This window comes from Metabacillus malikii (assembly GCF_030813355.1).
Lineage (GTDB): Bacteria > Bacillota > Bacilli > Bacillales > Bacillaceae > Metabacillus > Metabacillus malikii.
The window spans coordinates 1-114,542 of sequence record NZ_JAUSUD010000015.1; the positions used below are offsets into that span (position 1 = coordinate 1).

General features: G+C 36.5%; 87 protein-coding genes and 2 pseudogenes. 66 read left to right on the forward strand and 23 right to left on the reverse strand.

The window, feature by feature from the left end:
* Window positions 1-223: 223 nt before the first annotated feature.
* The 3 genes from J2S19_RS14315 (at window position 224) to J2S19_RS14325 (ending at window position 2,759) form a co-directional block, all read left to right on the forward strand.
* Window positions 224-892 carry a hypothetical protein gene (locus tag J2S19_RS14315; RefSeq protein ID WP_307343291.1) on the forward strand — a complete coding sequence of 223 codons (669 nt, stop codon included), beginning with the start codon at window positions 224-226 and terminating at the stop codon, window positions 890-892.
* A 162-nt stretch (window positions 893-1,054) separates the two neighbouring features.
* On the forward strand, window positions 1,055-2,299 hold the full coding sequence (locus J2S19_RS14320; protein ID WP_307343294.1) for a replication-relaxation family protein: 1,245 nt from the start codon (window positions 1,055-1,057) through the stop codon (window positions 2,297-2,299).
* Between the two features lie 160 nt (window positions 2,300-2,459).
* Window positions 2,460-2,759, forward strand: coding sequence for a hypothetical protein (locus tag J2S19_RS14325; RefSeq protein ID WP_307343297.1), 300 nt, complete (start codon window positions 2,460-2,462; stop codon window positions 2,757-2,759).
* A gap of 60 nt (window positions 2,760-2,819) precedes the next feature.
* Here J2S19_RS14325 and J2S19_RS14330 read toward each other — a convergent pair whose 3' ends face one another.
* Entirely contained in the window at window positions 2,820-3,116 is a 297-nt protein-coding gene (locus J2S19_RS14330) for a hypothetical protein (protein WP_307343300.1), read from the reverse strand.
* 211 nt (window positions 3,117-3,327) lie between these two features.
* Window positions 3,328-3,669 (reverse strand): hypothetical protein, encoded by a 342-nt coding sequence (locus J2S19_RS14335; protein WP_307343303.1) that lies wholly within the window; start codon window positions 3,667-3,669, stop codon window positions 3,328-3,330.
* Window positions 3,670-3,904: 235 nt separating this feature from the next.
* Between J2S19_RS14335 and J2S19_RS14340 the strand changes: the two genes are divergently transcribed.
* The 6 genes from J2S19_RS14340 (at window position 3,905) to J2S19_RS14365 (ending at window position 21,869) form a co-directional block, all read left to right on the forward strand.
* Window positions 3,905-4,294 (forward strand): hypothetical protein, encoded by a 390-nt coding sequence (locus tag J2S19_RS14340; RefSeq protein ID WP_307343306.1) that lies wholly within the window; start codon window positions 3,905-3,907, stop codon window positions 4,292-4,294.
* Between the two features lie 13 nt (window positions 4,295-4,307).
* On the forward strand, window positions 4,308-7,226 hold the full coding sequence (locus J2S19_RS14345) for a helicase-related protein (protein WP_307343308.1): 2,919 nt from the start codon (window positions 4,308-4,310) through the stop codon (window positions 7,224-7,226).
* Between the two features lie 11 nt (window positions 7,227-7,237).
* Complete coding sequence (locus J2S19_RS14350) at window positions 7,238-11,743, forward strand: Eco57I restriction-modification methylase domain-containing protein (RefSeq protein WP_307343311.1); 4,506 nt, start codon at window positions 7,238-7,240, stop codon at window positions 11,741-11,743.
* 22 nt (window positions 11,744-11,765) lie between these two features.
* Entirely contained in the window at window positions 11,766-18,074 is a 6,309-nt protein-coding gene (locus tag J2S19_RS14355; RefSeq protein ID WP_307343313.1) for a DEAD/DEAH box helicase family protein, read from the forward strand.
* Between the two features lie 16 nt (window positions 18,075-18,090).
* Window positions 18,091-20,238, forward strand: a complete 2,148-nt coding sequence (locus J2S19_RS14360; protein ID WP_307343316.1) for a UvrD-helicase domain-containing protein — start codon at window positions 18,091-18,093, stop codon at window positions 20,236-20,238.
* Between the two features lie 65 nt (window positions 20,239-20,303).
* Entirely contained in the window at window positions 20,304-21,869 is a 1,566-nt protein-coding gene (locus J2S19_RS14365) for a hypothetical protein (RefSeq protein ID WP_307343319.1), read from the forward strand.
* Between the two features lie 216 nt (window positions 21,870-22,085).
* Here J2S19_RS14365 and J2S19_RS14370 read toward each other — a convergent pair whose 3' ends face one another.
* The gene (locus J2S19_RS14370) at window positions 22,086-22,958 is read right to left on the reverse strand and encodes a phospholipase D-like domain-containing protein (protein WP_307343322.1); all 873 of its coding nucleotides are present in this window, start codon (window positions 22,956-22,958) and stop codon (window positions 22,086-22,088) included.
* Between the two features lie 746 nt (window positions 22,959-23,704).
* Between J2S19_RS14370 and J2S19_RS14375 the strand changes: the two genes are divergently transcribed.
* On the forward strand, window positions 23,705-25,099 hold the full coding sequence (locus J2S19_RS14375; RefSeq protein WP_307343325.1) for an L-cystine transporter: 1,395 nt from the start codon (window positions 23,705-23,707) through the stop codon (window positions 25,097-25,099).
* Window positions 25,100-25,345: 246 nt separating this feature from the next.
* On the opposite strand, the gene J2S19_RS14380 is transcribed toward J2S19_RS14375, so the two are convergent.
* The gene (locus J2S19_RS14380) at window positions 25,346-26,311 is read right to left on the reverse strand and encodes a DNA/RNA non-specific endonuclease (protein WP_307343535.1); all 966 of its coding nucleotides are present in this window, start codon (window positions 26,309-26,311) and stop codon (window positions 25,346-25,348) included.
* Between the two features lie 363 nt (window positions 26,312-26,674).
* A complete protein-coding gene (locus tag J2S19_RS14385) occupies window positions 26,675-27,061 on the reverse strand; it encodes an ABC-2 transporter permease (protein ID WP_307343328.1) in 387 nt (128 codons plus the stop codon).
* A 330-nt stretch (window positions 27,062-27,391) separates the two neighbouring features.
* Here J2S19_RS14385 and J2S19_RS14390 point away from each other — a divergent pair, with 330 nt between their 5' ends.
* From J2S19_RS14390 to J2S19_RS14405, 4 genes are all read left to right on the forward strand, one after another.
* Window positions 27,392-34,126, forward strand: a complete 6,735-nt coding sequence (locus J2S19_RS14390; RefSeq protein WP_307343330.1) for a 5'-nucleotidase C-terminal domain-containing protein — start codon at window positions 27,392-27,394, stop codon at window positions 34,124-34,126.
* Window positions 34,127-34,434: 308 nt separating this feature from the next.
* The gene (gene rpiA, locus J2S19_RS14395) at window positions 34,435-35,100 is read left to right on the forward strand and encodes a ribose-5-phosphate isomerase RpiA (RefSeq protein WP_307343332.1); all 666 of its coding nucleotides are present in this window, start codon (window positions 34,435-34,437) and stop codon (window positions 35,098-35,100) included.
* A gap of 522 nt (window positions 35,101-35,622) precedes the next feature.
* Window positions 35,623-36,570, forward strand: coding sequence for an arabinan endo-1,5-alpha-L-arabinosidase (locus J2S19_RS14400; RefSeq protein ID WP_307343336.1), 948 nt, complete (start codon window positions 35,623-35,625; stop codon window positions 36,568-36,570).
* Window positions 36,571-36,868: 298 nt separating this feature from the next.
* Window positions 36,869-37,519, forward strand: coding sequence for a YdeI/OmpD-associated family protein (locus J2S19_RS14405; protein ID WP_307343340.1), 651 nt, complete (start codon window positions 36,869-36,871; stop codon window positions 37,517-37,519).
* Window positions 37,520-37,628: 109 nt separating this feature from the next.
* On the opposite strand, the gene J2S19_RS14410 is transcribed toward J2S19_RS14405, so the two are convergent.
* A complete protein-coding gene (locus J2S19_RS14410) occupies window positions 37,629-38,171 on the reverse strand; it encodes a GIY-YIG nuclease family protein (protein WP_307343343.1) in 543 nt (180 codons plus the stop codon).
* Between the two features lie 395 nt (window positions 38,172-38,566).
* Here J2S19_RS14410 and J2S19_RS14415 point away from each other — a divergent pair, with 395 nt between their 5' ends.
* The 5 genes from J2S19_RS14415 (at window position 38,567) to J2S19_RS14435 (ending at window position 43,327) form a co-directional block, all read left to right on the forward strand.
* Entirely contained in the window at window positions 38,567-38,812 is a 246-nt protein-coding gene (locus tag J2S19_RS14415) for a hypothetical protein (RefSeq protein WP_307343345.1), read from the forward strand.
* Window positions 38,813-39,047: 235 nt separating this feature from the next.
* The gene (locus tag J2S19_RS14420) at window positions 39,048-41,279 is read left to right on the forward strand and encodes an MMPL family transporter (protein WP_307343348.1); all 2,232 of its coding nucleotides are present in this window, start codon (window positions 39,048-39,050) and stop codon (window positions 41,277-41,279) included.
* A 23-nt stretch (window positions 41,280-41,302) separates the two neighbouring features.
* Complete coding sequence (locus J2S19_RS14425; RefSeq protein WP_307343351.1) at window positions 41,303-41,449, forward strand: hypothetical protein; 147 nt, start codon at window positions 41,303-41,305, stop codon at window positions 41,447-41,449.
* A gap of 250 nt (window positions 41,450-41,699) precedes the next feature.
* Window positions 41,700-42,194, forward strand: coding sequence for a sigma-70 family RNA polymerase sigma factor (locus J2S19_RS14430; protein WP_307343353.1), 495 nt, complete (start codon window positions 41,700-41,702; stop codon window positions 42,192-42,194).
* Complete coding sequence (locus J2S19_RS14435) at window positions 42,191-43,327, forward strand: anti-sigma factor (RefSeq protein WP_307343356.1); 1,137 nt, start codon at window positions 42,191-42,193, stop codon at window positions 43,325-43,327. The genes J2S19_RS14430 and J2S19_RS14435 overlap by 4 nt, the downstream gene beginning before the upstream one ends.
* Before the next feature lie 68 nt (window positions 43,328-43,395).
* On the opposite strand, the gene J2S19_RS14440 is transcribed toward J2S19_RS14435, so the two are convergent.
* The gene (locus J2S19_RS14440) at window positions 43,396-45,243 is read right to left on the reverse strand and encodes a diguanylate cyclase (protein ID WP_307343358.1); all 1,848 of its coding nucleotides are present in this window, start codon (window positions 45,241-45,243) and stop codon (window positions 43,396-43,398) included.
* 245 nt (window positions 45,244-45,488) lie between these two features.
* On the opposite strand from J2S19_RS14440, the gene J2S19_RS14445 reads away from it, so the two are divergent.
* Complete coding sequence (locus tag J2S19_RS14445; RefSeq protein ID WP_307343362.1) at window positions 45,489-47,741, forward strand: McrB family protein; 2,253 nt, start codon at window positions 45,489-45,491, stop codon at window positions 47,739-47,741.
* Window positions 47,716-49,206, forward strand: a complete 1,491-nt coding sequence (locus J2S19_RS14450) for a DUF2357 domain-containing protein (RefSeq protein WP_307343364.1) — start codon at window positions 47,716-47,718, stop codon at window positions 49,204-49,206. The genes J2S19_RS14445 and J2S19_RS14450 overlap by 26 nt, the downstream gene beginning before the upstream one ends.
* Window positions 49,207-49,269: 63 nt before the next feature.
* Here the strand turns inward: J2S19_RS14450 and arfA are convergent, their stop codons facing one another.
* Complete coding sequence (arfA, locus tag J2S19_RS14455) at window positions 49,270-50,781, reverse strand: arabinosylfuranosidase ArfA (protein ID WP_307343367.1); 1,512 nt, start codon at window positions 50,779-50,781, stop codon at window positions 49,270-49,272.
* Window positions 50,782-51,150: 369 nt separating this feature from the next.
* On the opposite strand from arfA, the gene J2S19_RS14460 reads away from it, so the two are divergent.
* The 5 genes from J2S19_RS14460 (at window position 51,151) to J2S19_RS14480 (ending at window position 59,501) form a co-directional block, all read left to right on the forward strand.
* Complete coding sequence (locus J2S19_RS14460) at window positions 51,151-52,059, forward strand: ArsR/SmtB family transcription factor (RefSeq protein WP_307343370.1); 909 nt, start codon at window positions 51,151-51,153, stop codon at window positions 52,057-52,059.
* A gap of 77 nt (window positions 52,060-52,136) precedes the next feature.
* Window positions 52,137-53,012 carry an AraC family transcriptional regulator gene (locus J2S19_RS14465; protein ID WP_307343373.1) on the forward strand — a complete coding sequence of 292 codons (876 nt, stop codon included), beginning with the start codon at window positions 52,137-52,139 and terminating at the stop codon, window positions 53,010-53,012.
* A gap of 127 nt (window positions 53,013-53,139) precedes the next feature.
* Window positions 53,140-54,438 carry an alpha-glucosidase/alpha-galactosidase gene (locus J2S19_RS14470; protein WP_307343376.1) on the forward strand — a complete coding sequence of 433 codons (1,299 nt, stop codon included), beginning with the start codon at window positions 53,140-53,142 and terminating at the stop codon, window positions 54,436-54,438.
* A 589-nt stretch (window positions 54,439-55,027) separates the two neighbouring features.
* The gene (locus tag J2S19_RS14475; RefSeq protein WP_307343379.1) at window positions 55,028-57,904 is read left to right on the forward strand and encodes an LPxTATN C-terminal sorting signal domain; all 2,877 of its coding nucleotides are present in this window, start codon (window positions 55,028-55,030) and stop codon (window positions 57,902-57,904) included.
* 178 nt (window positions 57,905-58,082) lie between these two features.
* Window positions 58,083-59,501 (forward strand): OmpA family protein, encoded by a 1,419-nt coding sequence (locus tag J2S19_RS14480; protein WP_307343380.1) that lies wholly within the window; start codon window positions 58,083-58,085, stop codon window positions 59,499-59,501.
* Window positions 59,502-59,568: 67 nt separating this feature from the next.
* On the opposite strand, the gene J2S19_RS14485 is transcribed toward J2S19_RS14480, so the two are convergent.
* Entirely contained in the window at window positions 59,569-60,099 is a 531-nt protein-coding gene (locus J2S19_RS14485; RefSeq protein WP_307343383.1) for a GNAT family N-acetyltransferase, read from the reverse strand.
* Between the two features lie 275 nt (window positions 60,100-60,374).
* Between J2S19_RS14485 and J2S19_RS14490 the strand changes: the two genes are divergently transcribed.
* The 6 genes and pseudogenes from J2S19_RS14490 to J2S19_RS14515 all read left to right on the forward strand — a co-directional run bounded on the left by J2S19_RS14490 (window position 60,375) and on the right by J2S19_RS14515 (window position 66,839).
* A complete protein-coding gene (locus tag J2S19_RS14490; protein ID WP_307343386.1) occupies window positions 60,375-61,472 on the forward strand; it encodes a sensor histidine kinase in 1,098 nt (365 codons plus the stop codon).
* A gap of 50 nt (window positions 61,473-61,522) precedes the next feature.
* Window positions 61,523-62,094: pseudogene (locus J2S19_RS14495) on the forward strand (response regulator).
* A gap of 159 nt (window positions 62,095-62,253) precedes the next feature.
* Window positions 62,254-63,189, forward strand: coding sequence for an ABC transporter ATP-binding protein (locus J2S19_RS14500; protein ID WP_307343389.1), 936 nt, complete (start codon window positions 62,254-62,256; stop codon window positions 63,187-63,189).
* Between the two features lie 12 nt (window positions 63,190-63,201).
* A complete protein-coding gene (locus J2S19_RS14505; RefSeq protein WP_307343392.1) occupies window positions 63,202-64,458 on the forward strand; it encodes an ABC transporter permease in 1,257 nt (418 codons plus the stop codon).
* Entirely contained in the window at window positions 64,455-65,564 is a 1,110-nt protein-coding gene (locus J2S19_RS14510; protein WP_307343397.1) for an ABC transporter permease, read from the forward strand. Before J2S19_RS14505 ends, J2S19_RS14510 begins: the two co-directional genes overlap by 4 nt.
* 621 nt (window positions 65,565-66,185) lie before the next feature.
* Complete coding sequence (locus J2S19_RS14515; RefSeq protein ID WP_307343401.1) at window positions 66,186-66,839, forward strand: DUF1801 domain-containing protein; 654 nt, start codon at window positions 66,186-66,188, stop codon at window positions 66,837-66,839.
* Between the two features lie 130 nt (window positions 66,840-66,969).
* Here J2S19_RS14515 and J2S19_RS14520 read toward each other — a convergent pair whose 3' ends face one another.
* On the reverse strand, window positions 66,970-67,422 hold the full coding sequence (locus tag J2S19_RS14520) for an AraC family transcriptional regulator (protein WP_307343404.1): 453 nt from the start codon (window positions 67,420-67,422) through the stop codon (window positions 66,970-66,972).
* Between the two features lie 355 nt (window positions 67,423-67,777).
* Between J2S19_RS14520 and J2S19_RS14525 the strand changes: the two genes are divergently transcribed.
* The gene (locus J2S19_RS14525) at window positions 67,778-68,635 is read left to right on the forward strand and encodes a pentapeptide repeat-containing protein (protein WP_307343407.1); all 858 of its coding nucleotides are present in this window, start codon (window positions 67,778-67,780) and stop codon (window positions 68,633-68,635) included.
* A gap of 127 nt (window positions 68,636-68,762) precedes the next feature.
* Here the strand turns inward: J2S19_RS14525 and J2S19_RS14530 are convergent, their stop codons facing one another.
* From J2S19_RS14530 to J2S19_RS14550, 5 genes are all read right to left on the reverse strand, one after another.
* The gene (locus J2S19_RS14530; RefSeq protein ID WP_307343410.1) at window positions 68,763-70,169 is read right to left on the reverse strand and encodes a sensor histidine kinase; all 1,407 of its coding nucleotides are present in this window, start codon (window positions 70,167-70,169) and stop codon (window positions 68,763-68,765) included.
* Window positions 70,159-70,833, reverse strand: a complete 675-nt coding sequence (locus J2S19_RS14535; protein ID WP_307343413.1) for a response regulator transcription factor — start codon at window positions 70,831-70,833, stop codon at window positions 70,159-70,161. The genes J2S19_RS14530 and J2S19_RS14535 overlap by 11 nt, the downstream gene beginning before the upstream one ends.
* 84 nt (window positions 70,834-70,917) lie before the next feature.
* Window positions 70,918-71,610: a hypothetical protein gene (locus tag J2S19_RS14540; RefSeq protein WP_307343416.1), complete on the reverse strand. Its 693-nt coding sequence runs from the start codon at window positions 71,608-71,610 to the stop codon at window positions 70,918-70,920.
* An 82-nt stretch (window positions 71,611-71,692) separates the two neighbouring features.
* On the reverse strand, window positions 71,693-72,361 hold the full coding sequence (locus tag J2S19_RS14545) for a PspA/IM30 family protein (protein WP_307343419.1): 669 nt from the start codon (window positions 72,359-72,361) through the stop codon (window positions 71,693-71,695).
* Entirely contained in the window at window positions 72,362-72,763 is a 402-nt protein-coding gene (locus J2S19_RS14550) for a hypothetical protein (RefSeq protein ID WP_307343422.1), read from the reverse strand. It lies immediately after the preceding gene.
* 183 nt (window positions 72,764-72,946) lie between these two features.
* Here J2S19_RS14550 and J2S19_RS14555 point away from each other — a divergent pair, with 183 nt between their 5' ends.
* From J2S19_RS14555 to cypC, 8 genes are all read left to right on the forward strand, one after another.
* Entirely contained in the window at window positions 72,947-73,447 is a 501-nt protein-coding gene (locus tag J2S19_RS14555; RefSeq protein ID WP_307343425.1) for an arsinothricin resistance N-acetyltransferase ArsN1 family A, read from the forward strand.
* A 13-nt stretch (window positions 73,448-73,460) separates the two neighbouring features.
* Window positions 73,461-73,664: a hypothetical protein gene (locus tag J2S19_RS14560; protein ID WP_307343428.1), complete on the forward strand. Its 204-nt coding sequence runs from the start codon at window positions 73,461-73,463 to the stop codon at window positions 73,662-73,664.
* 60 nt (window positions 73,665-73,724) lie between these two features.
* Complete coding sequence (locus tag J2S19_RS14565) at window positions 73,725-74,174, forward strand: MarR family winged helix-turn-helix transcriptional regulator (RefSeq protein WP_307343431.1); 450 nt, start codon at window positions 73,725-73,727, stop codon at window positions 74,172-74,174.
* Window positions 74,175-74,317: 143 nt separating this feature from the next.
* Entirely contained in the window at window positions 74,318-74,734 is a 417-nt protein-coding gene (locus J2S19_RS14570) for an ArsI/CadI family heavy metal resistance metalloenzyme (RefSeq protein ID WP_307343537.1), read from the forward strand.
* A 320-nt stretch (window positions 74,735-75,054) separates the two neighbouring features.
* Window positions 75,055-75,402 (forward strand): ArsR/SmtB family transcription factor, encoded by a 348-nt coding sequence (locus J2S19_RS14575; RefSeq protein ID WP_307343434.1) that lies wholly within the window; start codon window positions 75,055-75,057, stop codon window positions 75,400-75,402.
* 15 nt (window positions 75,403-75,417) lie between these two features.
* Complete coding sequence (locus tag J2S19_RS14580) at window positions 75,418-76,716, forward strand: arsenic transporter (RefSeq protein WP_307343437.1); 1,299 nt, start codon at window positions 75,418-75,420, stop codon at window positions 76,714-76,716.
* A 21-nt stretch (window positions 76,717-76,737) separates the two neighbouring features.
* A complete protein-coding gene (gene arsC, locus J2S19_RS14585) occupies window positions 76,738-77,157 on the forward strand; it encodes an arsenate reductase (thioredoxin) (RefSeq protein WP_307343440.1) in 420 nt (139 codons plus the stop codon).
* Between the two features lie 289 nt (window positions 77,158-77,446).
* Complete coding sequence (gene cypC / locus J2S19_RS14590) at window positions 77,447-78,700, forward strand: CYP152 family fatty-acid peroxygenase CypC (RefSeq protein ID WP_307343443.1); 1,254 nt, start codon at window positions 77,447-77,449, stop codon at window positions 78,698-78,700.
* Window positions 78,701-79,065: 365 nt separating this feature from the next.
* Here cypC and J2S19_RS14595 read toward each other — a convergent pair whose 3' ends face one another.
* A complete protein-coding gene (locus J2S19_RS14595; protein ID WP_307343446.1) occupies window positions 79,066-81,153 on the reverse strand; it encodes an EAL domain-containing protein in 2,088 nt (695 codons plus the stop codon).
* Window positions 81,154-81,378: 225 nt separating this feature from the next.
* Here J2S19_RS14595 and J2S19_RS14600 point away from each other — a divergent pair, with 225 nt between their 5' ends.
* From J2S19_RS14600 to J2S19_RS14640, 9 genes are all read left to right on the forward strand, one after another.
* Window positions 81,379-82,581, forward strand: a complete 1,203-nt coding sequence (locus tag J2S19_RS14600) for an IS4 family transposase (RefSeq protein WP_307343450.1) — start codon at window positions 81,379-81,381, stop codon at window positions 82,579-82,581.
* A 403-nt stretch (window positions 82,582-82,984) separates the two neighbouring features.
* The gene (locus J2S19_RS14605) at window positions 82,985-83,512 is read left to right on the forward strand and encodes a YceI family protein (protein WP_307343453.1); all 528 of its coding nucleotides are present in this window, start codon (window positions 82,985-82,987) and stop codon (window positions 83,510-83,512) included.
* 67 nt (window positions 83,513-83,579) lie between these two features.
* Window positions 83,580-84,014 carry a MarR family winged helix-turn-helix transcriptional regulator gene (locus J2S19_RS14610; protein ID WP_307343455.1) on the forward strand — a complete coding sequence of 145 codons (435 nt, stop codon included), beginning with the start codon at window positions 83,580-83,582 and terminating at the stop codon, window positions 84,012-84,014.
* Between the two features lie 50 nt (window positions 84,015-84,064).
* Window positions 84,065-85,048, forward strand: coding sequence for a ring-cleaving dioxygenase (locus J2S19_RS14615; protein WP_307343458.1), 984 nt, complete (start codon window positions 84,065-84,067; stop codon window positions 85,046-85,048).
* A gap of 13 nt (window positions 85,049-85,061) precedes the next feature.
* Window positions 85,062-85,655: an NADPH-dependent FMN reductase gene (locus J2S19_RS14620; RefSeq protein WP_307343460.1), complete on the forward strand. Its 594-nt coding sequence runs from the start codon at window positions 85,062-85,064 to the stop codon at window positions 85,653-85,655.
* Between the two features lie 273 nt (window positions 85,656-85,928).
* On the forward strand, window positions 85,929-86,867 hold the full coding sequence (locus tag J2S19_RS14625) for a ring-cleaving dioxygenase (RefSeq protein WP_307343463.1): 939 nt from the start codon (window positions 85,929-85,931) through the stop codon (window positions 86,865-86,867).
* Between the two features lie 18 nt (window positions 86,868-86,885).
* Entirely contained in the window at window positions 86,886-87,494 is a 609-nt protein-coding gene (locus J2S19_RS14630; RefSeq protein WP_307343466.1) for a flavin reductase family protein, read from the forward strand.
* Between the two features lie 134 nt (window positions 87,495-87,628).
* Complete coding sequence (locus tag J2S19_RS14635; RefSeq protein ID WP_307343468.1) at window positions 87,629-88,573, forward strand: ring-cleaving dioxygenase; 945 nt, start codon at window positions 87,629-87,631, stop codon at window positions 88,571-88,573.
* On the forward strand, window positions 88,570-89,172 hold the full coding sequence (locus tag J2S19_RS14640; RefSeq protein WP_307343471.1) for an alpha/beta hydrolase: 603 nt from the start codon (window positions 88,570-88,572) through the stop codon (window positions 89,170-89,172). Before J2S19_RS14635 ends, J2S19_RS14640 begins: the two co-directional genes overlap by 4 nt.
* A gap of 28 nt (window positions 89,173-89,200) precedes the next feature.
* Here the strand turns inward: J2S19_RS14640 and J2S19_RS14645 are convergent, their stop codons facing one another.
* Window positions 89,201-89,821: a cupin domain-containing protein gene (locus tag J2S19_RS14645; RefSeq protein ID WP_307343474.1), complete on the reverse strand. Its 621-nt coding sequence runs from the start codon at window positions 89,819-89,821 to the stop codon at window positions 89,201-89,203.
* Window positions 89,822-90,122: 301 nt separating this feature from the next.
* On the opposite strand from J2S19_RS14645, the gene J2S19_RS14650 reads away from it, so the two are divergent.
* Entirely contained in the window at window positions 90,123-90,575 is a 453-nt protein-coding gene (locus J2S19_RS14650) for a GNAT family N-acetyltransferase (RefSeq protein ID WP_307343477.1), read from the forward strand.
* 497 nt (window positions 90,576-91,072) lie between these two features.
* On the opposite strand, the gene J2S19_RS14655 is transcribed toward J2S19_RS14650, so the two are convergent.
* A complete protein-coding gene (locus J2S19_RS14655; RefSeq protein WP_307343480.1) occupies window positions 91,073-93,193 on the reverse strand; it encodes a carbohydrate-binding domain-containing protein in 2,121 nt (706 codons plus the stop codon).
* Between the two features lie 265 nt (window positions 93,194-93,458).
* On the opposite strand from J2S19_RS14655, the gene J2S19_RS14660 reads away from it, so the two are divergent.
* From J2S19_RS14660 to J2S19_RS14685, 6 genes are all read left to right on the forward strand, one after another.
* Window positions 93,459-94,145, forward strand: coding sequence for a response regulator transcription factor (locus tag J2S19_RS14660; protein WP_307343482.1), 687 nt, complete (start codon window positions 93,459-93,461; stop codon window positions 94,143-94,145).
* Window positions 94,138-95,436, forward strand: coding sequence for a sensor histidine kinase (locus J2S19_RS14665; RefSeq protein ID WP_307343485.1), 1,299 nt, complete (start codon window positions 94,138-94,140; stop codon window positions 95,434-95,436). The genes J2S19_RS14660 and J2S19_RS14665 overlap by 8 nt, the downstream gene beginning before the upstream one ends.
* Window positions 95,437-95,632: 196 nt before the next feature.
* Entirely contained in the window at window positions 95,633-96,331 is a 699-nt protein-coding gene (locus J2S19_RS14670; RefSeq protein ID WP_307343488.1) for a polyphosphate polymerase domain-containing protein, read from the forward strand.
* 24 nt (window positions 96,332-96,355) lie between these two features.
* Complete coding sequence (locus tag J2S19_RS14675; protein ID WP_307343490.1) at window positions 96,356-97,039, forward strand: DUF4956 domain-containing protein; 684 nt, start codon at window positions 96,356-96,358, stop codon at window positions 97,037-97,039.
* A 184-nt stretch (window positions 97,040-97,223) separates the two neighbouring features.
* Entirely contained in the window at window positions 97,224-97,499 is a 276-nt protein-coding gene (locus tag J2S19_RS14680; RefSeq protein ID WP_307343493.1) for a hypothetical protein, read from the forward strand.
* Window positions 97,500-97,787: 288 nt separating this feature from the next.
* A complete protein-coding gene (locus J2S19_RS14685) occupies window positions 97,788-98,483 on the forward strand; it encodes a serine/threonine protein kinase (protein ID WP_307343496.1) in 696 nt (231 codons plus the stop codon).
* An 82-nt stretch (window positions 98,484-98,565) separates the two neighbouring features.
* On the opposite strand, the gene J2S19_RS14690 is transcribed toward J2S19_RS14685, so the two are convergent.
* The gene (locus tag J2S19_RS14690; protein WP_307343498.1) at window positions 98,566-98,736 is read right to left on the reverse strand and encodes a hypothetical protein; all 171 of its coding nucleotides are present in this window, start codon (window positions 98,734-98,736) and stop codon (window positions 98,566-98,568) included.
* A gap of 374 nt (window positions 98,737-99,110) precedes the next feature.
* On the opposite strand from J2S19_RS14690, the gene J2S19_RS14695 reads away from it, so the two are divergent.
* The 3 genes and pseudogenes from J2S19_RS14695 to J2S19_RS14705 all read left to right on the forward strand — a co-directional run bounded on the left by J2S19_RS14695 (window position 99,111) and on the right by J2S19_RS14705 (window position 101,579).
* Entirely contained in the window at window positions 99,111-99,311 is a 201-nt protein-coding gene (locus tag J2S19_RS14695; RefSeq protein ID WP_307343502.1) for a hypothetical protein, read from the forward strand.
* Window positions 99,311-99,503 (forward strand): annotated as a pseudogene (locus tag J2S19_RS14700) (YwbE family protein). Before J2S19_RS14695 ends, J2S19_RS14700 begins: the two are co-directional and overlap by 1 nt.
* Before the next feature lie 657 nt (window positions 99,504-100,160).
* Window positions 100,161-101,579, forward strand: coding sequence for a sensor domain-containing diguanylate cyclase (locus J2S19_RS14705; RefSeq protein ID WP_307343505.1), 1,419 nt, complete (start codon window positions 100,161-100,163; stop codon window positions 101,577-101,579).
* Between the two features lie 243 nt (window positions 101,580-101,822).
* Here the strand turns inward: J2S19_RS14705 and J2S19_RS14710 are convergent, their stop codons facing one another.
* Together J2S19_RS14710 and J2S19_RS14715 are read right to left on the reverse strand one after the other, a co-directional pair.
* Window positions 101,823-102,809, reverse strand: coding sequence for a diaminopimelate dehydrogenase (locus J2S19_RS14710; protein WP_307343508.1), 987 nt, complete (start codon window positions 102,807-102,809; stop codon window positions 101,823-101,825).
* A 135-nt stretch (window positions 102,810-102,944) separates the two neighbouring features.
* Window positions 102,945-103,721 (reverse strand): GGDEF domain-containing protein, encoded by a 777-nt coding sequence (locus J2S19_RS14715; protein ID WP_307343511.1) that lies wholly within the window; start codon window positions 103,719-103,721, stop codon window positions 102,945-102,947.
* Window positions 103,722-104,443: 722 nt separating this feature from the next.
* Between J2S19_RS14715 and J2S19_RS14720 the strand changes: the two genes are divergently transcribed.
* Window positions 104,444-105,727, forward strand: a complete 1,284-nt coding sequence (locus tag J2S19_RS14720; RefSeq protein ID WP_307343515.1) for a Gfo/Idh/MocA family oxidoreductase — start codon at window positions 104,444-104,446, stop codon at window positions 105,725-105,727.
* A 27-nt stretch (window positions 105,728-105,754) separates the two neighbouring features.
* On the forward strand, window positions 105,755-108,229 hold the full coding sequence (locus tag J2S19_RS14725) for a glycosylhydrolase-like jelly roll fold domain-containing protein (protein ID WP_307343517.1): 2,475 nt from the start codon (window positions 105,755-105,757) through the stop codon (window positions 108,227-108,229).
* A 67-nt stretch (window positions 108,230-108,296) separates the two neighbouring features.
* Here the strand turns inward: J2S19_RS14725 and J2S19_RS14730 are convergent, their stop codons facing one another.
* Window positions 108,297-109,157, reverse strand: a complete 861-nt coding sequence (locus J2S19_RS14730; RefSeq protein WP_307343520.1) for a MerR family transcriptional regulator — start codon at window positions 109,155-109,157, stop codon at window positions 108,297-108,299.
* A gap of 463 nt (window positions 109,158-109,620) precedes the next feature.
* On the opposite strand from J2S19_RS14730, the gene J2S19_RS14735 reads away from it, so the two are divergent.
* From J2S19_RS14735 to J2S19_RS14750, 4 genes are all read left to right on the forward strand, one after another.
* Window positions 109,621-110,457, forward strand: coding sequence for an alpha/beta fold hydrolase (locus J2S19_RS14735; RefSeq protein WP_307343523.1), 837 nt, complete (start codon window positions 109,621-109,623; stop codon window positions 110,455-110,457).
* 434 nt (window positions 110,458-110,891) lie between these two features.
* Complete coding sequence (locus J2S19_RS14740; protein WP_307343541.1) at window positions 110,892-111,338, forward strand: cupin domain-containing protein; 447 nt, start codon at window positions 110,892-110,894, stop codon at window positions 111,336-111,338.
* A 458-nt stretch (window positions 111,339-111,796) separates the two neighbouring features.
* A complete protein-coding gene (locus J2S19_RS14745; protein WP_307343528.1) occupies window positions 111,797-112,240 on the forward strand; it encodes a helix-turn-helix domain-containing protein in 444 nt (147 codons plus the stop codon).
* Window positions 112,237-113,430 carry a macrolide family glycosyltransferase gene (locus J2S19_RS14750; protein WP_307343530.1) on the forward strand — a complete coding sequence of 398 codons (1,194 nt, stop codon included), beginning with the start codon at window positions 112,237-112,239 and terminating at the stop codon, window positions 113,428-113,430. Before J2S19_RS14745 ends, J2S19_RS14750 begins: the two co-directional genes overlap by 4 nt.
* Before the next feature lie 54 nt (window positions 113,431-113,484).
* Here J2S19_RS14750 and J2S19_RS14755 read toward each other — a convergent pair whose 3' ends face one another.
* Window positions 113,485-114,087, reverse strand: coding sequence for a DUF4304 domain-containing protein (locus J2S19_RS14755; protein WP_307343532.1), 603 nt, complete (start codon window positions 114,085-114,087; stop codon window positions 113,485-113,487).
* Between the last annotated feature and the right edge of the window lie 455 nt (window positions 114,088-114,542).

Below are 114,542 nucleotides of genomic sequence, written 5' to 3' on the forward strand. Positions count from 1 at the left end.
GTTTTTTCCCCTTTCTTCATATTCCACCACCCCAATACCAAAATCATGAGAAATAATCATAAAAAAACTCCCCCTTCTAATATGCAAAAAATTTAACACATTATTTCAGAGAAGTATATATTGAATTCCGGAGGAATTTGGAAATGTTTGCGGTAATTGTGAGGGTACAAAGTGACTGTTTACAACATGTGCTCACGAAAAATGAACAGGAGGTGGAAATAATATGGCTCAACTTAAAATTGGCGAATTTTCCAAGAAAGTTGGTAAGCATAGCAATACGGTTGCTAACTGGTTCAATCAACTACACGAATTAAAGCTTCACTGTGTGAACAGGTCTCCTTTAACTGGAGAAAAGGTATTTGATGAGTTGGATTTAGAAATCGCACTTCATATCAAGGCGCTAAGGGATAAGAAATTAAGTATCAATGAAATATTTGAAGATATCGGAAATCAGTGTAAGCTACGATATTTTAGTATAGATGACTCTCTTGACGAAGTGAAAGAGCACAATTCAGATTACGAGCGGTTAAAAATGGAATTGCTTTACATCGTGCAAGATGTTTTAAGTGAAAGTTTATGGGATGAATTTGAAACCATAAGAAAAAAGCTCAAAGCATTGATAGATGGATTACCCAGCATGATGGACGAGCGACATAATAGAATAAAAGATTTATTAATCATTAGAAGAATTGAAGCGGAGTTAGAAACGGAAGCACTTCACAAATGGACCACTGAGCCAGTGTCCGTCCGTATAAAACGTGGTTTTTTCTTTAAAAAGGAAGAAAACATTGAAGCACGTAACCAATATGTAAAGGGTTATATCATGAAAAACTTAGAGGAACGTTTATTAAAAGTAATTTCATTCCCGGATAATCGGGAAAACCCTTTTTAAGCACTTATATTAAGTGAACAATTACGGTTACTGAGTAACTGTGCATTCTACCTAGTTATATTTAGAGAAGTACTTGCTAAATCAAGAACAGTGGGTACTTCAGGGCAAAAACACTAACTAGAACTATATATGTATAAAATTAATTAGAGAGGAGTCAACGTTATGGCATATTTATTAGGTTATGATTTAACGGAATATGATATAGATATAATTGATTGTTTGACTAATTATAGAGGTGTTAAACCTTATCATTTGGCAGTAATGAAATATGGTGTGAATTATACGAATAGTCAGGAGAAGACGATCTATAAGTATCTTAGAAAATTACTTGATCAAAAATTGCTTGCTAAGTATAAATTGCAAGATGGGTCAGAGGGATCCATGTATTATCTTACGTCCAAAGGTTACGAATTAGCAAAAGACTTATTTAATATTGAGGAAGGAAAAAAGGGAGAAGGTTGGATTAATGAAGATGGATGTACAAGTTATGGTGACTTTCCATATGAATTATTTTCTCCTCCATTAGAACAAGCTCCACACCATCTATCGTCAATTGATTTTCTTTTTAAATTAAGATCTATAAATACAACCTTTATAGAACATCGTATTAATCTTTATAGCGCTGTAACTTATGGCAACTCTGAAAATAAGTTTCGTTTTCGTCCAGATGCTGAGATTAGATTAGAGAATAATAGGATTTACGCGATTGAGATTGATAGAGGTAGCGAAAACCATGAACAGCTTTGTAAAAAATTTAGAACGTACCGACATTATTATGAGACAGCAAAACAAAGTGGATTAAATGTTAGACATGCCGGAATTATTTTTATCGTGGAAGATAAGCGTAAAAAACATGGCATGAAACGTAGATGGAAGAATATTTGTGCAGCACTTTTTAAGGAGATGGGAGACTACCACAAAGATGTTAATCTTATTATGACAACTGTCAGTGATACTAGTGAAACTATTCTTTTTGAGATAAATAGAAAGAATTATGAACAAAGGTTTATCAATAAATTAAGCACTTTTCTGAAGAAGAAAGGTAATCAGGATGTAAACCTTTATCTAATCAATGATCCAGATAATGATTATAAGCAAATTATTACAACTAATATGGCAGGAAACAATTCGTTTTATGTAACTGTTTATATAACATCGCAAACATTTGAGGCAAACGTTTATAGTAAATTTATGAATGTTTACCGTCAAATAAATGCCATTAAAAACCAAGAAGCAGTTAAAGGTCTAGAGTTTAAAGGATTTAGAAAGGCTACAATTTACGGAAACGAAATACCTTATCTTATTAATGATATTGGACCATACGAGTTAGATGAGGAGTTCAACAATGTGTTTCGGGAATTTAATGATAATGTTCAATATTATAGAGTTGATGATGTCTTGGTATAACATGTTTGTTACGCAGTATCATTACTAGTTATAATATAGTTAGTTAACAAGAAATTAATAGGATTTTGCAATATTTCCGCCTAGATTACCACTGGTAGGGGTTCAATGTGGTTGTATTTTTTTAGTAGCTACTTCAAAAAAAGCAAGGTGAATTGTTAGAATGGAAGAAATATCAAAAAACATTGGAACTGTACATGATATTGATCAGTTTTCTTTTATCGCGGAGCTTGAAGACTTTTTCTTTAAGCATCAAAATCAAGATGTAGAAATAGAACTTCTACAGGGTAAAAATACAACTGAAGGTTTATTAAATGTAAGGGCAACTGACAAAAATGGTAATGTGACTGTTTTAAATCATGATGACTCAATTAAGCTTATTGAGCAAGTATTCTCGATTAAGACAGATGAGGTATATCTGAATTTCGCTGGGCACATTGTATATCTGATTGTTTTGAAGTAATCCATAATATAGGCTAAATCGAAAAGCCTATATTATGGATATTTTTATGCCTTAAAAGGGTTACATTAGTTGTTCTCCTTTGTCATCATAGTAGGTTTCAAAATGCCTTGTAATTAATTCAAATAATTCCTTTTGAAATTCTTCGCTTGTTGTATTGATACCTGGAAGATGGCCTACTTTTTTTAGTAGAGCTTCTTTTTCTACGTTTCTATCAATCAAGTATTTCACCTCCTCGTACAATTCTGGATATTTTTCCTCGATAATCATTTCGGTATATTTAAACACCACGTTCTTACTTCTTTTATTTAGATCATCTCTAAATCGAGGGAATAAAGCTTTTTCGTATTTTGGTTTCATATGCTATTCCCACCTTTAATAATGTTTGTAATCCGTTAGTCATTTTTTTCACCTTCTTCGTTGTTATATAGAGTCAACTAACTCTATAAAATGAGATTAATTGAAAAATAGAATGGAGTCGAATTCGCTAGGGGGTAGTAATGTTTATAATAAAGGTATTATCCTTGGAGTTTAGTTCATGTATGTTTATTTTGTATTTCTAAGCTATATATCAACACTCTTTATTATTTAAGGTTTCCTTCACAGAAAATTTTCTGTTCCTAATAGTAACATTATGAGCATGTAAAAGATTCCGAATAGCCTTTTGAGTTAATGGATAAATTTTGCTAAGCTCAACTGATGATTTTCCTTCGCTATATAACCTTACAATCTCATATTCTTGTTCTAAACTTAACTTACGGGTTTTTCTCCTTGGGACATTGTACCTATATAAGATATTTCTAATCGTAACTGCACTTGTCTTCAGTGTTATTGCTATTTGATCTGGTGACTCACCAAGTAGGTATCGTGATATAATTTCTTGTTCTTGGTCATTCGTGAATTTTCTATTCATGCTAGTACCTTCTTTCTTTTTTGTTTGGTTGAAAAGATTTCAGATTTTAATAATTCTTAAACTAAGGTTAATAAAAGCCAATATGAAAGTCGAACTGGGTAGGGGGTATGTATCTAACCTAGATTTGAGCAGAAAAGTTGTGAAATAGGGCTTTTTAGCTAATTTCCTTTAATACTTACTTTTACTACTGTATAATTTTAACTATAAGAATAAATTTATAGGGTGGGAAAAGATAATGGGGAAAGATTCACTTTTTGGAAATGAACCTTCATCGAAATTTCTGAAAGTATTAAAGGAACATGGAGAAGTTTATACTAATCCTAAAATACTAAAACAAAATGTAGAAAATCATTTTAGAAAAGTAGAACAAGCAACAGCGCAGAACGAATTTATAAATGTAAACCTTGCAAAAGAAATAAAAGACGTTTGTATGGCGTTAATCAGTTATTATGATAATGCAAATAATAATGAAAAAAGATACATTAATGCTACAATAAATTATTTTACAACTTCAGATGATGAAGAGGAAGATTTCTTTTCTCCTATAGGTTTTGATGATGATGCGGAGATTGTAAATGAATGTTTAGAATTAATTGGTAAAGAAAACTTAAGAATTGATATTTAATGAGGGTGAGTATATGGTAACAAAAATTGAATCCAAAAAAAAATTAATTGCACCAGGAGCAAGAGTTGAAGTACGTGGGGAAGAGTGGATTGTGAAGAAGGTAAATCCTATACAAGGCGGGCATAGCTACAAGGTAACAGGTGTATCTGAACTTGTGAGAAATCATGAAGCAATCTTTCTGGATACACTGGATGAAATTACCGAGATAAGACCTGAAGATACTGAATTTGTTTTTGATGACTCTGAAAGATATAGAAAAAGCAGATTATATATAGAAGCCCTCCTTAGAAAAACTCCACCTATTGATAATAAGTTATATATGGGTTATAAAGGTGCGTTTGATCTTTCGGAATACCAATTAAAACCTGCTGCTATGGCACTTGAAAATTTACGTCCTCGTGTGTTAATTGCAGATGCTGTAGGTCTTGGTAAAACGATTGAGGTAGGGATCCTCTTATCCGAACTTATTAAACGTGGTCGAGGAGATCGCATTCTAGTTATAACAATGAAATCAATGCTTAGTCAATTTCAACAGGAAATGTGGGCTCGTTTTACAATTCCCTTAGTGCGATTAGACTCTGTGGGAATTCAAAAGGTTCGCTCAAAAATACCAAGCAATAAAAATCCTTTTAATTATTATAACAGAGCAATTATCTCAGTTGATACTCTTAAGAATGATAGTCAATATAGAACCTTTTTAGAGCAATCTCATTGGGATGCAATTGTAATTGACGAGTGTCATAACGTTGCAAATGCCAATACACAAAGGAATCGATTAGCTAGTTTATTGGCTAGAACTTGTGATTCATTAATATTAACAAGCGCGACGCCTCACAATGGTAAACCTCAGTCATTTGCTCAACTTATCAATATGATTGAACCAACAGCAATTGCAGATGAAGAGGATTATACACATGAAGAGATAGAAGGGTTGTTTACTCGTAGATTCAAGAAGGACATCGAGCATGAAGTTGGGAATCAATTCAGTGAACGACAAATACATGTTGAATCTATGAAAGCTACTCTTGAAGAAGAACGTTTATTTAAATACGTCCATAGTCTGAGATTTAATACCCTCGATGGAAAAAGGTCAAAACAGTTATCGATCCCTGGTTTATCAGGAATTAGAGGAACAAAGGATACGTTATTTAAAAATACATTGTTCAAGGCATTTTTGTCTAGTCCTGCAGCTTTTTTACATACTGTTCAACAACGTATAAATAAGTTGGAAAAAAGAATGGAAGAAGATCCCCAAACTAAAGAAGTCCTAAGTGAGGACTTAATAAAGTTACAACATGCTGAAGAATTAGTTCTAAAAATCACGGATGACACTTTTAGTAAATTTGATAAATTTAAGTCATTATTAAAAGAAATGAAGTGGAATGGAAAGAAAAACTCTCCTAGAATCATTCTGTTTTCTGAAAGAATTCAAACATTAGAGTTTCTTTCAGAGAAAATAAGAGAGGAATTTAATGTTGATGAGAATGTTGTTCGTGTATTTCACGCAGGATTATCAGATGTAGAACAACAAGAAGTTGTAGAAAGTTTTGGCAAGGAAAATGCTCCTATTCGGTTATTATTAGCAACTGATGTTGCATCTGAGGGTGTTAACTTACACTACTACTGTAATCATCTAATTCATTTTGATATTCCGTGGTCACTTATAACTCTCGAACAACGTAACGGTCGTATTGATCGATATGGTCAACATAAAACACCTCACATCTATTATCTATTAACAAAGTCTGATGATGAAGAAATTAAGGGGGATTTTAGAATCTTAGATAAGTTAATTGAAAAGGAAAATGAGGCACATAAAAACCTCGGAGACTCTGCAACAATTATGAAGTTGTTTGATCCTGAGAAGGAGGAAGAGTACATAGAGAAAGAACTTGCAGAAGGTAAGTCCCCAGATGAAATTCTACCCTCTTTAGACGATATTGATATGGATAAGATGCTAAGTGAAATGGATCAAATGTTAAACAATGCAGAAACTCCTAAAGTTGAAGAATACAAAAAGGGTACACCTTATCATTGGATGGACGACTATACATTTATGAAGCAAAGCTTACAAGTAATCCTTGATGAAGGTATAAATCAAAGAGCTCAAATTGAATTTCTTCAAGATAATGAATCTATAGTGTGGTTTGCACCAGATGACGTTAAACATATACTCACACATTTGCCAAGTGAAGCTGTTCCTAAAAACAAAGAGTTCCATTTAACAACCAATAGAGATAGTATTCAAAAGGCTATCTCAGAAGCACGTAAAAAACAGGGTAAATGGCCGGATAAACAACTTCTATGGGAACAACATCCTCTATTCTCGTATCTAATTGAAAGAGTTATTGTGAAATATGATAAAAATGAAGCTCCTATTGTTCAGTTGCCAACAATTGAACGTAATCAGGTTATATACTTTATGCAAGGAGTTTTATTTAATAAACGTGCGCAACCTGTCATTTCTCAATGGTTTGGCATTGAAGTTGATGGAGTGTCTTCGGAAGAAAGTAGAGTCTATACATTTGATGAACTCGAGGACAAGCTTAGTATTAGTTCGGAGTTGTATAATCCAGGTGAATTTGAATATGACGTTTCTTTGCTTCATGATAAAAAAGTAAATGCAATTAATACTGCTAAAGAGTATTTAAGCAAATTACGTGAACAACGTGGGAAATCCCTTATGCAAGATATAACGGAAGATTTAAGAAAACTGAAAAACTGGAGAGATAAAAAGATAGAGATTATAGAAAATGAAGAAAGAGAAAAATCTGTTCGTGGAACAATTCCTAAACATATTGCTGCAAAGCTAGAATATGAAAGAAAAACTGTTGAAGAGTTGTACAAAAATCGTAGAAAGTGGATCAATAATACCATGGCAACAGATGAAAGACCGTTCTTACGAATAGCAGCTGTATTTGTAGGAAAATAAGGAGTGAGATAATGGCTATAGATTTAACTGGGATCACAAATGTTAATGAGTTTTACAGTCACCATTATTTAGATTCTTTATTAGAAGGTGATTTAAAAGGATTATATAAAAAATGGGCTGAAACTGATGATCGTTCACCGTATGAAAAATTATCTGGTATAGCAAACAAATATTTCAAAGCAAAAACTGATGGATTTAACGAAAAGAAACCTGAAGACCGTATTGAAATAACTCGAAAATTTCATATTAACTTCCTTGAAGCCTTAGGATACGAGACCAAACAAGTGATTAAGTATTCTGAAGATGGCCAAGCAATACCCGTTATAACAAGTGAGAAGCGAGACGGAAACGAGTATTTATGGGTACTAGAAACAGTATTTTGGTCAGATGATATATCTGTTTTTGAACAACCCTTAGTTTTGGAAAATAATGAAGATGAGATTTCTTGGTTTGATGACTCAATTGATATGGCAATTCAACAGGTATTTCGTTTGGATGAACCTCCAAGATGGATTGTTTTATTAGCGGGGCAAATGGTTTATTTAATTGATCGCAATAAATGGGGACAGGGAAAGTATTTATTATTTGATTTAGATGAACTGTTTGGAAGAAAACAACCTGAGACACTAAAAGCTACTGCTGCTCTCCTTTCCAAGGATGCATTAGCACCTGATGAAGGAAATGTTCTGCATGACGAACTAGATGAAAATTCACATAAACATGCTTTCTCTGTATCAGAAGATCTTAAATACGGAATACGGCGTGCTGTGGAGTTAATTGGTAATGAATTCATTCATTATCGTTCAAAGGTTGCAAAACAAAAGATTTATGGTGATGAAGAACTAGCAGATAAGTTAACAAAAGAAAGCTTAACTTATCTTTACCGCTTACTATTTTTATTTTACGCAGAATCCCGTAGTGAAGAATTGAATGTTGTTCCAATGAAAAGTGAAGAATATCGCTTAGGGTATAGTTTAGAAACATTGAGAGAATTGGAGCAAGCACCACTAACTACAGAAGCCTCTAGAGAAGGCTATTTTTTCCATGAAAGTTTAACAACACTTTTTAAGATAGTTAATGATGGTTTTGGATATGATGATCAGTTTGAAATTGATTATGAAAGTGGAAAGTATGTTGATTTTGGGTTTAAGATTGATGGATTACAAAGTCCTTTATTTAATCCAAAGGAAACACCACTACTTTCTTCGGTGAAATTTCGTAATTTTGTATTACAGGAAGTCATACAATTACTTTCTTTATCTAAAGAAGGAAGTAAACAAAGAGGAAGAATTAGTTATGCGCAGTTAGGAATAAACCAACTAGGGGCAGTATATGAAGGATTACTTTCATATTCAGGATTCTTCGCTCAAGAGACTTTATATGAAGTGAAACCAGAAAATGTTAGTAGTACAGATGAAACTGGCCAGTCTTATTTTGTACCTGAATCGAATATTGAGCAATACAAAGATGAAGAATTTGTTTTATTTAAAGATGATGATGGCTTGCAACGAAGGAAAAAATACGAGAGAGGAAGTTTTATCTTTAGACTGGCAGGACGAGATAGAGAAAAATCAGCAAGTTATTATACACCAGAAGTACTAACGAAATCTTTGGTGAAGTATAGTCTCAAAGACCTTTTAAAATCAAAAACAGCTGATGAAGTTTTGGATCTTACAATTTGTGAGCCGGCTATGGGGAGTGGTGCCTTCTTAAATGAAGCCATAAATCAATTGGCGGATGCCTATTTAGAAAGGAAACAAAAAGAACTAGGTGAAGTAATAAAACCAGAAAACTACGCTCATGAAAAGCAACGCGTTAAAGCGTATTTAGCAACTAATAATATCTATGGAGTGGATTTAAATTCAACAGCGGTTGAATTAGCTAAGGTATCAATCTGGTTAAATACTATTTACGAAGGAGCAAAGACACCTTGGTTTACTCCAAAATTTGCAACAGGTAATAGTTTAATTGGTGCAAAATTTAACGTTATTAGCAATGAAGATTTATTGAATGAGAATTATCAATATATACCACTTAATAATTTAAATCAGGTTAAGACCGGTTTTATATTCCAATTTTTGATACCGGATATTGGAATGGTTTCTTATGAGAATGATAAAAATATCAAGCAATATTATAAAAGTAATATTGAAAATATAAAAGAATGGCGTAAGAATTTTCATAATGATTTTTCAAAAGAAAGTGTTAAAAATCTAAATGAAATTTCAATTAGGATTAGTGAGGTATGGAAAAGGCTCTTAAAAAGTAGAAAGACCCTTATCAAAAAAACAAGAGAGCATATTAATGTCTATGGCCAATATAGCCTTGAAAGTGAAGATAGGAGAACATCAATAGAACAAAAGGAAAAGCTAAAGGAAGAATTATTAATTTATTCAACATCACCTTACAAAGCTTTAAAACTTATATTAGATTATTGGTGTTCATTGTGGTTTTGGCCGGTTGACAATATAAAACATTTACCAACATGGGATGAATATTTGCTTGACATCTCTGCAATTCTTGATGCGGTAGAGGGCGTTGGTGTTAATATAGATGACTTAAAATCTGTAGTCCCTCGTCTATCTATAGTTGACGAATTATCTTTAAAATATAAATTTATTCACTGGGAGGTTGAATTTCCCGAAGTTTTTTATCAAAAAAATGGTTTTGATCTAATAGTAGGAAATCCACCTTGGCTAAAGCCCAAGTGGTCTGAGAAAGATGTATTATCAGATTTCTCTCCAATTTGTTCGTTAAGAAAGCTTTCAGCAAAAGAAATTAATGCGGTTAAAGAAGAGATTTTTAGAAATAAGAATAATTATGACCTATATTTTAATGAATTGATCGAATACCTAGGGATTGTTTCATTTGGAAAGGCCAAAATAAATTACCCTAATATAGGGAGAAGTTCTGTAAACCTATACAAATTATTTATTCTAAAATCATTCGAATTAATAAATAATTCGGGAACAGTTGGATTATTAACAGACTCTGGAGTATATGAAGATCCAAATGCGGAATTATTGAGAACTGAATTTTATAAAAGATTAAGATACCTATTTAAATTTAGTAATCAATTAAATTTATTTGCCGAGGAAAGCTTAGCTCACGTAGCTACCTACTGCATAAACATATTTGGAGAAAAGAAAGAGCGCACAAATTTTAATTTTATTTGTAATTTATATCATCCTAAGACAATAGATGAGTGTTTTATTTATGATGGTTCTTATAAGCCTTTACTAAAGACAAAAGATCAAAAGTGGGAGTTGAAGGGGCATATTGAAAGAATTATCCCAGTAAATGATGATTTATTAGAATTATTCAGTGAAGTATTTGAAGGTAGTAACTCTAAGAATCCATCTGTAAGAATACCGATGATTCATAATAAAAGCATTCTTGATGTCATTTCTCGGTTTAAGCAAGAAGAAAGATTGGGAGATTTATCAGAAGAGTTAATGATTACCACGATGTTTCATGAAACTGATTCCCAAAATAATGGAATAATAAACAGGAATGTTACAATTCCTGAGAATATAAATCAAATGGTGCTTTCAGGGCCACATTATTATGTAGCAACTCCTTTTAATAAACAACCAAGAGAAAATTGTAGAAGTAAAGGGGATTATGAAGTTATTGATTTAACCCAATTTCAAGATAAAGAGTTACCTAGAACCCTTTACACAACTACAGATTCTACATTTAGCCAGGTGCCTAAATTTAGAGGAGTTCCGAGTACGAATTATTATAGATATGCTGGAAGAGCAATGGCTCAATCAACCAATGAAAGAACTCTTATATCAGCACTAATACCACCGAATTTAGTTCATACAAATGGTACAGTTAGTATTGCATTTAAGGATGAAGAAAAATTACTCGTATTTTTAGGATTGAGTCATTCAATTGTGTATGATGGGTTAGTAAAAATTATAGGAAAATCAAATATATATGGTGATGTACTTCGTTTGTTACCTATTCCAAAATTACAACCCAAACTAAAACAATTAATCCTACATAGGACTCTAAGATTAAATTGCCTTACACAAGAATATTCAGATATATGGGAACGGCATTTTTCGGAAGCTTTCTTAGAAGATAATTTTTCCAAAAAAGATAATAGATTAACTAATATATCTATTGCAAAAAAACATTGGAATAATGAAGTACCACTTAGAAATCCATTTGAAAGAAGATTGGCTTTGGTCGAATTAGATGTGCTTGCAGCGATTGCTTTTAATATTGACTTTGAAGAATTATACACATTGTATGAAACACAATTCCCATTGACAAATTCATATGAAAAAGAAACATATTATGATCAAAATGGTAAAATTGTTTTCACGAAAAATAGGACTTTGCCGCATGTCGGGCTTGATAAGTCGGAATGGGAAAAAATAATGGAAATTAGACAATTAAGTGATATGCCAAAGGAATTGAGTAATTATATTCCTCCTTTTACTCAAAGTAATAGAATTGTTGATATGGAAAATGCCTATAATTACTTTCTAAAAATATTATAACAATTTGATTGGAGGGTAGAAAATGATTCCATCTATTCTTGCTAGTGAAGTAAAAAGAACGGTCTTAGATTATTTGGATACTACCTTTAGCTTTCAAGACGACTCTTTATCCGAGCATCTAAAAGACTTTTTATTGAATTCAGATGAAAAAATGTTTAAGGGGCCTTATGTTTCAGTTAGGCTCCCTTATCGTAAAGCGGAGGAAGGTAAAAAGAATTTAACTATTTATCCTCCTTTTACACCATATGTACATCAATTACGTTCTTTTGAGAGATTATCTAGTCGAAACCAACAACCTAAACCAACTCTAGTAACAACAGGTACAGGGTCAGGTAAGACAGAGTGTTTCTCATATCCAATTTTAGATTATTGTTATCATCAACGTGAAGCTGGAATAAAGGCAATAATTTTGTATCCAATGAATGCTTTGGCGTCAGATCAGGCAAAGCGGTTAGCAGAAATGATTCATAATGACCAGGAAAACCTTGGTCATATTCGTGTTGGTATGTATGTAGGGGGAAATGGTACATATAAACAGATGGGAAAAGACCATGTAATTGATGACCGTGATACACTGCGTAAAAACCCACCTGATATTTTATTAACAAATTACAAAATGTTGGATTATTTGCTTATACGTCCTGAGGACCGTCAATTATGGCAAAACAATGAAGAGGGCATGCTTAAGTATTTAGTGTTAGATGAGTTGCATACTTATGATGGAGCTCAAGGTTCGGATGTTGCAAATTTGATTCGAAGACTGAAAGCACGCCTTAACATTAATAATGGAAATGTAGCAATGGTTGGGACTTCAGCTACAATCGCTAGTGAGGACGAAGCTTCTATTAAATCCTTAACAGACTTTGCAAGTGATATATTTGGTGAAGAATTTAATGAAGATAGTGTTATTTTGGAAGATAGAATTGAATTAGATGATTTTTTAGATTTTGAAACAAAGTACTATGAACTACCTAATGATTTAGAAAAATTAACTCATGATGTAGGTGAGTCTCAAGACAGCTTTATTCGTTCGCAAATAAAAGCTTGGTTTGGTAAAGAAGTAATGAATACTGTCCAGTTAGGTAAGGCACTAAAACAGCATAGGTTTCTTGAATCAATGTTGTCTTCTTTCCATAATGAAATACTAGATATTGATGAGCTTATTGATAAGCTCTCTAAGAGAGATCCGGAATTTGCATCAAAATCCAAGGATCGTCAACAGGAAATAATTCACTCATTTATCACGCTTATATCTGCAGCTAGGTTATTAGATGGTGAAAGAATGATTCCATTTCTACAAGTACAAGTTCAAATTTGGATACGTGAAATGCGACGCTTGATGCGTAAAGTAAGTAACAAGCCTGAGTTTTACTGGAAAGATGGGAATAAGCCAATAGATAAAGTGGGTTTACCAATGTATTATTGCCGGGAATGCGGACATTCTGGATGGTTAACATACCCAATTGATGGTAGCGGTCCTCTACAAAAGGATTCAACATCAATTTATAATAAGTTTTTCGATAAAAGCCGTTTTATCAGTTACATCTATATAGATGATGGTGAAGAAATTTATGTAGATGATCAGCAGCAAATGACTGAAAAGGTATTTCTTAATCCTAAGGACTTGTCTATTCAATCAGAGCAAAATAAAGATGGGAATTATGTTCCAGTTGTCATAAGGGAAGCTAAGGTAACTAACACAAAGCCACCAAAGGATAGACATTGTTGTCCTAAGTGCGATGCTGAAGATTCAGTTATTATTACGGGGTCCCAAGCCGCTAGTCTAGCTTCAGTAGCTATTAGTCATTTATACACTTCACCATTTAATGAAGATAAAAAATTACTTGTATTTACAGATTCCGTTCAGGATGCATCTCACCGTGCAAGCTTTTTTGAAAATAGAACTTATCGTTTTAACTTCCGTACGGCATTACAAACAGCCGTAGAATCATTGGATGGCCCAATGACTCTCAAACAACTACCAGAACATTTCTATACCTTTTGGATGAATCGGTTTAAAGAGGAGAAGGGAATTAAGAATCCAGTTCAACATTTTACGGCTACGTTTATGCCACCTGACTTAAAAGAAGAACCAGTTTATAAAAAGTTCATAAAAAGTAAGACTGAAATTCTTCCTGATGAATTAGAAGCAATATTAAGAAAAAGGCTATCATGGGAAATTACGATGGAATATGGTTTTAGTGCTAGGATCGGTAGAACACTGGACAAAGTGAGAAGTTCTATTGTTTATTTTGATCCAGCTAAAATAAATATTATTTCCAATAAGTTTACTACTCTTTTATCTGGTGATTATGGCCACGTAACTGATTTAGGGGAAGAGAAGATCAAGCAATTTGTTCTAGGTCTTCTAACGAGAGTGAAATTTAGAGGTGGAATAGAACACGAATTTTTATCACACTATCGCTACGATCAGAAGGGGAATACGTATCTATTAAGAAAAGAAAGAAACAAATATATGTCACCAATCGGCGGGGCTGTGCCGCACTTTCTAACAGATGATAAAAATAGTAAGAATTTTGATTCCATTGTTACGGGAGGAAACCGAAATTCATGGGCAGTTGATTGGATGGGTCGAAGCTTATCACAAAGACTCTCTATTCAAGATATGAACAAATTATATGTTCAATTTGTGGAATATGCTAGAGAAGCTGGAATTTTGGATAAAGTGACAAGAGGTAATATTTCCAACTACGGGATAAGACCAGAATCCCTTTATATCACCACTGAAACCAAGGGTATCATTTGTGATAAATGTGGGTATCGCTTAACAATCGGAAATGATGAACAATCTATTTGGATTGGTGCAACATGCCGTCGTTATCAGTGTAGAGGTCACTATGTTATCGATAATGATGAACGGCAAAGTTTTTACCGTGATCTTTATTCAAAAGGTAATATACAAAGAATATACACTGAAGAACATACTGGACTACTTGAAAGGTCAAAAAGAGAAGAAGTTGAACGTTTGTTTAAGTCGAAACAAGGTGAGACATATGCTGATGCTCCGAACCTTCTCACATGTACTCCTACACTTGAAATGGGGATTGATGTTGGTGATTTATCTGCAACTATGTTAAATTCTGTTCCGCCAACAACAGCAAATTATGTTCAACGAATAGGTCGTGCTGGACGTAAAACTGGGAATTCTTTAATTATAACAATGTCTAAGGCGCAAAAACATGATTTATACTTTTATGCTGAACCCAAGACTATGATGGCAGGTCATGTAGCTCCTCCTGGAAGCTATTTAGATGCACCCGAAATATTAAAGCGTCACTTCTTTGCTTATTGTATGGACACGTGGGCAAGAGATGATCATAAAGCAAAAAATTTACCTAATAAAGTACAAATGATGCTTACTCAATATAAAAAAGGTGAATTTCCGAATACATTTATTAAGTTCTATGAAAAAGAAAAATCAAATCTAATAAATAATTTTACAGCCCTTTATGAAGGGATTTTATCTGCTTCTAACAATGAAATGCTCAAAGAGTATGTAAAGCAAAATGTATTAGAAAGCTCTATTGTACATGTTATTACTAAAACAGAGAAAGAATTAGAAAAGTTAAAGAAATTATCCTCTAGTATTAGGACAGAAATGAAAAAGTTAGAAGTAAACAAACTAGTAATTGAAGATTTTGACATTAAGATTAAGGAATTGGAGAATGAACGGAAACTTGTATTTCGTATGATGAATGAAATTAAAGAGAAATATCCTTTAGAACTTTTCACAAATGAAGGCTTGTTACCGAACTATGCCTTTCCAGAAAGCGGTATAAAGTTAAAGGCTATTATAAAGAAAAGACGTTTAAATGAAGAAGATGATCCCTACGAAGTGTTTGAGTTATTAAGACCTGCAAGATCAGCATTACGAGAGTTCGCTCCTTATAATACTTTTTATGCTTCAAGAAGGAAAATACTAATAGATCAAGTGGACACAGGTGGGATAAAAAACCCAAAGATTGAGGAATGGAAGTTCTGTAATAATTGTTCACATACAGAATTAGTAACGGAATCCCATTATAAAACGGCATGTCCTAAGTGTGGTAGTACTGCCTGGGAAGATAAAGGTCAAAATCGACAAATGTTAAAACTTGAATATTTTGAATCAAAGACAGATGAAGTAGCTAGTTCAACTATAGATGAAGGTGATGAGCGTGAGAACATAAGGTTCCATATTCAACATTTCTTTGATATCAATAAAAATCAAGATAGTAAAGCATATGTAATTGATGATATACCTTTTGGGTATGAATATTTAAATGAAGTAAAGATGAAAGAAATTAATTTCGGTTATCAACAAAATTTAACTTTAAATAACAAAATGGATATAGCCGGAGATGAAGTTTCTAAAACTGGATTTAGAGTGTGTAAAGACTGTGGGATTGTAGAGAAACCGATATTTATAGAGGGACATAAACAACCAAGACATCGATATAATTGTAAGTACAACCAGCAAAATCAAGATCAAAAAGAAGCATGGACAGATGTAGTGTTGTATAGAGAAATCACATCCGAAGCAATAAGAATGTTAGTGCCTGTATCTACAACTCAGCAATCCGATAAACTGTTAACTTTTAAAGCATGTTTGGAACTTGGTTTAAGAGAATTCTATAAAGGAAATCCAGGACATTTATTTGTTAGAGATCATTTTGAACCAGTTCAGGGTGAGGAACATGGAAGCCGTCACTATTTAGTTATCTATGATGAAGTACCAGGTGGTACTGGTTATTTAAAGAATCTTGTAGAAACGAACACGTTTATGGAAGTATTACAGAAAGCATACGATGCATTAGTTGTATGCGAATGTCAAAATGATGAGAATAAAGATGGATGTTATCGTTGTTTATATGCTTATCAGAACCAGTTTGAGATTGATTCAATTTCAAGAACTCAAGGAATTGAATTGTTAAAACAAATTTTGGATCAGAGAGATAAGTTGGAAGCGACTAGTACCTTATCAAATGTTACTATTGATAGCCTTGTTGAAAGTGAGCTTGAAGAGAGATTTTTAAATAACTTTAAAGCATATATTAATTCACTGAATATTGGCAACTTATGGGTTCAAACCATCTATCAAGGTAAGCAAAGCTTTGAATTTACATTGGATAATGAAAACTGGTGGAGACTCGTACCACAAGTTGAGTTAAACAGAGATGATAATGTGTTGATCTCTAGCAGGCCAGATTTTATATTTTATCCAATTAACCAGGATCGTGATGTAAATCCAATTGCGATTTTCTTAGATGGATTTAAGTATCACGTAAAGCCGGATGAAAGAAGAGGAGAAATAGGACAAGATATTCGTAAAAGAATGGCTATTAGAGATTCTCAACAGTATTTGGTATGGACTCTTTCATGGGATGATGTCGAAGAGTTTAGCACCCATTCTGATGCACAAAGTTTGTTGTTAACACCTGATGAGGTCAAAAAAGTTTATCAATATAATAAGATATTAAAAAACCCCCTCCAGGATGATGCTAATTCGTTAATTACTAAGAATAAAGTAGATCAACTTATTACGCTATTAAAGAATCCAAAAAGGGAAAACTGGGAAAAATTCGCTATGGTAATTATCTTTAGTATGCTAATAAATCGTCCAAGAATTTCCGATGATTATGGATTAACTAAAATTAGAGAAATAGCAACATCTGAAGTGAAACCCAAAATTGATGTCGCAGATGATGCACCAGCAGGAGATTTCTTTTATATACCTAGAAATAAGTTTTCGGAAAATGAAATATTTAAAGGCTTTTTCTTAGTACCTGCTCAGGAATATCAACAATTATATCTATTAATGAAAGGTGCAGAAGGATTCCTAAATCCAAAAGCAATTGAAGGGATTATCAGGCTAGAAGATGATTTCACAAATAGGAATTTAGATGATTTTAAGCGCACATGGAATGAATTCTGGAGACTAAGTAACTTACTCCAGTTCTTACCAAATGTATATCAAGTTTCAAGAGAATTAATCGAAGAATTTGGGGATGATCTATCACTCGAAACGCAAACGAACAATGATATCTCTGAAGAATGGTTGGAACGTTTTGAAATAGTAGATGAAAGTTGTGAAGGAATCCTTCATGAATTAATGGAAAATCAAACTCATGTACCAGAAGTAGGCTATGAAGTTGCATCAAATCAAGGAACGGTGGGAGAACTGGAGCTTGCATGGGAAGATAAAAAAGTAGGTGTTTTACTTGATGAAGACGAGGATGTACTAAGAATTCTTAAGGAAAAACATTGGCAAGTATTTTTATTGACCGAGGTAGAACAGAATGTAACATTATTATTAGATAGTCTAAATTAGAAAGGGGGAGGAGTAATTGCCAAAGATAGCTATTGGTGCAGAATTCTTAAAAGCGATGTCTAATATCCCAAAGTCAGAGCAGAAGAGAGTTCGTGAGTTCACTGAGAAGTTTAGAAAAGATCCTACTCAATCTAGCATTAATTATGAACCAATTCATGATGTTAAAGATAAGAAAGTAAGAACAGTTAGGATAGGATTATCTTACCGAGCAGTAGTGCTTCACCCACCTAAAGGAGATGTGTATATTCTTGTTTGGGTGGACCATCATGATGAAGCGATGAGATGGGCTAAAAATAAAGTGTTTGAAATTAATAGTGAAACTGGTGGATTACAAATAATTGACACAGAAATTATTGAGAAAGAACAACTTGAAAATGAAGTTGCCGATGAAGTAGAAGAAAGTAATAAGGAAGAAAATCAGAAATATTTATTATTCGATGAGTTTACTGATAAACAACTTCAAAAAATAGGTGTTCCAAGATTATTATTACCTTCGATTCGCAAACTAGAAAATGAAGAAGAGTTAGAACAGATTAGAGAACATTTACCAGACGAAGCATATGAAGGATTACTCTCCCTAGCTGCGGGATTTAGTTTTGAAGAAACGTTAGATGAACTTGGGAGAGAACCTGATAATGAAGAAATTGATCCTGATGATTTTGAAAAGGCTCTAGAAAATCCAGATACAAAGAGAAGGTTTGCAACTGTAACTTCTAATGAGGATTTGCTCGATATGTTGAATGCACCTTTGGAAAAATGGAGAGTATTTCTTCACCCAACACAGGAGAAAATTGTGAAAAATAAAAATAGAGGCCCAGTTCGTGTTTTAGGTGGAGCTGGAACGGGAAAAACTGTTGCAGCAATGCACCGGGCGAAATTTTTAGTTGAAGAAGTGTTTACAAATACATCAGAAAGTATCATCTTTTTAACTTTTACTGCAAATTTAGCAAAGGTAATTAATAATCAGTTAGATTCTATTGTTCCAGAATCTTTAAGAAAACGAATCGTAGTCACAACAGTGCATAGTCTAGCTAATCGTATACTGAAGAGATATGACGAAAACTTTCAAACTGTTTCCTCACGTGAGGTTAGAGAACAGGTGAAACACGCGTGGGAAATTGCAGTATCTACTGAAGAATTAGGCTTTGATGAATCATTCTATCGTGAAGAATGGGAAGATGTTGTTCAACGTAACGGCATTTCATCGGAGAAAGAATATCTAAGAGCAAAAAGAATTGGAAGAGGTACTAGAATATCTCGACTACAACGTAAACAGATATGGAAAGTTTTTGAGGACTACCGTAGCTATCTAAACAGGCATAACATTAAAGAATGGGTGGATGTTGTACGAGAAGCCCGAATGGTTGTAGAGCGCAATGATGTTGTATTGCCCTATAAAGCTGCAATTATTGATGAGGCCCAGGATCTGCACCAAGAAGACTATAAGTTAATTCGTACAATTATTCCCGAAGGTCCAAATGACTTATTTATAGTAGGTGATACGCATCAACGTATCTATAAAAATAAAGTCGTACTAAGTCATAGCGGAATAAATGTTCGAGGTGGGCGGTCTAAAAGATTAAAAGTTAATTATCGAACAACAGAACAGATTAGAAAGTGGGCCGTTTCGATAATTGAAGGTTTACCATATGATGATTTAGATGAAGGTTTGGATGATCAAAAAGGGTACAAGTCCTTGTTATATGGTTTAGATCCAGAAATTCGAAGCTTTAGTACTTTGGAGGAAGAGTTAAGTTTTATTAAAGACTTTGTCCAAAATGCAATCATGAATCAAGTTGAATTATCGAACCTATGTTTAGTTACAAGGTCTAACAAATTGATTGAAGATGTTTACGAACCATTTTTTAAAAAAGAAGGCATTGCATCAGTTATCTTAAATCCTAATGATACAAATCAAGGTGAAGGTATTCGCTTAGCTACTATGCATAGAGTTAAGGGTTTAGAATTCTCTCATATGATTATAGCATCCGTAAATGCTGGAATCATGCCACCAAAAAATGTACTAGTAAAAGCTGCAGATGAGGTTTCAAGAATTGATATTATTCAGAGAGAAAAATCATTGCTTTATGTGGCTGCAACACGTGCTAGAGACTATTTAGTTGTCACTTCATACGGAGAGAAGAGTGAGTTGTTGCAAGGGTAGTATAACTAAAAGTTAAAATTAACAGGTGATAGTTTATTAATTAGCTTGAATGTGGGGAGGTTAATATGGAAAACTTTGTGAATTTAACTAATGCAGAAATAGCAAAATTAATTTCTAAAGCTGAGTATCAAGTAGTTTATATTGCACCAGCAATGGAAGTAATCGTAGCAAACGAGATAGTTAAATTTGTGCAAAGAACTAGCTTGTACCAAGTTTCTATTTCTTTAGATTTAAGCACAGAAGTTTATAGAGAGGGTTATGGAGACCCAGCAGCTTTAGATATTCTTTTAAATTCAGGAATCCGATTAAAAGAAACACCTGGGTTGAGAATAGGTATCTTATTAATTGATGATTATGGGTGGATATTCTCACCTGTTTCTAAAACAACCTCCCCAAATTTAGAAAACAATAAATTTAACGCTCATCTTGAAGCACTAAATGCCAACATTCTTGAAGGGTACTTAATTATTCCGAAGGAGCCAGAACAAGTTACTTTATTCGATATAGCGGTGCAAGAGAATACGACTCAAATGGCTGAAGAAGATGAATCGAGTGTAATAGAGGAAAAAGTTGAAAACATAAAGAAGGATATAGAAGCAGAACCACTTCCAGATTTTGATGCACTTCAACTACTATCCGATTATAGAAGCTTTCTACAGTTTATAGACATAACTTTTAGTGGATCACGCCTTGATCAAAAGACAGTGAAATTACCCAGCGAATTATTAATTGTAACTCAAGATAAAAATTTTGAAGAAAAAATGAGAGCAACATACAAATTATTTAATGAAGAGATATCTGAACATACTAAGGGCATGAAGGAAAAAATAGATAGACTTAGAGAAAAATACACATATTCCTTATCAAGAAAGTATGGACGTATTATACTCGTCGAGAAGAAAAAGGATTTTGAGATTGAATATAATAGTCTAGTTAAAGAACTTGAGAAACATAAAGAAAAGCTTGTTAATTATATAGATAGCCAAATTGATATAACCCAAAAAATTCTGATAGATTACTTTACTCCTGTGCTACAAAAAAATCCTCCTAATCATTTGAAAGACGATCGTGGCAACCTGTTAGATGTTAATGAAATCAGGAATTATATTGATTGGTTGCTGGACAGGGAATTTCCAAATTCTCAACACTTATTAAATCGCATACATCTTGATTATACCTATAAAGATATTACAGAAGAAACGATTAAAGATGAGCGATTTTTAAATGAGTTAGATAAGGCTTTGAAGGACGAACCTATTAGATTTTCGCATCGCGATTACCAGCAGGAGATGTTTGATTTTAAAAGAGACAATAATGATAAGAATATTCAAATATATAAAAAAGGCGATGTATACTACATAAAAAGTATTCGGTCTAGGAAAATTCTTACACACAAGATTGAATCATATACTAATGTTAAATATTTCGATGATTACGCAATAGTAGGAGCAGAGATGTTGCTGAATAAGAACATTAACTACTCTGAGTTTTCGAGCGAAATGATTAAAATGTTTGGTGACAGTACTCGTCTATTAATGAAAGCCATCTATGCACAGTCACAATACATATTAGAATTAAGCATTGATGAAATTGAAGAAATGTTATCAAATGACAGTCGAAAGTATCGATAAAATTGTACCCTCGAAGCCTGGGTGAGAGAAGTTAAGAGTAATGAGAAAAAGTTGATACCAGAGTTAATCCAAATGAATAATGGTGGTGTTAGGGAATATTTCTACATACATTTAAAATATTTCCATAATATTTTAAGTATATTGAACTGAGAGCCTTCATAGAAAAGGCTCTTAGTTTTTTGTAATTGCTAAGGTTAAAATTATTTAATATATATTTTAGTCAGTATTAATGTCTTCATCGTCAAAGAGACTATCAAGAAAATGCCCTGTATATTCGTTTTCTTTAACTTCATTTAAAAAATCATGATCGAAAATTTCTTTAGCTAGTTCATCGTCTAATAACTTAGAATCAAGAAAGTCTTTTACGAAAGTTTTGGACAATTCTTCCACTTCACTTAAATTCATTGCGCGTGTGGGCAGAAATGTTCCAAGTTCATACTTTTTTTTGTCGAACATTTTTCGATGTTCATTAGGATATACGACTACATCACATTCAAAATTGGTATATTTCCATTTTGGATTGAATTCAAATGCGACGTTTGTTAAATTACTACTACCAATTATAAATGCATATGGCTTTCCTTCGCTTATTTTCATAATCACTTTAGCGTGCCATCTATAATTTGTTTTTTCTTGACATTTAAAATGATGTATATTAATATTTCTAGAAAATCCTATTGGACTGGGTTGTTGTATTCGATATTTTAATAGTTTTGAAAAAAACTCAAATTCACAAGAATTACATTTTTCGGTAAGGGTTGAGTTATACCATTTTGAACCATTACTTTTACAAATTCGTGCATTAGGTGTATGTACTAATCCTCCACTTTTATCTTTGTCGTCATATCCCCCGGCAACTAGATACACGTTTTCATTATCAGCATAGCCATCACATATTGCCTGGATTAGTTCATCCTTATCGGGTCCTTTTTTATAACTCTTACCCCAAATTATAGTGCTATCAATATAGCCAGTCCCAATTAATAAGGATTCGTCAGAAGAACCTGCCCTATATTTAATCATATCAATAGCGGCATTCCTAAAGGGAGAAGTCCTTGGATTCCTTCTAAATAAAATCGCTAAGCCCATACTATTTCTCCTTTACCAAGTTAAGTAACTATTATTATTATTTTATCTTTTAACCAAAATAAGGTAAATAGAGAAAGTTTTAAAACAGAAGAAGAGTATAAAACCACCTGCAATATATATTCAAATTATTTTACACCAATTTTACACACCACTTGTGTAAAAACCTATAAATTCAATGATTCTGAACCTTTTTCGACCCCGACCACCGGTATCTTTTAAAAAAAGAAAATACTAAAACAATTAAAACACTCACAGTTGTTGATAAATCAATGTGTGAGTGTTTTATTTTGAAAAAAAGGCTGCTAAATATAAGTTTTAGTTTCTACGTACAATAACTCATCACAGGATATTGCATAAAAATTCCGTAAATTAAAATCTCTTGTTATAAAAATCCTCGTATAGTGCAATTTAAAGTAGAGTATAGACTTTAATTTTATTTATGAAGTTTGGAAATTGATTTAAAAAATTGTAAGTAATGAGGTACTTAATCAAAGGAATAGATTACCCATAAACCTAGTGCTTAATATAGGCGAAATGTATAATGAAATGAAAGTAAGGAACTATTTATCAAGTCTTAAATATACGGAACCTCTAGTTTAATTACCTCAATATTAATAGGCGAGTTAAATATTTTGACACAACCCAAAAAACGTTGTAATGTATTCCAAGTGGATTAATCGGAATATAATGTAGAAGGGTATTTAACATTCCAATTAGAACCACCGTATTAAAGGAGGAGTAAAACTATGAATTCCATATTTATTTTATTAAATATAGTCATCATGCTTATACTTATTGGTCTTTTGTTTTATATGCAAAAGAAGCACGTTTCGTTTAGTAAGCGTGTATTTACAGGGCTAGGTCTTGGGATATTACTTGGAGCATTTTTGCAAGTAGCTTATAAACCAGACTCAGTCATCGTTAGCACAACGACCGATTGGTTTAATATTATCGGTAGAGGCTATGTTAGCTTATTAATGATGATTGTTATTCCACTTATTATGGTGTCAATTATTCAGTCAATTATTAATTTGGAAAAATCATCTGATTTAGGAAAAATGTCTGCGTGGATCATCGGAATTTTAGTAGCAACCGCAATGTTAGCAGCCGTTGTCGGTATCGGTGCTGCTTCAATCTTTAATTTAGACGCAAGTCAAATCGAAGCGGGTCAAATGGAAAATGACCGTGGTTTGGATTTGGAAGAAAGATTAGGGGAAGTTCAAGATTTAACGATCCCACAACAAATCTTAAGCTTTATCCCGTCTAATCCATTTTTAGACATGACAGGTGCTCGTGCGACATCAACAATTGCTGTCGTTATTTTCTCGATCATTGTTGGGATTGCCGTACTTGGCGTTCGTAGAAAACAACCAGAGCAAGCGAAGATTTTTACTGATTTTATGAATGCGATTTATGCGATTGTTATGAGAATTGTTACACTGATTCTTCGTTTAACACCATTTGGTATTTTAGGATTAATGGCAAATACAGTGGCAAGTACGAATGTAGCTGGTATTCTTGAGTTAGGTAAGTTTGTTGGGGCTTCCTATGTTGCATTACTAGCGATGTTTATTATTCACTTGATTTTAGTCGGTTTGTTTGGACTTAGCCCAATCACGTTTCTTCGAAAAGTCCTGCCAGTGCTTGGCTTTGCCTTTACATCACGTTCAAGCGCAGGTACAATTCCGCTTAATATTCAAGCGCAAAAGAATAGTTTAGGCGTTGACCAAGGGATTGCCAATATGTCTGCATCATTCGGTGCGACGATTGGACAGAATGGTTGTGCGGGAATTTATCCAGCGATGTTAGCGGTTATGATTGCTCCATCACAGGGAATCGACCCATTATCACCTGGATTTATCGTTCAATTAATTCTTATCATCGGTATCGCATCGTTCGGGATTGCTGGTGTTGGTGGAGGAGCTACATTTGCAGCATTAATTGTCCTTTCCTCAATGAATTTACCAGTAGCATTAGCAGGTCTACTTATCTCTGTAGAGCCACTCATCGACATGGGACGTACCGCATTAAATGTAAACGGCTCGATGTTGGCAGGTACATTAACATCTAGAATTATGAAAAAGCTTAATATTGAAACATATAACAATCCGGAAGCGATAGAAAGAGAAACAAATCTATAACGTAAAAAGGTGGGGCCTCAATCGAATGATGGAGGTCCTATTTTTGGAAGTAGGGAGACTCGGTTCAGTAAGCTGATGCTGCTATTCGATAGAGTTCCGGATATGTATGCGGTTGTTTTCGCACTGAATCTTTGAATGTATTGACAGTATATTTTCTGTATACTAAAAGACCTTCAACATACTACCATGATATAAAATGGTGTATATTGAAGGTCTTTTGTTTTATCTAGCCTAAAAGTTCAAATGTCACTCACCGACCATACCGTCATTGTCATTATCACGCATATACGGATACAACCAATGATCACTCATTATCGGCATTTTAAAACCTGCATCCTTTGCCTCTTGAATCGTCACCTGTCCATTACCGTTTGTATCAACACTAGAAATATCACCATTCGTATTTGGACTAGGTGATTTTGCGGTTGAACTAGATGAATCAGAAGGCTCTTTGCCTGTTAACCCGAGTGATTCGTTTACTTCATCAGGGTTCACATTATCAAATGTATCAACGATTTCGTTACCCATTATCGTATACGTATACTGATAGCTTGAAGGAATCTGTGTTTTTGTATCCGGATAGGTGATAATCGCTTCAAAATGAGTCGCTCCGCCTGCTTTGCGGATCGCGTCTTCCATATAAGCTTGGTCACCATGTCGGTTAAGCGTACTTTCTTGTGGGGTAATATTATAAGCATTCGATACCCCTCCGAGTGAATCAGCGATGATATGTCCTTCATCTAATTTGTCGCTTTCGACACCAGGAACCTTTGCCTCATCAGAATAGTATCTGCCAGACGAAAGCACAGGTTCATTTCGGTCATCCTGTATAATGATTTCTTCAGCAACGACACGTACTAGCTGCCCGTGTTCATTCGTAAATGCCCAATATTCGCGGTCTCCAAAACCGATGTTCACGACGACGTTAGCTTCACGATACCCAGACAAATCACCGCCATCAACCTCAATCAGCTCGTAGCCTGAGAACAGGTCATCAGTTGATTCGGTTGGTGTTTCTTCTATTTCTGGTTCTTCTTCTTCGATAACTGTAGCGGCAGTTTCTTCTTTTTCAGTATCTTGTTCTGTCGTAACTGTCGTTTCTTCTTGTGGGGCTGTTTCTTCTTTTGTAATAGATGTATCATCTACGTTTGTACAGCCAACAATAAAGACAGTCGTTAAAAGTAAGATGAAATAGTTCAGTTTCTTTTTAATAGTAGGACCCCCCTATAATTGTTTCCTGGTGAATTTCATGCTTGGATGCCTTCTTTAGATGTAATGATTACGGAAGAATCCTATTTATTGAAAAATGGTTTGCATGCCAAACCGGTTTGAAAGCTGACAATAACTTTTTCACAATCAGTTTTTCAAGTACTCTGTTTTCAAAATCTGCAATTATTAGTTATTTTTATAAAATAATTTTGCCATACAATGAAGTCACCTTCTAATTATACAATAATGCTAGTAATCATACCCTGTCATTTAATGGATTAACTGCTATATGCATGCTAGAGAGCTTTTTAATTATTATCGTACACAATTATTTACAACGATTGGATTCAAAACCAAATATGCTTTTCACTTGTCCTTCCCTTTTTTATAATTTCTAAAATCAGAATATATTTTTACAGCGTGTACGACTAAAAAGACTAATAGGATTGGATTTGAGAGACTTATGTTATTTCGAGACTGTCCACCGAATATCTCAAGGGAAATTATCGCCAAAATAATATAAACGAACAAGCAGAGATTTAATATGATTCCTTTAAATGTAACCTTTTCGTTGTTAGTCTTTCTTAAGTCAGGGATAAAGAATGCTGATAGTAGACCTAACACAATGATTGTTATGAGAATAGTTCCTAATGTGTCATTATTGAAAGAACTATTAGGAAAAAAGTCTCTTATAAGTAGGATGTTAAATGATAGAAAAATGATTGTTGTTACAAGCATAGCTAGTCTGTTCACGTTTGATGTCAACCCCTCAAGTTTGTACGTTAAATATCTATTTTAAATGACAATTAGTAATAAACAAAGTGCCCCATCCGTAAACAATTACACCAAATTCAAAACATATCTTTCAATTTCACCCCCAAATAGAAACAACATATTCGAAAATTCGCCAATCTTTTACATTCAATTAATACTAGGTTAATAGTCTGGCGATAAAATTGTGTCTGGGAAGAGGTTTGTTGCGTGTCATGAAGCGTCATAACTAGTATTACGTTTATCGAAGCTACACCCTAACCGTTTCAACTCAGCAAATCTCCCGAAAAAGCGACAAAAAGGAGGAGAAACATGAATAAGAGACAAAGGAAGAGTGCAAGTATTCTCATGGTGCTTGTATTACTTCTAAGTTTACTATCACCAGCGGCTAATACGACTGTACAAGCTGAAACTGGTGTCGCAACTGACTTGATTATTTCAGAGTACATTGAAGGTTCTAGCTTTAACAAAGCAATTGAGCTGTACAACGGGACAGGCAAGGAAATTGACTTAAGTGGATATACGCTCGAACACTATAACAATAGTGGAAGTGCGAGAACAGGAACAACGACTACTGACAAGGTTTTACCATTACAAGGTAAGCTTGCAGCAGGTGCTACATACGTCATTTCTCGTACAGATGCAGATGCGGCGATTGTTGCTGTAGCTGATATGCATGATGAAAGCAAGAGTGTCATCAACTTCAATGGGAACGACCAAATTGTTCTGAAGAAAAATGGCGCTGTCGTTGATTCAATTGGACAAGTTGGATCAGTGGCTAATGTTCTTGCTGACGTCTCTTTAGTAAGAAATAGTAATATTTTAGCTGGGGATACAATTATTGATGATGAGTTTGACCCTGCTAAAGAATGGACAAATGCAGGAAAGAATGCGTTTTCTAATTTAGGTAAGCATACATTCGGTGAGCAACCTTCAGAAGAGGAACCTTCTGAACCTACAGAGCCAACAGAACCAACAGAACCGGAAACACCAGTTGATACAATTACAGTTGCCGAAGCCCGTAAAGCTAGTGTAGGAGATACGGTAACTATCGAAGGGATTGCAACAACAAACACTGGACTTTGGGGATATGATACATTCTACATGCAGGATGATACTGCAGGGATGTACGTTTTCAGCAGCCCGAAAGCTGTTCAACCCGGAGACAAAGTTTTAATTACAGGTAAGCTATTAACGTACAAAAATGAGTTAGAAATTGAACCAACTAGCTTGGAGATTATCTCCTCTAATAACAAAATTCCAAACGCCCAAGTGATTTCACCAGCTGATGTCGGTGAAGCAACTCAAGGTGAATTATTAAAGCTAGAAAATATCACAATCACAGACCTTGAAAGTGATAGCTATGGAACGGCGATTTTCCAAGCGAAGACAGAATCAGGAGACAAGGTAAGAGTCATACATGATAATCGCACAGGCTCAGATTACAATGAACTGATTAAACATTATAAAGAAGGCGACAAAGTTCATTTAACAGGGATTGGCTCGATTGACAATGATGGCTACCATTTCAAAACATACGGTCTAGCTAGCTATGATTTAGTGAACAAGCCAGCAGTCTATGTCGACCAAGCACAAGGTACAGTACCAGCAGGCACAAAAATTGAACTGAAAACCGGTCTTGAAGGTGCGGATATTTTTTATACAACAGATGGCACAGAACCAACTGTAAACAGCACGAAATATGTTAATCCAATTGTATTGAGCAATGGAGAAACAACGATTAAAGCAATTGCTGTCGATGGTGAAAATGTTAGTGAAGTATTCAGCTTCACATACACAATCTTAAACACTGAAGGCTTAAAAATCCGTGATATTCAAGGTAAAGGACATACTTCGAAATACGAAGGTTCTTCCGTAAAAGGAATAACGGGTGTTGTTACACACATAGTTAGCGGCTCAACGTTTGTCATCCAAGATGATCAACCAGACGATGACCATACAACATCAGAAGCAATTCAAATTTTCAAATCATCACATAATGTTTCAGTCGGTGATAAAGTATCAGTTGATGGCGTCGTTTCCGAATTTGGCAGCGGTGCAGATTTAACGAAGACAGAAATAAGCGCAAGTAACGTAACAAAAATTGGAACAGCTGAACTGCCAGCACCACTTGTGATTGGGAAAGATATCTTCCCGCCAAACAAAATCATTGATAACGATGAAATGACATCATTTGACCCTGAAGAGGATGGCATTGATTTTTGGGAATCGGTCGAATTTATGCGTGTATCATTCCCAAATGCAAAAGTAGTTGGACCTCCATACTCAAATGATGTACCAATCATTGTTGAAAGCACAACAAACAATGAGATCAATAATCAAGGCGGTTTAAACATTGCTGCAGATGATTACAACCCGGAAAAAGTATTTTTAGACAATGTCGGCAGTAACTTCAGATCAGGTGATGCATTTGATGGTGATGTCGTTGGGGTTATTTCTTACGCGAGCACAGGCTATCAAGTTTTAACTAACAAAGCGGAGTTACCTAAGGTTATCAAGTCTGACATTCAACCTGAAGTCACACATATTGAACCTGCTGCAGATAAATTAACGGTTGCAGCATACAATATCGAAAACTTCTCTAACAATAAATCAAACACACCAGATGAAAAAGTAACAAGAATCGCGAAAACATTTGTAAACAATATGAAATCTCCAGACATTATTACGCTAGTTGAAGTGCAAGACAATGATGGAGAAACAGATTCAGGAAATACAGATGCGTCTCAAAGCTACAAACGCTTAATTGAAGCAATCAAAGCAAATGGTGGACCAGCATACGAATGGACAGATGTAGCCCCTGTTAACAATGAAAATGGCGGCGCACCTGGCGGGAATATTCGTGTCGGCTATCTTTATAACCCTGAACGCACGACATTAGTTGACGGAACAAAAGGAAAAGGTACGGAAGCGAATGGCTGGAATGAAGCAGGAAATTTAACACTGAACCCAGGTGTCATTGACCCAGCAAAATATCCAAATACACGTAAACCAATTGCCGCTGAATTTGAGTTCAACGGTGAGCGAGTTGTTGTCATCGGTACACACTTAAACTCTAAAGGTGGCGACCAATCGTTATGGGGAGCAAACCAGCCTCCGAAATTAAATTCTGAAGCAGAGCGGCATAGTCTAGCTCAAGCTATCAATGATTTCATTGATGAAGGACTAGCAAAAAATCCAGACCTAAACGTTGTCCTTGCCGGCGATATGAATGATTTTGAGTTTACAAAAACATTTGACATCCTAAAAGGTGACGTCTTAACAAATATGGTCGATAAAGTTCCAGCAAACGACCGTTTCTCTTATTTCTTCCAAGGCAACAATCAAGTGCTTGATCATATTCTTGTTTCGAATAACCTTGTCGATCACACAGTAGCAGATATGATCCATATTAATGCAAACTACACAGAAGCACAGGGACGAGCTTCAGATCATGACCCTGTTATGATTCAAGTTGACTTAACAAGTAAAGAATCTAAAAAGTTTGATTTAACTGTTTTACACACAAATGATACACATGCATCGTTAGACAACATGCCTAAAACCGTTACAGCTGTTAAAGAAGAACGAGCAAAAGATCCAAACGCACTTCTTTTAAACGCAGGTGACGTTTTCTCTGGAACTTTATATTTTAATGAATTCCAAGGAAAAGCAGACCTAGCTTTAATGAACTTAATGGGCTATGATGCGATGACATTTGGTAACCATGAATTCGACTTAGGTTCTTCAGCAACAGGACATCAAGGATTAGTTGAATTTATTAAAGAAGCACAATTCCCGTTTGTAAGTGCGAACGTTGATTTTTCTAAAGATGAGATGTTTGCTGGATTATTCAATGATTCAATTACGACTGATGCTAAAGAAGGTCAAATTTATAATGGAATTATTAAAGAAATAAACGGCGAAAAAGTAGGTATCTTCGGATTGACAACTGAAGAAACTGAAGCGATTTCTAGCCCTGGCTCAATCGCGTTTGAAAACTATTTAAAAGAAGCTGAAAAAGCGGTAAAAGATTTTGAAGCTCAAGGTGTAAACAAAATTATTGCAGTCACTCATATTGGTTATGATGACAATGCTGCAATAGACAATGATTTAATGTTAGCTAAAGAAGTAGAAGGTATTGACATTATTGTTGGTGGTCATACCCATACAACACTTTCTGAACCAACGGTCGTTGCAGAAGATGAAACACCAACAGTCATCGTTCAAACTGGTAATGCAAACAGTAACCTCGGAAAACTGAATGTTGAATTTGATGAGGCTGGTGTCGTCGTAGCTCAGACAGGTCAGTTAATCGCAATCGGTGACCAAGAAGCAGACCCAGAAGCAGTAAACGTATTAGCACCATTTAAAGAACAAGTCGACAAAGTTGCACAAGAAGAAATTGGTGTGTCAACAGAAGTTGAATTAGAAAATCCACGTACAAACGGTGACAATGCAAACCCAAGTGTACGTAAAAATGAAACCATTTTAGGAAACTTGATTACTGATGGCATGCTTTCAAAAGCAAAATCGTTCACAGGTAAAAATGTCATTATGGCATTACAAAATGGTGGTGGAATCCGTGCAGCAATCAATGCCGGTCCAATCACTACTGGTGAAGTCATCACAGTTCTTCCATTCGGTAACACTTTAGCAACAATGGAAATCACAGGTGCTGAGTTAAAAGAAGCATTTGAAACGAGCTTAAGTAAATACCCAGCAGAAAACGGCGGTTTCTTACATGTTGCAGGTGGAAAAGTCGAATTCGATTCTACTAAGCCAGCAGGCGAACGTGTCGTATCTGTAACATATGTTGACCAAGATGGTAACGATGTTGAAGTTCAAGACGATGAAACATACACAATCGCAACAAATGCCTTCACAGCTAAAGGTGGAGACGGCTATGATGTGTTTGCGAAAGCTTACGCAGAAGGTCGTGTCACAGATTTAGGCTTATCAGATTGGGAAAACTTTAGAGACCATTTAGTAAGCTTAGAAGCAATCCCAACTGATATCGAAGGTCGTATCATAGATACAAACGATTTACCAAACAATTTTGGCTTAACCGTTTTACACACAAATGATACACATGCATCGTTAGACAACATGCCTAAAACCGTTACGGCTGTTAAAGAAGAACGAGCAATCGATCCAAATGCACTTCTTCTAAACGCAGGGGATGTCTTCTCTGGAACATTATACTTTAATGAATTCCAAGGAAAAGCGGACCTAGCCTTAATGAACTTAATGGGCTATGATGCGATGACATTTGGTAACCATGAATTCGACTTAGGTTCATCGGCAACAGGACATCAAGGCTTAGTTGAATTCATTAAAGAAGCACAATTCCCATTTGTAAGTGCAAACGTTGATTTCTCAAAAGACGAACTGTTTGCTGGTTTATTCAATGATTCTGTTACAAACGATGCTCAAAACGGTCAAATTTATAACGGAATTATTAAAGAAATAAACGGCGAAAAAGTAGGTATTTTCGGATTAACAACAGAAGAGACTCAAGATATTTCTAGCCCAGGTTCAATTGTCTTTGAAAATTACCTTGCAGAAGCAGAAAAAGCAGTAAAGAGCTTTGAAGCACAAGGTGTTAACAAGATTATTGCGTTAACACATATCGGTTATGATGACAATGCTGCAATCGATAATGATTTAATCCTTGCAGAACAAGTTGAAGGCATTGACATTATCGTTGGGGGCCATAGCCATACAACATTAACCGAGCCAACTGTAGTAGAAAAAGATGAAACACCAACAGTTATCGTGCAAACTGGAAATGCAAACAGTAACCTAGGGAAACTGAATGTTGAATTTGATGAGGCTGGTGTAGTTGTTGCTCAGACAGGTCAGTTAATCTCAATCGGTGACCAAGAAGCAGATCCAGAAGCTATTGAAGTTTTAGCACCATTTAAAGAACAAGTCGATAAAGTGGCCCAAGAAGAAATTGGTGTATCTACTGAAGTTGAATTAGAAAATCCACGTACAAATGGCGACAATGCAAACCCAAGTGTACGTAAAAATGAAACAATTTTAGGTAACTTAATAACTGATGGAATGCTTTCTAAAGCAAAATCGTTCACGGGTAAAAATGTCATTATGGCATTACAAAACGGTGGTGGAATCCGTGCAGCAATTGATGCCGGTCCAATCACAGTCGGTGAAGTGATAACAGTTCTTCCATTCGGTAACACATTGGCAACAATGGAAATCACAGGTGCTGAGTTAAAAGAAGCATTCGAGGTCAGCTTCAGTAAATACCAAGCAGAAAACGGCGGTTTCTTACACGTAGCAGGCGGTAAAGTTGAATTCGATTCAACAAAACCAGCAGGCGAACGTGTCGTATCTGTAAAATATCTTGACGAAAATGGTGAATATGTTGCCCTTCAAGATAACGAAACATACACAATTGCAACAAATGCCTTCACAGCAAAAGGTGGAGACGGCTATGATGTCTTTGCGAAAGCTTACGCAGAAGGCCGTGTAACAGATTTAGGCTTATCAGATTGGGAAAACTTCAGAGACCATTTAGTAAGTTTAGAGGCAATCCCGACTGAAGTCGAAGGTAGAATAGTAGATATTAATGATGTACCAGGTGGAGAGAATCCAGGTGGAGAGAACCCAGGCGGAGAGAATCCAGATGGAGAGAACCCGGGTGGTGAAAATCCAGATGGAGAGAACCCAGGTGGTGAAAACCCAGGTGGAGAGAACCCAGATGGAGAAAATCCAGGCGGAGAGAACCCAGATGGAGAAAATCCAGGTGGCGAGAACCCAGACGGTGAAAATCCAAAGGGTGAAAAGCCAGGTGGCGAGAGCCCAGGCGGTAAAAATCCAGATGGAGAAAAACCAAATGGAGAAAACCCAGGTAGCAATAACCCAGATGGGAAGAACCCAACTGTAAAACCAGGCAAATCAAATAATGAACTGCCAAATACAGCAACGGACAACTTTAACATCATCGTAATCGGGTTTATGCTAATTTTAGCTGGTGGCGTGTTATTCTATGTGAAGAGAAGAAAGTCTTTGACAAATTAATAGATTTGATTGAAGTGAGAGGCGTGCATAATTGTTGCACGCCTTTTGTTATCCATAAAACTATGGTTTACTCATGGGAAATTATGAAAATACATATCCCTTGTGAGGAAAGTTAAGATTGCTAAAGTATCAGTTAAGCAAGACAGGGCTAGTGATACAGTTGTTGATGGAGACGATAGGTTTTGGCTAGATGCTACATTTGAAGAGTAAAGTGATGTAAATTTTGAAAAATAAAAGTTTTGTATTAAGCTAAAGCTAAGTAATTTTTAGTTTTACTTTTTGTGATTATTCGGAAGTAGGTGATGAAAATGAAAGGGAAGCAACTAGCTGGAGAAAAAGCGGTAGAATACATAGAAGATGGAATGATTGTTGGGCTTGGGACTGGTTCAACTGCATATTACGCTATAAAGAAGATAGGTGAGTTAGTAAAGAGCGGGTTTAAAATAAAATGTGTTTCTACATCTACTTCGACGACAGAACTTGCTACCACATTAGGTATTGAATTAGTATCATTAAATGATGTAGAGAGCATTGATATTACGATTGATGGAGCGGATGAAATTGATAAAAATAACAACGCTATTAAAGGTGGCGGAGGTGCGCTTCTCTTTGAAAAATTGGTTGCTACAGCTTCGAAAAAGGTCATTTGGGTAGTGGATTCAAGCAAAATGGTAACAAAATTAGGAGACTTTTTGTTGCCGATAGAAGTCATTCCCTTCGGTGCTAAACATGTTTACAATACCCTTGAAATAAATGGCTATCAACCTAAATTCAGATATACTAATGAAATGTTATATAAAACTGATAGCAATAATTACATAATTGATGTAAATATAAGCAATGTTAGCAATTATCTACAGTTGCAAGAATGGTTAGATTCAATTACTGGAATAGTTGAGCATGGATTATTTCTTGGTAGTGCTGATATGATTGTAGTGGGTAGTGAAGATAGCTGTGATACACTTTTTGTATAACAATGAGGTGGGGGACAGTCCCCCGATGATTTAAAGCGTTAAACCGGTGGGGGACAGTCCCCCAGTAATTTAAAGCGTTAAATCAACAGGGGCACCTTCCTGACATGCATTTACTTGTCGGTCTTATCTTGATATACTATTTACGATGATTATAGATAAGGTAATGGTGTCTTAATAGAACGATTTTAATAGCTTTAGTTATAGAGATTTTGTATTTATGGTGATTTGTAAGCGCCTTCTACCTCCTATGTTAAATGTACATAGAAGCTTAAATAATAGTCGGGTTACGTGTTTTCGAGGGTATTTGCTCATACTAACTAGTATAATATGTAAGCGTGTTAATTTAACCAATACATGTAATGAGGAAGGTAATCTAATAGAGTATGAGAGTAAAACGGTTGTCCGATTATTTTGTGCTAATTAAGAAGTAATAGAAACATAAGCAATTAATAATATTATTAATGTTCAGTAAATTTATTAATAAAGAACACTTAACAAACTAAAGGATGAGGAGAGCGACGAATGTTTAATTCAAAACCGTTTGAGGGAGTTAATTTTTACGATATAGATTGGAATTTGGAAGGTCAATTATGGGCACACGATCCCGTCATTTCTAAAGAAGGAGATAACTGGTATGTGTTTCATACAGGTAGAGGGGTACAAATTAAAACATCAAAAGACGGCTCAAATTGGAAAGCGATAGGGTCAATTTTTGATAGCTTACCAGAATGGAGCAAGGAATACGTTCCTGAAAAAACAGAGGATAGTCTCTGGGCTCCAGATATTTCTTACTATAATGGAATTTATTATTTATACTATTCCGTCTCTACATTTGGAAAGAATACGTCTGCGATTGGTTTAGTTACGAATACAACGATTGACCCAAACCATCCTGATTATCAGTGGATAGATCATGGACATGTCATTCATTCAACAGAGGACGATGATTACAATGCAATCGACCCTAATTTAATCGTCGACCAACAAGGTCAGCCATGGTTAAACTTTGGATCTTTCTGGTCGGGGAATAAATTGATTAAATTGGACCCGGAAACGATGAAACCACAAACAGGGGCCGAACTAATAGGTATCTCTAGTCGTACAGAACAGCCTAATACGATCGAAGCACCTTTCATCGTCTATCGTAACGGCTATTATTATCAATTTGTATCATTTGATTTCTGCTGCCGTGGTGTCGATAGTACTTACAATATTGTCGTAGGTCGTTCGAAAGATATCGTAGGGCCATATGTAGATAAAGAGGGCGTCTCGATGATGGAGGGCGGCGGAACATTGATTGATGCTGGCGACGACCGCTGGATAGGACCTGGACACTGTGCTGTTTTCTTATCAGGAGACTCTTCAATCCTTGTCAACCACGCCTACGATGCCTTGAATGAAGGTAAACCAACGTTACAAATTAGACCGTTGTATTGGGATAATGAAGATTGGCCGTATGTGAAAAAGTAAATGAAGTTCCGCATAGGTAACTTAATAAATTCAATGTGTGCTGCACTCTATTTGTTAGAACCTTTAGCAAATGGAGGTGCAGTTTTTTTATGACAAATTATTAAGAAAAATCAATATGAACGTGGTGCTAAGAGAAGTGAAGCTAGAGAAACAATGATAAATAATGGATATGCTTTACTTAGTTTGACAGAGCTTTTATAGTTAATTTGAGTCGAAGCTTAATTCACAAATAAGGTGCAAATTCGGATTTTTGAACCTTAAATGATGTATAAATGTTAAAACTTAAAAGGAGGAAAAAATGACTATCATCGATAAATTAAAACTTAGTAAATATAAAAACATGGCCGTTCTTAATAAGCCAAGTGATTATGACTTATTTAACGGCTACAAAACATCACTAACAAAGGAACATGATGCGATTTTTGTTTTCGTTGAGACTATTGAAGAAATGGTAAAACATACCGAACGCATTATTAAAGAAGAGCAATTACTTGAAAAGGGATATCTGTTCTTTGCCTACCCGAAAAAGGGTAACAAACGATATGATACATTCGTGCACAGAGATGAGATTTTTCCAGCGATGAAGGTTGCTGAAGATGGCTATGTGCAAAACAGTGATATTAAGTTTTCACGGATGGTCAGCATGGATGATGTCTTTACGGTCGTCGGCTTAAAGCGAGAAAAAAAGAAAGTGAAAAAGTCACCTGCTGCCAGTCAATGTGTTGCAGATTATGAGGACAACGTAAAAGACATCGAAGCGCTATTAGCAGACCATCCAAACGAATTAACATTTTATCAAAACTTAACACCAGGCTATCAAAGGGATTGGGCACGCTATATCTTTTCGGCGAAGCAAAAGAAGACTCGTGAGAAACGCCAGGAACAAATGGTTGAGCTGCTTTCGCAAGGGTATAAGTCGGTTGATTTGTATCGGTTAGGAAAGAAATAATAAAATTTACTGTTGAAATGTAAAAAGGCAAGGGTCGACTTGCCTTTCTTAATCCATGTTATGTAATTATTCTACAACTTCTAACTGGAGGTTTTATGAATCAATTTTGTTAATTCTGTAATTTGCGTAAAGTGGAAAGTGTTTTCCTGAAACTTTTATTTTCTTCATTGTAATTACTCTTTATATTTAATGGTGGATTAATGAGGTTGATGAGTTCTTTTTCTAAAGACTCAAGCTCTGTATTGTTTATTTGTGGAGTGAACCAATACAGCAGCAAGTTCTCTTTCATCCAAAGTGATAACCAATTTTCATGGTTTTCAATAAATTTATACTTTCCTTTATCCAATTCTTTTTTCTCAAGATCAAACAGAACACCTAAACTTTTCCTCAATGTTGATCTTCTAGCTGTTCCATTAAAATGATATTTGAAATCTCTTGTGCGAAGGCTTTTCTTAGAGATGCCGGTATAGATTATTGGTTTTCCATTCAGCAGATCATATTTCAAGTTTTTCATATTTTTTGGTAATACTTCGATGCTATTCACACAAATTATGTAGATACCGGCTACATTAGGTAATTCTTTTGGATTATCTAAAAGTGGGTTAAATGGTTTTGAGTCTAATAATATCTTTTTATAATTAGTAATATCCATCGTTCTCTCCTAAACTGTTATTATATTTTAGGCAAGTATAATCTACTAAAGAAATAGTATTTACCTTGCAGTTTCGAAATTTACAAATCTCTTGGAAAATCAGCTCCAACAAAGTTAAGGAGTTTTGATAATTTAACAACTTTGGAAAGTAAAACAGTGTTTCCACTAATACTTGAGATAATTAGAACATATTTACAGTATTGCAGCAATGGGATAATAACAAAGATGCACTGTCCTGAAAATTACCAACTACTAGGTTGATAGACAAACATATAAATATAAATCATTATAATATTGTAAGGAGTTATGGAAAGGAATATAATCAATCAACCTCCATGTAAAGATGCTATGGCGGTATTTTTATGCTAAAATGGTAAAATAAGGAGGAGTTATCGATGAAAAAGAAAACACTCTGGTTGCCCTTATCGGCAGCATTATTCTCAACGGGTCTTTTATATGCGATAGGGAATATGTTTGATATCACATATTTGAGTTGGACATTCTATAAAGAAAATCCATCAGAAGGAATAGCATTTGAATCTGGAGGATCGCTAATTCCTATTATGATTGGTTTTATTGTTGGCTTTATTACAGAGAAAATTATGAAAATTAAACATAAAGACGATTCAAACTTGGTATAATGCCAAGTTTTTTTAGTACTTTTTGTTTTGGGACAGCCCCTCAACAATATCGGGGGACAGTCCCCCGACAGTTTAAAGCTTTAAATCGATGAGGGACTGTCCCCACGCGTTTTCTGTCGAATAAAAAGGTTATGAAGTGCAAAACGATTCTGTATAATATAATTTGAACACTGTTTAATAAAAATGCAATGTGGATAGATTTTAGTTCCTTTTTAGGAAAGAAAGGAAGTATTCAATGAAAATGCATCCATTAGAAAAGTGGGGAGCGAAGGTGGGCGGTCCGAGGACAAGGTGGGTCGTGCTTATCTTATGGCTCGTCTTTGCAGCAGGTTTAGCTGCGATTTTTCCGCAGGTCGGTGATGTGGAAAACTTTGCTGGTGAAGATTTGCCAGAAGAGATGAATTCAATCGTCGCTCAAACAATTATCGATGAGGAGTTTTCAACAGACGCAGGCTTACCATTACTAATTGTTTGGTATAAGGAATCAGGGTTAGGAATTGAAGACTTGCAACACATTCAACAGCTTTATGCAAAGCTCGATGAAGCACCTTTAGCAGAGCAAAAAACAATACCTCCTTTTCAGAACATGCCGACTGAGGCTCTGTTAGGTTCACTTTCAGAAAATCAAAAATCATTTGTTTCACCGGTTTTCTTTGAAGCTGACGTCGATACCGAGGTGTTAAATGAAAACTTTGAAGAAATCCGTGCGATTACAGAAGAGATTATCGGTGAGAATCCTTACGATACAGAGAGTCTAGATGACGATGGACTTCATGCTCGTTTTTCAGGACCTGCTGGAATATCCGTCGATGCGACTGGATTGTTTGAATCAGCTGATTTTCAATTAATGACAGCAACAGTTATTTTAATTCTCGTCATTTTATTACTGATTTATCGTTCGCCATTGTTAGCAATTATCCCGTTAGTTGTCGTCAGTGTCGCGTATTTAGTCGTAAGCCCGGTATTAGGTGCGATTGCTGATGCTGGATGGATTGATAAAGATGCACAGTCGATCTCAATTATGATCGTACTCCTATTTGGAGCAGGAACTGATTACTGTTTATTTTTAATTACGAAATATCGCGATTTATTATTCGAAGAGGAAAATAAGTTTCTTGCATTAGCACGTGCAGTACGCGAATCAACAGGTGCCATTGTGATGAGTGGTTTAACGGTAGTAATCGGTTTAGCTACGTTAGCATTAGCAGACTATGGGGCTTTCCAACGTTTTGCGGTACCGTTCAGTTTAGGTGTCCTCATTACTGGTTTTGCCGTTGTCACATTATTACCGGCAATTTTAGCGTTGTTAGGCAGAAAAGCGTTTTGGCCATTTGTGCCACGTACGCCGCAATTAGCGAGAGAATTTGCTGAGAAAAAGAACAAACCTTACAAAGAACCGAAAGCAAATCATAAAGTCATGAACGCAATCGGGAAGTTTGCAACAGGAAAGCCATGGCTTGTCATCATTGTCACTGCAGCAATTTTAGTTAGTTTAGCGTTTGTCTCACGAGACATTGAATACAATTATGATTTATTATCGTCGTTCCCTGAAGAAATGGATTCAAGGGAAGGCTTTACACTCATTGAGGAAAACTTTACACCAGGTGAATTAGCCCCTGTAAAAGTCATCGTCGATACAGATGGTAAAGACATTAATATTAAGGAACAGCTTGCGGACTTACCTTATTTAGATTTTGTTGCGGATCCGCAAACAGGTGAAAACAAATCAAATTATCAATTATATGAGGTATACTTAAATAAAAATCCGTATTCAAATGAAGCAATGGCCGATGTTACGGAGATGGAGACGGATGTAGCGGCGATTTTAAAAGATGAAGACATTTCGGCTAAAAGCTTTTGGCTTGGTGGTGAAACGAGTAAGCAAATCGATACCCGTGATGTGCAAGCAGGTGATGAACAACTGATTCAACCTGTGATGATTATTATCATTTTCGTTGTGTTACTCGTCTATTTAAGAGCGGTTGTAACTGCTGTTCAGTTAATGGCAACCGTCATTGTTTCATTCTATGCAGCGTTAGGCTTAGGATGGCTTGTGATTTCAGGAATTCTTGGTCATGAATCAATCGCGAGTGCTATTCCGCTATATAGCTTCGTGTTTATTATTGCATTGGGTAATGACTATAATATCTTCATGATTTCTGATATTTGGAAAAATCGAAAACGTGGACTTAGCCACGTGGAGTCAATAAGTAAAGGTGTTGCATCTACAGGTTCAGTTATTACATCAGCTGGGATTATTTTGGCTGGAACGTTCGCAGTATTGGCATCATTACCAATTCAGCTGCTTGTTCAATTTGGGATTGTGACCGCAATTGGTGTGTTACTAGATACATTTATTGTCCGTCCGTTATTAGTACCAGCGATTATTACCGTGTTTGGTAAGTGGTCGTATTGGCCAGGTAAGCTGTGGAAAAAGGAAGAACGTAAAGCTCAGGAATCGAATTAATAAACTGCCTGGGGGTGGTTAAATTGTTAGGAAAACTATTATTTATCTTAGCGATACTATGTTTACCTGTATTTGCGTATTTAGGTAAAGGAGCGACAGGTGTTATTCTCACCTTTGTGCTAATGATAGGTGCAATCCTCGTTAATTACCGTACAGTTACAAAAAATTGATGTATGTACACGATACTTACTTTAAGCGATGGTATTTCGGTGCAAGTCTTGCCGTAATACTGTCGCTTCTTTATTTATCGGGGGACAGTCCCCCGATAGTTTAAAGCGTTAAACCGGTGGGGGACAGTCCCTCAATAATGTAAGCATTAAACCGGTGAGGGACAGTCCCCCAATAATTTAATGTAAAAAATACATAAATAATTGTTACCTTTTTTTATCTCATCCGTTTTATTAGTGAAAGGAGGAGTTGGTGATAAAAAATCTTGATGACATTTATTTATTATATTTTCACGACATCTATCGCTTTCTCCTTTCGCTTTGTCATGATCATCATTTAGCAGAGGACCTTGTTCAGGAAACATTTCTACGCGCTCATCTATACATAGAAAATTACAATGGTGAAAAGGTGAAGACGTGGCTTTTTACTGTGGCACATCATGCATTCATTGATTATTATCGGAAGCAAAAAAGAACCGTTCTTAAGGATGAAAACTTTTTCCTGCCATTTATCGATAAGCAGAAGTCACTTATCGAGACTATAGTTGATAGGGAAGAGGTGGGAGAAATTATTCAGCAATTAGAAGGGTTACCAGACAAGCATAAATTTGCGGTGCTTTTACATGATTTTCACGGGTTATCGTATAACGAAGCAGCACAAGTCATGAATATCAAGCAATCCCACTTTAAAGTGATGTTATTTCGTGGCAGACAAGCGATCAGGAATCGGAAGGGTGATGAAAAGTGAACGAAGAATTTAAACGGAAACTAAAAGCCTATGAAAATGGTGAACTTTCAGGTTCCGAATTAGAGGAATTTGAAAAGGAATTAGAAAAACTAGAAATCTATCAGGAGATACTAGAGGGGGAGGAGTCAGAAGCAAAGCCTACTATAAAAGAAGAGAAACAGAAAATGATTTTAAAGCGAAGTAAATGGATGGCAAGATTGCAAACGAGCATCACAGTACTTGGTCTCATTTTCCTGTTTACAATTGTTACATCAGTGTTAACAGCTGTTTATTATTCATGGGGCAAACCAGACCGTGTCGATGTGTATAGAAACGTAATTGATTATACATTAACTGTTACTGATCCTTACGGATATTTTGGCGGGACGAGCACAAATACAAAGGCATTTTTCGGTTTGGAAGCCACTCGTGATTTAAATAAGCAAGTTGGGGATGAAGTGACGACAGTTGGGGAAATGAAAGTAGATTTCTTGTTTTCGATGATGAGCTATCCAGAAACGGATTACGATGTTAGTATCTCACAAAATCAACCTGTATTTTCCTATCCAAATTCAGGGGATGAGAATTACACGGATTGGAGCAGATTGGAAAAATTACCTGATGGCACCGTCATGTCTGCCTTTTTATCCTTCAAGGACCTTATTGAAACGGAAGAAGTACTTAAAAGATTTGAAGGAAAAGATATGGAAATAGTTTGGTTAGCAGTTGACACGGGACAAGAGAAAAATGAGGATGGAATCGTGTTTGACCCAATCGGATTCCCAAGCTTCCCAATTTGGCATGAGGACGATATGATATTAGAATCTAGGGAGGAAGAAAAGGGGTTATTTGGTAGTGTTATCTCAGAAGGTCATTCATCGCCTGACTATAACATAGGAGACCAGGAAATTCTCCACAAGCAATTTATCAAAACGTTATCGTTCTTAAAGAAATACGAATCAAAAGCAAACAAACTATATTATGGTGAGCTAAACCTAGCAGACCGTATCGAATACCTTAACAAAAACGGCTTCCACCATTACGGCGTTGTCGTAACCGGCCCGACCAAAGAAATCCTAAAACTAAAAGAAGAAAATTGGATTAGAGAAATCACAGTTGATGAAGTCGAACTCTGGAACTGGTCTGAACGATGAAGCAGGGGGACGGTTCTTCTGCTTCCTTTTTTATCAAAAGGGAAGCAAGAGAACCGTCCCCGCGCTTTCTAAAGGGAATATCGATTTTTTCCTAGTCGTTTTGCTTTGTATAGAGCTTCGTCTGCTTGTTTAAGGAGTTCGTTTCTGTCAGTGTTTTCGGTTGGAATGACAGTTGCCACCCCAATACTTATTGTTACATATTCAGAGGTAGAGGATTTTTCATGCGGAATATGCATTTGCTCAATTAGTACATTCATTTCATGAGCAGTGTCTTCCGCACTTTGTTGATTGATGTTCGTTAACACAGAGACAAACTCCTCACCGCCATACCTTGCGACAAACCCCACTTCCATTGAACGCAAGGCTTCAGCTACTCGTTTTAAGCATGTATCCCCTTCTTGATGCCCATATCTATCATTGTAATTTTTGAAGAAATCAATATCGCATAGTAAAACTGTAATTGGTTTTTGATGTGTTAGGCACTCATTGTATGCTTGTTCATAGTAATTCTCGAATGACCGCCGATTTGGAATGTTCGTTAAACCATCGAGAAGGGCCATTTGTTCGAGCTGTTTGTTAAGTTGTTCAAGCTTTTCATTTGCTAGCTGGTATTGCTCTGTCCTTTGCTCAACTTTAAGTTCAAGGTCATTGTTTAATTTAACTAAATCATTTGCAAGTGCTTCTGATAATTCTAATGATGAAGAGAGCTTTCTTGATAAGAGAAAGGAGAAGCAAATTATAAACACAGTAAGGCCGATTAAATAAAGGTTAGTGTTCAGTAGTCTAATAATGTAATTGAAAACATCGACGATTACAGTCATTAATAAACTGACAATCCCTACTATAAGAAATTTCGTTTCTACAAGTCTTCGTTTTAAAGATTTTAAGATACCATATAGTGCAAAAATTGAACAAAAGATAATAAACACTTGAAAGTACTTTAGATATGCAGTGTAAGTAATCGCCTTTGTGAAAATTGTAATCACACTAAAGGATATAGGTACAATAATACTAAGCTTAATAAACCACTTAGGAAAATCATTGGAGTATAACCGATACAACACCATGGCCAATAATGGCACATGTAAGTACAAACTTATATAATTTAACTTCTTTTCAAACTCCCAGCTTACATCTGGAAAGAACTTCGTGAAAAATATATCCCCGACCATTAAGTTTCGAAATGCTGCAACGAGACAAAATACACCAAAATATAGAAGTGACGCTTCTGACTTCCTAAAAACTCCAAGTCCAATATGATAAATACCAGCTAAAATAAGGATGCCTAGCAGCAACGATTGCAAGATAATTTGATGAATATATTGTTTATGGATTGACTCGGCCGTTCCAATTTCAATCGGCTTCCACATACCACCTCTTAAATGTTCATGGTTAGAAATTTGCAGCGTTATTGTAAATGATTCATGTTTGGGTGTGAAAAAAACGACACGTGGGTATCGTTTCGCAGCACTTGTTTTTGCGTTTGTTCCAACCTTTCCAACTGTTGTTATCAACTGATTATCAATCCATAGCTTGTAGCTTGAATCGATATGGGGAATATTTAATCCAAGCACACTATCTGATAATGGTACTGAGGAGATATGTAAGCGAAAAGTGGCATAGCCTTTTTTAGGTAGAGATGTACCGTTGAAATCGTAATTGTCCCAAAAGCCTGGAAACGTAAATGTGCCACTAGCTGGTCTATCTACATGTAAAGTAAAGTCCTCAGGCTCTATAAGCTGTTCCCAATACATCTCCCATTGACCACTCAATGAAATAACTTCTGTGTCTGAGTTCCATTCTGCCAAGTTCATTACACCATTTGTTGCATTGAAGGTAGTCTCACTCTTCTGCGGTGCACAGGCCTGAAGAATAAACATTATAACTATTAATAAACCAAAAATTTTAGATCTCAACATCATTCCCTCGCTCTGCGTCACAATTAACACATACTATTTTACTACAACTTTATCACTATCATAAGGTGGTAAAACAAGGAAACAGGGGGACGGTTCTCTTGCTTCCTTTTCCGCTGGAAAAAGAAGCAGAAGAACCGTCCCCGCGCTTCCCGTGTTAAAATAGTACTATGATAGGGAAAATTAACTAGTTATGAAAATGAAGCGGAAGAACCGTCCCTCCGCTTCCTGAAGGAGATGTAAAGATGATTGATGCGAGTGGTTTAGTTGGGATCATGGAGATTGAGGATACGACGTTGAGGAATGAGCGGATTTTAGGTGAGGTGCAGCCGCTTGCGAGGAGGATTGTTGATTCGTTTTTAGAGAAATATGGGGAACGTGAACGTTATCTCCTGCAGTTAACGGTACATACACATGAACAAACGATTAGGACGACGATAACAGATTCAAAAAATCCTAAATATGCGGAAAAGAAACAGCATTATGGCGACAAAGGCTTTGTGGAATTAAAGGATGAGAGTCGCTATGATAGTCCGTTGTCGATTTTAAAGCTTGAGTTTCATCTCGCAACACGTGAGATTAGGATGATGATGACCTCGGACTTTTATCCGTTTTGGGTGTTATCAAAGCGTACACAAATTCACGAGCTTGAGAGAATGGTAGAGGAACTCGATGAAACGGTTCAAATATTTACTATAGATGAGAAAAAGAATCTCATTACGCAATCTGAATTCATCGATACGATTTTACGCTACTTAAAGAATAAACGTAGACCTACACTACACTTTGGAACAATTTTACCGTTAGAAGGCATGATCGAGGAAGCAGACATCGTTGATAGACTTTGGAATACCTACGAAATGCTACAACCAGTTCGAAGTGTACTTGGAAAAGAAGCAGATGAGCATAGTCAGTCGATGTTACTCATGAAAGCATTTCAAAAAGATGTCACACCGTTACAAATTGAGTTATTTTCAAAAACGTATGAAGTGAAAATCGATGAAGAAGTGAAAAGGATTAAAACAAATGAGTACAAGCAAATGTTTTATATCTATGACCAAGATCAATTAATTACAGAAGGACATATTGCTTTCTTTACGCGTGACCCACATGAGTCAATCGGAATTATCGTTAACAACAAAGGCTATATTTATCACCGCATTCGGAAACTGGCCAACCGCGAAAACTATGAATGGTACATCAAAAAATCTTTCTATCATCGTGGTAAATATAATGAAAATAATGAAAACCAAATGTACCAGGACCGAACTGTCGAAGAATTAATGAACCATCAATTTACCCTTAATGATGCAAACGCGTTTTACGTCGGGACGTACCAAGGCAGTTCAGAATTTTTTACCGAACCAATAACAAAAATTAAGGAACGGTTAATTACAGCAGCAGCGATTTTTGCCGATGTAAGAGGCTTGCTCACATTCCCGAAAGGCACAAATCAAGTCGTTCGAGAGGAGGAAGATGATGATATCGAGTCAGAAGTAGAAGAATACGCTAGTTCCTTTGATTTTGCGACGATTGTCGACTTGGTTGAACAAAGCGGCTTCACTTTTTCGATTGATATTATTAGAGATTTCTATCTTAATTTAACAAGCTTAGATGATAAGCATTTTGTTATCTTAAGTGGGATATCAGGTACAGGGAAGACACAATTATGTCGTGTTTTTGCGAATGCAGTCTATGGGCTTGATTACAGTGAGGACAACCCGTATTTGAAAATTGTCCCTGTTCGTCCAGATTGGATGGATGCGACATCACTATTCGGTTATTACAGTTCGTTTGAAAAGCGCTATATGAGAACAGAATTTCTCGATATGCTTCTGCAGGCAAATGAGGAAAAAGATAAGCCGCACTTCCTTGTTCTAGATGAAATGAACTTGGCTCGGGTTGAGTATTACTTAAGTGATTACCTCAGTGCAGTTGAATCGAGAAAACCAATTCAACTTCATACGATTGACGATGTAGCTGATATTCCGAAAACAATTGAGATTCCACATAATTTTTATGTGATGGGAACAATTAATGTTGATGAAACGACACATAGTATCTCAGATAAAGTACTCGATCGTTCGTTTGTCATGACGTTATCAGATGTTGACTTTACAAGCTTCTGGGACCAGCTAGATGAAAAGTTCAAAAAGACGGTACAAGCTGAATGGGACTTACTCATTGCGATTCATAGTAGTTTAGTAAGCTATGATTTACACTTTGGGTATCGGACGATGAATGAAATGATTCGCAAGCTGTATAAAAATAGTCTCTTGCCTGAACAGTTACGAATGGACCGCTATGAAGCGTTAGACAGGGTCATTTCAGAAAAAGTCATCCCAAAAATTCGTGGCGATGAACGGATAACTGGACTGTTGGAGGTTTTATCCGCTACATTCTTGCAAAACTTTGGTGAATACTCAACATCGTATAAGCACATGAAACGGATGAGAGAGGAATTAGAACGCTATGGCTCCACACAATTCTGGCGTTAACATTACGGTTTGGGACGAGAGGGATAATAGCTGGGTACCGCTTAACAAAGTCTATTTACAAGAAGCAATGCAATATCGATGGCGAGCACGGACGAATGAGGCATTTCGTCTTACGATGCAATCGATCTCTTTGCCAATGACGAGAACGGATGTTGGCTGGGAGGGTGTCTTTGAAACGCCATTTCAAAGTGGGGGCATTACGTTTGCGATTGTAGGAAAAGACAAGAATCAAATGATTGAAAACTATGTATACACGGATGAGCGAAAATTAACGGAGCAGCAATATAAAGTGCTTTTAGAGGATATTCTAAACGAAGCGGCAATTTGTTTTCAACAGTCAGGTTTGCACACTTCAATATCTGCAAGTGGTTTTACCCGGGAATGCTCAATGTTGCAGTGGATGTACATCGAAACATCGATGCATAAACTCCGCACTATTTTCCGGAACATTGATGCCAAACCTTTAAGGCATTTGTACAAGGATGAGGTGCTTCTAAAAAGGGAACGAGTGAAATACGCAACACCGAGAAGCATTGCTTGGGTGGAGCGCTACGGACAAGGCTTTGGCGGTACTCCAACAAAGCTGCCTAGCCACATCCAAACAACAAAAGTCGAGGAGTCGTTCAACGTTTATGAGCATCGCGTTATTGTTATGCAGCTTAATGAACTTGAGCATTTACTTAAAAACTACCGGACATTGAATGATGAAGAGATTAAGGTGAAAGCAACACGTTATCTTGACTGGATTAGCTTATGGAAAAAGGCACATTTTCTTCAAGGACTCAGCGCACATTCCGGGACATTAAATACGACACAAGTATTCCGTAAGCACCCGGTCTATCGTCTCTGGTACAAATGGTTTCAAGCGCTCTATCAGTTCAAAACCATTACGTTCGACCTTGAGCGAAACATAAGTTTAAAAGATACCTATTTACTTTATGAAATCTGGTGTTATATGCAAATCATCCGTGTGATACGTGAAAATGGTTTACTAATGGATGCAGGGCAGTTATTTATGAAAAAGGATGACTTTTACTTTTTACGATTAGCAGAAAATAAAGAAAGTGTTGTAGAGCTAACGAATGGTGCGAGGTTAATCTACCAGAAAATCATTCAATTCAATACGTGCCCATATTATTCGTATACACAACGGATGATCCCAGACATCGTCATCGACTATCAAAACCATCTGTATGTCATGGACCCTAAGTATCGTGTCCCAGCTAACTTGCCAATGGCTTTAGGGGAAATGCATAAATATCGAGACGGGATTATTCATCGTGACAATGATTTGCCGGTTGTCAAGGAAGTATACATTTTAACACCGACAGAATCACATTCAACGAGCGAGAAAAATTTCTATCATCAGAAGTTTCAGGAGAGATATGGGATGGGGACATTTCGTCTTTCACCTGAAGAGAACAGTCATACGTTTCAACAATGGCTAAAGCGAATTTTCACATGAATGAAGCAGGGGGACGGTTCTTCTGCTTCCATAATGGAAGCAAAAGAACCGTCCCTGCGCTTCCTATTTCCTTTCCCCTAAACGAATTACATTCCAAGAATGTTTCGCTAGGTTTGCAGATACACGACCGTCTTGAACCTTCGCATTTCCGTTAGTATGAGGTTTGACAGCCTCATGCTCCATTGTATTTACTGCTTTTAAATCTTCATTTTCAAGCACAATATGCTCTAAAATTTGATAGCCTTCAAAGCTTCGTACATCGGCATCAAGCTCAAGACCTTCTTCTAAGCTGCGATTTAATGCGAAAATCGTTAGCTCTTCAGTTTCTGGATTGAACACTGTCATTGTATCTAAGTATGGTACATCCGTGTATTCCTTAGAATCATATTTTGGTGAAGAAACAACTGGTTGTAACGCAATGCCACGTCCGTATTTAGACACGTGCAGGTATGGATAGAAGATTGTTTGTCTCCAAGCGCCACCGCAATTTTTCGTCATAATCGGTGCAATCACGTTAACAAGTTGAGCTAGACAAGCCATTTTTACACGGTCCGCACGGCGTAAGAAGGACATTAACATACTTCCAACTAATAGTGCATCCTCAAAATTGTACACATCCTCTAATTGAGGTGGTGCTACTTGCCATGGGTCGAGCTGTTTGTCTGCATCATTAGAGTGGAACCAGACATTCCATTCGTCAAAGCTTAAGTTAATCGTCTTTTTACTGCGTTTTTTCGCTTTAATAAAGTCAGCAGTCGAGATTACTGTTGAGATAAAGTGGTCCATATCAAGTGAGTTTGCTAGATAGCTAGCTGTATCGTTATTTCTGTTGCCATAGTATTGGTGTAATGAGATGTAATCAACCGCATCATACGTATGCTCTAATGTCGTTGCTTCCCATTGTGGGAATGTCGGCATTTGTGTATTTGAACTACCACATGCAACAAGCTCGATAGAAGGGTCAACAAGTCGCATCGCTTTAGCCGTTTCAACCGCAATACGTCCGTATTCCTCAGCTGTTTTGTGACCGATTTGCCATGGTCCGTCCATTTCATTTCCTAAGCACCATGTTTTAATGTTGTGTGGATCCTTATAGCCATGCTTCTTTCTTAAGTCACTCCAGTATGTACCACCAGAATGGTTCGTGTATTCGATTAAGTTTCTCGCAGCGTCAATGCCTCTTGTACCAAGGTTCACAGCCATCATCACGTCAGAGTTAACTTTTTTAGACCAATCAACAAATTCATTCGTACCAAGATGATTCGTTTCAGTTGTTCGCCAAGCTAAATCAAGCCTTCTCGGACGATCTTCACGCGGTCCAACGCCATCTTCCCAATTGTAGGCGGATACAAAGTTACCACCAGGATAACGAATAATTGGAACATCAAGCTCTCTTACAAGATTGATGACATCTTTGCGAAAGCCATCTTCATCAGCTTCTGGGTGGTCAGGCTCATAAATTCCACCATAAACAGCACGACCTAGATGCTCAATAAATGAACCATAGATTCTGTTATCTACTTCAGAAATCGCGAAATCTTTGTCAACAATCATTCTTGCTTTGAGATTTGTCATTGTGTTTCCACCTTTGCAAATTATTTAATCCCATTTTTTAAAAAAGTAATGGGTTTAGTAGCAAAACAGATATCATTTCTTTTACTTTATGTTTTATTAAATCATTTTATGTTTTTATGATAACGAGCTTGTAAGTGCTTGTCAATGAAAAAATAAAGCGCTTACTAAAACTGTTTTGGTAATACTAAATTAAAGGTAGTTTTCTTAGTTCTAGACATCCTCTAAGGTTGATTTTACAAAGGTTATTGCCACTTAAAGGAAGCGTAGAGTGCTTTACATTTTATTGTGAATGTATTATATTCCTTCTCAATAGCAAGCTTCTATTTTATAATTATGTAAAATGTTTTAGATTATGAAAGGGCGTTACTAATGGTACATATAAAAGAGCTTCGGTCCGGGTTAAATATTTTTAAAGCGCTAAGTTCCGAAATTAGACTAGAAATCTTATACTTACTGCGAACAAATGAGAGCATGAATTTAAATGAAATTGCCGATAAATTAAATCTTTCAAATGGTGCTGTGACAATGCATATTAAAAAGCTTGAGGAAAGTGGATTAATTGACATTAGTACCGCTGTAGGTAAACACGGAATCCAGAAAATTTGTTATTTGAATGAAGAGTATCTTACTGTTGAATTAAAAAGTAAACAGCCGGAAAATCTCTATGAATATGAAATTAAGGTCGGTCATTATTCTGATTACAATGTCGAACCGACATGTGGACTTGCTACAAAGGATAGTATTATCGGTGAGTTTGATGATCCGCGTTACTTTGCCGACCCACATCATATTAACGCAGGGGTGATTTGGTTTGCTAAAGGGTATATTGAATACCGTATTCCAAACTATTTAAAGCAAAATCAGGAATTTAGTGAACTTCAATTTATATTGGAACTTAGTTCAGAAGCTCCAAGTTATAATAATAACTGGCCTTCGGATATTTATTTTTACCTCAATAATATTGAATTGGGCTATTGGACATCACCTGGAGATTTTGGCGGGGTAAAGGGTAAAAATAACCCGTTATGGTGGCCGCCGCATTTGAACCAATACGGAATGTTAAAATTAATAAGAGTGACAAAAGAGGGCACGTTTATTGACGGGTTTAAAATATCAGACGTTACGCTTGACGATATAAACTTAACGCAACAATCTGATATCAAATTAAAGCTTGCCGTTTCAAATGACCAAAATAGCGGTGGGCTCACCCTTTATGGAAGCAGCTTCGGAAACTACGAACAAGACATCATCGCAAGAGTCATTTACGATGTGAAATAGGAAGCGCGGGGACGGTTCTTCTGCTTCCATCATGGAAGCAAAAGAACCGTCCCCCTGCTTCCGAGGAGGGCCTGTTTATGAAAATTCATCAAACTTATGGATTTAAATTAAAGGGAGATTATCAAAAACGTGTTGCTGGTATTCATTCGATTGGGAGGGAATGTCGGGCGGACGAGGTATACAGATGGGATGGGTTAGAGCGAAATGAACATGGGAGAATCGTCTTTCAATACACGTTAGACGGACAAGGTGCGATTGAGCTTCACGGACAGACACACACCCTACATAAAGGACAGGCATTTTTAGTGCAATTGCCTAGTGAGCATTGCTACTATTTGCCTGACAACTCAAGCCACTGGGAATTTATTTATATTACTTTATACGGACAAGAAGCGCTCCACTTTTTTCATCAGCTTACCGAGAGCCATGGCCATCTCTTACATCTTGAAACGACTGCCAGGCCAATCAAGCATATCTTTCACATCTTGGAGCGGATTGAAACGACGGGTATCGAGCATGCCTATGAGATATCAGGATATGCCTATACATTTTTAATGGAGTGTATGCAATATTTTGAGCATGACCGAAAAAAGGTTGATAAGCTGCCGCTCGCGATTGCCAAGACGATAACATACATCGAAGAACGATATCATGAAGATTTAGCCTTAGCTGACCTTGTTGAAGTCTCTGGGTTATCAAAATATCACTTCACGAGATTATTTCATAAAACAGTCAATGATACACCAATCAAATTTCTCACAAAAATCCGCATTAATCATTCATTGGAATTACTAAAAAATAAACAGTTAACGATAGAAGAAGTGGCAGAAAAAGTAGGCTATACGAATGCGAATTACTTTAGTAAAGTGTTTAAAAGTTTGCTAGATGTCACACCGAGTGAGTACCGCAACAGTAAATCATTTATGCCTGTAAACCATATTTTTATTGATTAATGAGAGAGCAATATTTTACTTATTTCAAAATTATTTGCGATTGTAAAAGCGGTTTCTCCCCCTTACTATTGTTGGTAAGACAACAATAGTTTCACATTTATGACGAATGTTAAGGGAGGAATTTTTTATGTCTAAAATTACTTTTTTAGGTGCAGGTAGTACTGTATTCGCAAAAAATGTTCTCGGGGATTGTATGACGGTTGACGTCTTACAGGATTTTGAATTTGCTCTGTTTGACATTGATCACGAAAGATTAAAAGATTCAGAGATGATGCTAAATAATTTAAAGCAGAGCCTTAACTCGACTGTAAAAGTAAAAGCCTACCACGACCGGAAGGAAGCATTAAGAGGTGCTAAGTACGTTATTAATGCAATCCAGGTTGGTGGTTATGACCCATGTACGATTACCGATTTTGAAGTACCGAAAAAATATGGCTTACGACAAACGATCGCAGATACGTTAGGGATTGGCGGGCTTTTCCGAAATTTACGAACGATACCTGTCATGCAGGAGTTTGCACGTGATATGAAGGAAGTTTGTCCAGATGCATGGTTTTTAAACTATACAAACCCGATGGCCGTGTTAACGAATGTCATGTTAAAAGAAGGCATTAAAACGGTTGGTTTATGTCATAGTGTTCAAATATGTGCCGACCACTTACTTGAGGCACTGGATATGCCAAAGGATAACATTCAATATAAAATTGCCGGGATTAACCATATGGCCTGGTTACTAGAAATCACACGCAACGGAGAAGATTTGTATCCAGAAATAAAGAAACGAGCGAAAGAGAAGCAAAAGGAAAAACACAATGACATGGTGCGCTTTGAATTAATGGATAAGTTTGATTATTACATTACGGAATCTTCTGAGCATAATGCAGAATACCATCCGTACTTTATTAAGCGAAACTATCCGGAGCTTATTGAGAAATATAATATTCCACTAGATGAGTACCCGCGCCGTTGTGTAAACCAAATTGAAGGCTGGAAGAAAATGCGTGAAGACTTAGTTCACGATAAAAATTTACAGCATGAACGGACACATGAATATGGTTCATACATTATCGAAGCAATGGAGACAAACAAACCATTTAAAATTGGCGGAAATGTATTGAACACAGGTGGTTTAATTAGCAACCTCCCAGAAAATGCAGTTGTCGAGGTGCCTTGCTTAGTCGATGCAAGTGGTGTGACACCAACGTATGTCGGAGCTTTACCAGAACAATGTGCCGCACTTAACCGAACAAATATTAATACACAGTTGTTAACAATCGAAGCAGCCCTAACAAGAAAGAAAAGTAAAATCTATCAAGCAGCAATGCTGGATCCGCATACAGCAGCAGAATTATCAATGGATGATATTATTGCTTTATGTGATGACTTAATTGAAGCGCATGGAGATTGGTTGCCGGAGTATGAGTAAAAAAAGCATGGGGACGGTTCTTCTGCTTCCAAAAGGAAGCAGAAGAACCGTCCCTCTGTTTGCTAACTAATGTCAGAATACCTATAAATCAATGCTGCTAACTACGCTGATAAATGAGATGACCAACTTCTTAATCATTACTTTTTTACCCATTTTGAGACAATTACTGAAAGGGATTGTCTTTTCATTATAGGTTGATTAAGATGTTTATGAACTTCAAACTGCAGAATATTATGACAATTATTAAGGGGTTCAATCAAATAGGAAAGGAGATGTGAAGCGTTAATTAGTAAAGATGTTTGGTCCTGTTAAATATTATTGTTGACCTATGCTGCAGGTACTATCTTTTCGCGGATGAAGCGGTGAGAATTTCCTCCTTAAGGCCTTGCAGCTAGAAAAGTATGTTTTAACCCCCATGTCAAGACAACACCAGCTTATACTACATCGCCAATAAAATCCGTAAAAATCTCTGTTTCCGCTAAATCAACATGAACTTAACTAGGATTGAGCACGAAAATGGTCAATCAAGTATGAGAAATAAACATTTACTAGTCAAATTATCTTTATTTCTAAGAGGGAGGTTGGACGGTTGCGGAAAAAGTTTAATTCAAAATTATTAAGTGTCTTTACTGCGATGCTGCTCATATTTGGATTGCTCAACCCATCGTTTGTATATGGTGCAGAGGTTCCGGAAGCAAACGTAGACGGAGGTGCATCAGAAAAAGCAAATTCTGAGATAGAGGATAATCTTGAGCAGAAAGAAACGGAAGTACAACAGGAATTAGAAGAACAACCAATAATAGATGAAGCAAACGGTAATCAGCAAGAGGATGAAAATGGTGAAGATGCATCTGCTGAAGTTATCGAGAATAAAGTAACTGTAGAAGCTGAATCAGAATCGTCCCAAACGAATGAAGAGGTTAAAACAACTGAAAGTAATCAGGAAGAATCGAATCCGGACCCACAAACATCAAACAAACCTACAACCGAGGTTGAGCCAGAAAAAGTGGAAGAGCAAGAAGTAAATGTAGCTGAGAAGGAAGTTGCAAAGCAAGCAACTAATGATGTTGATTCAGTTAAGAGTGTAACATTAAGTGGAAACTTTTTTTCACCAAATGGCGATGGGAAGCATGATACTGTTGGTTTATCTGTCAATCTAGGTGCACAAACAACATTTGGTGTCTACATTGGAGACTTAACAAAAGATAAAGTAATTGGTCAATTAGTGGATATTAGTACTTATCAAACTGGGGACCATAGCTTTACAATCGATGGATTTTATACTCCATTAGAAGGTGGAGAAAAGCAAAAGCTGCCAGAAAGTATCTACCGTATTATTCTTATTGATGAAACAGGTTCCAAGGTCCTCGGCGCATCAGATGAGCTATTCGTTAAAACAACAGCCACCGATTTTGAAATCAACCCGATTGCGGACCCGGTTAAGCAGCAGGAATATGAAGTAACTGGTAATGTTAACGACCAGTTAGTGGAGTTAAATAAAAAGATGAATGAACTGGGCGGAAGGTTTAAAGTAGATGACCTAATGGATGCAAGTTACACGTTAACAAGACCTAATGGTAATAAAGTAGAAAATGATGTATTTATTACTGAAGATGGGACGTTTACTTTCCGCTTATACTATTTAACAACTGGTGAGCACACGCTAACAGTGCGCATGAATGATGGATTAGGAAATAAAGGTGCAGAAAAAACGATTACTTTTAATGTTGAGTTTGAAGCACCTAAAGCTTCCACGGTTATTACACATGCCGAATTAGAAGGTAACGTATTAAGTAATGAAAACTCTTCTACAAAACTTAATATGGATCTGAAAGAAAAAGTAACAGTTACAGGTGTTATCTTTGATGCCTTAGATCCGAATGGCGGAGATTTTAATAATGGAACAATTGGCTCCTATGTTGAATGGGCGAAATTCCCTTATGGACCTGGCAAAATTGACTTTAATGTTTCCTTAGCTTACCGACCTTGGGTGTGGTTTGGAGACCCATTTTTACCGAGCCTACATGAGAGTATCTACACGATTCAGTTAGGCGCTAGTTCAGATGAGGTAAGTTACGATGATACAGTTGATGTTGGTCCGTTATTTGTAAAAAAATCACCATCGAAAATCGAAGTAAACCAAGTGGACGAAACTATTGAACAATCTACTTACGAGATAACTGGTAAGATTGTTGATAAATTTGTTGAATGGGGACCAAGTGTAAAGCAAATTTATGGTATCAATTACGATGTTAATGATTACCTCTATGTGCCGTATGAATTAACAAGTCATATGGATAATGAAACGACAAATACTGAGCTAGCTAAACTTAATCAGGATGGAACTTTCACAATTCCATTGAAAAATTTACAAACGGGTGACTATACACTAACAATTAACGCACGTGATAAAGGAGCAGGTTCAAATACGGTGGAGCAGGTTCATTTTACAGTAGATAACGATAGTGGTCCATCAGAGCCTGAAGAACCTAAAGAATTTAATGTGATATTAACACCATCAACAACAGAAGCAACAGATGGTTCGGTTTCGATTTCAGTTGCTACCGATAGCGATGCTAATATCGTCGCATTAAAATGGTTAGCAGGAAATAAAACAGTAGAAGAATTTGCAAATGAAGGAAATGAAATTGACCTAAATACAAATGCTTTCTCAGTTGAAAAGAACGGAACCTATACGATATATGCCTTAAATGCTGACGGAGTATCAGCAGTTACTGTTATCACTATTGAAAATATTAACGAACCAAATGACCCGAGCGAACCAGGCGACCCAACTGAGCCAGGTGATCCGAGCGAACCAGGAAATCCAACTGAGCCGGGAGACCCGAGCGAACCAGGCGACCCAACTGAGCCGGGTGATCCGAACGAACCAGGAAATCCAACTGAACCGATCGATCCAAGTGAACCAGGCGACCCAACTGAGCCGGGAGACCCGAGCGAACCAGGCGACCCAACTGAGCCGGGCAATCCAAGTGAACCAGGCGACCCGAACGAACCAGGAAATCCAACTGAACCGGGCAATCCAAGCGACCCAGGCAACCCAACTGAGCCGGGAGATCCGAACGAACCAGGAAATCCAACTGAACCGGTCGATCCAAGTGAACCAGGCGACCCAACTGAGCCGGGAGATCCGAGCGAACCAGGCGATCCAACTGAGCCGGGAGATCCGAGCGAACCAGGCGACCCAACTGAGCCGGGAAATCCGAACGAACCAGGAAATCCAACTGAACCGGGCAAATCAGATTCTGATAAACCAAGCAACGATAATCAACCTAATAAAATAGAGAGAGAAAATAAGCCAGTTACTGTTACGCCAGTTTCAGGGAATATATTACCGGAAACTGCAACCCAATCATTTAACATTTTAGCAATAGGCGCACTTATTATGATGGTTGGATTATCTATAATCTTTGTATATAGGAGAAAACAAAGCGTTACAAAATAATGGATTAAGACTCCCTTTGATAATGAATTGTCAAGGGAGTTTTTGTATGCCCTTTTTTGAGGTGAAGAATTCGTTCCACTGTTTGTGCCATTATTCCTAGTACCATGCGCTTATTCCTTTCGAGTCAAAAATCATTTAACGTAAATAGATACATAGAGACATAGGAGGAAACATAGACATGGAGAGAAAAACAAAATGGCTTATTCTTATCGTCACAGCCATTGTATTTTTGGTTGGATGTGCGAATAATCAGGAAACACAGACAGTTGAAGAAAATAGTCGTGCAGTTGAAAAGGAAACAAGTAAGGAAGACAAAAATGAAGAGGAAACAGATAATAATAAAGCTGATAAAGACGTGACAAACATCGAGTTAAGCGGTGAAGTTGTCAATGAAAACGGGGTAATTACCGTTAAAGGAAAAAGCAACTTATTGGCAGGGACAAGAGTAGAAGTTGATTGGCTTGACCGACCTTTTTCCGTTCGCAATCCAATCTGCCTGTTATGTGAAAAAGATGCAGAAGTCGATAAGAATGGCAATTTTGATTATGAAATACCTACTGAGCTACAAAACTATGGACCGATATATGTAACAATTGATGTCATCCTCGGTGGTTTAGGACAGGCCGACGAGATTGAAGCCGTTTATGGTGAACATGGGGAGAATTTAGAAGGACCGTTTGTATATAAACATGAAATTTTGGAGGAAGAATATCAGAAAATTCATGCTTCCATACTCGTTAATCCTACAGAGGAACAAAAAGTTTATCCAATTGAAACACCGAAACGAGAAGAAACACCTGATGACTATGCTAATACTAATGTCTGGATTGATACAGAATTAACGAATGACCATCATTATTTCTATGTAAAAGGGAAATCAAACTTATTAGAGGGCACAGACTTGGTTGCATCCTATTATTCATCAAAAGATGCCACTCTTGCACAAAACTGGGTAAGTTCAAAAGCAAATGTCGTAAGTGATGGTACTTTTATCTTACAAATCCCATATGACACGATTACCGATAGCGGTTATATTAAAATTACGTCAAAACCTACGAATTCACATATATTGAAAACAAAAATGAAGCAAATCTACGGGGAGCATTTCGAGAAGATGAGTGGTGAGCAGGTTATAGCAAATAAGGAAGACGGGAACGGAAACATGATTGAAGTTATCCTACATCCAAAGCCGCCAATCGTTAAAGCACCGGAAAAAACAAATCTTACAACTGATGGTGAGGAAACAAAAATTCAATTACCTGATGACATATTATTTGACCATGATAAGAGCGAATTAAAACCTGATGCTCAAAAAACGTTGAATGAAGTTATCAAAGCGTTGGAAACCTTAAAATCAGATACAGTCATTCACATAAATGGCCATACCGATAATACAGGTGAAGATCAATATAATAAAACATTATCAGAAAAACGAGCACAAGCAGTGGAAACCTACGTAAGACAAAACGGGAAAGTTAACCATATCAACATATCGACTACAGGTTATGGTGAAACAAAACCGATTGCATTAAATACGACAGAGGAAGGAAAAGCAAAAAATCGTCGTGTTGAGATTGTGATAAATCCGCAAGAATAAAAGAGGGGACGATACTACACTTTATATTGGAAGTGTAGGTATCGTCCCTTGTTATATTAATTCAAAATTAGTCTGATTGAAGCTTAGAGTAGATAGAAAGATCGATGAATTTCCCCTTTGAAAGCTCTGACTGTCTAAGTATTCCTTCAAAAATAAAGTTACCTCTCTCTAAAACCTTAATGGAATTTTTGTTTTCTGGTTCTACCTTTGCCTCAACCCGATTAAAGTTTAAAGTAGTAAAAGCAGTACTAACAAGCGCATTGATCGCCTCAAGTGCATAGCCGTTACCCCAATAAGGTTTAGCTAGGTCATAACCTATTTCAGTTTTCATATTTTCAAAGTCTAGAGTATTAAATCCACAAGTCCCAATTAACTCCTTTGTTTCCTTATGAATCATGGAGAAACGAACTGCCTTTTTTTCTTCAGCTAATTGATTAAGAAGCTGTATCATCTCTAGCACCTGAGCTTCTTTCGTGAAAGGAGAAATATTCATGAATCTTGTTACATCTCTATCAGACCATATCGTAAATAATGCAGGTGCATCATCTATAGAAATTTCCCTTAAATATAACCTATTTGTGTACAATTCTTTAATCAATACCTTTACCTCCTAAAAAAAAATTTCCTACATGGATGAGTTAAAAATATTGATATCTGTGCATCATTCAGTCCCTTCATTACGTTATAATCAAATTATAACGTAATGGGTTAATTTAACATATCAAATATTCAAATTAGCTCTGCCATTACTGTATTGCGTTGGTATAGATAGACCTAATTACAATAAGGATTACTCTGTAAAAGAAGCAACTTGATAAGGTGTTATAATACAAGAATAGAAGGAAGAATGAACATGAAATATGTGAGCTTTATATGAAACAATTTATAATCCAAACATTAGGAATGATTGTACTTTGGGGTCTGTTTTTTTATTTTGAAGGAGAAGTTGTTTCTCCAAGTGTGATGCTGATTTGTGCAGCAATTATGACGTTATATTTCTTTTTAAAAGTAGCATCACGACCATTTTATCTATATATGGTCATGACGGGGTTATTGCTAACGATAGGTTTCATAGAGAGGGATATTCTTTATATTCTCTTACTTATACTATATATCGCTCAATTGGCTTCAGAGCAACTAAATCTTGTTTACTTTAGGATATTAGTCATTATTTCTGCTGTAGGATTATTAGTCTTTGCATTGATAAATATTATCGAGCATTCAGCATTTATATATTCTCTATTATTCTACATATTAGCAATCCAATTAAACTCGTTATCGACGAAAAAACGTGAACAGCGTAACCTCTATGAAGAGTTGCTAGGGGAATATCGAAGGTTAAAACGGATGTCACTCGTTTCTGAGGAAGAGGCACGTAATCAGGAACGGACGAAAATCGCAAGGGACATTCATGATTCAGTCGGGCATAAGTTAACGGCGTTACTAATGCAGTTAGAAATCCTTTCAATCAAAAACGGTGCTGAACCTTATCTCGAACTGAAAGAGTTGGCAAAGGATAGTTTAGAAGAAACGCGTTTTGCGGTTAGAGCGTTAAAGGATCGAGAATCTGAAGGGATTGCAACAATTTTGATGCTCATAAAAAAGCTGGAAGCAGAAAGTCATATTATCGTTCATTTTACGACAAAGCAAGGAATCCTTTCAGCAAGGTTGACGAACGAACAAAGTATTGTACTGTATCGATTTATACAAGAAGGGTTAACGAATGCGATGCGCCATGCCCATGCTCGTGACGTACATGTTGTACTTGGCAAAACGGCAAACGATAATATTGAAGTTACTGTTAAAAACCGAATCTATAAAAAGGTTCCATTCGAAGAGGGCTTCGGGCTTCAAAATATGAGGAAGCGTGTAGAAGAACTACAAGGAACACTTACAGTCTATCAAACGGATGAACACTTTATCATCAAAGGCATGATTCCAGGAAGTGATGAGGAGGCGAAGATGAGTTGAATGTGTTAATTGTAGAAGACCAGTCGATCGTTAGGCAAGGCTTGAAGCTAATGCTCGAACAAGATAGCCAAATCAAACGGGTGGCAGAGGCTGAAAATGGCGAGGAAGCAATTAAAAAGATGGAGGAACTTGTCATCGATCTCGTGTTAATGGACATTCGGATGCCTGTCATGAACGGAATTGAAGCAACAAGAGTCATAAAAAGTCGTTGGCCGCATGTGAAAATTTTAATGCTGACAACGTTTAATGATGATGAATATGCCATACAAGCGTTAAAATATGGAGCAAATGCATTTTTATTAAAAACCTCTGACCAAAAAGTGTTACTAGATGCAGTCCATAGCTGTTTTCAAGGTGGCATGCCAATCAATGAAGAGGTTGCAGCGAAAGTTATGCCGCGATTATTACAAAGAGTAGATAAAAGCTTGAAATCCCACTCTCGTCTCGTGAGCAGGATATTACAAGATTAATAGGTGAAGGGAAAACGAATAAGGAAATTGCGGATGAACTATTTTTATCAATTGGCACAGTGAAAAATCACATTACACAAATTTTACATAAGCTAGAGCTTCGCGATCGGACACAGCTAGCTATTTTTGCGATAAAAAATGAATTAACTTGATTATCAAAGGTTATCCAAAATGTCTATACGAGACAACGGGGTAGCCTCTTTTTCATTCAATTATGACTTAGGTCATGTTTTCACATAAAACAAGTGACGCAAGATAGTACTCTTATCACCTTAAACTCGATATGATGTAAACGATAAGGAGGGGACGATATGTTAGAAGTTGTGCAATTAGAAAAGAAATATAAACAAACGTTTGCTGTGCAAGGAGTGAATATGTTTTTGGAAAAAGGTGAGATTGTTGGGCTTCTCGGTCCGAATGGGGCTGGAAAATCAACGACAATCTCGATGCTATCATCTTTAGTTGTCCCAACAGCTGGTGATGTAAAGCTATTAAATGAAAGCATCATTAAAAATCCGCGGAATATCCGAGAAATTCTAGGAGTTGTCCCACAGGAAATTGCCCTTTATCCAGATTTGTCAGCAGAGGAAAATTTACGATTCTTTGGAGAAATCTATCGTTTAAAAGGCGCAAACTTAAAAAAGCGAATCAACGAGGTGTTAGAACAAATTGGCTTAACTGACCGGAGAAAGGACATTGTCAAGACATTCTCAGGTGGGATGAAAAGAAGGCTCAATATCGGAGTAGCTTTGCTTCATAATCCGGAAATGATCATCATGGATGAACCAACTGTTGGCATTGACCCACAATCGAGAAATTATATTTTAGAGACAGTGAAGAAGCTCAATCAGGAACGTGGGCTGACGGTATTGTACACAAGTCACTATATGGAAGAAGTCGAGTTCTTATGTGACCGCATTTATATTATGGATAAAGGGTCGATTATTGCCTCTGGTACAAAAGATGAGCTTAAGAACATTCTTTCATCTGAAAATACGATTTCCATCAAGGTTGAGAGAGTAAAAGAAGAATTTATCAATCTACTTCAGGCAGACCCTACGATTCGTCAAGTAAAAGCAGAGGAACATGGTGTAACCATCATTGTCCCTAAGGAGTACAACTTATTTAAAAAAATATCACAGATGGCCGAAGAAGCGGAGACGAATCTCATCTCAATAGACGTTAAATCTCCAACGCTAGAAGATGTTTTCCTTCACTTAACGGGAAGAGCTTTAAGAGATAATTAGGCGGTGAAGCAGATGATTATTCCATTTATTAAGAAAGACTTATTAGTATTGTACCGAAACCCACAAGAGTTATTGGTCTTACTCCTGATGCCGCTTATATTAATCATGATTCTTGGCTTTGCCTTAGGTGGATTGATGGGGGATAACCAAGCTCCAATTTCAATGAAGGTAGCATTGCTTGACCGTAGTGACGAACAACGGGATGTAGAGGCCTTTAATCAAAAGGTTCAGGAAAAAGAATTACCGGTGGAAGCAGCAGAAGCTTTATCACAAGGCGCAACTCAATTAAAACCAATTCAAATTTTAGTAGACGAAGTGTTTGGCAGTAAGGAGCTAAAAGAAATCGTTCAACTTGATATGATAGACTCTGACAAGATCGATGATATTCGCAATGATGAAAGTTTTGCTGCGATAATTGAGATTCCTGAAAACTATACACTTGATATTCTCTCAGCAGTATTGCTTGAAGAGCCTACAGCTACTTCAATTAAATTATTTAAAAATGAAGGGAAGGAAATTTCAACAAATGTTGTGGAAGATGTCTTAGTAAACTATCAAAAGCAGCTTTCAACAATAACACTCGTTGAAAAGGAAGGGATTCAGCTAGAGGCTCTAAATGAAAAACTAGGTGCAGTTGAAACAGTTTCGAAACAGGACCCGATTAACTCGATGCAATATTATACAGTAGGAATGAGTGTCATGTTTATATTATTTATTGCTTCTAATATAAGCTCATTTGCATATCGGGAAAAGCAAACTCACGTATTTAATCGAATCCTTCTATCCAACACGTCTAGATGGTCTTATTTTATTGGCATATTTACCTCAGTTATTATTATCGCCTTTATCCAACAAATGATTTTATATGGTGTAACCTCACTTATTTTTCAAATTGTCTGGAAAGACATCGTCGCGTTCATGATAGTCAATGTATCTCTATGCTTTGCAATAGGTGGTTTAGCAACATTGTTAACGGCATTAAACTTTAGAATTAATTCAGAATCAGTTTCAAACTTTTTCGGTAATGTCATCGTCGCGATTATTTCATTTTTAGGAGGTAGCTTTATTCCGGTTGGAGATTCAGCATCTGTCATCGGAATGCTCGGCAACTATACACCAAATGGTTCTGGAATGACAGCCCTATTACAATTGCTACAAGGTGAAAAACTTGCGGCGATCTATCCTAATATTTTGTATTTACTAATCTTCGGCTTGATTATGCTAACGTTAGCCGTCGCTAGTTTTCCAAAGAGGGGTGATGCAATATGATAAGCATCCTAAGGGCGAAGTTTCAATTATTTATTCGGAAACCGATGCTTATGATTGGCATGACTGTAATGAGTATTCTCTTTGCGACGTTAATCGGCAGCACAAATGATCAAGTGATTGCTATACCAGTATATACAGATATTGAGAATGTAGAAGATTCAGCAATATGGAAGGAATTAACCGAGTCAGAAGGTTTTGAATTTACGTTAGTGTCTGAGGAGCAAGCGAAGGAAAAGGTAAGAAAAGGTGATGTCGAAGCTAGTGTACAACTTAAAGAGGAATCGTATACAATCATCATTGCAACAGAAACAGAAAATTTCCATGTCCTTGAAAGCTTCTTACAATCCGTTTATCAGGACCTATTAGTGGAAAAGAACATTGAAGAGTCTACATTTGCTTCCGATGCTGAAAAAGCTGAACTGTTAAAAGAAATAAACAACCGTGAAGAGAATCCGCTTGTTGAGGTGGAGACAGCTTCGTTCCGTGGGAGCGATTCTGTTGTTATCGATAATCAAATGCAAACAATTTTCGGCTTTTCACTATTTTTCGTTATTTACACGATTTCATATAATGTTCACCATATTATCCAAGAGAGACAGCTAGGCGTATGGAACAGAATGATTTTATCTCCTTTGAAAAAGTGGGAAATGTATGCAGGTAATTTGCTTTATAGCTTCCTGCTCGGATATTTTCAGATTGCGTTAATCTTTTTCATCTTCCGTTATATCATCGGTGTAGACTTTTATGGGGGATTTGGAAAAACATTACTCATTTTAGTGCCATATGTTTTCTCAATCGTAGCGCTTATGATGTTTATCGTAAGTCTAGTCAAAAACACGCAACAATACAATGCAATCATTTCACTCGTTGCAGTAAGTATGTCCATGCTTGGTGGTGCGTATTGGCCATTGGAAATTGTTACTTCTGACTTTTTACTGATGCTATCAGATTTTATCCCGATAAAACATGCGATGGAAGCATTAAAACATGCGACAATATACAATGAGTCGATAAGCGAATTAATGTACCCAATGAGCATTTTGACGATTATAGGGGTTGTGTTAATGGGAATCGGGATTAATGTAATGGAACGGAAAAGTGAATAATAAGTAGTTATTGAATGAGAATGGGACAAAAGGTTTTAATTATAAGAAAAATACGAACTAATAAATTAGATTTCAATTCAATCTTCTGGGACATAACAAAAAAACAACTTAGTTAAATATGAACATTTTCTTTGGGTTCTATGCTGCAAATTCTGTAAAGGTTGATTGGAGCGGAAGTGCGAGACTCCTGCGGGATGCGTGGGAGAGCTGAGACGTGAGCAGGCGTTTGCGCTGAGGAGTACGAAAAGCGTAGGCGGCTTGCCCATCGACGTACAAACTGGAGGGGCATCGACTGAGATAAAGGAATCACGGTGAGCCGAATGGCGAATCGATGATGACTTATCGTAGGGAGGTGACCTGAAGTTTGCTAGTCGATAGCCGCCGGAGCTAGACAGGCTCAGCACCCACCCCGCGGAAAGCGAGTACTGTAGCGGAAATCAACCGGAACGTCTACCCTGTAAAAACAAAACCTCTATTTTTGCATACTAATAGTAACTATCAACATGAAGTTGGCAAATAATTTCTCTGGACGAAAGATGAAAACCTCTGGTAGATTGTGTATATTAGAACAAGCATAGAACTGACAAATAACATGAACGACCGAATAAATGAGGTGTCCCTATGACAACAAACAATCAAACAAATCCTAAAGTCGATGAATTTTTAAGTAAGACTGAGAAGTGGCATGAAGAATTTGTGAAACTGCGCGAAATTGTCCGTGAATGTGAGTTAAATGAGGAATTTAAGTGGATGCATCCTTGTTACACATACGAGAATAAGAACGTCGTACTAATCCATGGCTTTAAGGAATACTGTGCACTATTATTCCATAAAGGTGCCTTATTAAAGGACAAACACGGGATTCTAGTCCAACAAACGGATAAAGTTCAAGCAGCACGACAAATAAGGTTTAAAAATGTAAACGAAATAGTTGAATTGGAGCAGATATTAAAAGAATATATTCGGGAAGCCATTGAGGTAGAAAAGGCTGGATTAGAAGTAGAAAAGAAACCGAATGAAATCGAAATACCAGAAGAACTCCTTGCAAAGTTTGAGGAAATTCCAGAACTTAAACCCGCCTTTGAAGCCTTAACCCCAGGACGTCAAAGAGCATACATTCTATACTTCTCCCAAGCAAAGCAATCGAAGACACGGACGTCAAGGATTGAGAGTAATATTGAAAAAATTCTTGCTGGCAAGGGGCTAAAAGATTGCACTTGTGGACTATCAAAAAGGATGCCAAACTGTGATGGGTCTCATAAGTTAATACAATAATAGTAATGGTGTTGTTGTAGAAAAGCTTATTAATCCACGACTAGGAGTAACTTCTTAAATTATCCATCATACAGACAAGAACTAGTGGTGTACATAATAAGCCACTAGTTCTTTCTATTCCGTAACAAAATTAGATTAACTTAACCGGCACACATAACTCACAAAAACCATTGGCAATCATTTCACCGCTATATCTTTCAATAATCGGTCTATCTTCAAGCTGATAGCCACTGTTTTGTAAGCACGGAATAATTTCAGCCCATGCTTGCTGAACTGCTGCCGTAGTATGCTCTATCTTGCATATTCCGTAAGTACCGCCTATCAGTTCACCTTCATTCATTGAATCATCAATTTCATAATCACTCGGAACGACGATACAAGCATCATATCGACAGTTTTCAGGAAGTGTTGTTTCAGGATTATCATGTGAAATCCCAAAGATAACCCCTGAATGATAGAGATTTTTTTCTCTAGCCCATTTTTTTAACCTTTCCATTGCTTGCTTGTTTCCAAGCCCATATGGTCCAACCTGGCGTACATAGGCAATACGGTAATTCGGGATGTTTTCGAATGTTAAGTTCATCTTCTCAATCCTCTCATAATGGATATCTCTTACATTTCGAAAATAACATGTTATAAAAAAATATTCATACTAATTTTTAAAATTTTCCAGCTTCCACTGTGAATCTGACGTTACTTGATAAATCTAACGTAAAATAGCAATTAAGAAAAAAGGTAATAACTGTGAAAAAAAGAGTGAAATTTGCTGTTTTGTATGTTATCCTTTTTTCACTTAAGTTGTAATAGATGTGGTTAATATAGTTATTTTCATAGTTTCTGTTGTTTTTGTTAGGTTGATAACACCACTCTCCTATATGTACCTATTTGCCGGAAACAGCAAACTATTAAATCAATGCTAATCCAAAGGAAGTGCACGGATGTCTACTAAACGATCTGATACTCAAATGATGAATAAAAGCTTCCAATCAGACTGTGAGAATTGTTTTGGGTTATGTTGTGTTGCTTTGCCTTACGCGAAGTCAGCAGATTTTGCCTTTTCGAAAGATGGCGGGGAACCTTGTAAAAATCTACAAGCCGATTTCCGCTGTAAAATCCACACCGACCTTAGAGGCAAAGGGTTTAAAGGCTGTACAGTTTATGAATGCTTTGGAGCAGGGCAAAAGGTTTCTCAAATTACCTATCAAGGCAAAAACTGGAGAGACAATCCAAACCTCGCAAACCAAATGTTCGACGTTTTTCCTCGCATGCAGCAAATTCATGAAATGCTCTATTATCTTGATGAGGTATTACGGATGGGCAAGGAATCATCAATTCATGAAACATTGCTACAAGTATACGAGGAGACAGAATTGTTAACAGATTTATGTCCTGAAGAGATTTTATCTATTGATATTCCGTGCCATCGTGCTAAAGTTTCAATTCTTTTAACACAAGTTAGTGAACAGGTCCGAGCAAAAACTAGGCGGGGGAAGCAACAGCTGAAAATCGAAAAGGGAGCAACGTCAGGAAGCTTAATTGGTGCCAGCTTACAAGGTGCCCAACTTAAAGGGAGTAATTTAAGAGGTGCATTACTGATTGCTGCTGATTTACGCAATGCGGATATACGAGACTCAGACTTTTTAGGTGCAGATTTACGAGATGCGAATATATGTGGCGCAAATTTACTAGGGAGTATCTTCCTTACACAAGCACAAGTTAATGCTGCAAAAGGGAATCAACAGACTAAATTGCCAGAGCATCTTCAAGTTCCAGAACACTGGTTAAATGAAGATTAGAATTTTTATAAACAGTATCATCTAATATAGATATGTTATAGTCAGTTTTAACTTTAACATCCTGAAATCAAAAGCACATCAAATTATAGGCAAAGCGCCTCGATTCAATGTGCTTTTTGCAGTATCTTCAAGTGCTAATTTCTACAGGAATAATCACTGTAAATGTACTTCCTCTATCGATCTCACTTGTAACGTTTATCGACCCTTTATGGCTGCTAACGATCGATTTTGCGATGGAAAGTCCTAGACCATGACCACCTACCGTGCGTGTCCGTGACTTATCTGCACGATAAAACCGTTCAAAAATCTGCTTCAGTTCATCTTTTGCAATGCCAATCCCGCTATCTTGTACAACGATACATATCGTGGAGTCTACCTTTGATAGTTGAAGGATTACTTCACCTCCGTTTGGTGTGTATTTCATTGCATTATCTAAAAGGATGTATATCAATTGAGAAAGTCTGTTTGAGTCAGCGACTACTAAGAGTGACGATGAAGTAAAAAGGTTCATTGATAGTTGTTTTTTCTTTGCTAATGGGCGTAGTGACGTAAAAGCGTTTTCTGCTAGCGTTTTGAGGTCAACGGTCTCGAGATTCAAATCAAATGTACCCGAATCGGAACGTGCGAGAGCTAACAAGTCGCTTACTAAATTTGTCATTCTATTCACTTCGGAACGCATGTTTAAAAGGAGACTTTCTGTGAAATCATCTTTCTTCGACTCAATTGTCATGTCTATTGCATCAATTGACGAAAGTAATACAGCTAATGGTGTGCGCAGTTCGTGTGATGCATCTGCTACAAACTCTCGTTGTCTAGTAAAAGCAGAGGTAATGGGTATCATTGCTTTTTTAGACATCTTATGGCTGATAAATATAGCGACCCCGAAAAACATTATCCCTAAGCCAACGAGGATAACTAGCACCCAGTTAAAAAGTGTATAGATGAAAGTTACATCTTTTCCAATGTAGAGTTTGCCGATAAATTGACCATTGTAAGTAATTGTATCACTTGCAATCATAAGGGTTATCGTTTGTTCAGGTTCATGATGATGAAATTCTCCATGCTTGCGACTGTTAGGTAAGGTAGCGTTTAGATGAACGGTTTCTTTGAAAAGGTTATGACCGTCATTTATTCTTCCTGATAGCAATTTTAATAGTTGCGAATGTAAACCTTTATCCGTTTCATCTCCCATTAATAACTCACCGTGTTCATTTAAAACATAATAAAACGATTGGTTCACCCCTGCAATGACAAGGTCCCCAGCATCTATGCCGCGAAAATTATTCCGTTGATTAGTCTCTAAATATTCCTCTATTACGTCAGCTTCCGTTGCAACGAGTGAGGCCAGCTCATTTTCAGTGCTTTTTAAAATTGTGACATGAAGGACTGTATAAACGATGATAACAAATAATAGTAGAAATAAAATGAGCAGCGAACTATAAATTCGAGTTAACCTTCTTTGAGTCGTGCTAATTAAATCCTTATTTCTTTTAGGATGGAGCTTACTTATCAACGAGAGGGGACTAGTTCGCAATTTTATAGCCTACCCCTCTTATGCTTTTCACTAAATCGTCTTTCCCGAATTTCTTTAGTTTTTTCCGTATTAATTTTACAGTTGCATCAATTGTTTTCGGGGCTACTTCACTGTCATAGCCCCAAATCCGATCTAAAATGATTTCTCGTGGCAGCACTTGTCCTTTATTTTGGATTAATAAATCGAGTAATTGAAACTCGCGTGGACTAAGTTGAATTTCCGTTACACCAAGACGAACAGATTGACTCATTCGATTTAGTACCAAATCATGAACCTGGATTTCCTCTTCTAAAAGTGGAGCATAATTACGCCGCGAAAGTGCACGTAACCGGGCAAGTAGCTCATCGATTTCAAACGGCTTTACTAAATAATCATCAGCCCCGGCATCAAGTCCGTCAATACGGTCCTGGATGGAATCCTTTGCAGTTAACATCAGAATCGGCCCTGAATATCCTTGTTTTCTTAAACGTCGACAGACTTCTATACCGGTACCGTTCGGCATCATCCAGTCTAGAATAATGACATCGTAATGACAGTTATTTGTGTAAAAGTAAGCATCCTCTCCATTCTCAACCCACTCACACGTGTAGCCAGCCTTCTTTTTTAACATATATAAGATTAGTTCTCCAAGATTGATATCATCTTCGGCTAATAAAATATTCATCGTCAATTCTCCTTTAAGCGCGTGTTAGAACAGGAAATGACAAATGGTTCTCCTATTCCATCTTCGAATCTTACAATGCGAAACTTAAAGGAAGCTTAAAATAGTTGTTTCAATAAAAAATCCTATAAGCAATGATTGGCTAAAAAGGATCAAACCTAATAATAAGGAAGGAATCCATTTTAATCTCGTTAAAAATCCAGAAACTTCACGATCCTTTCGATTAAGAAGACTTTGCGTACACAATTGTAAAGCATGAAAAGTCGAATGAACAAACAGGTAAGAGGATAAAAAGATACTTAAATGCATCACAACAATGGGCTCGTTGAAATATATCGGAAGGGCTAATAATGTCCCAAATGATAAGACCCATAAAATACTAGTGATTCTGCGTATCCATTGAGAGACACTTAATAAGACAAGTACAAGAAACAATAAGAGAATGAATTGAAAGCTTTGGTTTGCTATTAAATAAAATAAGCCAACTATAGCGAGAGAGACCCCTGAGTAGGCTGCATAGATACTAATCGTATCTTTTAGTGATGCAAGTCGTCTTTTTTTGATTGTGATCCCATTCGATTTATTTAGTAGTCTACGTTCAAAAATTCCTTTTATCATTCCGTGTAAAAGGTGATGAAAAAGAGATAAATAACCTCTTACATATGGTATACGGAATGCGACAAACGCTATCAGTAAGTAAATAAATATAGGCAAAGGCTGACTAAAATATAAACTATAGTTTGTCATGTTCAATTGCTCGATAATATTCGAGATATCCATAGCATTATGAATCTCCTTTCAACATTTTTAAAAGCAAAGAAGCACCTAACTTGTCAGCTGGTGCTTCTTATAAATCGTTCATTTACACTGCTTTATCTTCCTTCTTTAGTTTTTCTAATTCCTTTGTTAATTCTTCCTCATTAATAGCATTTTGGTACACGGAATCATAGGATACGATTGGATTTGTGAATTGGTTGCTAGCCTGGACCTCAGCTTCCATAAGTAAAATACGTTCCTCTGCGCGTGCGACACCGCGAACGATATTATCTGTTTGGAAGGAAGCTGTTGCTTTTTGAATATGTTTCATAGATTGGGCGACATTTACACGTGAAGCTAAGAGAATTTTCTTATGCTGGAGCTGGTTATATGTTTCTTGTAATTCTGTTATTTTTTCTTTCAGCGTAAGCGTTTGTGATTGAATCATTTCGTATTGCTGTTGATAGTGCGCGAGTTGTTTTTCATGAATTAATTTTTCTTGCACAGCTAGTTTAGCAATCGATTCTTCTTCGCGGTCAATTGCTAATTTTGCTTGGCGAGTTCTTTTTTCGATTAAACTGTTTGTTTCAAGAATAAGCGCTGCCTGCTTGTTTTCTACAAAAATTTGTCGAGACAGTGCCTTATGCGCTTTTGTGATCTCTTGCTCAATTTCCCTCGTATATTCGTTTAGCATCGCCATTGGATCTTCGACTCTGTCTAATAAACTATTTAAATCAGCTTTTGTTATTACTTTCATTCTTTTAAAAATACCCATTTAGTCATTCTCCTTATTGTTTCGTAAATTTTTTTCCCATTGGTCAATCATGCTTGCATTTTGGTTATACACTGGTTTATGTGAACTCATCATTGATGTATCAATAAATTGTTGCATCGCAGAAGCTTGCGATTTTTTTCTTAGCCATTTTGCTACGAGAACGATTACTGTGATGATAATCGCTAACAACAAAATGGATCCTAGCCACGAAAATCCGCTGCCTACATGTGGAACGATACCATGGTGACCATCAAACCCTCGGTGTGGTTGAATTCCTCTTGGGCCATGTCCATGTGGTCCCATTGCAAGGCTAGGTTTTGCGCCTAGCAAAAAGTAAATGCCAAATACCATAGTAGTTAGCAATCCGCCCCACATAAATGTTTTCTTCCATTTCATATTCATATTGTTTCTCCTCCTTTCGTTGTTGATGATTGTAGTTTATAAGAGTTTAGTGAAAAGTTAGTGAAAGGTAGAAGTAAATTTTAATTTTTTTGAAAGAATAAGGGGTGTGAAGATACTTGTAAAGTGCAAGTATTTAATTTATAGTTTAATTTATGTTGACTAATAAGGAAGTGTAATGAGTAGGTGATAACAATTCGGGAAGCAAATGAAACGGATTTATCGTCCATTTTGAAGATTTACAATCAAGGAATTGAAGATAGAATCGCTACTTTAGAATCTGAGCAAAAAGATATTGATTTCATGAATAATTGGTTTTCCCAACACAATGGTCGTTATAAAGTACTTGTTGCGGTTAATGAGAATCGAATCATAGGTTGGGCTTCATTAAACCGCTATAGTAACCGTCGTGCATATGCTGGGGTTGCTGAACTGTCAATCTATATAGATAGAGAGAATCGTGGAAAAGGAGTTGGTCAAAAACTGCTTAGAGACATTGAAGAAGTAGCAAGGGATCAAGATTTCCACAAAATCATCCTATTTACATTTCTGTTAAATAAATTAGGGCAGTCCCTATATATGAAGAGTGGTTTTCGTAAAGTTGGCATTTTTGAAAAACAAGGACTTTTAGACGGCCAGTTCATTGACGTGATGGCAATGGAGAAGATAATTAGTAAATCTACATAAGGTGGTGCAAGTTATGACAGTCAATCATGCAAGCGTTCTTTCAGCAAATTATTTTGATGCGTATTTTAATCTAGTTATTAAGTCAAGGGATTTCACCATTTATGAGGCAAAGGAATTTATTATCCAGCACTTTTTTAAAGGTGATTTACATCTGTACGGTGAGGATACATACAAGAATTTCACTTTAGTATACGATAAATTAATAGAGAAATATTAAAATTGATAATTAGTTGTAAATTGCAAACATTAGCATATAAAGATAAGAGGGGTGAATGCAGTGGAAGATTTAAGAGAACTGTTTCAAGTTATGACAAGACGATTCGGACTGTTAAATAAAGATTGCTGTACTGCTGGAGGTTGTGAAATATCGCTAATCCAAAGTCATATTTTATATGAAATTGACCGTCAGCATGAACCATCAATGCAACAAATAGCAGATACATTAGGGACCGATATTACAACATTTAGTCGGCAAATTCAATCGTTAGTAAAAATGAATTTAGTTAAAAAATCACCCGCACCAGAAGACAAAAGAATTAGTATCCTCTCATTAACACCAGAAGGTAACAATATTGCTGCTTCTATCGATAAGCAAATGAGTACATTTTTAAATGATGTTTTTTCCAAAATGAATGAGTTTGAGAGAGAAACGGTCATCCGCTCAATTAAGTTGCTAAATGATGCAATGGCGAAATCAGAAGGTTGCTGTGGGAGGACGATGGGTTAAAAAACCCATTATAAATACTTGCAAAATGCAAATATTTAGATGTTTTTTTATTAAGGGAGGTGGTAACTTTGAAAGACTGTTTTTGAAACCAAGGAAGATTAATATGTAAAAACCCACCATTATTAGTAACGAAAAGAGGGATAATAATGAAAATGCATGTTGGAATTAATGTAACAGACTTACAGAAGTCGATACAATTTTATGAAAAAGTCTTTGGAATAGAACCTGTAACAGTTAGACCTGACTATGCAAAGTTTTTACTCGATTCACCCGAATTAAACTTTACGTTAAATCTAAAAGATAAAGTTTCGGGTAATCAAGTTGGGCACTTTGGTTTTCAAGTAGATGATGTAGATGAAGTGATTCATCATAAAAACCGTTTGGAGAAGCTTGGTTTTTTTGCACGGGAAGAGATGGATGTTACATGTTGCTACGCTACCCAAGATAAGTTTTGGGTTACCGATCCAGATGGAAACGAGTGGGAGTTTTTTTACACCAAGACAACTGAACATCTTCAAAATAGTGACCAAGAAGGATGTTGCCAGAACGACCATTCTTAAAACGTAACTTCATTAATTAAGAAGACCAGCTCCTATATCGATGGTCTTCTTTTTAATTTTTCATGAAATTATCCTTGTAAATAACATATAAGTTTTTTATTATATAAGTAAACGTTTATATAAGCGTTCGATAATATGTGATGTATGAATGGTGATGATATATAGAAGAATAAAGATGCTCTAATATATTTTGATTAGAAATAAATGAGAACTATTTGGTACTTTTTGTGGTTATCATCGTAAACTTTGGCAACGAATTAGTTATTATCAACACTTATTATGACAATATGAGCCTTACAAAAGAGGAGGTGTCTTGCTGCATGGAACAAGTATCTTCACTTGAAATTGAAAAATCTGCAACAATGATGAAGCTATTAGGAGATAAAACACGCTTAACAATGGTAAAAATGTTAGATTCCCATGATTATTGTGTTTGTGAATTTGTGGAGATATTCAAAATGAGTCAGCCTGCTATTAGCCAACATCTACGCAAACTGAAAGATGCAGGAATGGTGAAAGAGACACGAAGAGGTCAATGGATTATCTATTCGATTAATAAAGATAACGAGTACTATTCCATCGTCCGGAGCATTCTCGCTCATCTTCCAAGTCAAGATTATAGATTGCAGGAACTTGCGGACCAAGGATTACGCATTTCCTGTGAGTAGTAGGAGGTATTTGTATTGACATCGGTTATTTTAGCTTCAGCGATTTTTCTGTTAACCCTTATTTTTGTCATTTGGCAGCCTAAAGGACTCTCGATTGGATGGTCTGCCTGTGGTGGAGCGGTTCTTGCATTAATCGTTGGAGTCGTTGATTTCAATGATGTAATAGATGTTACATCGATTGTGTGGAATGCTACACTTGCTTTTATTGCAATCATTATTATTTCTCTCATTTTAGATGAAATTGGATTTTTTGAATGGGCAGCACTCCACATGGCAAGAGCTGCTAAGGGAAATGGCGTAAGAATGTTTGTTTATGTGTCTATATTGGGCGCATTAGTTGCGGCTTTATTTGCAAACGATGGAGCTGCATTGATTTTGACACCAATCGTATTAGCGATGGTTCGTAATTTGAATTTTAGTGAAAAAATGGTCTTTCCATTCATTATGGCAAGTGGCTTTATTGCAGATACGACGTCTTTACCTTTAGTAGTCAGTAATCTCGTCAACATCGTATCAGCAGACTTTTTCGGGATTGGATTTTTAGAATTCGCTTCAAGAATGGTGATTCCTAACTTCTTTTCATTAGCAGCAAGTATTCTCGTTTTATATTTATTTTTCCGTAAAAGTATCCCGAAAAATTATGAAATGTCCCAATTGAAAAAACCAGTTGAGGCAATTCGTGATCAGAAAATGTTTCGACTATCATGGGTAGTACTTGGCATACTACTTATTGGCTACTTTGCCAGTGAATTTGCGGGGGTGCCAGTGTCAATCATTGCAGGTATCGTTGCAATCTTCTTTCTCCTTATGGCAAAAAACAGTTCTGCTGTTAATACACGAACAGTTTTAAAAGGAGCACCGTGGGCAATTGTGTTTTTCTCCATCGGGATGTATGTCGTTGTATACAGCTTACGAAATGTTGGGTTAACAGATTTACTTGCTGACTTGATTCAAGTGACAGCTGACCAAGGCTTATTTGCGGCAACAGTAGGTATGGGCTTTATTGCAGCCATCTTATCATCTGTTATGAATAACATGCCAACTGTCATGATTGACGCGTTGGCCATTGCAGATACAAACACTACTGGAGTTATAAGAGAAGCGTTAATTTATGCAAATGTAATAGGTTCTGATTTAGGCCCGAAAATCACACCGATTGGTTCCTTAGCGACATTGTTATGGCTTCATGTCCTTTCACAAAAAGGTGTCAAAATCTCATGGGGAACTTATTTTAAAACAGGTATTATCTTAACCATTCCAACACTGTTCATTACATTAGTTGGTTTATATATTTGGTTGCTTATTATCCATTAAACAATAAAGGAGAAAGATTCAATGGCGAAGAAAACACTCTATTTTTTATGTACTGGAAACTCATGCCGAAGCCAAATGGCCGAAGCTTGGGGAAAGAAATATTTAAGCGAAGAATGGGACGTAAAAAGTGCGGGTATTGAAGCACATGGTCTAAATCCAAATGCTGTAAAAGCAATGAAAGAAGTAGGTATTGACATCACTGACCAGACATCAGATATAATCGACCCGGACATTTTAAACAACGCTGAATTTGTTGTCACATTATGTGGGGATGCTGCTGATAAATGTCCGACGACACCGCCACAAGTTAAACGTGCCCATTGGGGATTTGATGACCCTGCAAAAGCAGAAGGAACTGATGAGGAAAAGTGGGCAGTCTTTCAAAGAGTGCGTGACGAAATTGGTGAAAGAATCAAGCAGTTTTCAGAAACTGGGGAATAATCTTCAATAAATGAGTGAGATTCTTATGGATCTTACTCTTTTTTTGTGTACAAACAACATAGAGGGTATGTCGAATTTTATCGAATGACAGATTTTTTAGTGAAGTTGACAGATTTTCTTCAAAAGTTGAGAGATTTTTCCTAAATCTTGAGAGAAAAACTTGAAAAGTTGGGAGATTTTCACTAACACGGGCTTATAATAAGTTGCTAGAATTCTAATTGTGTTGCGAATAGCTAGGTAGTATTTAACAAATGATAAAATGAGCACATTTTAAGCAGGAGCTGATTCGATGTCTAACACGATTCCTCATGAAGAGGGTATGGATAATACTCTTAACCTATTAAAGGAAGGTTATAGGTATATATTAAATAGACGCCGTAACTATAACTCGAATGTCTTTGAGACCCGAATATTAGGTAAAAAAGCAATATGTATGGGAGGAAAGGAAGCAGTTGAACTTTTTTATCACCTAGAAAAGTTCAAAAGGGAAGGTGCAGCACCTAACCGCGTGAAACAAACGTTATTTGGTAAAAAAGCGATACAAACAGTAGATGGGGCAAACCATCAACATCGTAAAGAAAAGTTCATGTCACTTATGTCGCCGGACAATCTAAATAGATTAAAGCGGATTTTGAAACAAGAGTGGAGAACTGCGGCTAAGCATTGGGAACAGCTGGAACAAATTATTTTTTACGAAGAAGTTCAGAAACTGTTATGCAAGACCGCCTGTGAGTGGGCTGGTGTTCCTGTAGCGGAAGATGAATTGGAGCGCTTAACAAACGATTTAGTGGCAATGTATGAGTCTCCCGCTGCAATCGGTCCAAATCACTGGAAAGGAAGACATGCGAGAAATCGTGTGGAAAAGTGGGTGGCAGAACTTGTTGAAAAGGTGCGTAACGAGCAAATTCAACCTTCTGAAAATACTGCTTTATATACGTTCACATCGATGCGTAATTTAGATGGTGTGCTTCTTGACAAAGAGACTGTAGCAGTGGAAGTCATCAATATATTGAGACCAATTGTTGCAATTTCGATATTTATTAATTTTACACTGCTTGCTTTGCACAATCATCCGGAAGAAAGAGAAAAACTTGTCAGTGATGATGGGAAATATGCACATATGTTCATTCAAGAAGTCCGTCGTTATTATCCGTTTTTTCCCTTTGTAGTAGCGCGGGTGAAACAAGATTTTATCTGGAATAACTATAAGTTTGAAGAAAATACATTAACGTTTTTAGATTTGTATGGAACAAACCATGACCCCGAAATTTGGGATAAACCTGACTTGTTCCATCCACAGCGCTTCAGTGAATGGAAAGGAAGCCCTTTTGAATTTATTCCACAAGGTGGTGGGGATTATGTAATGGGACATCGATGTGCAGGTGAATGGGTGACGATTGAAATAATGAAAGAGAGTTTGGATTTTTTATTGAATAGCCTTGAGTATGAAATTCCCGAACAAGACTTAAGCTATAGCATGACTAGTATACCGAGCATACCTCACAGTAAGATTGTCCTTAAAATGATAAAGATTAGAGAATGAGTGTGAATGCTGAAGATAAAGTAACAAGTATAACGAGTAGTCGGTTTCATTGATGCTAGAATTACGAGTAGTAAAACATTGGAACCCCGATGACAAAGTGAGATTCTAAAAAATCTTACTTTTTTTATACAATTTTTCGATAATGTGTGTGTGTCGAAATTCATCGAATGACAGATTTTTTAGTGAAGTTGACAGATTTCATTCAAAAGTTGAGAGATTTTCCCCCAATCTTGAGAGATAAACGTGAAAAGTTGAGAGATTTTCACTACTAAGTACTATGACAATTACAAAATCGAATTAAAAGTAAGGAGAATTCACTCTGTTCATGAAAAAAGTGACTAATAGCAGTCACCTTTGATTAGAATTTATTTAATAAATTTCATTAACTCATCATTTTCTAGAAACGATTTCACTAATTGATTACTTATAAGTGGTTTGCTGTAGAAATAGCCTTGACCGAAATCACAACCGTATTGGTTTAGAATTTGATGTTGTTGTTCCGTTTCGATTCCTTCGGCAACGACTGATAAATCTAAATTGTGGGCTAACTTTACGATAGCATCGACGAATGACATATTTTTTCGGTCTGATAGTTCCCCGATGAACGATTTATCAAGCTTTAGAATATCTACTGGTAGCTTCAATAAGTATGATAAGGATGAAAAGCCTGTACCGAAGTCATCAATTGCTATTTTCATTCCTAATTCCTTCAGTTCATGGATTGTTTCAATTGCTAAACTAGGATTAGAGATCATAACACTTTCAGTTATTTCCAACATTAAACATTCGGGGTTAGTATTTGTACTATTAATGATTTTCTTAACATCTTCTACTAGCGTCCCTTTCTCGAGATGTTTTGCTGAAATATTCACTGAAATGGGAACCTTTTTGTATCCTTTTACACACCAGTCCTTTAACTGTATACAAACTTTTTCAAGTACCCACATTGTTATCGGAATGATAAGGTTATTATCTTCAGCCAAGTGAATGAATTCGAGAGGAGAAATTAACCCTCTAGTTGGGTGTTGCCATCGGATTAGCGCTTCTACCGAGTTTAATTCTTTAGTAGCTAAATTATATTTTGGTTGATACACAAGAAACAGCTCATTGTTGATAATCGCTTTTTCTAAATCTTGTACCATAACCTTGTCTGTTAAATCACTTGAAGGATCCTGGTAAAATTGAAAGTTGTTTCTACCTGTTTGTTTTGCTTTATACAAAGTCATGTCTGCGCACTTCATTAGAGCAGAAGCATCTCTGCTCGTATCGGGGAAAATCGAAATACCGATTGAAGACGTTGTCACAAATTCATGTTCGTTTATTTCCCATTTATTTTGCAGTGAATCTAAAATTCTGGTGGCGATAAGTTCTGCTTCATTTTCATGGGAGATATGTGGTAATAATACGACGAATTCATCTCCACCAAGTCGGGCGATGACATCATTTTTTCTAAGACACTTCGTTATTCTTCTGACGAATTGGATTAATAAGTTATCTCCAACACCATGACCGAACGTGTCGTTGACCCATTTAAACCTATCGACATCAAGAAGTAACAGTGCAAATTTATCGTTTTTAGTGGATGTGATTGCTTCCTGAAGTTTATCTAAAAAAGCTCGACGATTAGGAACTCCTGTTAAAATATCATGAAATGCCATATGTTTAAGTTCATCTTCAAGTCGTTTTTTCTCCGTTACATCACGCGAAACTGCAACGACAGACGTGACTTCGCCTTCGATAAAAACAGGTTCAAGATTTGTTTCGACCCATATTGTTTCTTTTTTTGCTGAGATAAATCGAAATAATGTTGATTTTCCTTTCCCTTCTTGAAATACTTCTTGTAAAACTTTACGTCCTTCATCTATATCATCAGGGTGCATTCCTTCGTATCTGGTGTTTCCTAAAAGTCTATTTTTATCGATTCCGATTACTTTTTCAACGGATGGAGAGGCAAAAGTAATTCGTCCGTTTTTGTCAAAAACAAAGATTAAATCTGTTGTATTTTCTAAGATGAGGCGATATCTTTCTTCACTTTCAGCTAAGTCTCTCTTCGATTGTACTCTCTCGGTTACATCTCTACTCATGACGATAAGTGCTTTCCTACTGCCGTCGTCATAGAAAAGTGGGATTTTTACGACCTCATATATATGACCTTGTTCATTAACGACTTCATCCGTTTTAATTGATTGGCCATATGCACTTGCTTGTCTGTCTGATTCCATATAAGCTTTATATACTTGTTTAAATATTGGAGATACAAGACTTAATTCTTCGTCTGTTTTTCCGATATATGAATCTTTATTAAGTTTGTATAACTTTAGTGCATGGTTATTTGCGAATATATACTTTCCTTCACCATCCTTCATCACGATAATATCAGGTGATTCGTTAATAATTGTCTCTAAGTTGTCAATTTTCTCTTTGAGTTGGTTGATGTCATTTCTATCATTCATCACTGAATTCTCCTAACATACATCCACTTTTTTATAGCTTACCCTCCCCATAAAATAATTACAATTACTTTTATGGGGACAGTCCCACTAGCGTTGCACGTGTTGAAAAATAACCCAAAAATGTTATAAAAAGTATTTACTAAACATAAAAAAACTCCTATTGTAGAAGTTGTGACCTTGTTTTGTTCCCTAAACAAACAAGTCTTCCACAAAGGAGTACAAAAAATGAATAGTAAAATTATAGGCCGAGAAATGCTTATTTGTCAATGCTTATCTCTTCTACCTACAGAAGATTTTGACTGCCCATTACTTGACTATGGGAATTATAAGCTTACCACGAAATCTTTATTAAAAATTTTTGTATCCGCACAGTTAGACCAATGGAGTTCCTATGCACACATGGAGGAGAAGCTAAGGGCTTATCCAGAACTATGTAAAGAACTTGATATTAAAGGAATAAGTGGCTCACAATTGAGCCGTCGTATCAACGATCTTCCAACCGAATGGGTACAAAAACTTTTTATTAAAGTGGTAAAGAAAATTAAACAACTTACGCATTCAAATAAAGGATTACCAAATGGTATTGGTCGCCTACATATTGTTGATTCTACTGAAATAAGATTACCAGAAAACTTGTGTGATTGGGCATTTATTTCAAAGGGACATAATGCAGTGAAAATGCATACTAGATTAACTGTTGTCTCAAAAGATATTGTATTTCCAGACAAAATTGTACCTTCAACAGGTACTGTGAGTGATTACGAAAGTTCGGATTCCTTAGTTGAAGAAGCAGATGCCATCTATGTGATGGACCGTGGTTATCCTTCGAGAAAAAACTTAATGGATTGGCAAAAGAAAGAGATCTCGTTTGTCGTTCGAATAACGAAGAATCTTCGATTATATACATTGGAAAAATATGAACCAAGTCACCCATCTGTCATTAAAGATGAAAAAGTCTTATATGGGATTTCTGATATACCAATTAGATACATTGAGTTTGTAGATGAAAAAGAAAGAACATATAGAATTTTAACGACAAGGTTTGATTTCACAGCTCAACAAGTGATGGAAATCTATCGTAATCGTTGGATAATTGAGTTATTTTTCAAATGGATTAAGCAGCATCTTAAATTAACAAAGCTCTGGAGTACGAAGCCACAGGGGATTTGGAACCAAATGTTCCTAGCACTTATTGCCTTCGGACTTTCATTGATTGTAAAACTGCAAACCGAGTCAACGAAGACCCCATGGCAATTCTTTCGGCTTGTCCAAACGTATCTCTATCAACCAGTAGAATCCTTTATGAAAGAATTACAATTAAAAAAGAAGAAAAAATCTAAAGGAAGGCAAAAGATACCTGACCAAAAACCGAAAGTAGTGCCGTTGTATGGTAATGTAGCCCTGGTGAAGAAGGAAAAAGGAAAGTAGTCATTGAAGTAAATAATATGTAAAAAAAAGGGAACAAGGTCACTTAGGAACCAGTTTCCCTTTTTTTACTTCCCACGGAAAGAGCAGAAGTAAATATTATCCATAATTTAAAGTTTATTACAATCATGCAATGCCAGTGGGACAGTCCCTCATTTCAATAAAGCATTAAAGAAGTGAGGGACAGTCCCCCAGTTCAATAAAGCGTTAAAGTAGTGAGGGACAGTCCCCAAAATAAGTCCCCAAAATAAATTATTAAAACATAACTGTTGACAGTTCAAATCAAATTGTGATAAATTTATCTCAGGTTAAAGATATTTGATTTGAAGATAAGTGAATCCGAAATAAAATTTTTTTACACAATATCTCGAATTCGAGATGAAAAACCAATTAGGAGGAAACAAAAATGACAAAATGGGTAGTTGACCAATCACATTCATCAGTAGGTTTTGAAGTAAAACATATGATGGTATCAAAAGTAAAAGGACAATTTGATGCATATACTGCAGAAGTCGAAGCAGATGATTTAACAGATTTAACTGGAGCTTCAATTTCTTTCACATTTGATGTAGCGAGTATAAACACACATAGTGAGGACCGTGACAATCATTTGAAATCAGCTGATTTCTTTGATGTAGAAAACAATCAAACAATTAACTTCACATCGACAAACATTACAAAAGATGGTGAAGATTACAAAGTAACTGGTGACTTAACAATCAAAGGTGTTACAAAGCCTGTAACATTTGATGTAGAATTCGGTGGAAAAGGTACTAATCCATGGGGCGTAGAAGTTTACGGTTTTGAAGCAGAAGCGAAAATTAATCGTGAAGAATTTGGCCTAACTTGGAATGCAGCGCTTGAAACAGGTGGCGTACTAGTTGGAAAAGATATTAAAATCAAAGTAGAACTAGAAGTAAATCCTGCCGCTTAAACAGCATTTCACAGCTCAGGTGATGATGCGTACTTGCGTCATCCCTTAGCAGTGAGGAGTGATACGAATGAAACTAGCTAGTGAAGAGTTAAAAGCAGTAACTGTACTCCTTCGCACTTCTCAAGCTATACAAGAAGTGATACGGAAAGATGTTGCTTCATATGGCTTAAATCCTACTGAATTCTCGGTTTTAGAGCTGCTGTACCATAAAGGTGACCAGCCTACCCAGTTAATCGGGAAAAAAGTACTTATATCAAGCAGCAGTATCACGTATGTCGTTGATAAACTTGAGCAAAAAAACTATGTAAAACGCAAAGGCTGTCCAAAAGATCGCCGCGTTATCTATGCCGTATTAACGTCAAAAGGGAAGGCATTAATGGATGAAATTTTCCCAAAACATGAGAATAAATTAAAAGAAGTGTTTGAAACTATCAATGTAGATGACCTCAAACAAATGTCCACATTTTTAAAACAAGTTGGTTACAAGGCTACTAGCATTTAATTTTGCAATAAAATCTCGATTTCGAGATACTAAAATTGGAGGGATATTGGATGAACGAATTAAAAGGTATTCATCATGTAACCGCAATTACAAGCAGTGCCGAAAAGATATATGATTTTTTCACGTATGTATTGGGATTACGCCTCGTAAAGAAAACTGTCAACCAGGACGATATCCGCACATACCATCTATTTTTCGCTGATGATGCAGGTAATCCTGGAACAGATATGACATTTTTTGATTTTCCAGGCATACCAAAAGGGGTACATGGAACTAATGAAATATCAAAAACATCTTTTCGGGTTCCAACTGATGCAGCGTTAGAATATTGGGTGAAACGATTTAATAAATATAAGGTAGCACATACGGGCATTAAAGAACAATTTGGTAAAAAGACATTATCATTTGTTGATTTTGATGACCAGCAATATCAACTCATTTCAGATGAAAAGAATAAGGGTGTTGTATCAGGTACACCGTGGCAAAATGGACCGGTACCTTTAGAATATGCAATTACAGGTTTAGGTCCAATCTTTGTTAGAACATCTTATTTCGATTATGTAAAGGAATTACTTGAAAGAGTTTTCTTCATGAAAGAAATTGCACAGGAAGAGTCATATCACTTATTTGAAATGGGTGAAGGCGGTAACGGTGCACAAGTAGTCGTGGAATACAACACAGTGCTTCCGCAAGCAAGACAAGGATTTGGTACAGTCCATCATACAGCATTCCGTGTAAATGACCGTGCAGACTTAGAGGCTTGGCAAAACCACTTACAAAGCTTTCAGTTACCAAACTCTGGTTATGTAGAGCGTTACTATTTTGGTTCACTTTACACAAATGCCGCACCATCCATTCTTTTTGAACTAGCAACAGATGGCCCTGGCTTTATGGGGGATGAGCCTTATGAAACGCTCGGTGAAAAATTATCATTACCACCATTCTTTGAAGAGAAACGTGAGCAAATTGAAAAACAAGTACGACCAATTGATACGGTGAGAAGCACATTAAAAATTGAAAAAGACTATTTATAAGGAGGTGACACAGATGGGATTTTTATCAAAATTATTTGGAACGAAACAAGAGGAGGAAGAAACAATGACAAAATTAAACATCGGTATTATTTTAGGTTCAACACGTGAAGGTCGAGTTAGTCCACAAGTTGGCGCATGGGTAAAAGAAGTAGCAGATAAACGTGGAGATGCGAACTATACAGTGATTGATATAGCGGATTACAAATTACCATTACTAGGTGAAGCAGGAGCAGACGCATCAGGTGCAGCAGCATGGTCAGAAATTATTGCAGCACAAGACGGCTTCATCTTTATCGTTCAAGAATATAACCATTCAATTACAGGTTCATTAAAAAATGCGTTAGATTATCTACGTGATGAATGGAACAATAAAGCAGCAGGAATCGTATCGTACGGTTCAGTCGGCGGTGCTCGTGCTGCAGAACATTTACGCGGTATTTTAGGCGAATTATTAGTAGCTGATGTCCGTGTTCATCCAGCATTATCTTTATTTAATGATTTTGAAAACGGCTCAGACTTTAAACCACAAGCAGTCCAAGAAGATTCAGTTAACCAAATGTTAGACCAATTAATACCTTGGTCAAAAGCGTTATTTACAATTCGATAATCATCATTATGTACATGTGCTTCATCATGCACATGTACATAATTTTTAAGTAGGTATAAGGGTTGAGCAAATTGTTATCAATGTGTTGAAGAATGTGCTCAGAATTTATGCTTGTGTTAGTAAATGGAAAGTTAAGTGATTATGTCTTTGTTTATTTAAGTTACTGATTTAAGAGGTAAGGACATTGCTAATGGGCATTATAAAAACAACGTGCCTCTCTTTAAATAGGATGTTATCACAAGATTAAATTGCACAACCAAAGGAGAATAGCTGATGACAAAAGAAACAATGGGGATTCACCATATTACAGCAATTGTTGGACACCCTCAAGAAAATGTTGATTTTTATGCAGGTGTACTCGGCTTGCGTTTAGTTAAACAAACAGTGAATTTTGATGACCCTGGTACGTATCATCTTTATTTTGGTGACAAAAGTGGCAAACCGGGAACCATTATTACCTTTTTTCCGTGGGCAGGTGCTCGTCAAGGAGTAATTGGTGATGGACAAGTAGGTGTCACGTCTTACGTAGTTCCAAAAGGGGCAATGTCTTTTTGGGAAGAGCGACTACAAAGCTTTCAGATTCCATATACGAAAATGGAGCGGTTTGGTGAGAAATACTTACAATTTGATGATCCTCACAGGCTCCATCTTGAAATTGTCGAACGAGATGAAGGTGAACTGAACACGTGGAGTATTGGAAAAATCACAGCCGAAGTAGCGATTAAAGGCTTTGGAGGTGCAACATTATTATCGACTGCGCCAACGCAAACGGCTGATACACTAGAAAATGTGATGGGACTTAAGCAAGTGGGGATTGAAAAAGATATGATGCGTTTCCGTTCTTCCGCTGACATTGGGAATATCATTGATTTGAAATTATCACCGATTGGTCGTGGTCAAATGGGTGTTGGAACCGTACACCATATCGCGTGGCGAGCAATTGATGACGAAGACCAATTAAGTTGGCAATCTTATATTTCTGAAAAAGGCTATAGTGTAACCCCTGTACAGGATCGAAATTATTTTAACGCGATTTATTTTCGGGAACATGGCGAAATATTATTTGAAATTGCGACAGATCCACCAGGCTTTGCTCATGATGAATCAGAGGAAACAATGGGTGAAAACTTAATGCTTCCCGAGCAATATGAGAAATATAGAGAGCAGTTAGAACGACGTTTAATTCCGATTACTGTGAGAAGCTTAGATTAATATAAAGGAATGATTTGTTTGCTATCCATCGACCCGAATATGAACTCTGAACGAGATAATTATAAATTTCTAATCGGCAGTATCATTCCTAGACCGATTGCTTTTGTAACGACATTATCTAATGATGGGGTATTAAATGGTGCACCGTTTAGTTACTTTAACATTGTTTCCTCAAATCCACCTATGATTTCAATATCGATTCAACGGTCTGAGGGGAATCAAAAGGATACAGCACGGAATATTTTTGCAACTAAGGAATTTGTGATCCATACCGTCGATGAGGATAATGTGAACTTAGTTAATAAAACAGCAGCGACGCTACCACCTAATCAAAGTGAAATCGAAATCGCAAATCTTACAACAGTAAACAGTGAAAAAATTTCAGTACCTGGTGTAAAGGAAGCCAAAATACGCTTTGAATGTGTATTAGAACATTTTCTGGAATTAGGAGACAACGGTCAGACTAGTTGTGACTTCATAATTGGAAAAATCGTTCGCTACCATATTGAAGAATATTTATATAACAATGGCAGAATCAATCAACAACGCCTAGCTGCTGTAAGCCGTTTAGCTGGTACAAATTACGCGCAGATAGGTGAAGTATTTTCAATTGAACGACCTAACTAACGATAATCGCGGTGCAACCGTCCCTAAGATTCCCACCTCAAAACAAATAGGAAAAGCAGAGATGTTGAGGTGACGGACATGTTCACCCTGATTGGTTCAACTAACAATCATTGGGGAAAATAGGTGGTGATTACATGCTGAAAACATTAGGGATTCATCATATAACGGCAATGGTAAATGATGCGCAAAGAAATATTGATTTTTATGCTGGTGTATTAGGGCTTCGTCTCATCAAAAAGACGATCAATTTTGACAGACCAGAAGTGTACCATCTTTACTTTGGTAATAAAACGGGTCAGCCTGGGACGGTGATCACATTTTTCCCGTGGCCTAAACAATTAAAAGGTCGGATTGGAATCGGACAAGTAGGGTTGATTAGCTTTGCTATTCCATTAGGTTCCAGTTCTTTTTGGAAGCAACGTTTAGCTAAATTCAAGATTCAATATGAGATAACCAATCGTTTTTGTGAAGAAAGCATCACATTTACAGACCCGGATGGAATTCCGTTAGAGCTTGTTGAACGAAATATTGTGTCAAAGAATGGTTGGGATTCTGTCATAAAGAAGGAATATGCGATTAGTGGTTTCAGTGGAGCTACATTAATTTCTGCAAAACCACATAAAACAGCTGATGTTTTAGAAAAATTACTTGGTTTAAAAATCAGTAGTGATGAAGCTGGTTTTCTCAGACTTAACTCTGAAGGGGAGCTCGGAAATTTCATCGATATAAAGTTAACTCCATCTGTTCGCGGTCTAATGGGGGCTGGAACTGTTCATCATCTTGCCTGGCGTGCAAAGGATGAAGCTGAGGTTTTAAAATGGCGGGAGCTTCTTATCGAGAAGGGATATCATCCAACAGAAATAAGAGACAGGAACTATTTTACCGCTGTGTATTTTCAAGAAGAGGGTGGTATTCTGTTTGAAGTCGCATCTGATTCACCAGGGTTTACGATTGATGAACCACTTGATACACTTGGAGAAAATCTAATGTTACCAAGTTGGTTAGAAGATAAAAGAAATGAACTGGAACAATTGTTACCAAAAGTAGAAGCTCGTATTTTAAAGGAGGATATACAATGATTCATATATTTCATAAAGGAAGTAATCCGACAAAACCTACATTATTATTGCTACACGGTACAGGGGGAAATGAGCATGACTTGTTGCCACTTGCAGAAAGAATTGATAACGAGGCCTCTGTGTTAAGCGTTCGTGGCAATGTTTTAGAAAATGGAATGCCGCGTTTCTTTCGCAGATTAGCTGAAGGTGTATTTGACGAAGAGGACCTAATCTTCCGCACTAAGGAATTGCATGAATTTCTTGATGAGGCAGCTGAAAAGTATGAATTTGACCGTGATAATATTATCGCGATCGGGTATTCAAACGGAGCGAATATAGCAGCAAGTCTCTTATTTCACCGCGAGGATGCGTTAAAAGCAGCCATCCTTCATCACCCAATGGTTCCGAGACGAGGAATTGAGCTACCAAACTTAACAGGTAAGTCTATCTTTATTGCAGCAGGAACGAATGATCCAATCTGTTCGCCTCAGGAATCGACTGACCTGCAATCATTGTTTGAAAATGCACATGCCAATGTCAAGATTCATTGGGAAAATAGAGGGCACCAACTAACAATGGGCGAAGTGGATGCCGCTGCTGAATGGTATCGCGGTTTATAGGAAATTGGGTTAGGAAGACTTATCCAACCTAATATTGCCGATATGGCTGCTGCATGTATGAAGCTGGTTGGTAATGCTGGGTATTAGGTTTGTGTTGTTTATTACTTTTTTTATTATGATAACAGTCCTTATACGGGCCTATATACGTGGACGGTTTAACAGCTGAAATTGTTTGTTTCCATTGATTCTCATCCAGACAATAAGTATGTGCCATGATATTTGCAGGAGTAAATTTTAAAATATCAGAACCTAAAATCACTTGTGGAGTTGGAGCATCAAAGATAGCTAATAGATGTGTGTTATCAACTAAAGCTAGCTCATAATGCCACCATCCTTGTGGAACATTTGCAACTTGCCCTGGAGTAATTGTGTAATTAAGGATTTGTTTCGTAAAGGGATTTAATATCGATACAGTAGCTTTACCAGAAATGCAATAGACAAGCTCTGCGGCATTTTGATGATAATGCGGTTCAACAACATTATTCTTGCTTAAAAATATATCTAGAAGAGACACGTTTTCAAGTGTATTCAGCTGGTTTATCCCTAATACGTTAATGAGATTACGACTATCTTTTTTAAACAATGGACTATTGTTCACGTCAAATGTAAATTGAGTTGTTGGAGACGTATAGTCGATAGATGAAGCCATTTTTTGTTTCACCTCATTTACATAGGCTAGTTTTGTAGAGCCTTTATTTTATAAACATTATAGGCATATATTATGTATTTAGTGATTATTTGGTGTGAAGATGTGAGCATATTTTTAATAAGTGTGAATAAGCGGAAGCTGCTCGATTATAGGATGTATTACATTGAAGTAATGCACTTTATATTCGGGCAGCTTTTTTATGTTTAAGAGAGTGTGAAAAAAGGTGATAAAGTAATAGTAACGAATTATTAACATAGGTAGAACTAGATAAAACAAATCTTTGTTAAAGGAGTGGGCAATCATGAAGATAAGAAAACTTAATAATGGTGAACGACCTCCAATCGATTTGCTATTATTGGCTGACCCATCCTTGAGAATTGTTGAAAACTATCTCCAAAGAGGAGAATGTTTTGTCGCTGAAGTGAACGACAATATTGTCGGGGTATATGTATTACTGCCAACGAGGCCAAAGACAGTAGAATTGGTTAATGTTGCTGTATGTGAAGAACAACAAGGAAAAGGGTATGGGAGAAAGTTGGTAATCGATGCTATTAAGGTTGCAAAGGAAGAGGGTTACAAAACCATTGAAATAGGTACTGGAAACTCGAGCATCGGACAACTCGCACTTTATCAAAAATGCGGTTTTAGAATTAGTGGGGTTGATCAAGACTTTTTTATAAAGCATTACGAAGAGGAAATCTATGAGAACGGTATCCGCTGCAGAGATATGATTCGATTAGCTCAAAATTTATAGATTAGTAAACTTTATTTGCTAAATAGGATAGGAGGGGTGGGGATTGGAGTGACGGGGGACAATGACGGGGGACAGTCCCCCAATGAATTAACGCTTTAAACAGTTGAGGGACAGTCCCTCAACGCATTAGCGCTTTAAACAATCGGGGGACTGTCCCCTGTTCAAGGGTAGGTGTTATTTCATATGAAGAACTTCTTGATTAGGTTGATCTCGGGTTTGGTCATTTTGTTTTTACTTTTATACATAGCTCCAATGTTAAATATCTCTTGGGTTCAAGAGGGTAATCCAAATAGGATTTTTGTTGTGCCAATTGCGCTAGTTGGTGGTTGGTTAAGTTTATTATTGTATAAAGCTATAAAGAAGAAGCGTACAAGAACATGAAATCGGGGACAGTCCCCCAATGAAAGTCCCTCAATAAATTAACGCTTTAAACTGTTGGGGGACAGTCCCTCAATGCGTTATCGCTTTAAACGACTGGGGGACTGTCCCTTTATTAATCACTGTATTTGTGGTGCGTCATTAGGTATTTCATTTGGTATTTCACGGCCGTTTTGTGCGGGGAATTCGATACCTAGTTCCGCTAGCTGTGCTTCAGCTTCCTCGCGGGAAATGGTACTGTTTCTTTGTTGCTCCATAATGCTTTGAACTTTTTTTCTCGTCTCCTCGTCAAGATTTGAAAACATTCCCCCACGAGCTACTCCACCCATTTGACCGCCGCCACGAGGACCGCCCATTCCAGCCTGTGCCTCTGTTACACCAGATTCATTTAGCCACGTTACGGTATTCGAAATGGTGAAGTCAACTACCTTTGTCCCAGCTTGATCCATTCCATTTGTATAAAGTCCATTTGTACCTGTACCTTTAGCGGTTCCTCCTGAATAAAGAGTATAAGATGTGTCGCTAGCTAACTTAGGAGAGCTAATAATAACGGATTGATACTCTTTCACAGGAGCAAAAGTCGCAATACTATTTCCATCTGAATCTTCTAGATGAATTAGTGTATCTGCAGCTTGTACGGTTGGATAATTCATCGTAATTGTGTTTTGTGTCGAAGTATCAGATGTTGCCATCATCATGCCGGAACTTCCTGCAGCTATCAACAGGCCACCGCTAATTTCAAAGGTTTGGTCATAATCAAGTGAGCCATTATTATTATTTGTTGGTCCATTTACGATTACTGTTCCGTCAGTCATTAAAATTGAACCATTTGCATCCAGACCATCACCTTCAGCATTTACATAAATGGTGCCGCCATTAATTGAGAGAAGATTGGTTTCTGATGCTTCAGCTTGTGCCATGTCCATACCGGAACCATCGACACCGCCACCGACATTAATGCCATCATCTACAGAATTGACTTCAATCTCTCCACCTGCAATTGTAATTGATTGACTTTCAATTCCCTCATAGCTCTTCGTAACAGTGATGTTGCCACCCTTTGTGTAAATCGCCTTGTCGGCATGGAGCGCATCATCACCTGTGGCCAATGTGAACTTTCCATCTATTATTGTAATCGACTGATTGCTATGAATGGCATCATCTAATGAGTCAATTTCAAAGCCGCCGCCGCCAATTGCAAGTTCAATTGCTGCTTTAAGGCCCTTTGTACTTTCTGTCTCAGTTTCAGTTTCGGTTTCATTTGTATTAGTTTCATTCGTTCTACTAGGGGTAGGACGATTATTTTCATTTGTAGCGACGACTTCAGGACTTCCGTCACCAGTAGAAATAGTAAACGTTCCATCGGCAATGAAGAGTGAAGTCTCAGACTGAATTCCATCGTTTCCAGCTTCGATGTCAAAGGTACCAGCTTCTATCGCAATTGGTGCCTTTTCCTCATCCTTATCATTTGTCGACTTTATTCCGTCTCCGCCTGCAGTTATCGAAAATTCACCATCCTTCACGGCAACTAAATCACGTCCAATTATCCCGTCATCAACAGCATCAACTTGAATTGATCCTCCCGTAATATATAGTGCATCTTTAGAAGTAATTCCATTATTATAGTTGCCATTAACAATTAGCGTTCCAGTACCGTTAATCGTTAAATCGTCTTTGCTAAATAATGCTGCATCAGGTTCATTGCTCTCAGAATCTACGTTTACATAGCTTTTAGCATCATGTAATTCATTGGTCGTTCCATCTTCAAGAGAAATAACTGTTTTCCCAGCTTGTTCAATATATAACGGTGAGCTAGTTGAAGAATGAATTTCTGCTCCATTGAGAATGAGGCGAACAGTGCCTTTATCCTCTGCATTGACAATGATTTGTCCATCATCAAGTTTGCCACTAATGACATATACACCTGAAGTTCTAATGTTAATGATATTACCTTCAATGACAACACCGCCATTTCCCTCCGCACTAGCACTGCTGCCGTTTAGCTGAATCGTCGTACCGTTCTTCCATTCACTATAAAAATCCTCATCAGAATAGGATACTTTTTCATTAATAACAGATAAAATAGCTTCGTCACCAATTGTATTTAACGTTTCTGCTTTAGCGACGGCAGCCTGACTAGCGGCCGATTGATTTTCTTCTGAGTTGCTACATGCGAATAAACATGTCGCACATATAAGTGATGATGATATTTTTACAAATCTAGATGATTGTTTTCTCATACGTCTTCTCCTCGTTTAATTAGGCATTATTCTAAAAGTTGTGGCTTTTTTGTACCAATCCATAACGACAACTTAGTAAAAAGCAACAATGTTTACGAACATAGCCCCTAGTTTTTAGATGATTACGTACCCATTATTAAGCACTTACCTTAAATAAACCTTAAAAAAACCTTATAAAAAACCCCTGGAAAAATAGACAGGTTTGCAATTCTTCTTTTTAGTCCTATAATCGAACGTATCTGAGAAAAAAAAGGAGAGCTAAAAAATGAAATTACTAATTATTGAAGATGACAAAAATCTCTCCGAGTCAATTGTAGAAACGACAATGGAAATGTTTGAAGCAGACAAGGCATTTGATGGCGAGGAAGGTTTGTATCTTGCAGAACAAGGGATTTTTGATGTGATCATTTTAGATATCATGCTGCCACATATGAATGGCTATGAAGTGTTGGAAAGCTTAAGAAAGAAGGGCATCACGACACCGGTTATCATGTTAACAGCTAAAGATGGGATTGATGACAAAATACAAGGCTTTAAAGTAGGTGCAGATGATTACTTAGTGAAACCATTTCATCGTGAAGAACTATTATTAAGGCTTGAAGCGATCATTCGAAGAGCTGGAGGAAATGTGAAGGAACATGTGATGACGTTTAAAGATTTGAAGCTCCATCTCAAAAATAAAACAGCTGAATTAAATGGAGAAGCCGTGAAGCTAAACGGGAAGCAATTCGATTTGCTCGAGTATTTCATTACAAATAAGAACACCATTTTAACAAAGGAACAAATTTTTGATCGAATTTGGGGCTTTGAATCAGAAACTTCAACAACAGTTGTCGAAGTGTACGCTAGTAATGTACGCAAAAATTTAAAAAAGCATGGTTATGACAAATATATTAAAACCTTTCGTGGCTTAGGTTATATGCTGACAGATAACGGTGACGGTGATGTTTAATAAATCCATTTTTAAGCAGCAACGTCTAAAATTTATGTTCATCAATTTATTGGCGTTTACCATTATTTTTACGATTTTCAGTGTCATTATTTTCAGCCAAGTCCAAAGTACGTTATATACAAAAACAGATGAGGAGCTCCTTAGTATGAAGGAAAAGGTGCTCGATGAGGACGAAGGCTTTGGAGAAGGTAACTTTAAACCGACACCTGGAGAGCAGAACGTACCACCGAATAATCACCCAAGACGTAATCCAAACCCAAGAATTATCGTCCTCAATTGGGATCAGAGCGGGCAAATTATAAATGAGGCGGAAATCGGAACGGCTTATTATGAAAATTACTTTCAGGATTATGAACTCGATATAACCAATACAGATAATATCACGACAACAACGATCCACGATGCATATCATTTTCGATACATTCTTTTTAAGGATAATAATCCTAATGATGATGTAGCTTATATTCAACTCATGATAAATGTGGATGCGGAGCAAACGATTATCGCAAACTTTGTGAAACTTGTTACGATTTGTTCGATTATTTTTATCGTACTGTCAATATCAGCTAGTATTATCTTATCAAACAAGATGATGAAACCGATAATAGCATCGTGGAACAAGCAAACGGAATTTGTTGAAAATGCATCACATGAGCTTAGAACACCGCTGACAATTATTCAAAATAAACTAGAGATGATGCTAACGGCACCAAACAAGCGAATTGCAGATAAATTTGAGAACATCGCGTTAAGTTTATCTGAAACTAGACGTCTTTCCAAGCTAACCTCAGACTTGCTAACATTGGCACGGGCCGATTCCGCAGAGACGGAGCTCGTGCTAAAAGAGGTGCATGTGGATTCATTTATCGAAACAGTTTGTGCTCCTTATAAAGAAATTGCTGATTCTCAGAATAAGCAGTTTTGGCTAAATGTAAAGAGCCAGGTAACGATTAGAGCTGATGAAAGTCGCTTACATCAACTATTCGTCATCCTGCTAGACAATGCCTTAAAATATACAAGAGAGAATGATAGCATTGGTGTAAAAGCATATACTGAGGATCAGAAAATAGTTTTCGAAATATCAGATACAGGTATCGGTATAAAGAATGAAAATATGAAATATATTTTTGATCGCTTCTATAGAGAAGATAAAGCTCGTTCAAGAGAAACTGGGGGAATGGGCTTAGGCTTATCAATCGCTCATTGGATTGTTACGAAGCACAAAGGAACGATTAAAGTGATGAAAAATCAGCATCAAGGGACAACCTTTATTGTGAAACTACCAAAATAACTAATATTATGAAAGATAGACGTGAATTGCGAGCCGATTCACGTCTTTTTTATGTTATCTTATCTTACTTTTATAAGAGGGCTTATCATCCACCTTTTTAATCCTAAAAAACTTTAAAATCATTTTAAGGTTTGTTTAAGGTTCATCCATAATAATGTGATGCATAGCAACAATTACAAAGAGGAGAATGATGAATATGAAAGGCATGCGTCTGAATGGTGTGATGGGGCGAACAGAGTTAAAGCATGAAATTTCGAAGATGGACTGTTATCTATTAAGGAATAAACTAAAATACTATATGAAAATTGATCCACATGCCAAAAACGATGGAAAGTATTTAATTCGCAGTGTTTATTACGATAACTTTGATAATAAAGTACTGACTGAGAAAAAAGAAGGTTTTTACCAACGTGATAAATTCAGGGTAAGGCTGTACGACTACAATATGGAGTTTCTTAATTTAGAGAAAAAGAGCAAGCGAAACAATTTAACGTATAAACAAAAGTGCCGTATAAAAAGAGAAGAATACGAAAAGATGCGGTGTGGAGACCTTGCTTGGATGGAGGATGATTCACGTTCGCTTATCCAAGACTTATATAGACAAATGAACTTGTTTCAAATAAAGCCGATTACTGTCGTAGATTACGAGAGAGAAGTATTCATATATGATGAAGGCAATGTCCGCGTCACCTTTGATAGTAACATTCGGACAAGCTTCCGTAACAATGATTTACTGAATCCGGACTTAGCTATGGTTGAAACAAATCCTGACATCGTCATCCTTGAAGTGAAATATGACGAGTTTTTACCCGATACAATAAAATATTTGCTTCAACTCGGTGATAGAAGAAAGGGCACGTACTCAAAATATCAGATTAGTAGAATGTTTGGTTAATATTATAATTTGGAGGTTTTAGAAATGGATACATTAAATTTTAATGATGTTTTTAAATCGAGTATTTTAGAAAAAACGAGCAGCTTTTCAATCGTCGACTCTCTCATTGGGCTACTTGTTGCATTTTTAGTAGGATTCTTCATTTACTTTGTCTATAAGAGAACATTCACAGGTGTGATTTACTCTCATACTTTTAATTTATCATTAATCATTATGTCAATGGCAACTGCGTTAATTATTATCGGAATTTCCTCGAACGTCCTATTGTCTTTAGGAATGGTCGGAGCCTTATCAATTGTCCGTTTTCGAACACCGATTAAAGATCCAATTGATATTGTTTATCTATTTTGGGCAATTGTTTCAGGTATCTTATGCGGGGCTGGTTTTATTATTTTAGTTATTGTTGGCTCAATCTTAATAGGGGCAGTTTTAATGATATTCGGGAATAAAATCAAGGTAGAAAATCCTTATCTATTAGTTATTCGCTATAATCAGGCAGCAATTGAAAATTCGTTGGAACATGTCATTTCTGAAAATGTTCGCAAACATACAATTAAATCGAAGTCTGTTATGCCTGGCAATGATTATGAAATCACCTATGAAATTCGAGTGAAAGAAAAAGATATGAGCTTTATAGACAATATTTCAGATATGGAAGGGATAAAATCAGCGATTATGTTGAGCTATGATGGCAACTTTACTGCCTAACACTTAGACCAGCATTAATTTTTAAAGTCTAAGTTGAGCGGTCTGTAGACTAAGAAATCTCAGCAGGTGTGTTTTTTCTTTCTGCATATTCAAAAGTGAACTTTTTCAACAGCTTATTGGAAAATATGAAAAAAACACTTAGAGTTACGTATTTAACAATGTATGATAAGAAATGGGGTGTTTCATGAAGATGAAGAAACTATTTCTTATCAGCATTTTATTAGTTTTGTTATTCGCCTGTGGAAACAGTAGCATAGATGAAGCCAATGCGAATGACATTGCTTTGAAGTATGTGCAAGAAGGCAGTAATGATAGCTGGTATGTTAGTCAGACTAAGAGTAAAGGTGACAATTGGTTAATCCATACTAAAATACTAGGTAATAATTGTATAGAGAAATATATTTACATTCATAAAAAGTCCGGGAGCATTAGCGATGTTAGAGGTGGAAATGAATGTTAACACGATTAATAAAGGTTGGACATTGTTGTAGACGCTTTAACACACATAAACCGCGAAAAATCAATCTAAAGCGGCAACAATGTAGAAAGCAATAATTTTAAATGGATCCAGCCTAATATTATGTCGTTAATCTAATAAATATATGATAAGGAAAGTTCAAACTATACTCGCCTTTGCATAAAATATATAATTAAGATAAGGAAACGATGACTTATATAAATATACCTTAATCTTTACTATGCTCATCGTTAGTTTAGGATTAATGATATAAAATTGAAGGTGAAGGTTATGTTTAAGCATTCGGTAATTGTTGAAAAACTATTATCTAATATTAAAGTGATTTCAAATCCAAATAATAAACCGGTTACAATCCTTGGGGGATCCGAGGAATTGAGATGCATTGGTGTTGGGACGGATGCGGCTGTTTTTCAATATGTTAACGAGCCGGAATATGCATATAAATTGTTTGCTGAGGATAAAAAATGGAAAATTCCATTAGAAGCGAAAGTGTATGAAGAGCTAAAAGGGTCGCCGTTTTTTTCTATATGCTATCTTGCGACTGACAGCTATTTAGTATTAAGCTATGAATCTGGTAAAACTCTTTACGACTGTATCTTAGATGGGACTCCTATTCCTGCTCAAGTGATTGACGATGTTGAAGCAGCGATTAGCTATGCAAGAGAGCGAAATTTAAACCCTCGTGATATACACTTGAAGAATATTTTCCTTGAAAATGGCAGAGCAAAACTTATCGATGTATCGGAATATGTTAATGAAGGTAATGATTACCGTTGGGAGCATTTAAAGAAAGCCTATGATGAATTTTATGAGCTGATTAAAGGGAAGCAAGTTCCACAAATGATGCTGGATTGGATACAGAGTGAATACAATGAAAGACAGTATGATTCGATGGATCAATTTATCGGGGATCTTCATTCTCTTAAAGTACTATTAAAACCGCAATTGAATGTGCAGTCTACTTAATGTATTTCAATTTTTAGAGAGAATCAATCAAGATGACAGAGGAACTTATAACTCTGTTCAACTCCGTCACCAATATCTTCAATTAAGTTAATTTTTGAGGATCTTTTACTTTTATTGATACAACTTCACCGCAATCCAAGCACAATGTATATACCTTTTCAGTTCCGATTGCCAGTTTTTTATTCAATGGACGTAAATTGATGTAATCCGTTGCTTGAACGAAAGCAGTTCCATCACAGCTTTGACATTTCATAAAATATCCCTCCGCATACTATTTTTATGTAATACGATTATTCTACTTGAATAGTTTCACGCTCTCTTATTGTTTATTAGCCTAGATTGAGTGATTAAATAGAAACAGTTCAAGTATAGACAATGAAGATTATATGGTGAATAATACGAGTGAGTAGTTTCTAAAAATACACACATGTGGAAATATAACAGGACCACTAACCTCTTTAAGCATCCAATCAAACAAAAAAGCAATTTGATAGGACATAAAACGTAGGTTTTTTTAGGCAGTAGGGAATTGTATAAAACTTGTTGTGGTAGGAGAGAGTGAGAAGAGACTATTTGCGTACTTTGTCATAAAGTTAATCAAAATTATATAAAAGGGAGTTATATCATATGACGGAACATCAATCATCCGAAACACCGAAAAAGAAAATTAGCCTACAAGAAGCGATAAAACAGCAACTCGAAAACAAAAAGAAACAGAATCAAAACAATTCTGTTAAAGGAAAAAAGAACGCTGACCACTCAACTAAAAAAATGACAAGTCAACAAGCAAAGAAAACAAGCAATACACGCAGAAAAATGGGTGTCTAATGACCGGTCAAAGTAGAAAATCAGTAGTACCAGGTATTACTGTTGATATTGTCTTAAAAAAAAGACCAAAGAACCGGAAAGCTTACTCGTGGCATTGTGAAGGATGTACTAACGAAATCTGAAAGTCATCCTCATGGTATAAAGGTGAGACTTACGGATGGACAGATTGGTCGAGTGAAAGAAATTTATTAAGATTGAAAACAAATGTTGTTTACAGTAAGTCTTATCGAGGGTGACAAATCGTCACCCTCGACTTAATTTAATTGATTGTAAAGATCATTTGCAACTTCTGATTTAGACACCTCTGACCACCTGCCATCATAGCTTCCTTCAGCATATATCTTTAAGTAAGCATCTGGACGTAGTTTACGGTCAACGTTTTAAATAATTATTTGTTCGTTACCGTATTCATCATATCCGTTGAAAGTGTAAAGAAAGTGATTATTCCAAATCTTTTCATAAGTGTCAGTCGTCTTAACTTAATGAAGCTTGTCAGTTTTAAATACCCAATCGGTAAGTGGTTTGATATCTGTAGTAGTATTTTGAATGACAAGAAAAGACCTAACAAGTATGACTGCAACAATAAATAATCCAGAAATGCATTAAAGCTTATTTATTATATTGAATTTATGAATGACTTTTAGTGTGTTGGATAGTGGAGCTTTACATAACATGTAATCCCATTTTTACACCACCTTTAAATATGCAAGGAATGTAGTGTATAATGGACAAATAGTTCGGTGTTTTTTGGGAATTAATTAGTATAAAAGAACTGTATTGAACGACATAATATGACAAATGTTATCGATTGAAGCAAATTATAGAACCACATAATTAGAAGGTGATCGTTTGAAATTATTATTTTACTGCATGTTGTACTTAGTGCCAGCTTGTATTTTTGTTTATATGGCTGGTATGGTATTAAGCCGTAACCGTACTAGTGCTAAACATATAACATGTAGTTTGTTATTTGTATTCACATCTATGTGGTTTTTCGGTGTGTTTATTTCAGTTTTAATATATCCGAAATTTTTTAATGAAATCTCACTTTATTGGGTAAATGGAAGTATCACCATATCAGGCATATTATCATTGCATCTTTGGTTTATGAATGCAAACTTATATAGTAAGAAAAATGGGAAATATCTTACGTTGCTGTTTATACCTGGCATTGCAATGCTTTTAACATTACCAATTGACTCTTGGATGTTAAAAGAAGGAACTGCAGAAATGTCTTATATTCCTGGTCCAGGTTTATATTTATTGTGGCTCGTAGATTTTTCTTATATAGCTATTATATTTTTCATAATGACTATTGAAGTAAAGAAGAAGAATCAGGCAGCTAAATTATGGTTTAAAGGAATTTTGTTTTACTTTTTATGGACAATCATTACATTGACAGCTGCAATATTATTACAAAATACAGTTATGTATTTCTTTTACTTTCTTATTCCACATGGCACCTTCTTTTGGGCATTCGCGATTTTTCGCAGTATGTCACGTTATGATTATTTATCCTCATATGAGACACGCTATCATATTTTATTTGAACGTTCTCCTCTAGGGATTCTTATTATGGATGAGGAGGGTATTGTCTTAGAAGCTAGTCCTCAAATTGCCATGTATTTAGGGGTGAATAAGCAGGAATTGATTAATGAGTCAATTGTCTCGTTCCTAGGAGGTATAGATAAACAAGCCTTTTATATGGAATTTAATAAAATTTTTACAGAGAAAACAAAAGTAGAAAATTTCGAACTATCGTTTATCAATAAGAACAAAGAAAGAAAAACGTTATTAATCGATTCTGACTATATCATTGTCGAAGGTAAAACGCTTCAGTTCGTTATGATAAAAGATATTACAGAGGCAAAAACGAAAGAAGAAAGGGTCCGTTATTTAGCATATCATGATTTATTAACAGGCTTGTCTAACAGGGCTGCATTTGAAAAGCGAATTAATGAACTGTTAATGGAAGAGGAAACGTTTTATTTACTGTTGCTTGATTTAAATAAATTAAAGCAAATTAATGATACTTACGGTCATCAGGCAGGAGACCATGCCATTCAGAAGATTGCAATGATTTTACAAGAGGTAGCAGGTAATTCACACCATGCAGCAAGGTTGGGTGGCGATGAGTTTGTCATGTTGGTGTCAGGAGAAGAAGTAGAATCAATTCTCTCAAACTTTCAGAAAAAACTGGAAACACCATTCGTGCTGCCACATCAACAAAAAATTCAATTGTCTGCAAGTGTAGGTGTGAGCTGCTAACCTACTGATGGTAAGACAATGGACCAATTATATAGTGTTGCGGATAAGCGGATGTATCTTGATAAAGAGTCATCTAAATAAATAAACCTCCTTTTAATTTTTTCAAAGTTGAAAGGAGGTTTTTAGTTTGAGATGAACATTCGCTTGTTCATGACAATTTGGAACAATCATCAAAGCTAGTCCCTGCGTTTTCTGTAGGCCAAGAAAAAAAGACTGTCCGAAAAGTGGCAGTCTTTAGATGAATTATAGAAAATCTCTCCGTAATTCCTCAGCAGAACGGTGTGAAAGGTATCCTAACGCAATGTCATAGACTGTTTTTGCACCATATTGCTTTTCTTGATTGAGGCGATGTGCAGCTCTTGCGTATGCAACGAGAACACTAGCTGTGAATTCAGGGTTACTATCTAATTTTAGTGAGAATTCATAAATTTGCTTATTATTATCGCCTGTTTCACCACCACGGATAACAAATCCGCCATGTGGCGCTTTTGTATGGTCACGTTCAAGTTCTTCCATTGTAATGAAATTCACTTCGGTATCATAGTCAGCAAAATAGTTTGGCATTGTTTTGATTTCATGTTCAATTGCAGACTTATCTGCACCTTCTTCTGCAACTACATAGCAAACGCGACGGTGCTTTTCAGCTGTTGTTAATTCGGGCTGTGAGCCACTGCGTACTTTTTCAATCGCAGCCTCAGAAGGAATTGTATATTGAACCCCATTTTTTACACCATTTACTCGTCTGACGGCATCTGAGTGTCCTTGGCTTAGGCCTTTCCCCCAGAATGTATAGTTTTCTCCATTTGGTAAAACCGCATCAGCCATTACACGGTTGATTGAGAATAAACCTGGATCCCAGCCGACTGAAATAACAGCTGTTGTATTGTATTTTTCTGAAACTTCATTAACAGCTTGATAAAACGCAGGGATTTTTGCATGTGTATCAAAGCTGTCAACTGTATTGAACATGCTTGCGAAATATGGTGTTTGCTCAGGTAAATCTGTAGCAGAACCTCCACATAGTAAAACAACATCAATGTCATTTTTATAATCGCTCGCATTTGAAATATGTACAACTTTTACACCTTGTTCACTAATTGAAAGTGTTTCAGGCTCTCTTCGTGTGAAAATTGCCACTAATTCCATATCTGGTGATTGTTTAATCGCCTTAACTGCGCCTTTTCCAAGGTTACCGTAACCAACGATTCCTAATCTAATTTTATTCGTCATCTGTAATGCTCCTTATTCTTATCTATTTAGATTGCTAGATTTTAGATGAATCGAGCAACCTATTAAACTTCTTCTATTAGTATAAATGATTAACGATTTAATTAAAAAGGTTATTGTTTAATTATATTTGAGTGTTCACTGTAATTTCTTTAATTCTGCTTTGTTTTTGTACATTCTTTCATCTGCAAGGTGGAGAAGGTTTGTAATAGATGTTGTATCAGTTGGAAATGTAGAAAACCCACCACTTATTGATATTGAGAGATTGTTGGGGATGTCTAATTTCGAGACAGATATTTGAATACTATTTAATATGTGTTTCGATTGCGTAGCATCTGTTTGAGGTAGTAGAATAACGAACTCATCTCCACCATATCGGGCAGCAATATCTGTTTGTCTAATTTCCTTCTTAATCTTAACGGCAACTTCTTGCAGTACAGCATCACCAATTTTATGTCCTAAAGTATCGTTTATCTGCTTAAAACCATTAACATCTAAGAAAATTAGCGAGAAAACTTGATTTTGTCTTGTTGCAATTTTAGACTCCTTCTCAATAGTTGCGAGAAAAAATTGTTTACTGAACAACTGGGTTTGAGCATCTGTTCGGTTAAGATGGATTAAATAAGTAATTATTTTTACCATTCCGTAAGAAAATAGTGAAATTCCGACTGCTTTAAACCCCTTACTAATCATGTTGTCAATAGCGTCAGAGACATCAACGAATTCACTAAATAAATCGAAGAAAGAACCTACAGCATATAAATTTATACCAATAAAGGCTAAAGACCATTGCATAACTTTTCGATTTGCAAAGTATAACTTCCAAAAATAAATCATAATGATGCTCACAGCAATTAATAAGATTGCTTCAAAAAATATGTCATGTACATCTAGCTGTTCCTTTAAGTGTAGCAAAATAATCAAACCTTCCACTTGGGTGTTCTTTTAAAATTATATGATATATTGTTCTATAAATATAGCTTAAATAGGTAAAAAGACATAGGTGTTTGGTTCTGTGACTTAAGCTATGGTAGTGCGCAATGTAAATCAGGTTAGGTCATACATTTTATTGAGTGAGATAATCTCAAAAGGAAGCAGAAGAACCTCCGAAGCCACTGAAAAAGTTTTGTTTATGGAAAAATAGTATTTATCATACAAGGTTGACGTTCAGTTTGATTTCCGCTACAGTACTCGCTTTCCGCGGGGTGGGTGGTGAGCCTCCTCGGCGCTAACGCCTGTGGGGTCTCACCTCTCCCACGCATCCCGCAGGAGTCTCGCACTTCCGCTCCAATCAAACTATACATGGTATGAGCTTCTATATCTCTACAAAAAGTTTATAAGGCAAGGTACTTATCTTAACATAGTATACTTTTTCAGTGGTCTCGAACCGTCCCCATGCTTCCATGTTTTTTTAAGCAGGAAAATAAAGATAAGTATAGAATAAACAAATAGAATACCAAGCATCTCTTCGTAAGTTCAAAGGTAAACGCAGAATTAGTTGTTTGATGATTAAAAGGGGGAGCTGTTTATATAGTACTTATCTTAAACTTATTAAAGTATGAATAATAGTGGTAAAACTTTGCATGGATGTTAGCAATGAATAAAAATTAAAGCGCATACAAAGGGGAGAGATTGTAATGGTTAAACGTTATGTACAAGTTGGTACTGGTGGAAGAGCTGAGTTTTTTTATGGTGCAGTTGTTCGTGATTTTAAAGATACGAGTGACCTAGTAGCATTTTGTGATATTAATCAAACGAGAATGGACTATGCGAATCGTTTGTTAGAGGAGAAGTATGAACATCCACAAATTGCTACGTACCTTGCTGAAGATTTCGAACAGATGATTGAAAAGGAAAAGCCTGATACTGTGATTGTGACGACAATTGATCGAACACATCACACTTATATTATTAAGGCATTGGAGCTAGGGTGTGACGTCATTACAGAGAAACCGATGACGATTGATGCTGAGAGATGTCAGGAAATAATCGATACAGTGAATGAAACGGGACGTGAAGTACGTGTAACCTTCAATTATCGCTATGCCCCGCATAATACGAAAATACGAGAGTTAATCATGAACGACGTCATTGGTGATGTGTACTCTGTCAACTTTGAATGGGCATTGAATACACAGCATGGTGCCGATTATTTCCGTCGTTGGCACCGCGATAAGCGTAATAGTGGCGGTCTTTTAGTCCATAAATCGACACATCATTTTGACTTAGTTAATTTTTGGTTAGGAACAACTCCGGAAACGGTCTATGCACTTGGCGGATTACGTTTTTATGGAAGAGAAAATGCTGAGGCAAGAGGGGTTACAACCTTTTATCAACGCGCACATGGAAGTGAAGCCGCGAAAAATGATCCATTTGCGATCCAGTTGGAAGAGAATGATCATCTAAGACAAATGTATTTAGAAGCAGAAAAAGAGGATGGCTATCAGCGTGATCAAAGTGTTTTTGGTGATGGAATTAGTATCGAGGATACGTTAGGTGTTATGGTTCACTATCAAAATAAAGCAATTTTAAATTATTCTTTGAACGCTTATCTCCCTTGGGAAGGTTATTTAGTTTCCTTTAACGGAAGCAAAGGACGAATCGAGGTTCGTGTTCGTGAACAATCATATATCAATTCTGGTGGGAAGAAAGAGGACGAAGGGAAGCTAGAAGAAAAATCAATTATTGTGATGCCGATGTTTGGTGAGCAATATGAAGTAGAGGTCGAAGAAGGTCACGGTGGACATGGTGGCGGAGATCCCCTTTTATTACAAGATATTTTCGGTACCCCGATAGAGGATGGCTTTAACCGGGCTGCCACACATGTTGACGGGGCAATGTCAATTCTGACTGGTATCGCAGGAAATATGTCTCTAAACACAGGCATGCCAGTAAAGGTAGACCAATTAGTAAAATTTTAATGGTAACCTTTAAAAAGGGGCATGACAATGAAACAAACACTTAAACAGGAATTCTTAAATCCACGCAATGAATTTACACCAATCCCGTTTTGGTTTTGGAACGCAGCGCTGACACATGAAGAGATAAGACGACAAATTCACGACTTCTATAATAAAGGTGTAAATGGGTTTGTGATTCATCCGAGAATTGGAATACCTGAGGAAATCGTCTATTTGTCAGACCAATTTATGGATTTTGTTGAAACAGCTGTTATAGAAGCGGAGAAACTGAACATGTCTGTTATTTTGTATGATGAGGCCATGTATCCGTCGGGTTCTGCAAAAGGACTTGTTGTGAAGGAAAATAAAGCTTACGCAAGTAAAGGCTTAAAAATGCTCACTTATCATGTCGAAAAGGACCTAACTATTTCTGTTGATTTAGCTGATGGTGAACATATTGTCTCTGTGCAAGCAGTAAAACAAACGATGAAATCGACTATTGATTTAACTAGTAGTCAAATACTTTCCAGTGATGAGATCTATATTCAGTTTACATGTCCAGATGAGGAACAATGGCTAGTGTTAGTCTTTGTTGAGACTTTTTCGCAAGGAACGATTCGGGGCATTCATATTGGTGAAGATGATGGCGAGCGTAACGCACCTCCATCTGCTGATTTGTTAAATCCTGAAGCTGTTAAAACCTTTATTCGGTTAACGCACGAAGCGTATTTTCAAAGATTAAAAGATTATTTTGGTGATACGATTATTGCGATGTTTACTGATGAGCCTGACATACTAGGAAGAGGTTCTTTAGATGGTTTGAAGCATTGGACAGCTGATTTCCTAAACGAGTTCATTCAATCTGGTAATCTCGAAACTGATTTACCGGCGTTATGGCTTGAGGCTGGGGAGCAAACGGCTCAAATCCGGCAAAATCATCGGGAAGCCGTTAGGAAGCGGCTGACAGAAACGTATTACAAGCAAATTTCTGATTGGTGTATAGAACATGGAATAGCCTTAACCGGACACCCTGCAGCAAGCGATGATATCGGACTGCTAGAGCATTTCCATATTCCAGGTCAGGATGTCGTATGGCGTTGGGTTGGACCAGAAGAAGGTAAGTCGTTAGAAGGTGAACACTCGACAGCTGGTAAATGTTCTGCAGATGCAGCTAGACACCGAGGGAGACGACGAAATATGAATGAGTTTTTAGGTGTTTGTGGAAAGGAAAGTCCGTGGGCATTAAGTCCAGGTGACATGAAATGGTACATTGACTGGCTCGCAGTTAGAGGTGTAAATGTATTTGTCCCACACGCCTTCTATTATTCGGTCTCAGGAAAGATTAGAAGCCATGAGCGACCACCCGATGTAGGATCAAACAATCTATGGTGGCCATTTTACAAACAATTCACCCAATATATGAAAAGATTAAGCTGGCTAATGACAGATAGCGTCAATCAGACAGAAATTGCGATAATATGTGAAGCAGACCATCTACCATGGATAACCGCAAAAGTGCTCTATGAAAATCAAATTGAATTTAATTATTTAGAAACTGAACTAATACAAGCGGAATGTTGTGTTAAAAATGGTAGAATTCATATTCAAGATTATCAATATAGTGTCATTATATTGGAAGAGAATGTTAACGTGAATAAAGAGGTACTAGATAAACTATTATTATTTCAAGAAAATGGTGGTATAATCGTTACCCTTTCTGAGAAAGAGGTTGGGGTATTAAAAGGAGCAACTTTAATTCCAAGCCCTGAAGCACTCATTGAAGCAATTCCGGCTAACAAAAGAAGTGGAGCGATTTTAAAGCCTCGTAGTAAAGCGATTAGAGTGAGTAAGTTGATGAAGAACGACACCCTCTTTTATCTATTCGTTAATGAAGGCGAGGAACGATATAATGGTGGTTTTCTCATTTCAGATGCTTACAAGGTTGAGAAGTGGGATGCATGGAAAGGGGAAATTTCCAAGGTTGAGATTAGCTCTAATCGAGAGCAATTTCTCGTTCCTGTGAACCTTGAGAGAAGGTCTGCGATTATATACAGTGTTGACACGAGTGAAATCTCAAGGCCAGTGATGCAAGCTAAGCAACAAATGAAAGCTAGTTACGAAATAATTCTAAATGATGAAGATTGGCTCGTAACTTATCTCGGAAACCATTACGAAAAGCGCAAGCTACAATCATGGGTAGCATGGGATGGAATGGATAACTTTTCTGGCACTGTAACGTATGAAAAAACATTCCAGATAGAATGTCAGCCAATAACTTCACTGGTCACATTATCATTAGGTGAGGTTTATGAAATCGCACATGTCTATTTAAATGATATTGAAGTTGGAGTTCAAATGTGGGCACCATATGAAATCGAAATAAACTCAACACATTTCGTAGAAGGAGAAAATACACTCCGAATAGAGGTTACAAATAGTATGGCAAACCGAATGGACAATGCAAGGCTTGCCTCAGGGTTAATTGGACCAGTCTCTATCTTAGTAAGTGATTCGTCGAACTAATATTTTCTCAAAATTAGAACCCAAGAATGTTGAATTTACAGCATTTCTTGGGTTTTACTATTGTTCCTTAAGATTTATTTTGTGGTAAGGAAGCGAATATATCTTTGGTTGACTGTACCGGCTTTAAACTGTTCAAGTTCAAGGGGGCTAGGTTACTACCTTCTACAAATAAATAAAAAGTAGTTTGAGGTAATGTTTGAGCAAGTGTATCAAGCTTCTTTAATTGAGCAAGATTATTTTCTAAGACTCTACCATATATAAACATAAGTTTAGGATGATTAAGCTGTGCTGCTGTTTCAATTGCATATCGAGATGGAGAAGCGCCTAACATTTTAGTTTGATAGCCTAGTAACATAGCTCGAAGGAGAAATAATTGTACAGGTATTTCATTGTGTTCATTTGGCAAGCAGCTACCGATAATGAATGGAGCATAGTTATCTATAGGGTATCTTCTTCTTATAGTCGCTAAAAAGTCTCTCACTATTTGATAACTTATTGTGACCTGATAATCATCCCATATTTTTTCATAACTTAAGCGATGGATTTGACTCAAGAATGGTTCTATCAATTCATCAATGAGAACTGCTAAGCCGTATTGATATTGCGCTTTATCGAGTATCTGTTGAATCGCCATTTCATTTGCGGTTTGACCTGCCTTTATTAATGATTCAAGTAATGGATTCTTCTCTTTTGCCCGTGTTTTTGCTCCCTTTTGTTTGACTAATATGGCCGCTTGCTTTACAGAATGGCCAGCATTAGTTAAGGCAATAATCTCTTTTAAAAGAGTAACCTCATCTTCACGATAAATACGGTAGCCATTCTCCAAACGCTCTGGAGAAATAATCCCGTAGCGGTCTTCCCACTTACGAATCACCTGCTTAGAAAGTCCAGTCATCTTAGCCACTTGCTGAATCGAATAAGTCATCATATCTATTTCCCTCATCTAGGAAGCAGGGGGACAGTTCTCTTGCTTCCTTTTTATTTCTAATAATGAATCGTATATTAAGTACTCTTTATAAAATATCAATAACATGTATAAGAGCTATTATAATATTGTATCAAGCTTTGATTATGTGGGAAAGAAGGAAGAGTGCAATCTTATTCTCAAATCTTTGAGTAGGAAGTTGTGAACCATTCGAAGCAGATGAAAAGATTCTTTAAGAAGTGAGAATGGATGGTCCGGTAGTTATGATAAATTTGTCAGACTTGATAAAGGGAAAAACATAGTACTTTTAAGTAAACATAAGCTTAGCTTGTCTTCATCCTTCATAATTCTTTTTGTGAAAAATGTAAAAAGACTCATTTATTAATGAAAAAGGAAATGATATGATTACGACGAATTACCAACAATTACTAGTTATATAAGCTAGTAAAAAATGGAGGGATTTAAGATGGCGAAAGTTAGCGTTGGAAATGAAAATGGACAGGCAATTGAGCTTCATTTTGAGGATGTTGGTTCAGGAAAACCAGTTGTGTTAATTCATGGATGGCCACTTAGTGGACGCTCATGGGAAAAGCAAGTGCCAGCATTGGTTGAGAATGGATACCGGGTGATTACGTATGATCGTCGTGGGTTTGGTCAGTCTTCACAGCCTTGGAGTGGGTATGACTATGATACCTTTGCTGCTGATTTACATAAGCTACTTCTCCATTTGGATCTTAACGATGTGACCCTTGTCGGCTTTTCGATGGGTGGTGGAGAAGTTGCACGTTACATTGGTACTTATGGAACGGAACGAATTTCTAAAGCAGTCCTTGCAGGCGCGGTACCACCATACTTGTATAAATCCGACGACAACCCAGACGGCGGACTTGTTGATGCGACAATAAGTGAGTTCCAAGATGGGGTTAAAGGGGATCGAATTGCATTTTTAGATGGCTTCACTAATTTATTTTTTGCTGCAGGAGAAAGAACGGACTTAGTGAGTGAAGAGTTCCGTTTGTACATTCGCAATATTGCCGCTTTTGCATCTCCAAAAGGTACACATGATTGTATCGGAGCATTCAGTTATACAGATTTCCGTGAAGATTTAACAAAATTTGATGTGCCGACACTTATCCTACATGGTGATGCTGATGCAATCGTACCGTTAGAGGTTAGTGGACAAAAAGCACACGAACGCATCTCTAGTAGCAAGCTTGTCGTAATTGAAGGTGGACCACACGGATTTAATGCAACACATGCTAAGGAATTTAATGAAGCATTAATACAATTTTTGAATGATTAATTTGGATATGAGACCGACCGTGCCTTATCTAGGGGCACGGTTTTGTATTGAAAATTGAAGTGTGTACAAATGATGAAATCGATTTAATTTGAGATGAAGCTGATTTTACTTGAGTGATTTTAAGAAAATCTTCTTCATAGGTGGGTTGAATCAGTTTAAGCTTGAGTGATTACAAGAAAATACTCTTCATGGATGTGATGATTCAGAATTACATTGTGCTAAGCACCACCATTTCGTCTTCATTGATACAGCTCCTCTACTCTCACTTTTCTAAAGAAAAGCAAAACCGCCCCTTATAAACTACAAAGAACCAACTTCACATTTTCACATAGGCTATAGGGAATAATTGGCTGTGAAAGGAGAAAAGTATGTTTCAAAATTATTGGTATCCATATTATCAACCTGTAAATTATTATCCTGTAAATCCTTATGCTATGGCTGATACACAAAGACAATATAACACTCGTGACCACCACTACCAACCGAGTCACCTTAAAGACTATGGCCCTAATCCCTTTGTAGTGAATATTGAGCAAGCAACGAAACAAAACAACAATTTTCGAACGGCATTATGGACGGGCAAGCATTTTCAAATCACATTAATGAGTATTAATGTAGGGGAAGATATCGGGTTAGAAATTCACCCTCATTTGGACCAATTTTTACGGATTGAGCAAGGTCAAGGAATTGTTCAAATGGGTAAAAGCAAAGAACAACTAAACTTTAGGCAACATGTGAAAGATGATTATGCTGTCGTAATCCCAGCAGGAACATGGCATAACTTAACAAACACAGGAAATCAACCACTCAAACTCTACTCAATCTATGCACCACCACAGCACCCATTTGCAACGATCCATAAAACAAAAGCCGACGAATGAAGCATGGGGACGGTTCTTTCGCTTCCTTATGAAAGGAAGCAGAAGAACCGTCCGAGACCACTGAAAAAGTATACTAATTTAAAATGAGTAACTCTTATCAATTAATTTGTTCTACAGATAAAGGAGGCTATCCTATGTATAGTTTGATTGGAGCGGAAGTGCGAGACTCCTGCGGGATGCGTGGGAGAGGTGAGACCCCGCAGGCGTTTACGCTGAGGAGGCTCAGCACCCACCCCGCGGAAAGCGAGTACTGCAGCGGAAATCAAACTGAACGTCAACTTTGTAAGATAATCACTATTTTTCTATAAACAAGACTTTTTCAGTGGCTTCCGTCCCCCTGCTTTCTCCCTTGCTTTCCCCCGTCCATAATGCCACAATTTTTAACATGAATTGTTTTAAATGGTTGATAGACCTCAGACAGCTCTTTATATATAGTTATAAATAAGGAGCTGAGAAATATGATTGGTATGAATATACGTATTTTGCGAAAGAAGAATAAATGGAGCCAAGAGATGCTGGCGGAAAAGGTGGATGTTTCACGGCAGACTGTTGCGAAGTGGGAAAATGGTGAGGCATTGCCTGACATTCATAAATGTAAAAACCTTGCTGCACTATTTCAAGTTTCGTTGGAGCAACTTGCTGAAGATATGAATGAAGAAGAAGTTGAGCAACTAGGACCTAAGGGTAAGCAATTTTTCGGTGTCGTTAAGGTAGGAGAACGAGGTCAAATAGTAATTCCAAAACAGGCGCGTGATCTGTATCAAATTCAGGCAGGAGATAAACTAATTGTCCTTGGAGAAGATGCCACAAAAGGAATTGCAGTATTAAAAAGTGAAGGCTTTTTAGAATTTGCTGATATGATTCGCCGAGCTGAGACTGCAGCAGATGGGGAATTAGAATGAGTAAAATTGTCTTCTTCTCAATTCCGGCACATGGTCACACAAATCCAACCATTCCAGTTGTAGCAGAACTCGTAAAGTGTGGACATGATGTATGGTATTATTCATTCAATGAATTTCAAGCAAAAATCGAGGGAACTGGTGCAACATTTATTTCTTGTGACAATTACCTACCGCCTATTTCACAGAAGGAACTAAATCGCAAGGCTGGCAAGGATTTTGCAGCATTAATTGAAATGGTTGTAGACACGACGATTGCATTAGATGAAATGGTTTGTTCTCAACTTAAGGACATACAACCTGATTGCATCGTATCAGATTCCGTTTGCTTTTGGGGGAAACTATTTGCGAAGAAATTAGCGATTCCATATATTTGTTCTACGACAACCTTTGCTTTTAATCAACATACAGCAAAGCTAATGAAAAAAGGGGTTACTGAAGTAATCCGAATGATTTTTGGTATGGCGCGGATAAATAAAAAAATAAAGTTATTGAAAGATTATGGATATGATGTAGACAATTTTGTATCGATTATCCAAAATGACAACGACACAAATACGATCGTCTACACATCAAAAGAGTTTCAACCAATGGCTGAGACATTTTCATCAAAATATGCCTTTGTCGGTCCATCTATTAAGCAACACAAACAGGAACCTGTAATGGAGAAAAGTAAAAAGCTAGTCTATGTATCTCTGGGAACCGTTCTTAATCAAAATAAGCAATTTTACCACAACTGTATTTCTGCTTTTGAAAATAGTGAATACAACGTAATTATGGCTGTTGGTGAAAAAACAGACATAAGCACTCTCGGGGAGATTCCTGGCAATTTCACGATTGAACCATTTGTGGATCAACTTGCTATATTACAACAAGCGGACGTTTTTATTACACATTGTGGAATGAATAGTGTAAATGAAAGTCTCTACTATGGAGTTCCAATGGTATTATACCCATTGCATAGTGAACAAGGTGCTGTTGCAGCTCGGGCGGCTGAACTTGGTGCTGGGATTAGACTTACAAGTACGAAGCCGAAGCATTTGAAGCATGCAGTGGATGAAATCTTACTAGATAAATCATATGAAGAAAATGCAAAAAAACTTTCCGAAAGCTTTCATCGTGCAGGTGGTGCCAAGCTAGCTGCAAAGGTGATTATTTCTCATATAAAAGCGTACAATGTAAATCAACATTAACACGTGGAGGTTTAAACCTTTCATGTGTTTTTTATACTCTAGGAGGAATGTCAACTATAGGTTAATAGATAGAAACTTTCCAAACGCCCGCATATCTTCAATTTCTTCTTTATTCTGTGTTTCAGATATCTCAGTTAATAATATATCTCTCACTTTATTCACATTTTGAAGGGAATGATACAACAAAGCTAAATGATAGAGTGAGCTATCATTATGTTTTTCAAGTTCATCGATTACGTCATGAACAGTTTGGAAACGATGGAAATATGGCATAACAACTTGCTCGATATCCTCTAGTAACATTTCTTCTAATTTCTCTACATTTGTATGACTTTCGATGACATACCACTTGTCGATCCCGTCCTTTATAGAGGAGATGGATGTTTGCAAGACACTATCAACTACTTGAGGGTATTTTCCTACAGGATAACCAGAAAATTGCAAATAACTCGGTGTATAAATTGCTTTTGAAAAAATACCTAAGTTTATTCGAAAATCCACTCTTTCAGTATCATTCCATTTAGAACCTTGAACATTTAATGTATATGCAAGCTCATTCGTTTCTTTATAATAATTGTTACCTTTCTTTTTGAAACCAAGCTCCTTCAATAAGGGTGAGATTGTGTTTTTTTTAATATGTTCGTAGATTTGTTTCACATGAATTCCTCCTATCAAAAATGCTTTCATAGATTAACATCATCTCAATTCTGTATCTGGTGAATTCTACGTACAAATGACGGTCTCATTATCAATCGACGATGCACACCTATTGTTTATTTAAAACGCCATGTGCTAACTATTACATATATTAGCAAAAGTAACTGTTCTTATAAATAGATTACATAACTCTCAATTAAGACTCAGGTTAACAATCTCTATTTCTCATTGATTAATAGACACCAACATGGTATGACTATTATGTAAGGGTATACATGACAAAAACAGGAAGAAGAAATAGCTTGTGACGGTGAAAGAGCGATGAAATATTTGGGAGTAGGTGGAAGCATGAGAACCGTCCGAGACCACTGAAAAACACCACCTAAATAATGGGAAATGAACAAAAATATAAAATAAAAACAGAAAAACCCCCGTAATTTGGTATAATATAGTCG

What these genes read in the sequence shown, in the direction of transcription:
- J2S19_RS14615 (WP_307343458.1), top strand. Translation starts at nt 84,065, where the DNA reads ATGAACGAATTAAAAGGTATTCATCATGTAACCGCAATTACAAGCAGT.
- J2S19_RS14370 (WP_307343322.1), bottom strand. Translation starts at nt 22,958, where the DNA reads ATGGGCTTAGCGATTTTATTTAGAAGGAATCCAAGGACTTCTCCCTTT.
- J2S19_RS14605 (WP_307343453.1), top strand. Translation starts at nt 82,985, where the DNA reads ATGACAAAATGGGTAGTTGACCAATCACATTCATCAGTAGGTTTTGAA.
- J2S19_RS14575 (WP_307343434.1), top strand. Translation starts at nt 75,055, where the DNA reads ATGGAACAAGTATCTTCACTTGAAATTGAAAAATCTGCAACAATGATG.
- J2S19_RS14740 (WP_307343541.1), top strand. Translation starts at nt 110,892, where the DNA reads ATGGCTGATACACAAAGACAATATAACACTCGTGACCACCACTACCAA.
- J2S19_RS14420 (WP_307343348.1), top strand. Translation starts at nt 39,048, where the DNA reads ATGAAAATGCATCCATTAGAAAAGTGGGGAGCGAAGGTGGGCGGTCCG.
- J2S19_RS14750 (WP_307343530.1), top strand. Translation starts at nt 112,237, where the DNA reads ATGAGTAAAATTGTCTTCTTCTCAATTCCGGCACATGGTCACACAAAT.
- J2S19_RS14470 (WP_307343376.1), top strand. Translation starts at nt 53,140, where the DNA reads ATGTCTAAAATTACTTTTTTAGGTGCAGGTAGTACTGTATTCGCAAAA.
- J2S19_RS14730 (WP_307343520.1), bottom strand. Translation starts at nt 109,157, where the DNA reads ATGATGACTTATTCGATTCAGCAAGTGGCTAAGATGACTGGACTTTCT.
- cypC (WP_307343443.1), top strand. Translation starts at nt 77,447, where the DNA reads ATGTCTAACACGATTCCTCATGAAGAGGGTATGGATAATACTCTTAAC.
- J2S19_RS14540 (WP_307343416.1), bottom strand. Translation starts at nt 71,610, where the DNA reads ATGGATATCTCGAATATTATCGAGCAATTGAACATGACAAACTATAGT.
- J2S19_RS14645 (WP_307343474.1), bottom strand. Translation starts at nt 89,821, where the DNA reads ATGGCTTCATCTATCGACTATACGTCTCCAACAACTCAATTTACATTT.
- arsC (WP_307343440.1), top strand. Translation starts at nt 76,738, where the DNA reads ATGGCGAAGAAAACACTCTATTTTTTATGTACTGGAAACTCATGCCGA.
- J2S19_RS14500 (WP_307343389.1), top strand. Translation starts at nt 62,254, where the DNA reads ATGTTAGAAGTTGTGCAATTAGAAAAGAAATATAAACAAACGTTTGCT.
- J2S19_RS14415 (WP_307343345.1), top strand. Translation starts at nt 38,567, where the DNA reads ATGAAAAAGAAAACACTCTGGTTGCCCTTATCGGCAGCATTATTCTCA.
- J2S19_RS14550 (WP_307343422.1), bottom strand. Translation starts at nt 72,763, where the DNA reads ATGAATATGAAATGGAAGAAAACATTTATGTGGGGCGGATTGCTAACT.
- J2S19_RS14480 (WP_307343380.1), top strand. Translation starts at nt 58,083, where the DNA reads ATGGAGAGAAAAACAAAATGGCTTATTCTTATCGTCACAGCCATTGTA.
- J2S19_RS14685 (WP_307343496.1), top strand. Translation starts at nt 97,788, where the DNA reads ATGTTTAAGCATTCGGTAATTGTTGAAAAACTATTATCTAATATTAAA.
- J2S19_RS14525 (WP_307343407.1), top strand. Translation starts at nt 67,778, where the DNA reads ATGTCTACTAAACGATCTGATACTCAAATGATGAATAAAAGCTTCCAA.
- J2S19_RS14340 (WP_307343306.1), top strand. Translation starts at nt 3,905, where the DNA reads ATGGGGAAAGATTCACTTTTTGGAAATGAACCTTCATCGAAATTTCTG.
- J2S19_RS14560 (WP_307343428.1), top strand. Translation starts at nt 73,461, where the DNA reads ATGACAGTCAATCATGCAAGCGTTCTTTCAGCAAATTATTTTGATGCG.
- J2S19_RS14690 (WP_307343498.1), bottom strand. Translation starts at nt 98,736, where the DNA reads ATGAAATGTCAAAGCTGTGATGGAACTGCTTTCGTTCAAGCAACGGAT.
- J2S19_RS14330 (WP_307343300.1), bottom strand. Translation starts at nt 3,116, where the DNA reads ATGAAACCAAAATACGAAAAAGCTTTATTCCCTCGATTTAGAGATGAT.
- J2S19_RS14535 (WP_307343413.1), bottom strand. Translation starts at nt 70,833, where the DNA reads ATGAATATTTTATTAGCCGAAGATGATATCAATCTTGGAGAACTAATC.
- J2S19_RS14465 (WP_307343373.1), top strand. Translation starts at nt 52,137, where the DNA reads ATGAAAATTCATCAAACTTATGGATTTAAATTAAAGGGAGATTATCAA.
- J2S19_RS14365 (WP_307343319.1), top strand. Translation starts at nt 20,304, where the DNA reads ATGGAAAACTTTGTGAATTTAACTAATGCAGAAATAGCAAAATTAATT.
- arfA (WP_307343367.1), bottom strand. Translation starts at nt 50,781, where the DNA reads ATGACAAATCTCAAAGCAAGAATGATTGTTGACAAAGATTTCGCGATT.
- J2S19_RS14325 (WP_307343297.1), top strand. Translation starts at nt 2,460, where the DNA reads ATGGAAGAAATATCAAAAAACATTGGAACTGTACATGATATTGATCAG.
- rpiA (WP_307343332.1), top strand. Translation starts at nt 34,435, where the DNA reads ATGAAAGGGAAGCAACTAGCTGGAGAAAAAGCGGTAGAATACATAGAA.
- J2S19_RS14735 (WP_307343523.1), top strand. Translation starts at nt 109,621, where the DNA reads ATGGCGAAAGTTAGCGTTGGAAATGAAAATGGACAGGCAATTGAGCTT.
- J2S19_RS14335 (WP_307343303.1), bottom strand. Translation starts at nt 3,669, where the DNA reads ATGAATAGAAAATTCACGAATGACCAAGAACAAGAAATTATATCACGA.
- J2S19_RS14400 (WP_307343336.1), top strand. Translation starts at nt 35,623, where the DNA reads ATGTTTAATTCAAAACCGTTTGAGGGAGTTAATTTTTACGATATAGAT.
- J2S19_RS14315 (WP_307343291.1), top strand. Translation starts at nt 224, where the DNA reads ATGGCTCAACTTAAAATTGGCGAATTTTCCAAGAAAGTTGGTAAGCAT.
- J2S19_RS14635 (WP_307343468.1), top strand. Translation starts at nt 87,629, where the DNA reads ATGCTGAAAACATTAGGGATTCATCATATAACGGCAATGGTAAATGAT.
- J2S19_RS14670 (WP_307343488.1), top strand. Translation starts at nt 95,633, where the DNA reads ATGAAAGGCATGCGTCTGAATGGTGTGATGGGGCGAACAGAGTTAAAG.
- J2S19_RS14350 (WP_307343311.1), top strand. Translation starts at nt 7,238, where the DNA reads ATGGCTATAGATTTAACTGGGATCACAAATGTTAATGAGTTTTACAGT.
- J2S19_RS14405 (WP_307343340.1), top strand. Translation starts at nt 36,869, where the DNA reads ATGACTATCATCGATAAATTAAAACTTAGTAAATATAAAAACATGGCC.
- J2S19_RS14595 (WP_307343446.1), bottom strand. Translation starts at nt 81,153, where the DNA reads ATGAATGATAGAAATGACATCAACCAACTCAAAGAGAAAATTGACAAC.
- J2S19_RS14695 (WP_307343502.1), top strand. Translation starts at nt 99,111, where the DNA reads ATGACGGAACATCAATCATCCGAAACACCGAAAAAGAAAATTAGCCTA.
- J2S19_RS14610 (WP_307343455.1), top strand. Translation starts at nt 83,580, where the DNA reads ATGAAACTAGCTAGTGAAGAGTTAAAAGCAGTAACTGTACTCCTTCGC.
- J2S19_RS14345 (WP_307343308.1), top strand. Translation starts at nt 4,308, where the DNA reads ATGGTAACAAAAATTGAATCCAAAAAAAAATTAATTGCACCAGGAGCA.
- J2S19_RS14515 (WP_307343401.1), top strand. Translation starts at nt 66,186, where the DNA reads ATGACAACAAACAATCAAACAAATCCTAAAGTCGATGAATTTTTAAGT.
- J2S19_RS14445 (WP_307343362.1), top strand. Translation starts at nt 45,489, where the DNA reads ATGATTGATGCGAGTGGTTTAGTTGGGATCATGGAGATTGAGGATACG.
- J2S19_RS14320 (WP_307343294.1), top strand. Translation starts at nt 1,055, where the DNA reads ATGGCATATTTATTAGGTTATGATTTAACGGAATATGATATAGATATA.
- J2S19_RS14745 (WP_307343528.1), top strand. Translation starts at nt 111,797, where the DNA reads ATGATTGGTATGAATATACGTATTTTGCGAAAGAAGAATAAATGGAGC.
- J2S19_RS14665 (WP_307343485.1), top strand. Translation starts at nt 94,138, where the DNA reads ATGTTTAATAAATCCATTTTTAAGCAGCAACGTCTAAAATTTATGTTC.
- J2S19_RS14450 (WP_307343364.1), top strand. Translation starts at nt 47,716, where the DNA reads ATGGCTCCACACAATTCTGGCGTTAACATTACGGTTTGGGACGAGAGG.
- J2S19_RS14625 (WP_307343463.1), top strand. Translation starts at nt 85,929, where the DNA reads ATGACAAAAGAAACAATGGGGATTCACCATATTACAGCAATTGTTGGA.
- J2S19_RS14710 (WP_307343508.1), bottom strand. Translation starts at nt 102,809, where the DNA reads ATGACGAATAAAATTAGATTAGGAATCGTTGGTTACGGTAACCTTGGA.
- J2S19_RS14375 (WP_307343325.1), top strand. Translation starts at nt 23,705, where the DNA reads ATGAATTCCATATTTATTTTATTAAATATAGTCATCATGCTTATACTT.
- J2S19_RS14390 (WP_307343330.1), top strand. Translation starts at nt 27,392, where the DNA reads ATGAATAAGAGACAAAGGAAGAGTGCAAGTATTCTCATGGTGCTTGTA.
- J2S19_RS14545 (WP_307343419.1), bottom strand. Translation starts at nt 72,361, where the DNA reads ATGGGTATTTTTAAAAGAATGAAAGTAATAACAAAAGCTGATTTAAAT.
- J2S19_RS14505 (WP_307343392.1), top strand. Translation starts at nt 63,202, where the DNA reads ATGATTATTCCATTTATTAAGAAAGACTTATTAGTATTGTACCGAAAC.
- J2S19_RS14490 (WP_307343386.1), top strand. Translation starts at nt 60,375, where the DNA reads ATGAAACAATTTATAATCCAAACATTAGGAATGATTGTACTTTGGGGT.
- J2S19_RS14600 (WP_307343450.1), top strand. Translation starts at nt 81,379, where the DNA reads ATGAATAGTAAAATTATAGGCCGAGAAATGCTTATTTGTCAATGCTTA.
- J2S19_RS14510 (WP_307343397.1), top strand. Translation starts at nt 64,455, where the DNA reads ATGATAAGCATCCTAAGGGCGAAGTTTCAATTATTTATTCGGAAACCG.
- J2S19_RS14620 (WP_307343460.1), top strand. Translation starts at nt 85,062, where the DNA reads ATGGGATTTTTATCAAAATTATTTGGAACGAAACAAGAGGAGGAAGAA.
- J2S19_RS14650 (WP_307343477.1), top strand. Translation starts at nt 90,123, where the DNA reads ATGAAGATAAGAAAACTTAATAATGGTGAACGACCTCCAATCGATTTG.
- J2S19_RS14725 (WP_307343517.1), top strand. Translation starts at nt 105,755, where the DNA reads ATGAAACAAACACTTAAACAGGAATTCTTAAATCCACGCAATGAATTT.
- J2S19_RS14520 (WP_307343404.1), bottom strand. Translation starts at nt 67,422, where the DNA reads ATGAACTTAACATTCGAAAACATCCCGAATTACCGTATTGCCTATGTA.
- J2S19_RS14410 (WP_307343343.1), bottom strand. Translation starts at nt 38,171, where the DNA reads ATGGATATTACTAATTATAAAAAGATATTATTAGACTCAAAACCATTT.
- J2S19_RS14680 (WP_307343493.1), top strand. Translation starts at nt 97,224, where the DNA reads ATGAAGATGAAGAAACTATTTCTTATCAGCATTTTATTAGTTTTGTTA.
- J2S19_RS14640 (WP_307343471.1), top strand. Translation starts at nt 88,570, where the DNA reads ATGATTCATATATTTCATAAAGGAAGTAATCCGACAAAACCTACATTA.
- J2S19_RS14655 (WP_307343480.1), bottom strand. Translation starts at nt 93,193, where the DNA reads ATGAGAAAACAATCATCTAGATTTGTAAAAATATCATCATCACTTATA.
- J2S19_RS14660 (WP_307343482.1), top strand. Translation starts at nt 93,459, where the DNA reads ATGAAATTACTAATTATTGAAGATGACAAAAATCTCTCCGAGTCAATT.
- J2S19_RS14675 (WP_307343490.1), top strand. Translation starts at nt 96,356, where the DNA reads ATGGATACATTAAATTTTAATGATGTTTTTAAATCGAGTATTTTAGAA.
- J2S19_RS14355 (WP_307343313.1), top strand. Translation starts at nt 11,766, where the DNA reads ATGATTCCATCTATTCTTGCTAGTGAAGTAAAAAGAACGGTCTTAGAT.
- J2S19_RS14720 (WP_307343515.1), top strand. Translation starts at nt 104,444, where the DNA reads ATGGTTAAACGTTATGTACAAGTTGGTACTGGTGGAAGAGCTGAGTTT.
- J2S19_RS14460 (WP_307343370.1), top strand. Translation starts at nt 51,151, where the DNA reads ATGGTACATATAAAAGAGCTTCGGTCCGGGTTAAATATTTTTAAAGCG.